Origin of the sequence: Paenibacillus sp. CCS19 (genome assembly GCF_033239625.1) — a bacterium.
In the GTDB taxonomy this organism is placed as follows: Bacteria; Bacillota; Bacilli; order Paenibacillales; family Paenibacillaceae; genus Paenibacillus_T.
Window position 1 is genome coordinate 57672 of the sequence record NZ_BTCK01000003.1, and the last position, 115343, is coordinate 173014.

Sequence of the window (115343 nt, forward strand, 5' to 3'; positions counted from 1 at the left end):
TCCGGTGTGTCGGTAATAATGCCGTCGATCTCGAATTTAAGCATTTCCTTCAAATTGTGGCGCCCGTTCACCGTCCATACCCAGACCTCGCGTCCGGCCGCATGAGCCTGATCAACGAGCTGTTTCGTTACCATAACCTGCTCCACGGTATAGAAGTCGACGTCAAGCGAAGACAGATTGCCAACGGCAAAATACATGATTTGACCGATATGAATTTCCGGGGCCAATTGACGAATCTGCCGCAGCGTGCTGCTGTCGAACGATTGAATATACACGTCTTCTTCCATCTCGTAGTCATGGACCAGCCGCACAACTTCTTGCACGAGCGGCTTGCTTGGTCCTGTCGGCTTCAAATCGATTAGCAGCTTGATCTGCCCCTGGGCCACATCCAATACTTCATCAAGCGTCGCAATAGGGATAGGCAGCCCGTCTGCGTCCTGACCAATCGTGAGTTTGCTGATCTGTGCATAGGTCAGGTCGGCCACCCGGCTCTTAACACCGGCCATTCGTTGGAGTGTGGCGTCATGGTTCAGGACCGCAACGCCGTCTTTGGTAAGCTGTACATCGATCTCAATGGACTGAATGCCTTTGTCGATAGAGCTTAGAATGACCGGCATGGAGTTCTCAGGACCGTTCGCGATGTCGCCCCCGCGATGCGCCGAGATCAGCACGCTCCATTTGGCATAGACTAGATGGCTGCTCGCCTTCACGCCGACGAACAGAATGAGAGAGACGTAGACGATCCCAAGCAAAGCGAATAACGTCCGTTTGCGTGTGAATCGTCCAACGAGATCGGCCAGCCTGTTCTCCCATCGTCCGAGGAAGCTGCGATACAGCTGCAGGTGATCATGCGGCGCTTGACCGCGCTCCCATTTGAATACATAGAACAGTCGCGTTAACACAATGATATTGAGCGGCATGATGGCCAGCGTCAGCATATATGTAAGCATGGTGGTGAGCGTCAAGGAATAGTGCTCGGTGAATGCCTTGAGCACATTATGATTGAGCCAGTAAGGCAGGAACGACAGCGATGAGAGCACTGCAAAGCCTGTACCGATGACGAGTACGTTAATAAGGAACAGGGAGAGGAGCACTCTCAACTGCTTCCCTCGCGTTAACGCTTGACTGCTCCGGATCGCATTACCGACCGTTCGGCCCTCTAAGACGATGTAATGGAGCACGAAGACCCAGCGCAGAACCAAGTAGACCGCCGCGGCGAGAATAATAACATAGACGATCGACATGACAAGCGACAAGTGAAGAACGTTGCGCTCCAGGAAGACCGGCACGTTGAACAGAGCATAGAAGGATTCCGACATCGGCGAGTCGACGAACGGAATAAGTACAAGCAGCAGAACGAGCAGCTGGACAGTACCGAACCCGAGCAGGCGCGGCGTTTGGCGCAGTGCGGTTAAGAGTGCATCTGCGATTGCGACACGTTTACCCCAATAGCGCTGTTGGATAAGGACGACAAGCACGCACAGCTCGATGAAAACAGCGAACGATGCGATGAGACCGATGGCGATCAGCCCAAGCATCCCCTGCCAGTTCAATCCGAGCTTGGCGAGCTCTTCGTTCATGAGCGAACCGGAGCCAATAACCGTAAGAACACGGTTGAAGATCAGCGTAATGATCGGAATAATGATGACACTGGTCAACAGCATATATAAATACTCGAAAAACAACAGCTTAGGGTAAGCGGCACGGAAGTCGCGGATGCTTCGACTAAGCAGCTTAAGCATGGCGTTCATCCTTTCTTCAATGCAGCCTTAGCGTAAGTATTGGACAGGCATAATAATAACAGGAAAGACCGTCTTAATACCAGCTTATGACGAATAGGACCGAACAGCTTCTCGTCAGAGAGCTAATCGGTCCAAGCAGGAAGCAATTATTCATTCGGGCTAATCCACAATAACATTCTTGTCTGGATTCCGATAATATTCGAACATGAGCTGGAGCTGCTTCAGCGTATTCCGTTCCATGGACAGCCCAGGCAGGTTGGTTTCCTCGAAGAAGCCTACCGCACTCGTCTCGATTCCGATCTGCGCATCGCCGCCGACGATTTCGCACTGGATGAACATTTTGTAGATATGATAAGGTTCGGGCGGGTGGTTATGGAATTTCTTATCCAGGACGGCTAGCAGCCGCACCGGCCGGACCGTATAACCAGACTCCTCTTGAACCTCCTTCACCGCAACCTCCGATGGGGAGAGTCCGATATCGGCCCAGCCGCCAGGCAATGACCATGCCCCGTCGACCTTCTCGCGAACGAGCAATAGTTGATCATCATGGAACACAACCGCTCTTATATCCACCTTCGGTGTGGCATACCCCGTATCGCTGGCAAAAGTAAGCTTGATCTTCTCTTCGCCAGCCACCGTGTAATTCGATAGAATCTCGATGCTCATCTCCCGAAGGGCTTCATAGCGTTCGATGTCGTACACATCTCGAGCATAGGTCAGTCCGGTCTGAGCAATCGCCTGTATTTGTTTTGCCCACTCCAGCCATTTCAATTCCATCTGGTTCATACCTCCTTATCGGGTACGTAATGCAGCTGCAGTCCTACTGCGATACGATCCATTCCGTGTCGAACCTGCATGCTTGTTCCCTATGATATTACCCCCAACTCCTTCTTTTTTATCATTTACTGGCGTCTATGCAAGGGATAATATGGATTTATACAGCGGTAGAAGGGGGCATTTCGGAGAATGTTTCAATACGACGGCAATGAGATATTGAAAGCGGTTACTAATCGATTGATTCCCGAAGACGAATGGCCATCTGCGGTGGATGGAGGCGCATTGACTTACTTGGAGCGCCATGCGGCCCAGGATCCCGTGACTTGGGACAACGTAATTGAGCCGGGGCTGCGCGCACTGCACGAAGAGGCGCTGCTTCGTCATGCCCGTCTATTCTCCGAACTGTCAGCGGAAGAGCAGGATCGGCTGCTGCGCGATGCGGAGCATGATTCCTTCGAGAGCTGGCCGGTATCGTCCAAGCAGTTTTTCCACACGTTGCTGAATCTAGCGGCCGAAGGTTACTATGGCAATCCGGATTCGGGCGGCAATCTTGAGGGCAAGTCTTGGGACATGATTGGCTTCCGTCCTGGTCCTATTACGAATATAGATACTCCCGTTCCAGAAGTTGATTTGCCGCAAAAATCGTTCGAACAGCTACGCGACCGTTACGACGCGGTTGTCATTGGAGCAGGGGCTGGCGGATCGGTCGCGGCAGCGGTATTGGCTGAAGCTGGACTGCAAGTGCTCGTAGTGGAGCGCGGCAGCTGGCTCCGCTACAGTGAGGTTGGCCGAGATCACTTGCGTAATCATCGGCTCAGCCACTATGGGCACAATACGGGACCGGCGCTCGACGGCCACCCACGCACCTTTATGCATACTAGGGGCGAAGAACGCATCTCGCTGCCTCATACAGGAGACTATCACAATAATGCAATGACAGTCGGGGGAGGGACGAGGGTGTATGGCGCACAGGCGTGGCGCTTCCATCCGGACGACTTCCGCATGGCAAGCCGTTATGGTGTTCCCGATGGAAGCTCGCTGAGCGATTGGCCGATTCGTTATGAGGATCTCGAGCCCTATTACGATCGGGCGGAATGGGAGGTCGGCGTATCGGGTGATGGGAACGCTCACTCCGGGCGCGGGAAGCGGAAGCGTCCGTTTCCGATGCCGGCTCTGCCGCTGACGCTGGATGCGCAGCGGCTGGCTCAGGCAGCCGAGAAGCTGGGCTGGGAGACCGGCCCTGTGCCGCTGCTCATCAACTCCGTGGAGCGGGACGGACGGCCGGCATGCGGGCGCTGCGGCGAATGCGTCGGCTTCGCCTGCCCGACCAACAGCAAGAACGGCGGGCATAATACGATGCTCGTCAGAGCGATGGCGACCGGCAACTGCGATCTGATCTGCGATACGATGGTGGAGCGCATCGATACCGAAGGCGGCAAGCATGCGACTGGCGTTCGTCTTGTTCGACAAGCGGATGGCGCAATCCAGCGCCGCCAGGTGCGAGCCGGTCATGTCGTCGTTGCTGCAGGCGCAATCGAGAGCGCTCGGCTGTTGCTGAATTCTGCAACGGATGCGGAGCCGGATGGTGTAGGCAATCGGAACGGACAAGTGGGGAGGCATCTGCAGGGTCATGTCTACGCGGGCGCGTATGGCTTATTCGATGAAATCGTTCAGGATGGACTTGGTCCTGGTGTCAGCATTGCGACCTTCCGATTCGATCATAGCGGTCAGGACGGGGTAATCGGCGGCGGGCTGCTGGCGAATGAGTTCACTCGGCTGCCGCTCATTCACTGGTATCGAGCGGTCGCCCCGGGTGCGGCGCGTTGGGGCATTGCAGGGAAGGCGATGATGCGTGACAGCTATCTGCGCACGAGTCAGATCATGGGCCCGATCCAAGAGATTCCGAGCCCGGAATCTCGCGTGCGCCTGTCGAATTCGGTGAAGGATCGTTTCGGTATACCAGTGGCTAGCCTATCTGGCAGTGTTCATCCGGAATCGCTTCGAGCGGGCAATATGCTGGGCGAGCAAGCGGAGAAGTGGCTGTGGGCCGCAGGTGCGCGCGAAGTATGGCGAACCGGTCCTTACGGCGGCTTAAGCGCCGGACAGCATCAGGCGGGTACGCTTCGCATGGGCAATGACCCGCTGACATCGGTTACCGATCCGACGGGCCGTGTACACGGATACGACAATCTATGGGTAAGCGACGGCTCCGTACACGTCACCAATGGCGGTGTGAATCCAGTGCTGACGATTATGGCGCTGGCTTTCCGAACCGCCGATCAACTGGTGAAGTACGGATAGCATAAATGAAGAGAGAGCATTCCTCGTCGGAGGGATGCTCTTTTTCACATGGATAGAACCCGCAATAAAAATTTAACTAAAATCAGTAAAGATTTATTGTAAAACGATAAATGATCGGTTAGAATCAGATTCAGATACAGCCCTTCACTGTAATCAAGATTAGGGGAGGCCTAACGATGGAGGTTAACAACCGGGTTCTGGCGCATATCCATGACCCTCATGAGCTGGAGAAGATGTTCCGAGAAGAGCCCGAAGCGTTCCGGCAATCGTTCGCTTACGCTTGGGAGCGTAATCCCGATTCGCAGGTTCTTGCGGTGTGGAACGAACGATTGCATTATAAGGAGTCGGCGGTCGAGAAGAAGAAGACGCCTCTGCTTCAGCGGGATTTTATAGCAATGGGTATACTGGCAATACTTGCGGGGGTTTGTACAAGAATACTATTCCATTTCACTGAACGGGAAGATATAGCGATTGTGAACCTGGCGTTCGGCGTCCTTCCGTTTATTGCAGCCTACTTCGCCGTTAACAATAAGCCGAGCAGACGAGTTCTTTACATTCTTGCTGGATTATTCGGGCTGTCGGCGCTCGACTTGAATATGCTGCCGCTGGCGGAAACCGATAGTGTGCTTCTCGCGTATCTGCATCTTCCGGTGTTCCTATGGGTCGTTGTCGGGCTGGCGTTCACGGGCAATGAATACAGGTCAGGCAGAGCAAGGCTTGCTTATCTCAAATTCAATGGTGAATTCGGCATTCTATACGCCTGCATGGCGATCAGCGGCATGCTGCTGACGGGCATCACGATGCAGCTGTTCAAGCTCGTCGATCTCGACATTACGGCGTTCTACTTCTCGAACGTCGTCGTATTCGGCGCTGCCGGCCTCGCGGTTGTGGCTGCCTATCTGGTATCTAAGAATCTGAAGCTTGCTAAGAATATTGCGCCGTATATCGCACGAATCTTCAGCCCGCTCGTCTTAGTGACGTTGGCTGCCTATCTGATCACGGTCGCTTGGGTGGGCACAAGTCCATTCTCCGACCGCGATTTCCTTCTGTCCTTCAACGGTATCCTTCTCGGCGTGCTGGCGGTCACCATTTTCTCCATTACAGAAAGAGGGACGGACGAGAGGAAGAACATCTCGGATTACGTCAATGCCGCGCTCATTACGCTTGCGCTTATTATCGACAGCATTGCGCTGGCGGCCATCGTGTTCCGGCTTTCTTCCTACGGAATAACGGCTAATCGCTTGGCGGTTCTAGGCATCAACGTTCTCATCTGGGCGAATCTGATCTGGATCATTAGTGCTTATATCCGACTTCTGCGCAATCAGACGGGACCTTCGACGGTTCAGGATGCGGTTACGAAGTATTTGCCGATTTACGGGATATGGGCCGCTTTCGTTACGGTTGCTTTTCCTCTTATTTTCTAGAATTAGCGCATGCGTTAAGAAGGCCGGCAGCTGCTCATCAGAGCGGACTGTCGGCCTTCCTGTATTTTTGAACTTGAATAGTGGGCCAAGAAGCCATAAAATTGTAGAACGTAGTCTTACCCTGCAAGAATGGATCTGTACGATTGCATCATTGGACATAAAACCGGGGGACGGTTCGAACATAGTAAGAGGCTGCAGATCTATTTTTGTAAGCGCTATCTCGATTAATCGTAATGTTAATTCATCGGTTGAACGATTGGACCGGTGAAGGGAGGAGAGGCAGAATGAAACGTTTGCCCATCATGCTGCAGCTTATGCTCATCATGTTTTGCGTAATGGCCATTCCGATTTCGATCTTGACTTGGTATAGCGGCACCCAAATTCTGAAGCATTCGGAAAGCGCGATCGCAGAATCGACGCTTGCCGGACTTAATGCGAACCGTAAGCTGAACGAGACGGCACTGAACGGTCTTGCACAGGATGTTGTACATCTTGCTGCAACGAAAGTATTCGATCGGGTCCGCAACTTCGAGACGTTGGAGGAATTGAACAGTCAATATGTGAATGTAGCCAGCACGCAGGTCGTACTCAGCGAGCTGTCCAATCTGAAGAACAGACAGGATGGCGTATATTCTTCTTATTTCTACTTGGACGGTTCGGATTATGTCGTCTCAAGCGATAAAGGGATAACGTCGCTTAGCAGGTACGAACCGATGGAATGGCTGCAGACGGCGCTGGAAGGAAGGCGAGGAATCAGCGGCGTCTGGTTCCCGCGCAAGCTGTCCAATGGCGTGAACGTCGTCACGTACGTCCTGCCGTTGAACAGACTGTCGACTACGACCAAAGGTACCATCGTTGTTAATTTCCTGGAAACCAGCATCAGCCAATATTTGCGTACTTCCGAACCAGGCAAGCATAGTTATATGCTGATGGAAGAGGACGGTACCATTATTTCGACTGCGGACAAGACCCAACTGTTCAAGTCAGGGAAGGATCAGCCTTTTATCGAGGAGATTCTGGATAGCGGCCAGAAGCAAGGGTATGCTTACCATGAGCTTAATGGAGAGCATCTGATCTACACTTGGTCGCGATCGTCCACCCAATTCAAATGGCTGAATGTCAATGTGTACTCGATGGACGAGCTGTTGTCCAAGACGCATTCGATTCAGCGCAATATTATTTTCCTTACGATCGTGATTGTTTTCGCAGGCACGCTGCTGACGATTCTGCTCTCGACTTGGCTGTCCAAGCCGCTTCGCGAGCTCGTAAGAGCGATTCGAGCGCGCAGCAATCTCGTCATTACGAATACGAAGAAGAACGAGCTCGTCTTCCTCGATGCGGCATTCCGCCGTATGCAGGAGGAAGAGGAGGGACTAACGCTGCTGTTGAAGGAACGGGAGCAGGATACGCACAGCCTTGCGATCCATCATTTGCTCAAAGGCGAAGTGCCGAAGCAGATCGGGGAGCTATTCCCTGAATGCAATTATATGGTGGCGGTTATGTCGATTGACCGTTATAGACGATATGTCAGCCATACAAACCCCGAAACACGCCAATACCAACGGTATTTGCTTGTTCCGCAATGCAATGGCATGTTCCCGGAAGGCATACATGTACGTACGGTTTATCAGGGCGAGGGCACCTTCGTCATGATTATTAACTATGGGGCAGATGAAGCGGAGAATGGCTTGAAGTCCGTTCATGCGGCTTTTGCATCGATTCGAGACATAGCAGCAGAGCTGTTCGGACATACGGTCACGATTGGGGCAAGCAGCCAGACCGACTCCTGCGAGATGATCCGAGACCTTGTCGTAGAAGCGATGGAGGTCGTTAAGCATCGAATGATCGAGGGCAGCGGCGGCATTATGTATTGGAAGCAGGAAGCCGATCAGAGCAGCAAATATATTTATCCTGCAAACAGCGAGCGGCGCATTCTGAATTTCCTCGACAACGGCGATCTTGAGAGCATTATCAAGGAGCTGGGGACTATTCGTGAGGAAATTCAATCAGCCGAATATATTTCGTACGATAACATCATGTTTATCTACAACCAGATTCTCGGCGTGACGATCAAACATCTGCGTGAGAGTAACGTAAGTACCGCTCGTATATTCACCGGCCGGCGCAATATATACTCGGCTATCGCAACGAGAGATACGCTTGAGGAGCTAGATGAATACTTGCAAGAGTTCTTCGGAGATATTATTCAATATCTGGAGCGCAGCAGCTCGACTGAAGTGAATTACGGGGAGCGGATTACCAGCTATCTCGAGGAACATTACTGTGAAGAGATCGTATTCGAAGATATGGCCAAGGAAATCGGCATCAGTTATTCCTACATGCGCAAAATCGTCATGGAATTGACCGGCAAGAGTCTGATCGATTACACAAACTCGCTTCGGATCGAGAAAGCGAAGCAGCTGCTGCTGGAATCGAATCTCACCATCACGCAGATTGCGGCCGAGGTCGGTTATGCGAATGTGCAGAGCTTCAACCGGTTCTTCCGTAAGTATGAGGGAATGCCTCCGAGCAGTTACAAGACGTTGAAATCGACGGGCGCATAAACGAACATAAGATTGATCCTACTTGGATCCTAGGTGGAGCTGTCTCTTTTGGTCGAAACATGACCTTGGGGGACAGCTTCACTGTTCTTATATGCTAGTCAGAATTGATCATTTATTACCCTTTCCGATGGTTGAATAGGGATGTCTAAAGCGCCAGAAACCGCGTAGCGGCGCGGCAAAATCAAAAGTGATAGCTGAAATCAATACTCATGATTTACGATTGCGTCAACCGGAGGGTATGATGCAGACATAGCCCACCATCGTCTGAACACATGCATTCAGTCATCGGGAGGTCTACTGTAAGGAGGAGGGTGAGACTGTGAAAGTTGAAAGCGCTTCACTAAAACATGAAAACGCTTCACTACCAAAAAAACAAAAGAGCACTGGATGGATGCACGCTCTTCGCCAAGATTGGCAGCTGTACTTACTATTAGTCGTTCCGTTATCCTTCGTATTACTATTCAAGTACACGCCAATGTTCGGTCTTGTCCTGGCATTCAAGAAGTACAAGATCGCCAAGGGCTTCTGGGGCAGCGACTGGGTAGGATTCCAGATGTTTCAGGAAATCTTCGATAAGCCTGACTTCGCCCGCGCTATTCGCAATACATTGATGCTTAACAGTCTCGATCTGCTCTTCAGCTTTACGATGCCGATCATACTCGCCTTACTATTGAGTGAGATCAAGAGCGCTCGATTCAAGAAGATCAATCAAACATTCCTGTACCTGCCGCACTTCTTCTCCTGGGTTATCATCGGGGCACTTGCTTACCAGCTCCTGAGCCAGGGAAGCGGCGCAGTCAATAACGTGCTTGAGTCAATGGGACTCGATCGCGTTCCATTCCTGCAAGAAGATACCCATTGGCTGTTCAGCTACCTGGCTATCGGCGTATGGCAGAGCATGGGATGGGGAACGATCATCTATCTCGCATCGATCAGCAGCATTAACCCGGATCTCTATGAGGCCGCGACCGTTGACGGTGCAGGCCGTTTGAGAAAAATGTGGAACGTTACGCTGCCTTCGATTCGAATGACGATTGTAACGCTGCTTATTCTCAATCTGGGTAAAGTAATGGACGGTTCGTTCGAACGGATCTACGCCCTTACGAATAAGGCGACTACCGAGTACACGACTACGATTCCGGTTCTGGTTTATCGCTGGGGTATCGAGTCCGGCAACATCAGCCGGGCGACAGCAGTTGGTTTGTTCCAGGCTGTCATTGGATTTGCACTTGTACTGATTGCTAACCGAGTGGCCAAGAAGCTTGGCGACGATGGGATTTTCTAGAGAGGGGGCGCACCATGAAAGCATCCACTGGCACTGTTGCCATGCACGATAAACAGCGTTTTGACATCTGGGATGTTCTAATTCGCCTCGTCATCATCCTCGTTTCGCTGGCTTGTTTGCTGCCGTTCGTACACGTTATCGCGAAGTCGTTCAGCGCGGACGCATTCGTTATTGCGAATAAAGTAACGCTCTGGCCGAGAGGATTCACCATTGGGGCATACGAGAAGATTTTCCAAGATAAAAGCATTCTGCGTTCGCTGTATGTCTCGGTTCTCGTTACCGTATTGTTCACGATTCTAGGTATGATCATTACGATCTTCGCAGCTTACCCACTGTCTCGCGGGCAGCTGAAGGGCCGTTCTGCATTAACGCTTATCTTCCTGTTTCCGATGCTCTTCAGCGGGGGGATTATCCCGGAGTACATGCTGATCAACAATCTGGGTATGATGGATACGCTGTGGGCGCTCATTCTGCCGCTCGCATTCAGTTCCTTTAACTTATTGATTATGAAGACCTCACTCCAGAGCGGCATTCCGATCAGTCTTGAAGAGGCTGCAAGGATTGATGGTGCAAACCACTTCCGTATCTTGTGGAGCGTCGTTCTCCCGCTGTCCAAGCCAATCATGGCAACGTTGTCGCTGTTCTATGCGGCTGGACGCTGGAATGCCTATCAGGACTCCTTGTTCTACATCAAACAAAATGTAGACCTGCGTCCGCTCCAATTGAAGCTGTACTATCTGGTCATTCAATCGACGGAAAGCTTCCAACTCGAAGCATCATCGGTGGCGCTCAGCAACCCTGAGGTACTGAAAGCGTCGTGCGTTGTATTCGCAACGCTCCCGATTTTGTGTATATATCCTTTCATCCAGAAGTACTTTGTTCAGGGCACTATGCTAGGTGCAGTAAAAGAGTAACGAAGTAACAAAAAAATGACTGATGGGGGTAATAAGCAATGGCGAAAAAGAGATTCGGCACCATGTTGTTGTCTTCTCTCGTAGTAATGGGTCTTATCGCAGGCTGCTCGAACAGCGGCTCGGATGACAACAAAACAGAAGAAAAGGCTCCAACGACAGACAACTCGACGACGACACCAACAGAGACAGCTGAAGGCGCATTCTCTGACTATTCGAAGGGCTTCCCTGAGAAAGTAGAACTCAACATCCCAGTCTATGAGCGTGCGTTCGAAGGCTGGAACGTAACGGACAACTACTATACGCGTTGGATTCAGAAAGAATTCGGCGACAAGTACAACATTGACGTGAAATTCACGGCAATCGCGCGCGGCAACGAAGTACAAGACTTCGAGCAGCTGCTTGCTGCACACAAAGCACCGGATCTCATCTTCCACTACGATATGCCGCAAGCGCTTGCATACTACAGCGAAGAAGTTATGCAAGACCTGGACTACAAAGAAATCGAGAACTACGCGCCAACGTACTGGAAGAACATGAGCGCAACGATCGAGAAGTACGGCAAGGTAGACGGCAAGAATGCATTCGTCTTCGCAGCTCGTCCGGCTATCGATAATGCGACTACGCTGATCCGCAAGGACTGGGTTGAGAAAGTGGGCATGAAGGTTGAAGACCTGACTTCCCTCGAGAAATACAACGATATGCTGCAGAAGTGGAAAGACGCAGGTCTTGGCGTAGGCGCTGAAACGCTGAAACTGAACAACTACACGTTCAACTATGCTTTCCGTGACTTCCCGATGGATGAGAAAGAGCATGCGCTCTACTCCGACCTGGGCGTAGCGGATCTGACGACGCCGGCTACTGAGAAATATCTGCGCAACCTGAACACGCTGTACAACAAAGGTCTGATCGACAAAGAGTTCTACCTGCGTTCTGACGACGCTAAGATCAAAGCTGAATTCGTTGCAGGCAAAACGGGTACGTACGGTCTGTATCTTGCTAGCAACACGGACGTAATCGCTTCGACGCTTGCTAACAACCCAGATGCGCAATTCGCAATCCTGCCTCCAGGCGCTGGTACGCCGGAAGGTTCGAAACCGCAAGGCCGCGCTTACTGGCCGTTCGGTTTCATCATGGGCGTAAACTACGAGTCGTCGGCGGAAGAGCGCGCAGCGCTGTGGATGTACCTGGAGTGGATGAGCCAACCAGCTAACCTGTTCTTCCTGCAAAACGGTGTAGAAGGCCAGAACTATACGCTTGACGCTGATGGCATTGCAGTGAAAAACGCTGACTTCAAAGGCGAGTCCGTACTGTCGCAAAACAACAACAAAGACTACTGGGCACTTGTAACGGAAAGCGCGCAATATGCAGATCAAGCTACAACTCGTAAAGCTCTTGCTCGCCAATGGGCACCTGTCGGTTATGAAAACCTGGTAGATCAACTGTTCAAGTACTATGACGAAACGGCTGAATTCCGTACGCCGGACCCTATGTTCAGCGTAGTGCTGGAGAAAGTGAACGAGTACAAAGCAGACCTGAACGCACTCTTCCAAGAGCTGTACGTGAAGGTAGCACTGTCCAAGCCGGAAGAATTCGACGCAGCGTATGAAGCAGCGAAGAAAACGTACCTCGATGCAGGCTACCAAGAAATTCTCGACGAGAAACAAAAAGCAATCGACGCTGGTCAATACAGCTAATTATTAAAAAACGCGAAATAGACACCCAAGCCCCGGCCATGCGCTGGGGCTTTGGGACTTGGAGGAGAATGGACGACATGAAGCTGACAGCCTCTCAGACGGAACTGAAACAACGGATTGATCAAGTGGTGGACTATACGTTCGGTATGGACCTCACGTGGGACTGGCCGGGCGGCGTAGCGTTCTATGGCGTGAGCCGTGCGTTTGAAGTGACAGGCGAACAGGTTTATTTGGACCGAATGAAAGCATGGGTTGACGAATATATCGAGGTCGGTCTGCCTGTATGGACCGTGAATACATGTGCGATGGGGCATATGCTCATTACGTTGTATCAACAGACGGGCGAACAGAAATATCTGGACTTGATCATGAGCAAGGTGGACTATCTTCGCAATGATGCGCTTCGCTTCGGCGACCGGGTGCTCCAGCACACCGTATCAGCGAACAACGATTTCCCTGAGCAGGCATGGGCGGATACGCTGTTCATGGCAGCTTACTTCCTGCTGCGCGTAGGCATTATGCTGAAGGAGAAACCTCTTGTCGACGATGCGCTGCATCAATTCTTCTGGCATATCAACTATTTGCAAGACGAAGATACGGGCCTGTGGTACCACGGGTATAACAATATCAATAAAGACCATATGTCGGGCATGTACTGGGCGCGTGCGAATGCATGGGCTGCTTATACGATGTCCCGTGCGGCGCGAGTGCTGCCGGAGGCTTATCTCTATCCGCCAATGATGCACATTTGGAGCGCATTGCGCGATCAGCTAGCGGCGATTAAGAAGCTGCAGAAGGAAGACGGGCTGTGGGGCACGGTGCTGGATTATCCGGAGGCGTACGGCGAAGTGTCGGCGACGGCCGGTATCTGCGCAGCGATGGTAACGCAGCACAATCCGATGCATTCCAAGTATGTGCAGAAGGCATTGGACGGCGTTATCGCAAACATTGCAAGCAATGGACGGGTTCTGAACGTATCGGGTGGAACCGCCGTCATGAACGATATAGAAGGTTATTTGAATATCGATCGCAAATGGGCGCAGGGCTGGGGCCAAGGCTTGGTATTGGCGCAGCTCTCGGCTGTACTTGAAATTATCTAGATCGTTTGTAAAGCAGAGAGACGCTTACTTCCAAGTGGAGTAGGCGTCATTTTGTGAATAGATACGGGTTGAGAGTCTTCCAGCTTCTTGAGCCGCTCGTAGTCAACGAACAATTGTGATTTTTCGCCGGTGTTCGCAAACTGATTTTTCCACTTTCGGATGCTGCTCGCAGGGATATCTAATTCCTTAGAGACTTCAGAAGGGGTTTTCCCGTTCTCCTGCATGTGTTTCACCGTTTGACGCTTAAATTCATCATCAAAATGCTGACGGGTATCGCCCATGACGCCTCGACCTTTTAGTTTTATTTATTGTATCAGGTCGCTCTTGCAGGGTGTCTACTTTTTAGTCTAGCTCCATTGCGGGCATCCGTAGGTGCAGAAATGCACCTACGCGGAGCGAATGGCCGTAGTTTTATAAGAAAAAAATCGCCTCCACGCAGGAAGGCGATCTTCTCTCTATTTATTTCGGACTTACCGTTATCCAGTCCCCGACGAAGCGATGTTTGTTGGCCCGGATGATCTCATCCAGCGGCGTTTCTTCATTAAAGTCCCCGTCGAAGGCGATGAATCGAATGTACGGCCCCGTTGACTTCTCCTTGAAGCTAGTGCCATCAGGAAGCGTGATCGTCCCCCCGCTGTCCGAATACATTCCGCTGAGCGAGAACTCAATGTCCTTAGCCTTCACCACTTTCGGAGAGTCGGTATGATTAGCAACGAGCAGCTTGCCGCCGAAGTTGTAATTGTAATATTGGTCCTCGAACTTCTGCACATTGCTTCCCGCCGTTACGTAGACCGCGCTGTAGGCTGGCAGCGTGAACGAGCTGATGTTGTGGATGGCAAAAATTTTATAATCCGAACCATCCGGCTGCGGGAATGATTGCTGCACGTACGTCTCGAACCAGCTTCCGCTGAGGCTGTCCGCCATGCCAACCGATTCGGTCTGGCTGTAGGATGTTCCTTGACTGCCAACCTTCAAGAGCGTCAGCTTAAGCGTCTCGTCCAGATTCGTCAGCGTGCCTCTCTGGTAGGAGCCGCGAAGACCGTTGCCGCTGAAGAGGAACGGTTCTGTCATCCGTTCGAATCCGCTAACGCCATCGCCTATCGTATACAACTCGTATTTGAACGTGTAGTCGACTTTGCCTGATGCGATAGGAACGTCTGCGGGAACGATTAGCTCGCCCTCTACCGACTTCGAATTCCCTTTGAAAATAAGCTTCGTCTTCACATCGCGGTACGCGACGTAATCGCCTTCCTTCCACTGAAGGCTCAGAACTGCCCACACGGTCGTGTCACGCGTAACCGGAATTTCGGAGTTGATGGACACTTTGATGCGATAGTCGTTGGACGAAGGAGCGACCGCATCGCTGAATGCGACAGGATAACGGTCCGTATCCCAGTAGATTTCATTCAAGCGTTGAATCTGCGAGAGATTGAAGTGACCGCGTTTATAGAACTCGTTCGCGTCCTGCGACCACGGATTGCCATCATCCCAAGTGGCATCGACATGCGCATAAGAGCCATTGATCTTGACCAGGTTCCAGGCATGTCCAATGCCGCCCTGCGAAGTGCCCGATACGTACATAATGTCCAGTCCAGCCAATTGGCCGAGAGCATTCATGGCTCTGGCATAACCTTCGCATACCGAGATGCCTTCGACAAGCGCGCCATAGATGCCGCCTGGGTCGGTTCCTGTCATAATGTTGTAGCTGAAAAACTGCCAGTCGTACGTGATTTTCTCGAGCAGGTAGTCATGAATGGCCGTTTCCTTCTCTAGATCGGACATGCCTGGCTTAATGAGACGTGCGATGACATCTTTCGCCTCTTTGCCGGCAAGCACTGCATTCTTCAGCGCTGTATCCTCATCATGGCCTTCCTTGCGCAGGGCAGGCGAGGCGTCCAGCAATGGGTTATCTGCGAAACGAACCCCTGCCAGCTTAGGCATCTGATCGATTACCGAAATATCGGTAATGACATTATTAGAAGCCTGAAGACCTTCCAACTGCGTCAGTCCTTTCAACGGACTGATGTCTTTGACATTATTGTAGGAGATCCACAAGCTTTTCAGCGTCTTAACGCCGGCCAATGGTTTCACATCTGTTATGAAGTTATAGATGGCGTGCAGCTCTTCGAGCTTCAAATTCTTCAATGGCGTGAGGTCTCGAACGCTGTTGTAGCCGATATCGAGCTTCTTCAGCTGCTGCAAATTAGCGAGTGGACCGAGGTCCGTTACCAAGTTGTTGAACAAGTCCAGCGAGGTTAGATTGCGAAGCGCTTCCAGACCCGTCAGATCGCGAATGCGGCTGGTCGAGTACTTGTAGATTTGCACGCTGGTAATCGCCTTGATGCCCAGTACATCCTTGACCAGGATATCGCCGCTCGGCTTAGCGATAATGCCGCGAATGACCGCCTCCAGATTGGCATCTTTGAAGACGACCTTCTTCAAGTCGGCTGGATCGGTCGCGGTCGATGATGTGCCGGTCGATTTGGACGGCGTTACTTCTACGACTACCGTTGCGAACCCGGTATAGCCCTTCTGCGTCACCTTTGCTGTTATCTTCGCTTTGCCGACACTCTTGCCTGTCACGACGCCTGCTTGGGTAACGGTTGCGATCTTCGAGCTGTCGCTGGAGTAAGCGAATGTTGCTTTGGGCTGCGTCGTTGCGCGCACAATAAGCGTACTTCCTACAGCTACTTTGTATGATTGAGCAGCGAATTGGACTTTGACGGCGCTCGTCTTGGCTGCCGCGACTGTCGTCAGGGCGTTCATCGGCACGAGCATAACGACCAGAAGAAGCAGGATAACAAATTTGAATCCGAGACGATTGGTTACCACGAACATCACCTTTCTTCTAGAATATTCCGAAATATCGTACCATTATTCGACATTTATTTCTATGATTTTCATAGATTTGTTGATTGTTGCAGATAACAGTCAAGACAATGTAATGCATTGTAATGCAAATAAAAACCGGCATTCTCAGAATCGAGAATGCCGGTTGGTGTTAGAGCAGGCTATCAAATTAGCTTTACTTCAATTCATCTCGTTAATGCGATTTCAAACTTAGCTCCCGCCTCGCCTGCGAACACGATTGTACCGTTCTTCGGCAGTACGACAGCATCAGCGCTGATCAAACTGAATGCCACTATCGCACCGTTCTCGTCATACACCGCATACGAGCCTGCGGAAGGCAGCGTCACTTTCAGTGTCTTGCCAGCGGCGCTGTCAGGAACCGAGTACCACTTCGCATCACCAGTTGACGGAATCGTTACCCGGGCGTGCTTGCCGGAGTAGATCGGCAATACCGCATCCTGACTAATATACCGATTGCCGGAGGATAGCAGGTATTCCACACTAGCCCCGTTCTGCTCTTGCGTTGCGAACTGGACAGGCGCATTGTCTCTTCCGGCTGCAGCAGGAATTTGCAGGTCGGATACAGCCGTATTCGGACCTGTAATCTTACTGCTTAAGACGTAGCCTGGCACGTCGTCGAATAACAGTACTTGAGTCGAGGAAGCCACCAAGTAGGCGAGTGATGTATATTTTTCATTTACCAAATAGTAGCGTTTACCGTCGCGTTCCTTCCACGCGGCCAGCGTATCTTCCGATACATCGTTGGCCTCTAGCTTCTCGGCAGCATACTCGGATACGGCAAGTTGACCAAGTCCTGGCACCAATGCGTATTGGCGAACCCATAAGTACGTGCGGCCGTTGCTCTCCTTCACGAGGTTGATCTTCGCGCTTCCATTCGGATTAATGAATGAGCCATCCGAAGAGTACGTATATTTCTCGGCAGGGTAGCTTGGATCCATAGGGGTCGTAATCGACAATTGACCATCAGCCGTAACGCCTACCGTGAGCACCTGATTGGTGGAACCATAGATGCCTGCTGCATCCAGCAATTCCTTCGGCATATCGGCTTTAACAGGTGCACCGTACGATTTGCCGGCGTTAATATCGTCAATTACGCCTTTCTCCTTCAGAGCCTGAAGCAGAATCTGATTAGCAAGCAGCTGATTCAAGGAGCTGGAGCCTCCGGACGATAAAACGGCTGCAGCCATGTTCTGCTCAGGGAGCACGACGAGCGATGCGTGATACAAGATCGTATCGCCGCCTTTGGTCAGCGCTTGAATGCCATAGTCACTGAACGGGAACAAGTCGACGCTATCCCAGCCCAATCCATAACCGATCGAGTTATCAGCCTCGTCAGGCCACAGTCCGTTATTGTACTCGTCCTGTGCCATTGCTTTCGCCGCATCAGAGGATAGGACACCGTCGGTTTGCCCTGTGAAAATCTGCGAGAATCGAGCTAGATCTTCCGCGGTGGAGTATATCCCACCCGAACCGATGACATTAACCGTCTCATTAGGCAGCTGTTCGTCGAATGCAGGGAGATAGAGACCTGCCATTTGGGATTCGTCTAACTTATCCTGAGGCGTTCTTGTATTCGTCATGCCAAGAGGCTCGGTAAAATGCTCATGGATATAGTCCGTAAAATCGCTGCCGCTGACTCTCTCAACTAGAATTTCCGCTAGAGTGAAGCAGTCATTGCAATAGACAGAGAAAGCGCCTGGATCGGCCTTCAATACCTGTGTCGACAACTGCTCGAGGATGGTGTCATGCGCGTATGTATCGTTGTCGGAGAATAGGAAGGTATTCTGAAGTGACGAACCGGCGAAGCCGGCAGAATGGTTGAGCAGCATGCGAGGTGTTATTTGCTTATAGCGCTCGTCTTGCATCGTGAAGTCGGTAATGTACGATGTAACAGGTTTGTCGAGGTCAATCTTGCCGGCGTCGACGAGCTGCATGACAGCTGCCGCTGTGAACATTTTGCTCGTAGAGCCAATGCCGTAAGTGGTGTCAGCCGTCAATGGCTTCTTCCCGTCAGCATCGTTCTTGCCCGTCTGACCGGAGACGACCATTTGACCTTGATCAATAAGTGCGTATTGGACGCTGGTCGTACCGTATTGCTTGGTCAGCAGCGCCGCTTTCTCGGATGCAACCTTAGTCGTTTCCGAATAAGCAGAGGACGCATCACCCGGGGCAGCCGCTAACGCGCTCAATGGTGCAAGCACCGACAACATCATGGACGCAATGGCCGACAGTAGAAACAGTCTTCTTGTTCTCATAATACCTCCTAATTTCATAGTCAATAGTTGTACGGCAAACGCCTCCGAAAGTTTCTTGTATCTGGAAAATTATAAAGAAGAATAAGAGAGCGGCGGGAGATCAGATGGATAGAAGGAGGGTTAGTCAGATGTCTCTATTGGAATATGGTGGATGGTGTGATATATTCAGGAAACCAGCAGTCAGAAAGGGTGATCGAAGCCGATGATTCACTAATTCTATCTAGAAGAACAATCGTTTGAGCGATTTTCTTGGATAGGGTTAGTGCGGGCTTTTTACCATATTTGCTGAAGGAATGCTGCCTTATTGATTAAGCAGATATTCCTTTTGTTCGCGCGCATATGCCTCCTATCCGAGATGTCGGTAGGCGGTTTTTTTTGTGTTTAATAACCTGACTATAGAATGGAGTCTATCTATGTCCAACAACTATGGAATCGAATTAGCGGATAAAGAATTATTCGCCGTTTATCAGGTACTCTACGCCAATGCAGACATTGAAATGTGGTACGACTGGAAAGCCCGTCTGGAGGATACGAAATTCACCGATCAATGTTATTGGATTATGAGCGAAGGTATAACAATTGGCGGTGCCATCATCATGCATGACACGGTGATGTATCCCTTTACGATTCCGCCATATGCAGATCGGATGGGTTCTGCGAATCTACTCGCCGAACAACATGTCCATCTATATATGGGATGATCAAGAGCAGAGGATTGCAGGGCTCTGCATTGCCGGAATCAGCGCCAATATCCCGCTTGGATTTGCCGAGATTGGAGAGATTTGTGTGCTGCCCTCGCATCGTAATAAGCGGCTAGGCGAGTTCATGCTGAATAAGATCAGAGTCAGCGCTCATCCTCATACACCTGTCGTGAAGCTATGCGTAACGGTAGGCAACTCCGCAGAACAACTATACCGCAAGGCTGGGTTTGCAGCAGGTCCCCGATTCTCTCGAATATGAGCAAGCGAGTGGAATTGGTTGGCGAATAATTAAATGGAAATTCGAGCAAGTTATGGGCGAGTAAGGAGGGTGCGTATGTGGCTCATGATCGTGTTCGTTATTGTTCTTAACGCGGTCTTCTTGCTAATGCCCAAAAACCTGACGTCGATTGAATTGTTCGCCATCTGCATGTTCGCGATGGTGTTTCAACAGATCATCGGATACATACCGCAGGCCAGAAGTTCTGGTCTATCATCGGCTGTTCCGTACTTGCCGTCATTAAGACACCCTCATTAACAGATTAGCCGGGAGGACGTTGTATGCCACATCAGCGATTTCAGTCAGATACAATCAAGCCCCGCTATTCCAAAGGGAAAATATCTGTATTCGGAATCAACTCGGTATATCCGCGTACGCCTTGGATTGCTGCCTGGTGGGCAGCATCCTTCCCGGGGTTCGGCCATATGTATATCGGCAAGTTTATGCAAGGCTTCGTGCTCGTTGTATGGGAGCTTATTGTCAACGGCAAGGCACACCTTAATATAGGTATTGCCTTATCCTTTCAGGGAAGGTTCGACGAGGCTAGAGCTGCCGTCGATCAGGATTGGGCGCTGCTATATGTGGCTGTCTACGCTTACAGCATATGGGACAGCTATCGTTGCGCGGTTGAAATCAATAAGAGTCATGTCCTATCCGAGATTGAAGATGCGCCAGTAGCACCTTCCGAGGTAAGCTTCTTCGATGTCGTTATACTAGACAAGAAACACCCATGGTTAGGCATGGTCTGGTCGGCATTGTCTCCCGGTCTGGGGCAGCTCTATGGCGGCAGCACAATTATCGGTACGTTCATTCTGGCTTGGTGGATATTCGTCGCCTATAAAGCGATGGCGATTCGATCTTGGCTTTATTCGTTTCTCGGTGATTTCGCGGGAGCGACAGCTGTTGTGGATTGGCAATGGTTCTTGTTCATGCCCTCGATTTACGTCTTTGCGATTTACCAGGCTTACACGTCCGTTATTGAGAACAATACGTTATTCGACATTGAGCAAGTACGATTTCTTAGAGTGAGGGCGGAGAACTTGGGACAACACGAACCTGCCGACAATGGCACTGTGCAGATGATTGCGACATTCGATCATTCTTCTTTCGTAGAGATGGCAATCCATGATCTTGAGAAGCTGGGCATTCCGTCCCGACAGATTGTAGCATTGCCTGTGGAGAATCTTGAATGCAACACGCATGTCATTGATTCCATCCATCAAGTCGACGGCAGAAGCATACTGGACGGAGCGATGATGAGCGCAGCAATCTTCGCTGTATTGGGCGCGATCTACGGATTTATCTGGTATTGGGGCCCGATCATATGGGGATTGATCGGTCTGGCAGGGGGCTTTGTTTTAGGATTGATCATTGAATTGATCTTCCATAAAGGGAAACTGAAGTTTACCTCGGGCAAGAAGACAGAGGTCATTATCGAGGTGACTTGCAGCGCGGATATGCAGACCCGGCTGGTTCAAATCTTCAAATTACGCAAAGCTAACGGATACGTGATCATCCCCCGTGCAGTAGGAAGCATATAGACGGTTTGACGCAACAAGGCCATCCGCAGAGGGATGGCCTTGTTGCATGAAGTTATTTGACCATATCTAGTTCCATTACATGGGTTACCCGATTGCGGCCACGGGACTTCGACGCGTATAAGGCTTGGTCTGCGCCGCTGATCAGTTTGTCATCCGTATCCTCGTCCATGATCGTCGCTACGCCGATGCTTGCCGTAATGTACAAATTGCCTAGGGGGCTTGCTTGAATGACGGCACGGATTCGTTCCGCAATATGAACGGATTGGGTCTGATCGGCCCCGGCAAGCAGAATGACGAACTCTTCTCCGCCGAACCGGGCGGTGACGTCCGTCTCGCGGGATGACGTACTCAGCAATTGCGCCAGCTCGGTCAGTACTTGATCGCCGACAGGATGGCCGTAGGTGTCGTTAATGGACTTGAACTGGTCGATATCAATGAGCGCAATGGAGAACGGTTCATGCGAACGATGAAACTTCGCGATATGCGCAAGAAGGCTTTCGTTGAAGAAGCGTCGGTTCTTCAGTTCCGTCAACGGATCGGTAAGAGCGAGAGACTCCAACTGCAAATTGATGCTCAGAAGCTCACGCTGCTTCGCTTCATATTCTTGATGCAGCAGCTCCAGCTTGCGGTTCGTATCGTTCGTTTCTTGCACGAGCTGTTCAAGCCGCTGCTTAGTCGCAGCGATGTCTTTCTCATGCTCGAGCCGTCGGCGCATCTCGACAACGACGCAGTCCATCACGGTCCCGCCTTCGCGTGTCTGACGGACTCCGTTGAGCAGCACCGGCACATCGTGACTGCTGCCCGACTGCAGTGACAAGTATATTTCGTTCACGTGACCGTACAGCTGTATGTAAGGGTAGAAATACGTCTGGAAGAACAGCTTGTTCGTCATCGACATGTAGGCTTCGATGTGCTTGCCGAGCAGTTCCTCCCGTTCATAGCCAAGCATGGTGGCGAGAGTCTGATTCGCGGAGCGGATGATGCCTGTCTCCGATATGGAGAAGTAGCCGCAAGGCGCATAATCTAAATGCTGATCCATAATGATCCTCTTTCTGTTAATGTCGAGCGGTTAGATCCTGATCCTGTTGCATGAACTGGCTTTATCGAAAAGCTCGTTCTCTCATTATATGCGATGACGGGCTGTAAGAATAATAAAAAATAGGTCGAAAGTACAAAAAGACCAATAAATTTCACCCGAAAGGTGAAACTTTGGCCCTATTTGCATGAAGAAAGGTACTAACTGCTTTCATTAGCGGTTTTTTGTTTCATTCGATACGTTCTTCTGATTGCGCGGCCACAGCGTATAGCTGAAGCTGATAAGAAAGTCGATGCCCAGAATAAGTGTCCAGTATCGGACAATGTCTCGCAAGGTCTCGGTTCGACGGTCGTCGTTCACCCACAGCAGCAGGGCAATCAACAGCACGGAGCCAATCGCCCAAGATGCGAGATGCAGGTACCAGCCATGACGTTCCCGCTTGGCATGATCCTGACCATACTTGGGCTTCCGCTGCGGAGGCGGGCCAGAGGCGAACCAATGCGCGAAGCGGACATCCGCCCAGCGAATGAGCCGGTGACCATACACGATTGAAGCGCCGATGTAGATGGCTGCGATCCCGTGCTCCCAGCCGGCAACTGCTCCGCTTCTCAGGTCGGCAGCAGCTGCGATCAGAAGAATCAGGTCAATGATCGGCGTACCAATCAATAGCAGCGCGCCTACCTTAGGCTGTTTCAGTACGTAACGGAAGGTCAGTCCTAAACCGACGAACACCCAGAAGGCGATTTCACACCCAACAATTAATGCGGCGATCAAAGACTCCACTCCTTTTTTAACACAACTGTATTATATAGAGCCAGCGTTATTATAGCACAACTGTACTAAAAAGGTGCTTTGATTTATAATAAGGGCATGCCTAAAATCGTCGATCACCAACAACGCAAAGAATTGCTGGCGGAAGCTGCTTGGCGGGTCATTCAACAGGACGGCCTTGATGGGCTGTCGGTCCGTCGTGTTGCCGATGAAGCGAACCTCTCTTTGGGGGCGCTCCGTCATTATTTTGATACGGTGGATGAGCTGCTCGCTTTCTCCATGCGGCTCGTCTCGCAGCGAGCCAATGCCCGAATCGAGAGTCTGTCGTTTACAGGCAATGCCCGTGTTGATATCGAGATGGTCATTCACGAGCTCATACCGCTCGACGAGGTTCGTCTGGCGGAGGCGCGGGTATGGCTTGCCTTCGCCGGGAAGGCGGTCTCGTCTCCTGCGATAAGAGCGCTCAGCCTGGAGGTTCATGAGGAGCTCTATTCGGGATTCCGACGGTCGATCGACGTTCTGGTCAGTGCCCAGTTGGTTGATGCGGGCATTGATGTCGAGCTGGAGACGAAGGCGCTGCATGCGTTCGTGGACGGCTTAGTCGTCCATTGCGCTACGTTTCCAGAGCGGGTGCCGCAGGAGCAGGCGAAGCGAATGGTCTCGTATTATCTCGACGGCTTGTTCAAGTCGTAAAGCAACACCGCCAAGCATCGGGCTTTGGCGGTGTTGTTTTGTCATTCGCGGCGAGGTGTCAGGAGCTTCGTTCTTTACTGCAATTAAATGGTAGAATCTAGATGAAAATGATAGGATGATACTAATAGGCTGCCGACATGTAGAGGAGGAACGTACAATGAAAGTGAAATTGGAAGGCATTACGCTGATCGCGACCGAGGTGGCGGTGCTGGCTGCATTTTATCGAGATGTTATTGGATTCGAAGTTGTTGTAGAGGAAGACCACTACGCAGAGCTTAAGAACGAAGGGGTTCGACTCGCGATATGCTCCCGATCGCTCATGGCGGACAATACGCATGGGCACGAATCGTATGGCAGGCCGATTAGCGGACAGGCCGTGGAGCTCAACTTCGAGTGCGATTCTCCAGAGCAGGTGTATGCGTTATTCGAGCAGTTCGTTGCGCAGGGGGCTGTCGCAGTCGCGGATCCCGTCGTGAAGGATTGGGGGCATACGACGGGTTTCTTCGCAGATCCCGAAGGCAATATTCATTCGCTGTTTGCGGTAAACCCGTGAGGGTTAAGCAGCAGCTAAGAACGCGAGGCGTGAATGCCGTCGCGTTTTTTTATTGTATTTTAGGGACAAGATTAATCGCACAGCCAAGTAACTTTCGAGCCCCTACTTTCGTCATAGATAACAAACCTTATTTTGGAAAAAATGCACTTGGAAAAGGAAGAGAGGAGGAGTCCCATCACGATGAAAATGAAGTACATCCTCATCGCGCTCGTGTTCCTCGCAGCGATCCTGCAGGCTTGCAGCGAGCAGGGGACGGCTGTTGTCGATAACGAAGCACCACCAGCAGCAGGCGGTATTCCGCTGCCGGCAGACGTTCGCACCATTACCGTGCTTAATCAGAATGGCGGATCGCATCTTGCGCATACCGACGCTGCCATTGTTGAACGACTGCTGCAAGGGATGAAGGAAGCGAAGCCTTCTTATGTAAGCGACCCTGAACAGTCTGGCATTCGATATAAGCTTATTCTATCGGGGAGCGAGGAGAAGCGTACATTCTCCATCAATGATCTTCGATATACGAGCGCGGATGTGAGCGTCAAGCTGTATGAGGAGGTTTCGGACGGAGGCCCTGCGAAGGCTTGGGCACTTACATCGGCATGGGGGCAGCTTCTAACGCAATTGTCAGTGGATGATGGGCCGGATATGATCGTTAAGTCTGACGAGGATAATGACAGCGTTACGCTCATAGCCAATCGAGACATCGATCAGCAATCGGTCAGACTAAGAATCGAATCCTCCTTGATGGTTACGAGCGACGAGCCTGATGCAGCTGCCGAATATACGGTGAGCATGGTGGATGCGCGCCGAGTTGTTATCCATTTTCCGAACCTGGCTCAGAAGGAAGTGGTGCAATTCAATTTGAAGGGAGCCAAGACGGATGATGGACAGCCGTTTGTCACGCGTTACTTTGATGGCAGCAATATAGCAACCATTCGGCAGGGCGTTGCATGGAGCGGGCTTCGATGGTTGGATACGACGGGAGCCGTCATGCGCGAGCATGGGTTTGATTCAGCGCTGCTCATTGAGCCTGTGCGCGACGAAGAAGGCAGTGAGCAAGAGCTGCTGATCTACAATGAAGACAAGTCCGTTTATCGATTTCAGCCTGAACAAGGCGAGATTGAAGATATCACCATACGGGAATGGCCGAATGATCAGGTTAAGTACATGAGTGAATATGGTGTAAGTACGATTTATTCGTACCCCGACAAACATGATCGTTTCTTTGCAGCTCAAGGACTCCAGACCGTTTATATAGTGGATCCGAGGGATGGAACGAAGCAGTCGATCTATCAATCGGATCGCCCGATCTACGGGATTGCAGCTTCACCTGACGGCAAGCATGTTGCAGTGCTCATGGATACCGAACATATTGGACCGGACGCTGATCTGGTCGTTATCGATGCGAAGGGAAAGGTTGTATCGACATTTGCGAAAGCGGCTTATATAAACCACAGCGAAGGTTTTCATTTTATCTACCCTGTCAGGTGGACGGACAATCGTACAATAGAGGTTCCTAGAGTCGGTGCAGACATGGAGACAGCTCTGTATGACTATAAGAAAGGATTCAAGTCCAATGGTAAAAGTGCTCCGCTCCCAGAGGATGCACTTAAGCTTCTTCAATCCAAGCTTGGAGAGCAGGATCTATTCATCGTCCGAGCATTGCCCAAGCCGAATGACGAAGAGGGACGGCATTATGCCGTGAACGTGGCAGGAGCCGGAAGCTACTTGGTTGATACCGTGGATCAGAAGGTTACCCTGCTCGGTTCTGGGGCCCTGATTAAGTGGACGTCTTCGGGACAACTTATCGTCTGGCATTCGACTGCAGGGAAGAGCGTGGTGTATATCGGGGTCGATTAAGGGGCCCGCCCTCCTGTTTGACTAGTCATAATGCGCACGCCGCTCAGCATATTTATAATTGGTTGTCCTCGGACGCGCTGCCGATCCCCCAGCTCGGCGCCGCTTACGTGAATGATGCAGGGGCTCTAACCTAGACGGTTGGAGCCTTCTTTGCGTTATTCAGCACTCGACGAGATGGAAGAACATGGGTTATATTGAGGTGGATTAGACTAGACCAGCAGAGGAGCGAATATCGTTGAACCTGAATATGGAGAGTCTTTACTTGATAGGGGAACGACCGGCATACTCGCCTCAGATCGGACATTTGATCGCCATGATGGATTATGCAAGACACACTACGCTGGAAACAGTCCAAGGCCTATCGATGAAAGAGCTGGACTGCGTCTACGATGAGGAGAGCAACTCGATCGGCGCTTTGCTGATGCATTTTGCCGCTGTCGAGTATTTGTATCAGGTTCATACATTCGAAGAACGTCCGCTTAATGAAGAAGAAACAGCGCGCTGGGGCCATGCGCTGGATCTGGGCGAAGCGGGCAGGACGCGTATCAAGGGACATGAGCTGGACTATTATGTATCGCTGCTGAATGAGGTACGCAATAAGACGTATGAGCTCTTCCAAGCTAAGACGGATGATTGGTTATATGAGCAGCGGGATTTCTGGTACAACCGGCAGGCCAATTTCTACTTCATGTGGTTCCATGTTTTCGAGGACGAGATTAATCATAGAGGACAGATTCGCTGGTTGAAGCGAAGGGTTCGAGAGAAGCTGAGCAAGTCGTAAGAGCAGGGCTATGGATCGTAAAAAACCGCCGAGCGATATAAGCTCAGGCGGTGTTTCGTGTGCAGTCATTTAATATACACGCTCCCGAACGGAAGCACCTCGCGCAGGATGCGCTTGATCAAGCCGCCGTCCTGCAGCTGCGCCTCCAGCTCCGCATCGCGGGAGCCGGTCTGGATCAGCACGGGACCCGTCCCTCGCAGCTCCCATTGGACATTCATATGCTGGCTCGCGAGCTGGTTGCCGTACACCGACAGCTGGATGGACGCCGTGCCCGGATAAGAGATGAGCGCTCCTGCCTCCACGAACAGCGGCTTGTCCGGCTGAAGCTGCATCGTCATCATATCGCCGGCTGTAATAATGCCGAGCCGCCCGGGTCCGGTGAACCGCATGCGGGTCAGCTCTTTCGTAATCCAGGCATTCTTTAGCTTCTGTACGATCGTCCTCATCTGCATCCCATCGGTGAAGAACATCACATGCCGCAGGTCGAACAGCAGGTTGCTCTTCTCGTCGATCTCGACGACCTCCAACGAACAGCCGGCGGGCAGACCGACGACTAGCTCGGACGGGCCTTGGAACTGCGATTGAATCATTCGACGCTTGTGGTAGATGCGGGCAAGGTTCATTAGCCGATCTTCCCGATGCTGCGGCGAGCCTTGAAAGGCGATGACGGACTTCGGATGGAGCAGATGAAGCTTGTCCGCTTCTTCGAGCGAGATGTGCACATGTCCGAGCCGTGCGGGTGTTACGATGTTCATCCGCTGATCCCGCCTTCGCGGAACGGCCGATGTCTGCGCCACGATACATGACGCCAGATGCGGATCGCCAGGAAGTAGGCCACGAACAGCGCTGCGACGACGCCGATCGCCACATACACTTTATGTTGAAAAGACGCCTTCTTCTGCTTCGCCTGCTCCGCCTCTGCCTGAAGTGCCGCGTTCTGCGCCATCAGCTGCTGATTCTGCTCCATTAATTGTCCATTCTGCGCTTGCAGCTCTTCTTGCTTGCGGGCAAGCTCCTGAGTAGCCTGCTGCGCCTGATCCAGCTGCTCATTCGCGTCCTTATACTGCTGCTCGATCTCGTTAAGCTTGTCCGGTGCGTTATAAATATCTTGGACACGGCTGATGAAGCTGGCCTCTGCGGGCTCTGCTGACAACGCGTATGTCATAAGGCCGACCATAAATAAAATGCCAATCGATTGAATAATAGCGCGCATAGGGCAACCTCCTATCCCGACTGCAGTGATGCAATAATCTATTACCTATAATACAGCGAATTTATTAAAAAAGTTGCAGCATTCGAAAAGCCCCTTCGTTTTCCTAATGGAGAACGAAGGGGCTTCTTGTCAATAACCCGCTATTCCTCTTCTTCCTTCACCTCGACAACGACTTGATTCGACTCCTGCTGGAATGACGGTCCGGAAGCGACCACGCGGAATGTAACTTCGGCTTGGTTGGCGACCTTCTCCGGTTCATTAATCTGCTCCGGAACGGCAAGGAACGTCACGACGATTTCGCCCCCCGGCGCGAGCGGGCCGAGCTCAATATCTTCGGGATTCGCGCCGCGCCGCCTCCGTCCGTTCACCCTCACGCTGTCCTCCACGAATTGCAGCGGTTTCGGCAGGACATCGACCAATCGCAGGTCGACCAGCTCGGTTCGTCCCGGATTCGCGATAACGATCCGATAGGCGATCGGATCGCCCACGGCCACCTCCTGCGGCGATGCTGACTTGGTGACATTGAGCGGCGGCGGGACAACGGCAACCTGATTCGAATCGCTGGTCGGCGGCGCCTCGACGGAGACGATCGTTGCAACGTTGCCGATGACGGCGCCATTAGCCGCGTCGATCGGCACGACGAAGGTTCGCTGTATCGTCACGGTCTGCCCGGGGGCAAGCGAGTCGATCGTTTCGACGACGCCGAGAAGCGGGTCGGTCAGCACGATGCCTGTCAGCGGGATATTGCCCGTATTGGTTGCTTTGATCGTATACGTAATCGTATCGCCGGGAGCGGCTGTGGTCCGATCAGCGGTTTTGGCGGCTTCCAGCTTCGGCACTGGCGGCACGATGACAGTGGCGGAAGCCGACACTTGGCCGGTCTCGTCGGATGATGCGGTAGCGGTATTCACCAGCTGCGTGTTGCCCGTTGTGCCCAGCGGCACCGTGAACGGTACGCGGAAGACGACGGATTCATCCGATGGCAGATGCGGAACATTTTGCTCAAAATGAAGCGTAGGGTCCGTCACATTCACATTGGTGAGCGGGGCATTGGATAAGTTCGTTACGGTAATCGTATAGAAGACCGTCTCTCCTGCTAACGCGGCAGCCCGATCCACGGTCTTCGCAATCGCGAGCTCGTAGATCGGCGGCTCAATCGTAGTAATGACTTCGTTGGACGTAATATCCCCTGTGTTGATTTCGCCGCCGGCAATGCTCTGATACTGGAACTCCACAAGCGCTTCGTTCCGAATGACGCCGTCTTCAGGGAAGGAAACAACGACGGCCTGATAAGTCACCGTAATCGTCTCGCCGGGCGCAAGAGATCCTAAGTTAATGCCAGTCAGCGGATCGCCGGCCGTCGGGACGCCGTTGACCGCAAGGCTGCCGGGGACGAACGCCGTATCATTCGGCAGACTGTCCAGCAGGAACATCGCATCGGCGGACACTGTGCCGGAATTGCCGATAACGACCGTATAGGTCAATGTCTGGCCAAGCTCGGCGGAAGCGGCATCAACCGCTTTCTCGACTGTGATGCGAGGGGAGTTAATGTCAATGTAGATGCCGACCGCAATGACAGAATAGCCATCATTCGATGTTCGAAGCTGGAAAACGGCGGATGTCTGGTTATTCGTCAGCGTCTGGGAGATGTCCACGTTCGTAATGTCCCAGCTCTGCCTGCCGCCAACGATTTGCGTTCCCGGTTCTCCATTGATTTGATTGCGATCACCGAACGTTCCTGTTGTATCTAAGTTGCCGCTGTCATCATTAATTTGTGAAGCGAAGAAGTTGTTAAGGAAGTTGTTCGGCCCGCTAAGCGCCGTTAGGCTGACAGCATCAGGACCGAATGCAACCTGATCGCCTACCTTGTTAGCGTCCCCGTCCTGCGCGACGAGGGCCATCCGCCCGCTCACCGGACCGGAGACAGGTGTAGCGAAACCGGTCAAAGAGGTAGTGACGGAAGGATCGCTTCCGGCTGCGATCTCGACAATGCCGACGTTGAGGCTCAAATTGCGAAAAGCCATGTCGGAATCGCTGTAAACGACGCATAACGCCCATCCGCAGCTATTCGCTGTACTGTTGCCGAAGTCGATATTGCCGACGACGCCCCCAACCGTGTATACGCCAGCTCCACTCTGCTGGATAATGGATGTGACGTTCGCTGAACGAAGGTAGTTGTCCGTTGCGTTCCGGTGCGAGATTTGTGCAGTGGCCGGATCCGGCGCAATGGCGAACGTCATCCCCTGCGGCGTCGTCAGCGAGACCGATTTGTCGATAAAAGCGAAATAGTTGTTCGTTCCGCCAGTCACGTTGTACGTACCCGCCCATACAAGCTCTGCATAGAGCACTTCGCTCTCGACTGGCAGGCGCAGAATGGCGCTCGCGCTGTTGATGTTGAAATCGGATACGGTGCCCGCAGGGTAGCTGCCGAATTGCAGGTTCGTATCGATGGAAGTGAAGGCACCGATATAATCGCGGGTGCCGGGCACGCCTTCTTGCGACGAGCGGCTAAGGCCAAGCGTATTGCCCGTGAACGTTATCGCTCCGGTGTCGTTGCCGCTGAAACGAAGGACGAATGGCATGGAATCACCGCCTATTCTGCATAGCTTCTTCGTATCAGGTATATGCATAGCAGCTCGGCACCATGTTCCATTAAAAGTGCAGCACTCGCGATTAGCTTCGGCGTCTCTGAGGCACTCTATCCACAAAAGCCGAGACGGGGTGCTTTGTGAATAATAGAAGAACGCTTCCCAGCGCTGGGAAGCGTTCTTTGTGTTCCGTACAACAACACCGCTTATTTGCTCCTCACGTAGTTGAGGAACATCTCCTTAAGGATGAGCAGCTGCGGTCTCGATTCGAGGTCCGGTTCGAACAGCAGAATGTTGTTCTGCAGCGACAGCTGCCGCGAGAACTGGCCGAAGGCGTTCATGATGGTCGTCAGCGTTTCCTTGATCGGAAGGTCCGGGCGAATCGAACCGTCTTCCATCCCCGATTGAACGATAGCGGCAAAATGCTGAGAAATCTGCCGATGCAGCGCCACGAACGACTCCATATCTTCAACCGGCTCTTGGGAGTGAGCGGCGTAGCTGTCGAAATCAATCATATATTTGGCGCTGGCGCGGTTATGCTCTTCGATGAGGTAGTCGAACAGCCGCTCCAGCTTGTCCAGACAGGTGCCTGGCAATGCCGCCGTCGCCATGAAGGCGTCATGAATCGGCTGCAGCAGCTTGGCCGCAACGGCAATAATGAGCTTCTCCTTCTTCGGAAAATATCGAAACAACGTCGCGATGCCGATATTGGCCGCATCCGCGATATGCTGCATCGAGGTTTTCTCGATTCCTCTATTTATAAATTCGCGTTCGGCAGCTTCTACAATTGCAAGCTGCCGCAGTTGTTTGCCGTCGAGTCGTTCCTTCTCGTACCGTTCTTTAGCATCCATTCGTAATTACCTTTCATGGGCCAATCAGCCATTAAATATAAACGTATTATAACGATGCCAACTAGTGCTAGGCAAGGACGCATTGCGTTCTCTTCGAGGTGGTGATATAGTCTATATCATAGTGATATACACACTATCATTTTGCTTCGAGGGAGAGATGATCATGAGTCGTCTAGCGAATAAAGTAGCCATCATTACAGGTGCGGGAAGCGGTATGGGCCGAGAAGAAGCACTGTTGTTTGCGCGCGAAGGCGCGAAGGTGGTTGCAACTGACATCAATGAAGCAGCGGTACAAGCCGTCGTGAAGGAGATTGAAGCGGAGGGCGGTATTGCGACAGCAATCGCGCACAACGTCGCATCGGAAGAGCAGTGGGTCAGCGTTGTCGCAGCGACGATCGAGGCATATGGCAAAGTGGATATCCTCGTCAACAACGCGGGCATTTCGTTCGCGGTCGGCATGCTTGATACAACGGTCGAGCAGTGGGATAAAGTCATGAACATTAACCTATCCAGCGTGTTTCTTGGCATGAAGCACGTCGTTCCTCATATGCAGCAGAATAACGGCGGTTCGATTGTGAACATTTCGTCGATCGCCGGCATTACCGGCAGTCAAGGCGCTGGCGCTTATACGGCTTCGAAGGGTGCTGTCCGCATGTTGAGCAAGGCGGCCGCCGTCGATTACGGCAAGGACAACATCCGCGTCAACTCGGTACATCCGGGCTTTATCGAGACGCCGATGAGCAAGGAGTTCGTGGGCAACGAGCAGATGCTCCAATGGTTCCTGTCTCAGACCGCGCTGCCGCGTGTCGGACAAGCTGTTGAAGTGGCGAAGGCGGTCTTGTTCCTAGCGTCGGACGACGCATCGTACCTGACGGGCATCGAGCTTCCGGTAGATGGCGGGGTTACGGCGAAGTAAAGTTGATTTAATAAGGCAGTCGAGCTGCGTCGGTGGTTATGGCGAAACACGCAGCTCGCTGTGCTGTGCTAAGTGTGGTTTTGCTACGTTTATTTGGACCGAAGAGGGAATCTTACTATATAAGTGGGGCCTTACCCTGCTTAAACGGGCAGCAAGTACTTTCAGACGAATGTTATCCTGTGATAGGTGCGGGTGTACCCCGCTTATCTTGCGCTAATCGAGGTTAATCGTTCATTAAGCGTGGTTGAATACCGCTTAAATTGGGTTGTTCGCACACTGCACCTGCGGACGTTGGAAGTTGTCATATAGATGCGGTAAGTAAAAGGAGCTGTCTCGGGACCCGACAATCGGGGTGAGACAGCTCCTTCTTTGCGAGTTTGTCGATCTCGAGCAGAAGCTCAAACCGGCAGAACGGGCATCCTTTCCGCTCAAGTTGGCTCCATCGTTGTCATAAACCTGCACATCATCGTAGGTATTGGGAAAAAAACGATTAGTGATAGCTGTTTGCACTCGAAAACCTACAGTAAATGCAGGCCTTCACCCTAGGTAGCGATACGAACGAGCTAAGCCTGCATCGATTGCAGGCTTGTGGGCGGAGGCGGATAGTGTAATCGAATATGTGCGTGCTGGAAGTCTCTTTGTACGAACGAGCAAGGCTCGGGTTAAGCCCCGAGCTTCAACAGCTCGGAGCTCTCCAGAAACGTGGTCGTATTGAACAGGAACAACACCTGTTGAATCCCATTGTCCTTCATGTATTGACCGATATTACCGTTGTAATAACGCATATCGATAACATGAAGCTCTTGCACATGCGAAGTTAGAAAAGGAAGCATGCTGTGCGCATACGAGTCTTTGATGACAAGCAGCTTGTCGAGCTGGACGTCATCGGCCGGAAGCTCGGTCTTGATCGTCATAAGCGCATGAACGCCGCCGAGAAAATACGAATACTGATCCTTCTTAGCTAAGAAGCTGCTGTCATACAGCGACTCGCTCGTCGTGCCATCATCGGCTATCGACACCGTCGTGCGCAGCGGCTTCTTCGGCGTGTACGCTTCAATCGAGTCGGGCTTCACACCGCTGAATTGGCTCCGTGTATGATAGCTGCCAAGGAACGAATCCGACACGGTCTCGATGTTGAACGCCGACTCCGGCAGCGGCTCCCAGCCCATCTGTTTCGCATAAGCCGCATAGGCGAGATAAGCGCCATAAGTCGTCCAGTGGTGATCGGTCCGGTAGTAGATTGGACGGTCACCGTCTGCGGCATCGCGCAGAAAATCAAACCCATTAAGAAACGCGAGCTTCCCTTGAAGCTGCTCCTTCACGAACGCATTCACCTCTAGCTGCGAATCCGCTGACGCCAGCCAAGGCAGTCGCTCTGGATACATGCCGATCGAGGTGGGGGCGAGCATGAACGACATATTCATCTCAGGATGCATCTCCGCCCAGCTGCGCACAGCCTCCGCATATGCCTTCGCCTTCGCAAGGTCCGGCTGTTCGAACTTCTCGAACAAATAGCCGACCTTCCCTTTATAGATGCCATTGTTCTCCTGCTGCAGCCGCAGCTGTTCGATCTCCGATTTCAACCGCACCCAACTCGTCCGCATTGGAAAATGGTCCGTCACGAACGCCTCGGCTTCCTGCGAGAACTGCTTGTTCCATATATGGCTCCAGCTTAGCTCGGGCGGACGCTGCAGGACGCGGTTCTCCGTCTCCGAGAAGGTCTGCGTCGGCAGCGCGAGGAACAGCACCGCCGCTACAAGCAGGGCGGAGACGAAGCCGCCGACAAGCATGCGGTCGGAACGTTGATCCTTATTCATAGATGACAACACCTTCCCTTCTTCTCTGAGACGTTAGAACCTGAAGTACAAGAACGGATTGAATGTCGCATCGACCAGGTAAGCGACCGATAAGACGAACAGTACGAAGCAGCAGATCAGCTGAACGGGGCCGCGTCGCGGCAGCTTCAACAACGGTGTCGAGGCGATGACGAGCACCGCCAGTAGAATCACATTCGTATAAAGCAGATAGCCGGTGTTTCGATCCCACAGCGGGCTGCCGTTTCCGCCGAACATGGCGAGAAGGAATTCGCCGAGCTGCCCCAGCTGCTCGAAGGCGAACAGCACCCAGCCGATCAGAATGAGCAGCAGCGCATAGCCGTGCCGAATCCAGCGGGGGCTGCGTTCGAGCAGGCGGAGCAGCCACATTTTCTCAAACACAAGAATGACCCCGAAGTAAAGTCCCCACAACATGAAGTTCCAGCTTGCCCCATGCCAGAAGCCGGTCAACACCCAGACGATGAGGATGTTGCGCAGCTGCAGTCGTATGCCTCGGCGATTGCCGCCCAGCGGGATGTACACATAATCGCGGAACCAGCTGCCGAGCGAGATATGCCAGCGCCGCCAGAAGTCCGTAATGCTCTGCGCGGTATAAGGCTTGTTGAAGTTCTCGTTGAAGCGGAAGCCGAACATATGGCCAAGTCCGATCGCCATATCCGAGTAACCGCTGAAGTCGAAGTAAATCTGGAAAGCGAATGCAATAATGCCGAGCCACGCAGTCGTCGCTGGCATCTCGTCGATGTTCGAACCGGACACCGTATGCCACAGCAGACCGATGTTGTTAGCCAGCAGCACTTTCTTCGCGAGACCGATGATGAATCGGCGCACGCCTTCCGCGAACAGCTCAATCGTGACGACGCGATGCTTCAGCTGCTCCGCAATGACGGAGTACTGCACGATCGGTCCGGCCACGAGCTGCGGGAACAGCGCGACGAATGTGCCGAAGTCGATCCAGTTGCGCTGCGCCTGCACTTTGCCGCGATACACGTCGATGATGTAGGACATCGATTGAAATGTGTAGAACGAGATGCCGATCGGCAGCGCTAAGTCCGTTAGCGGGATGCTTGTACCAAGCGACGCGTTGACATTCGAGATCAGGAAGTCCGCGTATTTGAAGTAGGATAATAGCGCCAGGTTGACGACGATGGAGGCAGCAACGATCGCTGTGCGCTGCCCTGGAGACAACTTCGGCCTGCTGAGGAGCAGGCCGAAGCTGTAGTCCGTCACGGTGGACAGCAGCATGATGACGATGTAGACCGGCTCGCCCCATGCGTAGAAGACGAGGCTGGTCAAGAATAGGATCAGATTCCGAATCCGCCGCGGAGATACGTAGTAGAGTACAAGCACGGCGGGCAGGAACAAGAACAGGAATAGCAGGCTGCTGAACACCATAGGCGGTTACTTCGCTGCGAAGTAGGTATCGAACTGTTTCGTCAGCTTGTCGACGGCATCGGCATCGGAGATGGCGAACAGAATGTAATTGCCTTTGGTCACGAGCTTATAGTTCTTGGCGTTGTCGTATTGGTCGGGAAGGTACGTCTCGAATGTCTTCTGCACATCTGCTGCGCGTTGCTTGATCGCATCTTCGACGGTTTGGACGTCTTTCGCGTCTTTCACTTTCACGATCGCGATCTCATTCGTCTTCACGTTCATGAGCGGAATCTTCACGACATAGGAATCGAGCAGGGCAGGATCAAGATGATAGAGCGTCTTGATGTCGGCTTCCGTCAGATCCACCAGCGGTGGCTGTTCGGCCTGTTTGAGCAGGTCTTCGGACATCTCGGCGACGGTCATCGAAGGCTCTGGCGCAGTGGCTGTGCCAATATCGGTGTTCGTATTGGAGCCAGCTTCCGTAGAAGTGTCTGGCTTAGAGGACGTATCGACTTTGGAATCGGAGCCCGAATTGCATGCGGACAACATGAGTCCGACGAGGGCGACGCTAATAAGAGTTGCGATATGTTTTTTCATGATGGGAGTTCTCCTTTGTCGAACAAGTTTTGTATTGCTGCACGGCTGCCGTTGCCATTAGTAACGACCGGCAGATAGAGAATGTTGCATGTAAAAAATGTAATCGGGCAGTAGAAGGAACGCTTGATCGAATACGAGTCGGTTTTAAATAGGATGAGAAAAAGCCCGTTGCCTGGTAACTCAAGCAGCGGGCTTATTACGTTATTCTGCCAAGCTTGCACCTAGTGTTTTGTCGAGGTAAGCTTAAAAGGTATGATGTTCCTTCTGCTTCTTTCCTTTGTCTATCCGTTTCAACCTGGGAAATGCAAAGAGCGAAGTCATCCCTCCCCATTCATAACTTTCCGTTAATCCGTACATCTCGACACAGCTATATACGACTAAAAAGGGTAAGAGACCAATCGCAACAATGGCAATCACAAAACCAATGGAAATGGATTTCACAACGTTACCTAATTGCATGATGATCATCTCCAAATCGAAATGATATTTATATCGTGTTGCGATATAAATATGCGGAGGGGTAGGCTTAGATGCCAAATGAAGATTTATCGAAAGCCTTATATGAACAACTGGCGGATTTTCGATATAAGATGCGTCTGTTTCTTCGCTTCAGTGAAAGTGCTGCCAGGGAAGTGGGTCTAACCCCTCAACAACACCAATTGATTCTGGCCGTCCAAGGGTATCCAGGTCGAGATTATGCAACTATCTCGGAGGTGGCCGAGAAGCTGCAGATCACGCACCATGCGTGCGTTGGCTTAGTCACTCGCTGCGAGAAGTCCGAGCTGGTCAAACGGCGTCCTAATCCAGATGATGCACGAAGCGTACATATCGCATTAACGGATAAAGGAATCGAGATCCTGGGACGGTTATCGACCGTACATCTAAAACAGCTTCAAGATCTCAAGCTTGATTTAATCTCGTTTGAAGATAGCCAAGGAAAGTAGAAGGGATTAGCCTAGCATACTTGAACTTGAACGATCGTTCCAAATTGGATATACTGGAAACAAAAGGGGGAAACGCGTATGGTGCGTGCCAAGGCATTCGATCCGGCGGCGGCGCTGAACAAGGCCATGCACGTGTTCTGGAAGCATGGATATGAGAAAACCTCGGTCGGCGATCTGCTGGATGCGCTCGGCATTAATCGGGGCAGCCTGTACGATACGTTCGGCGATAAGCACACCTTGTTCCTTGCCTGTCTGAATCGTTATTCAGAAGCTTATATGTCCCGCGTTTTCGGGGCTTTGTCGCAGCCGACGCCGGTCGTTCCGACGCTTACGCAGCTGTTCCGCAACGTGAAGGATCTCGTTCATGAGGATCAAGAGAGCTGGGGCTGCCTGATGGTGAACACCGCCAATGAACTCGGCATACACGATGCGGCGGTGAACGAATTGGTCACGAACAATTTCTTGCAGCTGGAGCAGGCGTTCGCCGGATTTCTGGAAGCGGGCAAAGCCCGTGGAGAGGTGCGAGCGGAGACGGATACGGCTGCTTGCGCTAGGTATCTAGTCAGCTCGTTCGCCGGCATTGCAACGATGGCCAAGACGGATTTGCCCGCGTCATTCATCTATGATGCCGTGGATGTTACGCTCCGAGGGATCTAAGAGAACGCCTGTCGCATAGGAGGACAGGCGACTCTTGCGACCATATTGGAATGATCGTTCAAATATGAGAGGGGATTGATCGATGATGAGTGAAACGCTTGACACACGTCGCCCGCTGGCGGTTATTACGGCATCCTATTCGGGGCTTGGGAAGGTGCTCTGCAAACGGTTGGCTGAGGCGGGATACGACCTGGTCTTCATCAATCGGGAACACAGCCGAATGAACCAGCAGCTGCAAGATCTGCGAGCAACGAATCCGCTCCTCACGGTTCAAGGAATCGTCGCGGACTTGTCGAACCATGGGGCTATACGCCGAGCAGCGGAGCAGGTGACGGAGGCGCATACGCGTATCGATCTGTTGATTCATAATGCAGGCGCGCTGGTTGATCGGTTGACTCTCTCTCCGCAAGGTCACGACGTTCATTATGAAGTGAATACCGCTGCACCTTTCCTGCTGACCGAGCTGCTCCGAACACAGCTGGCAGCAGCGGGGAATGCGGTCGTCGTGACTGTCGGATCCAGTGCGATGAAGATGGCGCGCAAGCTGGACCTGACGGAACTTCGCAAACCGAAACGATTCAAGAAATTCGCACCCTATGTGCAGTCGAAGCTTGCGGCAGCCGCTGCATTCCAAGCCCTAGCCGCCGAGTATGCGAACGACGGGATTGCACTGCGTGTCGTCGATCCCGGTCCTGCCCGAACCTCCATGTCTCAGAGCGCAGCGCTTCCGGGGTGGTTTCGCTTGTTCCGCCGCTTCTTCGGCACCCCTGAAGCGGGAGCCGCTCGTATCTACGAGGCTGCAACTTCTTCGCGGTTCACGGATGCGCCGAGCATCTATATCGAGCGGGGCAGACCGGCACGGCTGCCGGCCGCGGCGCTAAAGCTTGAGACGCAGCAAGCGCTGCTAGCGATGCTGCGGCAGACAGTGGAGGGGACGAAGGCGTAGGCTGAGGGTAAGAAAAAGCTGTCCCGCAAAGTCGATGGAGCATGACTTTGCGGGACAGCTTTGCGATAAACGCGAATTGAATTAATGCGATGCCGGCTTGATCTCCGCATGTTCCATCTCGCTCAGCTTCTTGCGGCCCATGAAGAACGTGAAGAGCAGCGCCAGAGCGGAAGGAATGATCGCCCATGCGAACGTATGCGTGATGGAGTACGAGAGTCCGGACGTGATTTTGTCCAGAATCTCTTCCGGAATATACTTCCGCATCTCAGGCGCCAGAATGGCGCGCGGGTCGCTGAGGTTGACTTCGGCTGGCAGTTGGCCCTTCTCGTCAGCAGTGAACAGCTTGCCGAATTGATTCAGCATCGTATGGCTCTGAATAATGCCGAACACCGTAATGCCGATCGTCATGCCGAGCGAACGAAGGAAGTTCAGCGTTGCTGAAGCGGTTCCCCGTTCCTGCGGCGAGAAGGAGAAGATGGCCGCGTTGCTCAGTACGGAGAACGAAGCCCCGATGCCGAGTCCGATCAGAACCATGAAGATGACGACGGTGTAGCGATGCGAGTCTACGCCAAGCGTGGTCAGCAGAATGTTGCCGACTGTCAGCAAGGCGAGCGTCGGAAGCATGAGCGTTCGGAACGACAGCTTCATCATAAGCGCGCCGCCGAAGGAAGCCGTCACGACGGAACCAAGCATCATTGGAAGCAGGACAAGGCCGGAATCCGTTGATTTGCCGCCGAATACGCCTTGAATGTAGATCGGGATGTAGACGGATGCCGTAATGAATGCGGCGCCGCTGAACATCGCGATGGCGTTACTGGACCAATACAGGCGATTCTTGAACATGCTGAACTTAATAATAGGCTCGGCAGCAGCACGTTCGATGAAGATGAACGAAGTGATAAGCACGGCGAATCCAGCGAAGAGACTGAGGATAACGCCCGAATCCCATGCGTATTCCTTGCCGCCAAGTTCCAAGGCGAACATGAGGCAGACAACGGCGCCGACAAGCGCGATTGCACCCAGCCAGTCAATCTTCTGTTTGCTGTGCTCGACCGACTCTTTGTAGAAGAAAGCAACCATAACGAAAGCAATAAGACCGAGCGGAAGGTTGATGTAGAAAATCCATTCCCATTGAATGTAGTCCGTGATATAAGCGCCGAGCAGCGGGCCGAAAATACTCGACATGCCGAATACGGCGCCGAACAATCCGCCCAGCTTGCCGCGGCTCTCCGGCTTAACGGCGTCGAACATGATCGTGAAGGCAACCGGTACGAGCGCGCCGCCCCCGATGCCTTGAATGGCGCGATAAATACTCAATTGCACGATGGATGTTGCGGTGCCGCATAGAATCGACCCCAACATAAAGACGAGAATGCCGAATACAAAAAATTTCTTGCGTCCGTACATATCGGACAGCTTGCCGAATATCGGCATGCCCGCCATCTCGGCGACCATATAAGCCGATGTAACCCATACGAACTTGTCTAGCCCGCCGAGTTCACCGACAATGGTGCCCATAGCGGTCGCAACGATCGTATTGTCCATGGATGCCATTAGAATACCTAACAGCAGGCCGGCGACAACAATGCCGGCGTTATTGCGTTGTGCGGTCATGGTTCGTTGTTCCCTTCGAAATAGTTTTCAACTCTTGCAGTTGTTCATCATCTGGAGGCGTAACCATATGCCAGATGATCTCTCCGCCGGATTGCTCCGTCAAGCTTCCATTCTTGATGTCTTCCTTGAATGTCATCAACCATTGCAATTCAGACTCCAACTGATGGATGATGTACTCCGCTTCGATAACGAATATTCTCGACAGCTCCATCCCCTTAGAGAATTCGATACCGGCCCGACGCTCGGCGATCGCTTTCTTAATGAACCCGATGCGGCTGTCGAGTAACTCGACCGTTTCCAGAGGAGGAATGTGGCCGATAAACGCGAGCGCCGCGGGAAAATGCGGATATTCCTTCGCCGGCTCGTAAATCAGCTCCCGTATCCAATCGTGAAATCCCGATCGGCCCGCCTCCGTAGGCGCGTAGATCGTTCGTTCCGGGTGTTTTCCTTCCCGCTGGGTTTCCAGCTGAATGATCCACCCTTGCTTCAGCAGCGCCTCCACAACGGAATACAACGAGCCGTTATTCAGCTTGATCACGTCGGGTATGCCGCGCTGCTTCATCGTGGCGGATATCTCATAAGGATGCATAGGCTTCTCATGAAGCAGCGACAGGACGGCGAGTGCCAGCATATTGGATATTTTGCGGGCGGCCATCATCTTCACCTCCTTCTAACGATTACATACTCCAATAGTCGATATCGAGTATACGAGATAGAATAATGGTCGTCAACGGTCTCGGGATGTAGTCGATAACGAAAATTTTACATATAAGATTCAGAGAACTGAACATTGGGTTGCATTGCCATGAATGCTTCTGTATACTTTGTTAGTGATTAATCAATTACAAGTTTTATAAGGGGGGACAAGGATGGTTAAACTGGAAGCTGCGTCAGTGAACCGCAGATCAGATCTTATCTCAGCGGCGATTGAAGTGTTTGCCGAAGTCGGTTATTTTCGAGCCACGACAGCACAAGTTGCCGAGCGGGCCAATATTTCGCAGCCCTATGTATTCCGTTTCTTCGCATCCAAAGAGTCGCTGCTGTTAGCTGCGCTGGAGGCATCCTGGGATCGTGTCATTGAATCGTTCCGCCGCGTGGTGGAGACGACCCCGCTGGAAATGTTGGAAACTAAGCTTGTAAAGGAGTACGAGAATATTCAGGCGTCGTATCAGAACGAGATGCTCCTGCAGATGCAGGCACAGACCATTCAGGAGGATGCAATCCAGCAGACAATGCGTACTGCCTACATGGAGATCCGCAATATGGTTCTATTAGCGTTCCGTGATGCCGGCATATCCAATGCTGAAGAACGGGTGACGCTATTCCTTGCACGCGGCGTATTGTGCAATGTAGCTATTGCGATTAACTTGCCAGAGCTAATGAAGGAGCAGGAAGGGTAAATTTTTCTAAAATAGTTATTGACCAATCACTAACAATCGTTTATATTGAATTCATCGGTTAGTGATTGATCAATTACAAACAAGAAAGCGAGGGGACCTTGTCGCAAGCGGATATGCTGGATGGGATAATTGGTGAGGAGCAGCCTTCTTAAACACAAGCGAGACATGCTTATAGGCGAAACAGAAATAGGATAAAGCTAAGGTTTTAGTTATTAATCAATCAATAATTAGGAGGAGATTGTTATGAGTTCCGCGGTTCAATCGTTCATTACGAATCATGCTCGCACGCTTCAATATCGCTGGTGGGCGCTGATCGCGCTGGCACTGGCGCAATTCTTAGTGGTGTTGGATGCTTCAATCGTCAATATCGCACTCCCTTCACTCGGCTCTGAGCTTCACCTAAGCACCAATATGCTGAGCTGGGTTATAACGGCTTATGTGCTGCCCTTCGGGGGATTGCTGCTTCTCGGCGGCAGGCTGTCGGATCGCTTCGGACACCGAAGATTGTTCATGACCGGAGTGGCTGGATTCGCGATAGCATCGGCCGCAGCCGGTCTGTCCACCTCAGGCGCATGGCTGCTCACAGCAAGAGCAGTGCAAGGCGCGTCGGCCGCTCTGCTCGCGCCAGCGGCGCTGGCGCTCGTGACGAAGCTGTTCGCGAATCCGCAGGATCGCGCTAAGGCGCTAGGCATCTGGGGTGCAGTTGCCGGTATTGGCAGTGCGGCAGGAGTCCTGTTAGGTGGCGTATTGACTGCTTCGCTTGGCTGGTCTTCCGTCTTCTATGTGAATGTCCCTGTAGCAGCGCTCGTTCTCGCGGTGATCCCATTCCTAATTCCCAAGGATTCGCAAGGCGAACGCGTAAGTCTTGATGCAGCGGGCTCCGCTGCTGTAACGGCGGGCATTGTCGCCCTGGTTGCCGCATTGTCTGGAACAGAGCGAGTCGGCTGGACGTCCCCGCAGACGCTCATTCTCGCCGGTTTGGCGGTTGTACTGCTCGCAGCGTTCATCTTTTTGGAGAAGCGAGTAGCGAATCCGCTTATGCCGCTGGGCATTTTCCGCAATAAGTCCATTACGGGCGGGAATCTAGCCATGTTCCTGATCGGAGGCGCGACGACGGGGCTGTTCTTCGCGCTATCGGTTTATATGCAGCAGGTGCTTCATTACGATGCGTTGAAAGCAGGACTCACTCAGCTGCCGCTGGCGGGCTCGCTGGTCATCATCGCCGGAATCGTACCCGCTGTGGTTAAGGCGATCGGTACGCGCAAGACACTGGCGGGGTCACTGCTGCTGTTGGCACTGGGTCTAATCTGGCTCTCTTTGTCTCCTAGCGATGCTTCATTTGCGGTTCATTTGCTCGGTCCGTCGATCCTAATAGGCATTGGGCTGGGAGGCGCATTCGTCGCAGGAACGGAGCTTGCCGTACACGGCGTTGCGGATGATGAGGCAGGACTTGCAAGCGGCTTGGTTAATACGAGTCAGCAGATCGGCGGCGCCATCGGGCTTGCAGTGCTTACAACGGTCGCTTCGACGCGCATGGATCATCTGATTGGACGTGGTGCAACTGAAGCGTATGCACTGACGGGAGGGTTTTCTTGGGTATTCATCGGAGCCGCGGTCTTTGCAATTATTGGTGCGATTATAGTTCTGGTGGTTGTAAAGCCACTTTCGTCCAATGTTATTGATTAATCAATTACAATAATATGGAGTGTGATAGCAATGGTAAAAGCAATGGTAGTCCGAGCGGGCAGCGGTTGGGGCAAGGCGTTGGTCAAACAATTAATCGAGGCGAATGCCGAAGTTGTCGCCTATTCCGGTTCGCAGAGGAAGCTGGATACGCTGAAGACGAACCTCTCTTCTCCGCTTCTGCGAACGGTGAGAGGGGAGGCTGGCCGCTCGGGTGAACTGCTGGCCGCCGCCAGTGGCGTGGATGTTATATTCTGCGGGGTGCACTTAACTTATGACGACAAGCCGGAGAACGTGTATCGAATGCTGGAAGCCGTTCGAAGCGTCTCGGCAGCCATCGGAGCCAAGCTGGTTGTCGTGGAAGGGGTCTATTCCCCTTCGGATGTGAACGTGAAGAAAGCAGTGAACCTTCCCGGCCCCAATAAGCTGCACATTTTCAGCCCGGAGCTGTATGGCAGCGGCGCTTCCAACACACTGATCCATTATGCGCTGCGCAAATTCGTTCACGGGAAGACTATTAAGCTTCCCCTCGATCCATCGGTTAGAAGAGACTATTTATTCATAGACGATGCTGCGCGGTATGTATGCGAGCTGGCTTCAACGGCATCCGCGTACGGTCATGATTGGAATCTCCGCGGCAATGGTCCGATCTCGCAAGCGGAACTGCTTGGCTTAGCGAGTTCAGTCGTTCAAGCAGCGCCGCGGTTCGAGCCGATCGGGGGGTGGCAGCAGCGTTTGCTGCAGTGGTATGCGCCTAGTATGAAGTTGTTGTTAGACAGCTATGAGCAGCGCGGCAGTATGGATGAAACCTTAAGCATGGTATATGAGGGGATAGCTAGAACCCCGTATCAAGAAGGGATAGCTTTCACGGTACGGCGCATGTTGGATACGGATTTGACCGTCAGGAAGGGGGGATAGAGTATGGCTGGGAGAAGCGTGAAACGTCTGTTCTATATCGGTCTGCCTGTCCTTGTCGCCCTTCTGGTTGGAGCGGCACTGACCACTTATTGGTGGCAGATGCGGCTTCAGAAGCCGGTCGAGGTCAACATGGCCGACATGGGCCATATGGCAGGAATGACGCACTCGGAGCATATGGAGCATATGGAGCATATGGAGCATATGGGAGTTATGGCGGCTGCTAATTCCGATGAGAAGTCGGTTTCCTGCACCGCGATTAACGCTCCGGAATCAGAGGCCCCTATTCGCAAGTTCGATGTCACCGCAGCCCGGACGAAGCTGAAGTTGGATAACGGCAAGACAGTTGATGCATGGACCTTCAACGGCATATCGCCAGGGCCTGAGCTTCGCGTTACGGAGGGTGACCGGGTTGTCGTGACGCTTCATAACAAGGACATCGAGGACGGGGTTACGATTCACTGGCACGGGATTACGGTCCCGTGTTCGCAGGATGGGATTGCTGGCGTGACGCAGGACGCTGTACTCCCCGGCGGCCAATTCACGTATACTTTTATCGCGACGAGTCCCGGCACGTATTGGTATCACTCCCATCAGATGAGTTCCATTCAGGCCAGCAAAGGGCTTCTAGGTTCACTAATCGTTGAGCCCAAGCAGAAGTCTGAATTCGATCCCTCGACAAACGAGGCGACGGCTCTCTATCAGCAGCTCGGTTCCTCCATGCTGGTGAACGGAAGCGCGAATGGGCTTGCTGTGCCAGGCAAACCGGGCGAGCAAATTAGACTTCGGTTGATTAATGCAGGCAATGAAACGATGGAGTTCGATATCGATGGTGCCCCTGTACGGGTGCTGGCGATGGACGGACATGATCTGCACGACCCTGGGCTGCTGGATGCTGCGATTGTTCCGATCGGGGCAGGACAGCGGTATGATCTGCTCATTACGATGCCGGAGTCGGGCCAAGTCATCGTCCATAGCCCCTCGGCAAAGAGCTTACCGATTAAGATAGGCAGCGGAGCCCAACCGCAGCATTCAGAAGGCGGAGAGCTGTTCTCGTTCGTCGATTATGGCTCGCCGTCACCGACGGATCCGACTCCTAGGGTTGAGCCTGATCGGCATTTCGAGCTTAAGCTGGGCCAGACGTTATTCACCAAATCCATCAACGGGAAATCCTTTCACGAGATTCCCCCTTTGACCGTCAAGGAAGGCGATCATGTTGTTATCACTGTATCCAACGAAGGCGGCGGCGATCATCCATTTCACGTCCATGGGCATGTATTCCGCGTTCTTAGCAGGAATGGCGTTGCTCTGCAAGGCAGCCCTGTATATCTGGATACGCTCCTAACGAAGAAAGGCGAGACCTATGAGCTGTATTTGGAGGCGAACAATCCGGGGCTCTGGATGGCGCACTGCCACAATCTGAAGCATGCCTCGATGGGCATGAGCATGATGCTCAATTACGAGGGCATCACAACGCCCTACCGGGTCGGAACCAAGTCAGGCAATCTCCCTGATCTATAAAATTAATTTACTATAATTGGTATCTCTCTTCATATACAATAAAAGCAATTCGATCTTGATCCTAATGGGAGGTTCACGATGAAAGCAGAGACGCAAGACAGAGGCCGCATGATGCGAGCGCTCGTCTATGACCAGTATGGATTGCCCGACGACGTCCTTCGAATCGCGCAGGTCGAGGTGCCTGTACCGAAGGAGCATGAAGTATTGATCGAAGTTGCTGCTGCATCGCTCAACTCTTGGGATTGGGACCTGCTGCTCGGCAAGCCGTTCGTGAACCGGATCGGCGGGCTTCGCAAACCCCGGTACCCGATTCTCGGCGCGGACGTTGCAGGTCGGGTAGTCGCTGTAGGATCGGCGGTTCAGCGATTTCAGCCTGGAGATGAAGTGTTTGGAGACCTCTCGGGCTGTGGTTGGGGCGGATTCGCCGAATATGTATGTGCGAGCGAGAAGGCTCTAACGCCGAAACCGGCAGGAATAAGCTTCGCGCAGGCGGCTGCGATACCGCAGGCGGCCGTCCTTGCCCTGCAAGGATTGCGCATGCAAGGCGATCTGGCAAAGGGGCACCATGTGCTCATTAACGGAGCGGGTGGCGGTGTCGGCACATTCGCCATTCCATACATAAAGCTGCAGGGCGCGGAGGTGACGGGCGTCGATGCTGCCGAGAAGCTGGATCTGCTGCGCGCCGTCGGGGCAGATCATGTACTGGATTATCGTACACAGGATTTTACGACAGACGGACCGCAATATGATCTCATTCTCGACGTCGTCGGCCATCGGTCGCTGTTCGAGATGAAGCGCGCACTGCGGCAGGGCGGCACCTATGTCATGATCGGCGGGACTATGAATCGGATTATTCAAGCCGCGCTAACAGGACCGCTGGTGGCATGGCTTACTGGCAAAAAAGTAAAGGTACTTCTCCATAAGCCGAGCCATGACGATCAGCTTATCTGGAAGTCACTCGTTGAGTCCGGTCAGGTCGTGCCTGTCGTTGATCGGCAGTATACACTTGATCATGCGATAGAGGCGTTCCGATATTACGGGGAAGGCCGAGCGAAAGGAAAGATCGTCGTTAGCCTGTTGTGAATAAAATAGAGGGCCGAAACGCGGTCAGAGCCAGAGCTAAGAGACGGCCGCGTTTCGGCCCTTTGTCTGCTCTCCGCATGAATGGTACGTTAGTTGGAGATGGTAAACCTGTCCAAGCAAATAACGATGTGGAAGGGGACACCAAGTAGATGTACTACTTCAAGGAAGGCTTGATCAACATCATCGAGCCGGATAAGCCGGACCCTGCGGCAGCCAAAGTATTGCAGGAGGCGCTCGGCGGGCAGTTCGGAGAAATGCGGACGATGATGCAATACTTCTTCCAAAGCTCGAACTTCAGAGGCAAGGAACGGCAGTATCGCGACCTGCTGAAGGGTGTGTTCTTGGAAGAAATCGCGCATGTCGAGCTTGTTCAGACGACAATCAATCAGCTGTTGAATGGGGCAGGCGTATCTTCGCCTCCTGGCAATTCGGGAGTGGATGGCGCTCCGCTGGATGAAGCGGTGAAGCATGCGAATCCGCACCATTTTATCGTAGGCGCACAGAGCTCGCTCCCTGTTGATGCTGGCGGCAATCCATGGAATGGCTCTTGGGTGTACGCTCATGGCAACCTAATCGCGGATATGCTCAACAACGTTGTGCTGGAATCGACAGGCGTTCTGCAGAAGACGAGAATTTACGAGATGAGCTCGAACAAAACGCTTCGCGAAACGCTCGGTTTCCTCATCGTCCGCGACAATGCGCATCAGAACGCATTCGCTAAAGCGCTGGAGACGCTTGGCGTCGAATGGGCCAAGCTGTTCCCTGTCCCTAATTACGACATCAACAAATATCCCGAATGCCGGAAGTTCGTCGACATGGGCTATCATAACGCACAGTTCAACTTCAGACTCGATCCAACTCGTATCGGCGAGATTTTCCAAGGGGAGAGCCCAAGCCGCAATAAGGGCGAGCTCCGAGTTATCGATCCGCCGCAGCCGTTCCCGGTTCCGGAATTCCCGGAGATGCCGAATGAGCATAGTCCTGGATTAACGGATATGGGGAGATAAAATAACGAGAAGCATGGAGAATCATTCCCCATGCTTCTTTGCATTAGTGTACATATTTGCCTTGACCCGGCACCGCGATAGTGTCGAACCCATCCACCAGCTGTTGCAGGCTCGCCGTGAGCTCGTCGCCTGACAAGGGAACGCCATGACCGGTGACCGCAACGGCTGGGTGCAGCGCCGCAAGCTTGTTAACGGAGTAATGGGCTTCCTGCCAATCGGTTGTAAAATATTTCGGCGGACCGCTGATCTCCGCCTTCTGCGTGAACACCTTGTAGATCGATTCCTGCTTCACCGTAACGAACGCGTCGCCCGCGATTAAAACTTTATCGGCCCCTCGGAACAGCGACACATGGCCCGGCGTATGGCCTGGCGTATGAATCCATTGCCAGCCTGGCATTTCTGGAATGGAACCATCCGGGGAGAGAGCGGTGACACGCGATCCTAATTGGATCGGTTCGTTCGGAAACCAAGGGGACATCTTGGCGACCAGTCCGCTGGAAGCCGAAGGATCGGCGGGAGGATAGGCCCGCCCGCCAGTCAAATACGGAAGCTCCTGCTCGTGGGCGTAGACCGGGACATTCCACCGCTCGATTAATTCAATGATGGCACCGACATGATCGAAGTGGCCGTGTGTGAGCACGATCGCATCAGGACGAGCATCCGTGCCGAACCTTTCCTCGGCGGCGGCTATAATATCGTCGGCTGACTTCGGCATCCCAGCATCGACGAGCACCCAGTTGTCTCTATCCGGGATGCTGACGAAGCATACGTTGACGATCTGGATCGTTACAACGTATACATCAGAAGCGGCTTCTAGTCCGACTCCGCTGTTAATCGAGGTAACCGGCAAGTAGTGGTAGTCCTCGCCGTATTTCATTTCCGTCTCCATCATGTACCTCCTAGAACATCGAATGGGGCTCCCCGTAATTTTCCTCAATCGACGGTCGTTCATCCAAATAAATTCCTGAATAGGGCAGGTACAGCCAAGCCATTCTAATAGGCGTTGTCCATAACGAAGGAGGTCATTTTATGCCATTCAACAACTATTCGCACAATCCATCGGTTCAACAAGTCGAGCAGCTTGTGCAGCAGCTCGTCCAACAAACGCAGCAAGCCAGCCAGAATTATCAGCAGCTGCTTCAGCAAGAGCAGCAGAATGCGCAGCGACTTGAAGAGTTAGCTCAACGTGAGCAAAGAGCCGCGCAAGTGATCCAGACGGCGCTCCAAGGCCATCAAACGGCCATCCAGCAGCTGAACCAGATTGCATCGCTGGTCAGACAGGTCGAACAGTCGGCTCACTCGCAAGCGCAGTACGCGTATAATCCTGCGTTCTCGCAGCCAAGTCACTATCAACCTGCATTTGCTGCGAATACAGCAGGCTATTCGACGGCTTCGCACGGATTCGATTCGAACTTCCGTTAACATTGCTTTCCGTCGTTTAATCTTAATCGATGACAGTAGAACAGGCTGCCGACCGGCAGCCTGTTCTGTTGCGTCTATTACCTACTCCACCGTCACCGGCAGCACGCCTTGCGGCTCTAATTGGCCGAGCAGCACCTTAAGGCCAGCTGCCGTATTCGGCTCTTGTTTCCCGTAAACCGCAAGTCCGGAGCGAATATTGTTCACGAACATCGTCTCATATGGATTGCCGAGCGAGAGCAGCGCATAGCGCTTATTCTTACTATTCGCGTAGTCGATGACGCCTTGCGTGCCCGACGAGTTAAACTCGCTCGCCACGTTACGGAATTGATAGGATGCCGCGATTACATAGTCCGCCTTATCCAGCAGTGCATTCATGTTCGCTTGGCCGATAATCGCGATGTCGGTCTTGAGCGACAGCGACGAACCCGCTTGAAGCAGCTGTTTCTCGAGCTGTTTGGCCTGCTCCTCGCTTGATGCGGCGATGACGACTCGATCCCCCGAGCGGATCAGGTCAGGATGCGCGCCATCACGGCTAGCCAGCAGCGTAACGGCCCGTTCTGCGATCTCCGTCTCGACGGCGCGATGCGCCTCGGACCCGATTGCTTGATCGAACGCTGCAAGCTTGGTCGACAAGCTAGGCTGTGGATCGAACAAGCCATACTTCGCCTTCAGCTCCAGAATGCGCTCGACCGAAGCGTGAATCGACGCTTCGGAGATGGACCCGTTCTTCACGGCTTGCACAAGCGCCGCGTGTGCGGAAGCCAAATCTTGCGGCATGAGGATGATGTCGACGCCAGCTTGAACGGCGCGTACGACGGCTTGATTTTCGCCAAAATGGTCCGCAATCGCCTCCATCGTGAACGCATCCGAAATAATGACGCCCTTATACCCGAGCTCTCCTCGAAGAAGTCCGGTCAGCACCTTCTTCGACAGCGTCGCCGGAATCGGCACGCTGCTGCCATCCTTCAACGATATGACATGGTCGTTATCTACCGCAGGGAAAGCGATGTGAGCGGTCATAATCATCTCTACGCCATTGTCGATTGCCGCACGGAACGGCTTTAGTTCTACTGCATCGAGTCTATCGTGCGTATGGTTCAGCACCGGCAGTCCGAGATGGGAGTCTACTGCTGCATCGCCATGTCCCGGAAAATGCTTCACAGCGGCCACAACGCCCGCCTGTTGCAGACCTTTCATCGTGGACAATCCCAGCTTCGTCACGAGGTCCGGGTTCGAGCTGAACGACCGCATCCCGATTATCGGATTGTCGGGATTGCTGTTAATGTCGAGCACGGGGGCGAAATTCACCTGAAGCCCAAGCGCCTTCAGCTCCTCGCCCGTCAGCCTTCCTGCGGCTTCGGCAAGCGATGCGTCGCCGATTGCGCCAAGCGCCATCTGTCCGGGCAAATTCGTGCCGCCAGGAATCCGTTTTATGACGCCGCCTTCTTGGTCGATGCTTAAGAACAGCGGAATGTCGCCGGCCTCGGCTTGCAGATCATGCGTAAGCGTCGTCAGTTGCTTGGCGTCGGTAATATTTTTGTCGAAAATAATGAGTCCGCCCAGGTTCTGATCATGCAGACTGCTCTTGATTCCATCGTTAACGGTCGTCGTCACCTTGCCGTTGTACTGCCGAATATCGGGCATGAGCATCTGACCGACCTGCTCGCTCACCGTCATATAGGAGATCAGCTTATCCCAGTCATGCTCCCCGATCGCTGCTGCCCGCTCGAAGCGGATGACCCTCGTCATGAAGACGGCGAACTCGGCCCGCGATACCGACTGGTTCGGACGGAAGGTGCCGTCGGAATACCCGCCGAGCAAGCCATTGGAGCTCATCGTACGAATCGGATCGACCGCCCAGTGCGCTGCAATGTCCGATAGATTGGCGGATTGGCTGCTGCCGTTCGTGAGCTCGTATGCCCGCGTCAGGAGAGCAGCGGTCTCTGCGCGAGTGATAGGTGCATCCGGATGGAAGGTGCCGTCAGGGAAGCCGCCGGTCAGCCCGTTGCGCGCGGCGATCGAGATCTCACGGTAGAAAGGATAGGAGGTGCTGACGTCCGAATATGTCTGGCCTGAATCGGGCTGCTGGTCTGGATACAGCTCCCGCACGAGAAAAGCAGCGGCCTGCGCGCGTGTAACACGGCCTTCTGGCTTGAATAGTCCGTTCCCGTAACCGGCGACCGTACCGCGATTCGCCATGTACATAATGCTGTCCTCGGCCCATTGCGTATGCTGTAAGTCCGTAAATTTCTGCTCTGCGGAAGCAGGTCCCGCCCATAGAAGAACAGCGCCGGCAATGGCGCCGGCGACTGCGATTGTTCTATATTTCATTGGCTTCACTCCGTTTCACCCCATAATTATGTCTGTATTATTTACGTGTAAGTATATAGGGTAGACGCTGAGGGGGGGAGGATTGTTGCGAAGGAAATATATGGATTACGCATGATTGCTCTGAGAATCAGTATGCAGCCGATCGGAAATAGCGATAGATACGGTCGAGCTTCTTCGTTTGTTGGCCTTGCTTCTTCTCCATGCCTCCGAACTCGAAGAACTTCACTTTCTTAATGCCGACATAGCTGAAGAGCGCTCTGCGCATAAGGGTCTTGTGCGCGTTACCCAGCCAGAGGAGCGGATAGAGGGTTGGACCTTTCATGGTTGAAATGCATACAACGGACTTGCCCTTGAGCAGACCTTCGGGGAGTAAACCGCCCTTCTCGCGATAGGCGAAATTCGATGCGAACATACGGTCAATATAGCCAAGCAGCATCGCAGGAGGACGGCCCCACCAGATCGGGTAGATCATCACAATCCGGTCCGCCCACAGCAGCTGATTCCTATACTTCTCTAATGTAGGCTCGACATGCATATCTCTTCTGCGCTTCTGATCGTTGAACACGAGAATCGGATCGAAGCCTTCGCCGTACAGGTCGAGCACTTGAATGTCCTCTTCCTCCACATGCGGGTTCTCTTGCAAGCCTTGGAGCGTTTGCTGCAGAAAAGCATGGCTGAGGCTGTGGCGATTCGGGTGGGTATAGATAATAAGGGTTTTCATAAGGCACCTTCTTTGTTATCATTTGATAATAAGATAGCATTGCGGAATTTAATTGTCAAATGATAATTATGTTTTGATAACAAAAGTAGACTGGATGACCCTTTACGAGGAGATGTTTCATGATGGTGTCGAAGGAAACGTTGTTCGAGCAGCTGGTGTCCCTTATTGCATCCTCTCATCAACTGCATTATGAGATGACGAAGGATTTGCCGAAGGACGACATTACGCCTCTTCAATACGAGATTCTCGAGTTTCTATTGGTGAAGCAGCCGATCACGCTGAGCGAGCTGAGCGAGTGCAAAGGCATCTCCCTGCCGAATACGAGCCGAGAGGTCAAGAAGCTGACGGATAAGGGGCTGTGCGAGAAGCTGGATGATGCAGGGGACAGGAGAAAGCAGTACATTCGGTTGTCTGCAGGCGGGGAAGCGAGGATGAACGAGTGGATGGCGCATATGAAGCAGTTGTTTCTGCAGAAGGTGGAAGGCGCACAGGATGCGGAGCTCGCTCAGATCTCGGAGGCGATTGGGGTGCTGAAGGCGACGCTGCTGCGGGATTAAGTGGTCGATTCGTATATAGGGGGTCATGTCGATGGAAACAGGCGTGGATCTATCTCAACTCTATGTCATGACAGCGCGAATTCCTGAAGCGGGAGTCGCACAATTCAACGCATATGAGAGCTGCGTGCTGCCGCTGCTGGCGGATCATGGGGCTAGACTGGAACGGAGACTCCGAACGGAGGATGGCCAGCATGAAGTTCATGTTATCTGGTTCCCGTCGGGTCGGGCATTCGATGAATATCGGAATGATCCTAGACGCAGCCAATACGCCAAGCTGCTTGTGGAATCCGGTGCGGTTACGACGGTAATGCGAATGAAAGATATGCCGCTATAAAAATGAAGGCAGCAGTTCCATTAGGAGCTGCTGCCTTCTTCGTAGGCAGGACTGTCTACATGCAATCGTATTATAGGTTATAGGAACAATGCGCCGCAATCGGGCTAGATGTGGCGTAAAATTTAAAACAAGGGCTTATTCGCTGGGGAATTGAAGGTCACCGCATCACTTCTCCGTGTAAAATGCGACAAGCTCCGATGCAATCATCTTCGCATTAAGCGTCTTCGTATGACCGAGTCCCTTCTTGCTTGCCAGCTGCGAATGAGGAAGCGCCTCGGCCAGCGCCTGAGCGGCTCGGCGAAGCGAGGCGGGACTTTCCGTCCCTTCGAGTACGAGCGTCGGCATTTCCAACGCGCTCCACCCCTTGGCGGGCAGAGGCTTGCCGCTTATGTAGCCTTCGAGCAGGGCAGCATCATACGGGAGCGTGTGCGCTACCGCCATCAGGTTCGACCACACACCGGGCATTAGACGCATCATTCCAACGACGAAGGAAGGCGCGCCCATCCCTTTGGTCATAAAATATTTGATCGCCTCGGCGCGTCGATTGTCTGCAATCAGCTTCTTCACTTGTGCGACGAAATCTGCTGGCGGCAGCGGGTCCGCAGCGTCCACGATAAAGGGAGGCTCATGCAGCGCCAATTTCCTCATGTTGACCCCGCTCGCTGCCGCTTGCAGAGCAAGCACGGCGCCGGATGACAGCCCCCATACATAAGCCGAACCGCCCGCGGCATCGATCAGCGCCTGAAGATCTTCAATCTCTCGTTCTATCGCATAGGAATGCTTATCTTCGCTATCTCCGCGGCCGCGGCGGTCATAATTGTAGACGGTGAAGTGTTCCGACAATAGTGAAGCAAGCTTCAGCACCCCCGGGAATTTCCGATAACTGAACGCTCCTCCAACGAGGATAAGCGCTGGACCTTGGCCCTTGATGTCATAGGCAATCTTGGTGCCATCTCGGGATGTTGCAGTGTGCATGATCAATTCTCCCTCCGTCGGCAGTACTGGGCTTATAGTGTGGAAGAGGCTAGTTTCACGAATGCCGTCAGCATGCCGCCATCTATCGATTGTTTGCTGCGGAACTTAATCGTCTTCCGTTCTGGAGGGCCGTCGAACAGCCCTTCAGGCAGCTCCAAATCTGTCGCATTGAAAATCGTGAAGCTTACGGCATCCTTCGATGTCGAGATGACGGCAGCGTATTTTTTGTTTTTCAGAAAATGGGGCTTATTGTACTGAATGCGCTCCTGCACATCCGGAATCGCATGGTGGACAACCTCACGCAGCTCTCGGCACAGCTGGGCTTGCCACGGCTCTTGGACCTTCTCGATAAACTCGTTAACCTCTTGGCTCATGTCAATCTCTCCTCGATCTATTTATTTACTCGGCAGCACAATCGGCCGCGCGTCTTAAGAGCAGCTCGCGCTCCTTGTCATTGAGCGATAGGGACGCTGCATATTTGAAGGCTGAACAGGCTTCTTGCCTGCGGCCCAGCTTCATAAGGAAGTCGCCTCGAACACTCGGCAGCAGATGGTAGCCGCTTAAGGACGGTTCATTCATTAACGCGTCGACGATTTCCAAGCCCACCTCCGGACCAAAAGCCATCGACAACGCCACCGCGCGATTAAGTTCAACGACAGGGGATGGCGCGACCTGCGAGAGCGCATCGTACAAGGCCGAGATACGGATCCAATCCGTCTCCGCAGCGGTGCGGGCCCGGGCATGGCAGGCAGCGATTGATGCCTGAATGAGATAAGGCCCGAATGCCCGGCCAAGACGCTCCGCTCGATTGATCGCAGCCAGTCCTCTACGGATAAGAAGATGATCCCATAATGCGCGGTTCTGGTCTGCGAGCAGAATCGGTTCGCCGCTCGAGCTGACCCGCGCCCTGAACCTAGACGATTGAATTTCCATAAGCGCCGCGAGGCCGTGAACCTCTGGCTCGTCTGGCGCGATCTCGGCTAAGATCCTCCCAAGCCGAAGCGCCTCTTGGCAGAGTGTAGGCCGAATCCAGCTTCCTCCTGAAGATGCGGCGTACCCCTCGTTGAACATGAGGTAGATGACTTCAAGCACGGAAGATAACCGCGCCGGCAGCTCGTCTTTCGGCGGCAGTTCGAATGGGACTTGGGCAGCCGAGAGCGTACGCTTCGCTCGTACGATCCGCTGCGCGACGGTCGTTTCCGGTACGAGGAACGCTCTTGCGATCTCGTCCGTCGTTAATCCCCCGAGCAGCCGGAGCGTAAGCGCTACGCGAGCCTCGGCCGAAAGAACGGGATGGCAGGTTGTGAAGATAAGGCGAAGGAGATCGTCGCCTACAGGATCATCTAGCGCAGCATCCCAATCAGGCTCCTGCTGCCGATCGCTCTCCCAGCCAAGCTCTTCGTACTTGCGGTCGCGCAGCTTGTTTCTGCGCAGGTGATCGATAGCACGGCGTTTCGCAGTAGTCATCAGCCAAGCCCCCGGGTTGTCTGGGATACCGGTCTCAGGCCAGCGTTCCAGCGCGATAAGGAGCGCATCCTGCGCCATATCCTCGGCAAGCCCGACGTCGCGCAGCATGCGAGCCAGAGCGGCAATGATTCGGGCCGACTCGATGGACCATATTCCGTTAATGGTGCGATGAACGGCGGATTCGTTCACGAACGCTGTTTCCTTGTGAGCTGCTCCTGCGTTTCCGTTGCTCTGGCTAATGCTTCAGGATCTTCGGATATCTCGGACAGATCGTACACCTGACGAAGTTCGATTTCGCCTTGGCCGAAGCCATGTGGATCCGGCATCCGCATCGCCCACTGAATCGCTTCTTCCCTTGATTTCACGTCAATTAACGTATAACCCGCGATCAGCTCCTTCGCTTCCGTGAAGGGTCCATCCAGCACCTTCGGTTTCCCGCCCGGCTCCGGGTAGGAGATGCGAATCGCGTTCGAGGTTGGGTGGAGTCCTTCTGCCGCGACCAGCACGCCAGCCTTCGCCAGCTCCTCGTTGTATCTCGCCATGGCTGCGAACAGCTCGGCACTAGGCATAACGCCGGCCTCGGAATCTTGTGTAGCTTTGACAACCATCATGAATCTCATTGTGAATCTCCTCCTTGGTTTTGTGTGGCTTCTATATGCACAACGAACGAAAGACGGTGGAATCGACAGCTTGAGAAAAATTTATTTAATCTTTTTTCAACGCGTGGCAACTATTTCCTTGTTCAATGTAGATTTAATAACGAAGTGTACTTTTCAGGGGTTGCCCGGGTCCGGCAGTTACCGTGAATTTATCGCTTGCGTTCCAGAACGGAACGGGTAATACGGGTGACGAACCGCCGCGGGAACAGCCTTGGCGCTTGCGTCAGCAGCCAGTTCTGCATGCCGGGAACGACAACGACTTGGCCGCGCATTAGCGCCTTATAGCCGATCTGAGCCACCTTGTCGGGCGACATGAGTGCCTTCGGGTCGGCTACCTTGAGCCCCTCCATCTGGGCAGCTTGGAAGAAAGCAGTCCCTGTTCCGCCGGGACATAACGCCGTAATGCTGACGCCAGTGCCGTCCAGTTCTCTCGCAACCGCCTCTGTAAGCGAGAGCACGAAAGCTTTGGAGGCGGAGTAGTTGGCGCTCAGCGGACAAGGATAGAAGGAGGTTGTGGAGCCGACGTTCAAGATGCGGCCGCTGCCTCTTCGCACCATGTCAGGCAGAATGAGCATCATCAGCTGGGACAACGACTGAACATTGAGCTGAAGCATCTGCTGCTCCGAGCGGGCATCCAGCTCATGCAGATAGCCGAATGAACCGCTGCCGGCATTATTGATGAGGATATCGATCCGTGTGCCTTGCAGACGTTCATACAACAGTTTTGCGCCATCTTGTTGAGCCAGATCAACCGCGACGATCCGTGTTTGAGTGCCGTATTGCTGCTGCATCTCCGCTGCTAGCTGGTTCAGCTTGCCTTCGTCCCGCGAGGCAAGAATGATGCGATACTGCTGCTTAGCGAACAGCTCTGTGAATGCTTTGCCAATACCGCTTGATGCTCCAGTGATCAGGACCGTTGGCATTAGGGAGGCCTCCTTAAGAAAGTCATATTTATAACAACCAAATAACTAAATATCTAGTTATATAGTTATTAAAGAGGGAAGAGAAGGGGATTATTCATCCCCTGGTTCAGCTGTTTTCATGACAATAATCTGTTCGGTTGTCGCTAGGAATGCCTTCAGAAGGGAAACGGGATGTTCAATGTCGAGGCTGTAATAGATTTCGGTCGCTTTCTTGGCGGAGGTCAGCAGATTCGCTTGTTTGAGAATCTTCAGATGATGGGAGATCGCTGAGCGAGACATTGGCGAACGTTCAACGATTTGCGCTACATTCAACGATTCGTGCTTCGTGAGCATCATGATGATGTCCTGCCGGACCGGGTCGGCCAGGGCAAGGAAGACCGGGCTGCAGTCTCGCAGCTGCCGATGAACGGTTGTTTCAAGTTCTGTCGCGTCGAGTGGTTCCATTGCGTTATCGTCTCCGTTAGTAACCAAATAATTAGTTATTTAGATACACCATATCCTGACTGGATGTTTCTGTCAATAGGCAGTCGCGATTCATTGAATCCCCGAGCAAGAAGAATAACGGCAAGCGTCATCTCGTTCGCAGCGACAGGCAGTGACAGCAGTCCGCCCCAGACGGATACTTGCTCGAATACGCCGAACATCTCGAACAACGCTGCAGCAAGGACGAGTGCGCCGCCCGTCATCCCGAGAATGGACAGGAAACGAGGCACCAGACCGCTGCGATAAAAAATATAGCTGTACATCATCGTGTTAATGCCGAGCATGAAATTAGGGCCCAGCAGGAAGGTCCAGTCGTGGATTGCGACTAGCAGCGTGCCTGAGGCGTGGTAGAAGGCAGGATCTGCTGGCGCTGCCGCCGTGAAGTCGCGACTTAAGGTCAAGAGAGACAGGACACTAATGATGCCCACTATAATAACGACGGCTTCGAGAAAACGGAAGCATAAGTGTCCAAGCGCGATTCGTTCGTTGACTCTGCGCAGCACCGGAAACATGGTAACGGCCGTTCCGACAGCCGAGACGACAAGGACGAGCTCCATTAGTGCGCCCAAGATGATCTGGTTATCATGCCGGGCACCTTCGATCAGATAGTCTGTGCCATTCAGGATCGGATCGTATAGAACGAGACCGATAATAGACGAAACGGCTGCCAGAATAAACAAAATCCCCGTAAGTTTAGCTGCTCTGCGTGTCGTATTCATTTCTCTCATCCTCCTCATTTTCCGTACAAAGGGTTGTCGAAGCAAGGATGTCTAGGTCTGCTGCGGTTTACTTCTTAGGGGCTTCCTCGTAGAAGAATATGCTCTCAATTGGTAAGCTGAACGCCCGTGCGATACGGAACGCCAGCTCTAGAGATGGCGAGTAATTGCCCTTCTCCAGTGCGACAATCGTTTGTCTTGTTACGCCTACCTTGTCAGCCAGCTGCTGCTGGGTCATTTCGTCGTGGTCGAATCGTAGTTTGCGGATATGGTTGCCGACAAGATTGTTACCCATATTAGATGCCTCTCCTATAGTGATAAAGTTTCGTTACGGAGCCGCTCACATCGGCGAGGAAGCCGGCTGCGATAAGCAGGTTAAACATGACGTACAGCGGCTGCTCCATGACGAGCGATCCCATCGCGCACAGGAATCCGAGAATAAACAGCAGGAACGATGTCCGATGAGCTCTCAGCTCGATGATGCGGTCCAGCTCATCCGTGAACCCAGGCTCCTTCTCGCCTGTCGTCATCCGATAGATGATATTGAACACGATGCTGATCATAATATGCGCGATGATGGAGACGAGCATCAGAATGAGCACGAAGGAGCCCCAATAATGCAGCACCTCTGACAATGCAGTGCCCTGTTCAGGATACTTCGGGTACATGTAGAAGCAGTAGCCAATGAATATGAGGATCGTGCTGATGAGCGTGACGATGCTTTTCTTCTCTTGGTAGGTCAAGCAAAACACCTCCTTTGATTTTAGTGCGAAGTTAAGTTCTGTATACAAAATGTATAATAAACCATTCATAGTGTCAAGTGAACTTTACATACTGGAATAAAAATGGGCTGAGCTCGGGTGGGCTTGTCTTAAAGAAGGGCCTCCATAACCTGCATAGAATCAAAGTTTAGGACTTAAGCAAAGGAAATTTATTGTCGAATAAGAATTTATTGTACATGATGAATGTATTTCAGAGTGAAATCCGTCTTTATCAATAGAGGAGGTGAATGGTTCATTGAGTCACCAATCGGAAGCGGAGTTGGTTAAGATCCTTATGTGGGGACCAGCATGCATTCACGGAGCTAGTCCGCCGATACTCCAATGCGGTATATGGGGCAGCCTACAGCATCGTCAATGATTTTCACTTGGCGCAGGATATTGCGCAGGAGGCTTTCGTCAAAGCATGGCGCAACTTCGAACAGTTGCAAGAGGGAGAACGATTCGGCAGCTGGGTAATTCGCATAGCGAGCAACCTGTGCAAAGATCAATTTCGCAAGAAGCAGCTCATCGTGCGGTCGCTCGAGGAGGCTGTCGCTGCGCCGGACACTGTATCACTGGATGAGCAGATTGAGCGAATGTCTAATGAGCAGGCCGTATGGAAGGCGCTGCGAGGGTTAGACGAGATTTATCGTACGTCCACCTTGATGTATTACATAGGGGGATACAATGCTAGAGAGATAAGCGAGCTGCTGGACGTTCCGCTTAGAACGACAGAGAGCCGGCTGCGAAGAGCAAGGACAATGCTGAAGAAGGAGCTGATTATTTTGGTGGAAGATACGGCACAAGAGAAGAAGCTGACCGAATCGTTTGTGGAGAAAGTACGTGCAAGAATCAAAGGAGCGTCTGTTACGTTCCTTGTTGAGAACGTTGATGCATCGGTCGCATTTTACGAGGGAGTCGGGTTCGATACCGAAAATATCGGCGGACATATCCACGTCAGCCACGGCGGAGCAACGTTTATTCTGCATCCAGCGAAGCAGAAAACCGACATTCGTCCGAACTCAGCCGCCGACGGCGGGCTCTACTTCGATTTTTTCTGCTATACCGATCCGGAAGGCCTTCGGCAGCTCTATGAGATTTTCCAAGCGAACGGCGTGGAAGTCGTTAACGGTCCGCACTGGTCCGAGGGTTGGAGCGAGCTTACGATTCGTGACCTGGATGGGTATCGGATTGCTTTTGGGGCTTAATGTATCGGTACAAAAATACAACGCCGCCACAGCGCCTAGCGCTATGGCGGTATTTGTTGTGCAGCCCATGCAGCGGCAATGCGAACCGTAAGTACAACTAGCTGACGCATTACGACAGAAAATATGACAATAAAAACAAATTAACTAATAAAAAACGTCATGTCATGTCGATATACCAAGACATATAGACTATAATCAGAGTAATTACTATTTTCTGTACGAGATGGTGCATGTTATGTCCATAGTGCTGGATGCTAGAACGGTATTTGCAACTCTGTTAATTGGATATTTGATCGCATTGGTGCTCACGTTGGCTTATTGGAACGGCAGCCTGAAGCTTGCTACGCTCAAGGTCTATATCGGTGCCAAAAGCATGCAAGCGATCGCCCTGTACTTTGCGGCGCTGCGCGGCCATATTCCAGATGTATTGTCTGTCCTGCTCGCTAACAGCATGCTCTTCATTGTGTATACGCTTGAGATTTGCGTGCTGCTTAGTTTGCAGCGCATTTTGACGGTGAGAATGAAATGGCTGTATGTCATCCTTACGCTCGCCAGCATTGCAGGGTTTCTCTTCATCTACTTCTTTAATAATCAAGAGGAAACACGGATTGCGTTCGCTTCTGTGCTGCTCGCTATCATATTTCTGCCCGCTTATCGTCTAATCGTTGTCCGCGGCGCAAGTCCGCTCGCCCGAGTGATGGGCACCCTTTATCTGTGTGTCGGGATCTGGATGTTGATTCGGTCAGGCGGCGCAGTGCTCGGGCATAATTGGGCAAGCTTCTATCAGCAGAGCGATGTTCAGCTGCCGATGCTGCTTGTTCTCTTCCTTATCATTGTCGTCGGCCATACAGGGATCGTACTGCTCATGAAGGAGCAGTCGCATCGAGAGCTGGTCAGACTCGCGAATCAAGACGATCTGACGGGCGCCTTAAACCGTCGAACGTTCGCCATTCGAGCAGAACGGCAGCTTGCTCGTTATGCGAAGAAGCGGCAGCCGCTGTCCTATATGTTATTTGATGTGGACCGCTTCAAGATCATTAACGATACCTACGGGCATTATGTCGGCGACCAAGTGCTGCAGCATCTGGCATCTCGGGTGCGACAGCATCTGGGTACGCAGGATATGCTTGTCCGCTACGGAGGCGATGAATTCGGGATTCTGCTGCCCGGACTCGATGAAGAAGCATCCGCTCAGTTTGCGGAGCAAATGATTAGTGAGTTCGCGGGGGTAGACGATCAACAGCTGCCGACGACTTATTCCGTCAGCGTAGGGATACTGACGGTCATTCCTAATGCTCGGACGACAATGGAGAACCTGTATATCACATGCGACCAAGCGCTGTATGCCGCGAAACGCGATGGCCGCAATCGCATCATTCGTGTCCAAGAAGATCGCATGGCAGCTGTTCCTATGAAACAGGCTAATATTTAAGTTTAATAGGCAGCTATACAAGTCTATAAACACACGCCTTCATACGATATCGGAGGATGGAGGTGTGTGAAGCAATGAGTCAATCGAATCCGGATAGAAGAAAACGAAAGCAACACGCTCTGCACGCATCACAATGTCATGCACGCAACAAGAAGCTGTGCCTCTGCCGCCTTCGTCATCGTCAAGCCATCTCCTGCAGGCGAATTCGCATCACACCGAAACAGCTTGCGCTGCTGCTCCGCCTGTTGCGAGAGTTTAACTCCCTTATCATTCCGTCCCTTATACAAGAAGACCCTGTCGCAATCGATAAGCTTCGCCGTGTGCTAAGGCGAATCAATGCGCTGGTGAACACGCTGTGTCCGCTCAATCGTGAGCGTATAGCAAGGTTGGCCTTGTTGGAACTCATCCTAGTCAAGCTTGTCGTTCCTGTCGTACTTGTTACGACAGCCACGATCGATATGCGCCTCTATAATACCCTGCTTCAGACCATTGTACTGCGACTTGTCATTAATAACGTCGTTCGTAACGAGCTTACACAAGTTATTCACCAAATCGATCATTCCTTAAGTCTCGTCATTAACAACGAACTAATCGGATCGGTTGGGCCGACTGGGCCGGCAGGTCCCCCTGGAGCTGTAGGTCCGATGGGGTTGCCGGGTCCAGCTGGAGCAGAGGGTGCACAAGGCGCGGCAGGTCCGGAAGGGCCTACGGGTCCGACCGGTCCAGGCTTGCCTGCGTTCAATACGATCTATGTCTCATCGCAGGCAGGTCTCGTGACCGTCATCGATGGGGACACGAACACTATAATCGCTACGATTCCGCTAGGCACAGGGACGGATACGATACAAGGGATTGCTATCAATCCGACGACAAGTAAGCTATATGTGTGCAATCGAACAGCTGGTGAGGTCATCGTGATTGATGCTGTGACCAACACGATCCTCAGCACAATCGCTGTTGATCCGCTTGCCTTCTACCCTGCGGTTAATATCTCGACGAATCTTATTTATGTCACTTGTGCATTAACGAGTACGGTGAAGGTTATTGATGGCATTACCGACACCGTTATTAAGTCGATCTCATTGCCGTTTGTCGTAACGCCAGGGGGGATCGCCGCCAATCCGATTACTAATACAATCTATGTCTCGAACGTCGATGGCACAGCATCCGTTATTGATGGCATTACAAATGTAAGGGTTCCGCCAGAAATACCGATCGGACTCAACTCAGGTGTTGTTGCTATTAATCCGGCGACGAATCTAATCTACATTCCGAACATTAACAGCAACAATGTTTCCGTTATTAACGGAGCAACCAAGACCGTACTTGCAACCGTTACAGGCGTTGGAGGAGGTCCGATTGGGGCGGCAGTGAATACGGCTACCAATCGCATCTATGTATCGAGCATAGTGAATGACTTTGTGTCCGTTATTCAAGGAGCAACTAACTTGGTTACGGGTACCATAACGGTTGGAACCAGTCCTGAAGGTGTGGCTGTGAACCCGCGGACGAACCGGATCTATGTTGCCAACCGCGACAGCAACACGGTATCCGTCATTGACGGAGCGACGAATACCGTTATTGCAACCATCCCGGTTGAAGCAAGGCCAATTGATGTCACGGTTCATTTTGGATAATCATTTCAATACGGTTTACTTCGCGTGGAGCTGACGATCCATTAGAGGTGAACCGTATTTTGGCATATGGCTCGAGCACAGTGATTAGAAGGTGATCGTAACTTTACCGAAGGCAGAACCCTGCGCCATGTATCTCAAGGCATCAAGGGACTCGCTGAACGGGAACGATCGGTCGATGACGGGACGCAGCGCGTGCTGCTCGATGGCGAGGTTCATCCGCTCGAACATTTCGCGGCTGCCAACGTTAATGGCCTGCAGTCTCGCTTTGCGAAGAATTGCGGGCACAATGGCGAAGCCGTCGATGACCGCCCCGGAGAGCAGGCCAACGATGCTGATCTGACCGCCAACCTTCAGTGCTGTCAGCGAGCGGTTGAGTGTTGCGCTGCCGCCAAGATCGACGATATGATCGGCGCCGCGGCCTTCCGTATACGCAAGGACTGCTTGCTCCCAGTCGGGTGTCGTTCGATAGTTGATGCCATAGTCAGCTCCAAGCGCCTTCGCGCGCTCAAGCTTCTCGTCGCTGCTCGATGTTGCGATCACGCGAGCGCCAAGCAGCTTGGCGAATTGCAGGGCGAATAGGGATACGCCGCCTGTTCCCTGTACGACAACTGTATCGCCGGCCTTCACCTGTCCTTCTTCGACAATCGCATGCCAAGCCGTGACCGCTGCGCATGCCAATGTTGCGGCCTCCTCATCGGTCAAATGCTCGGGTACGCGCACAAGACCCTCCTCCGGCAGAACGACATACTCTGCCAGCATGCCGTCCAGCGGGCTGCCGAGCGTCGTCGCCCAGTTACGCTGCGTCGGCTCTCCCGTCGTCCAGCTCTGCGTGAATATGCCGCTCACGCGTTCGCCCAGACTGAACTTGGAGGCTTGCTCCCCTAATGCCACGACCTCGCCGACGCCATCGGAGACGGGGATGAGCGGCTCTGTCCGATTGGGTTCATAGTACCCGTCAATGACACCGATATCGCGGGCGTTGAGCGAAACAGCCTTCATCCGAATGAGCACTTCGCCAGGACCTGGGGAAGGGATGGGGCGATCCTCCTCTTGTACATTTTCAAGACCGAATCCGTCACGCAGCACATATGCTTTCATACCTTAACACGCTCCTCTTCTGAGATAGACACAGTATAGTTCCGGTGCTAAAATTTAGTAAGTCGGCACTTTAAAGTGGGTTGCGAACGTTAAAGTTCGTACGAGAGGAGGCACAGCGATGAGAAGCAAGCCGGATATTTCTCTCGAGGGATGCACCTACAGCCATGTGCTGGAGATTATCTCGAACAAATGGACGGCGCTTGCCATCTATGCGATGGAGGAAGGCGAGATTCGTTACGGCGATATGATGAGGCGGATTGAAGGCATTTCGCAGAAAATGCTGACCCAGACGCTGAAGCGGCTGGAGCGCGACGGCATCGTGAAGCGCAAGCTGACCCCGTCGGTACCGCCTATAACGGAATATTCGCTCACACCGCTCGGAGAGTCGCTTCTTCCCGTTATGAATGCGCTCAAGATGTGGGCGAATGAGCATTTGGACAGTGTGAAGCATGCAAGAACCAGCTACGACAACCTCAAATCCTAACCTTGCATCACCCTCTTAATCCCCTGCAATCACGACATGATCCCTACCTGACAGCAGCACCTAGTTCCCATCATGACAACAGCATATGGCCGTTGCCCGCAGCATCAACTGACGCACACCGATTCCATGTTATTCATCAGAAAGCCCTAGTGGAGGATGAAGCGATGGTCGTTAAAGAGCAGTCGATTGTACAGGTGACAGGGAACACGATGATGACGAGCGACAAGCCGATCCGCATCGTCGGCAAGTTGGAGGAACCGCTAATTCTCATATTGGAAGATGTACTGAGCAGCGAGGAATGCGATGCCTTAATTGCATTAGCTAGCGATAGGATGCATCGTTCCCGTATCGGAAGCGACCGTGCCGTCAGCGATATTCGAACGAGCAGCAGCATGTTCTTCGAGGAAGGCGAGAATGCTTGGATTCAGTCGATCGAGGCGAGGCTGTCGGCGCTTATGCAGGTGCCGCTTGTTCACGCGGAGCCGCTGCAGGTGCTGCATTATAAGCCTGGCGAGCAGTATCAGGCTCACTATGACTACTTCACCACCGAAGCGGTTGCCAACAATCGGATCAGCACGCTGGTCATGTATTTGAACGATGTGGAAGAGGGCGGGGAGACATACTTTCCTACGCTTCAGCTGTCGGTCGCACCTAAGAAGGGGAGCGCCGTTTACTTCGAATATTTCTATTCGGACAACCGCTTGAACGAGCTGACGCTGCATGCCGGCAAACCTGTCGTAACGGGGGAGAAATGGGTCGCGACGCAGTGGATGAGGAGACAGCGGTTTCGGGATTAATAGTTTGAATTACAACAAATAAAGGGCTGCGCAGATGCCATCTGCCGCAGCCCTTCTGTATGTGCGAGGTATGCTTCTTATGCGCTTGTTGAATTCGAATTGACGATAGCGGGCTTCGTTATTGTTGCTGCTTGTTGTTGGCGCTGCTGCTGCTGGGCGCGGCGTTTGAGAATGAAGCGGTATAGAGCGCTCAGGCCAACCAAGATGACGGCTCCAGCTAAGACTGGGGCGAACAGGAACGACCAGCCGGCGCCTGCAAGGATGACGACGATCGGGTCGGCGCCAGCGGGAGGATGAATCGTACCCGTTACCTGCATCAAGTAGACCGACAAGGCGACTGCAAGAGCAATCGACCAGATATGATTGCCGAATGTGTGATAGACGATAAGACCGGTCAATGCGCTGATTACATGGCCGCCGATGACGTTGCGCGGTCTGGCGAGCGGGCTGTCTGGCAGGGCGAATACGATAACGCACGAAGCGCCGAACGGGGCCATGAGCATCGTCAGATCAGTCGTATTCTCGAATGCGAGCAGTACGAGAACAGCTATGAGTGCCCCAATTGCGGGGAAGAGCGGACGTAGGAAGCGGGTGAACATAGATTCATTTCTCCTTTACGATGAGCTGTTCCTAATGTTAGCATGTGTGTATCGATTTGAAAAATGAATAAATGCGATGTCTGGTATTTACAATTCGAATGCCAAGGAGGAGGCCTGCCGTGTTCAACGAATTAGATGGCCGGTCCATTCGTACGTTTCAGGCCGTCATGGAGGAGCGGAGCTTCAGCCGAGCGGCTGACCGACTGGGCTATGTTCAGTCTACCGTGACGACCCATATCGCTCAGCTGGAGAAGTCCAGCGGCAAACGGTTGTTCGACCGGCTGCCGCGAGGCGTAGAGCCGACTGAGGCGGGGCTTGCGCTGGCGCGTTTCGCAGAACAATTCGTCGCGCTCAGTCAGGCGCTGGAGGATGAGCTGAAGCGAACCGAGCTGCCGAGCGGCGTGCTGCGCGTGCGCGCGCTCGAATCGTATTGCGTAGCAAGGCTGCCGAGGCTGCTTGCTGAATACGCCGAGCGGTTCGAGGAGGTCGAGCTGCAGCTCTCTACGGGATTTTTGCACGATATATGCGAGCGGGTGCTCGACGGACGGGATGAACTGGGGATTGTACCGCGGGATCCACTGCACGAGGGATTGATTTTTACACCGTTATTGCATGAGGAGATGGTCTGGGTATCGGCACCGGCAGGGAGCGGGATTCGGCAACGGAAGTACGCCTCTTATATCAGCTACGGCAATCAATGCTACTATCACGGGGTTGGCGAGCAGCTGCTGAGGGAAGCGGGGCATTCAACTATGGCGCAATTGCAAATGCGCTACCCGAGCATTGAGCTGATTAAGCGGATGGTGCAGGCCGGATACGGTATCTCGCTGCTGCCGCTTGTGAACGTTGCAGATGAGCTGGGAACGGGACAGCTCTTTCAGCTGGATCTACCAGTGCCTGAGGCGATCGAGCACGGTGTTATTCAATTGCGGGGCAGGCAGCTTCGCCCTGCGGCGGCGGCTTTTGTGAAATTACTGCGCAGCGGACTTGTCGATTAGCGTTATTCCGTTATAATAACCAGTAATTGGATTTATTCCATTGCATTGCGGAGGGATGACGGTGAAAACGATCAAGCGAATGATTGAGCACCAAATATGGGCCGATCAACGGCTGCTGGACGCGGTTCGGAAGAGTGGGGGCGGCGGCCAGGAAGCGCTGCGACTGTTCCGGCATGTCGCCATCGCGGAGCAGGTATGGATCATGAGGCTGAACGGCGAGAACACTGCCCATCTGCAATTGTGGGCGGATGATGCGGATGTGGATTCACTCGAAGCGCTGCTAGCGAGCAATGCGCAGAAGTATACGGCTTACCTGGCTTCGCTGACCGAAGAGCAGCTGGATGCCGATCTGGCGTATGCGAACCAGAGCGGTGTGCCATTCCGAACGCCGATCCGGGATATCCTGACTCATGTCGCTCTTCACGGGCAGTATCATCGCGGGCAGATTAATCGGATCCTGAGGGAAACAGCAGGAGAGCCGCAGGCGCTCGACTATATTTTATTTTCGCGGGAGAATTGATCGGTTGCAGTTGGATATAGGAGCCCTTTTCGCTGCATAAGCGAGAGGGGTTGTTGTATTTGTTACGAGGTTGCAAGGAGTGGCGAGATTGAACGATGAGGGGATGAACGTTCATTCGCCCATTGACAGCTGGAAGTGATGCCCTTATATTTGTTGTACATACAAAATAGGAAATCGGAAAAGAGGACACGACCATGAGCGGACCGGACGAAAGCTTCCTGACTAACTGTTTGTTCTTCACCGCGAATCGGCTAGGCCGCACGATTACGAAGCTGGCGGAGGATGCATTCGCGCCGACTGGGCTTACGCCGATGTACGGGTATTTGATTCGACTGGCCGTCGGCACGCCGGGCATCACGCAGAAGGAGCTGGCCGAGAAATTGTCGGTTACGCCATCCACGCTAACTCGCTTCGTCGATAAGCTGGAGCTCAAGGGACTGGTCGAGCGGAAGGTGCAGGGCAAGACCGTGCTCGTCTACGCGACCGCCAAGGGCGAGGGAATGATCGAGACGATCAAGGCTGCGTCACGGGATTTGCGCAACCGATATGAGGAGCTGCTCGGCAAGGAATTCGCGGATGAGCTCTCGAAGCAACTCGTATTGTCGAGTGGACAATTGGAGAAGCAGTAAGCTTTTCCTTGTGCTCAGTATTTTGTATGTACAACCAAAATTGGATGGAGAGAGTGAGTGATTACGGTGAAGCTTGAGCCGCAAACAGAAGCAGCCGCAAAGAGACAGAGGCTGCCTCGTATGCATTATGGATGGGTTGTCGTCGCCGTTACATTCGTCACGCTGCTCGTTTCAGCGGGCGTCCGTTCCATGCCAAGCATCTTCATGCTGAGCTTCGAGCAGGATTTCGGCTGGAGCCGCGGGGGCATCTCAAGCGTTGTGTCGCTTGGTATTTTCCTCTACGGGCTTGTTGGTCCGTTCTCGGCATCGTTCCTGGAGCGGTTCGGCGTGCGCCGCGTCATGCTGTTCTCGATCGGCTTATTGGCCGCGGGCCTTGCGGTCACGCCGCTCATGACGGCGCTCTGGCAGTTTGAAATACTGTGGGGCGTTATCACAGGGATCGCAACAGGTTTCATGGCGAATGTGCTCGGGGTAACGGTCTCGAACAAATGGTTCGCGAAGAGAAGAGGGCTTGTCGTCGGTATGCTGACCGCCAGTGCGGCGACGGGGCAATTGCTGTTTCTGCCGCTGCTGGCTCGCATTACCGTGGAGGCAGGGTGGAAATCAGCCGTCTATACAGCGGTCGCTGTGCTCGTCGTGCTGCTGCTGATCGTCGCCGTCTTCATGCGGAACCATCCTTCGGATGTCGGGGCGGCTCCTTATGGATCGAGTGAAATGGTTCAGCCGACTCCTTTCCGAGGCAAGCTGTTCTTGGCGCCGCTGCTGGCTCTCCGTTCGGCGCTGGGGAACAAATCGTTCTGGCTGCTCGCCGGCACGTTCTTCTTCTGCGGTTATTCGACGAATGGTCTGATCGGTACGCATCTTATTCCGGCGTGCGGCGATTTCGGGATCACCGAGGTGACGGCGGCGAGTCTGCTTGCTCTTATGGGGCTGTTCGATCTGTTCGGCACAACGTTATCGGGTTGGTTATCCGATCGGTTCGACAGCCGCTGGCTGCTCGTCTGGTATTACGGGCTGCGCGGCTTATCGCTGCTGTTCCTGCCTTATGCGCTAAGCGCCGGACCAACGGAGCTGCTCCTCTTCAGCGTATTCTACGGATTGGACTGGATCGCGACAGTGCCGCCAACGGTGAAACTCGCGACGCAGGAGTTCGGCAAGGAGCGTTCGGGGATGATATTCGGCTGGGTGGTTGTCGCGCATCAGATCGGCGCTTCGACCGCCGCATATGGCTCTGGAGCGATTCGCGACTGGCTGGGCTCATATTCGCCAGCGTTCGTCTCTGCAGGCTTCGTCTGCCTGTTCGCAGCTGTTATCTCGACACGCATCGGTCGGAAGAAGACTGCTGTCTCGGCGCAGTAAAATACACAAAAGTACACTATCCCGTCTTGAGGACTAGAATGGCCAAGAAAGAGCACAAAATTTGCTTATCCCGCCATTGGAGCGGAGACGGCAAGGTTAGAGCATAAAAAAGTACCCTATCCCTGCATACAGGATAGGGTACTTTTGCGCAACATTGCACCTTCGATGTATCGCAAACTACGCCAGCCTAGATTAGAAGTTCGGGTCGCCCATTTTGCCGTCTTGGAAGTCATTGTAGGCTTGGATCAGCTCTTCGCGGCTGTTCATGACGAACGGACCGTGTTGTACGATCGGCTCGTCGATCGGCTCGCCGCTCAGTATGATGACGAGCGTATCATCCGTGTGGCCTTCAATGACAATCTCGCCGGCTTCGTTGTCGAACAAGACGAAGTCGCCTGCGATTGCTTGTTTCGCTCCATTGATCTTCACTGCGCCTTTCAGGACGAGCGCAGCCGTATTATGCGAGGCTGGGAGCTCGAACTGCGCCCGGCCGCCCGTCTGGAAGGCGATGTCGAACAGGTTAATCGGCGTGAATGTCTTCGCTGGTCCTTGAACACCGTTATATTCGCCTGCGATGATGCGAACTTTGCCGCCGTTATCCGGGAGCGACACATAGCCCATTTGGCTTTTCAACAGCTCTTGGTAACGAGGGGCGTGCATTTTGTGCTCGCGAGGCAGGTTGACCCACAGCTGAATCATATGGAACAAGCCGCCTCGTTTCCCGAATTCACGCTCGTGATATTCCTTGTGCAGCAGTCCGGAGGCAGCCGTCATCCATTGGACGTCGCCAGGACCGACGATGCCGTGGTTGCCGAAGCTGTCGTGATGCTCGACGTAACCGTCATACGCGATCGTTACCGTCTCGAAGCCGCGGTGCGGGTGCGCGCCGACGCCTCTTACATGCGGGCTTGGCGGAAACTCATATGGTGCATTATAGTCGAGCAGGATGAACGGGCTGATGCGCCATGCGAAGTTATTGCCTCCAGGAAAATAGTTCGAAACTCGGAATCCGTCGCCCACCATATGGAATGGAGCGCCATGGTAAATGCCTTCAACGCTGCGATAGGTTGTCATCTTCAATCGTCTCCTTTATGTCTAATTTCATGTCCTCGACATTTGATATCTTTAATTTAAGATAATTATCTTGATTTAAAGATAATCCAAATGAACGGTTCTGTCAAGCGAGCAGCTTGAGCCACCAGAGTAGAGTCTCATAGGTGCAAAAATGCACCAACCGTGTCGCTCGAATCATATCCGCGCCTTGTAGGTGCAAAAATGCAACTACCACGCCGCTCAAACCCGTATCCGCGCCTGATAGGTGCAAATATAAACCTATTCGCGCCGTTCCACACACGGAACGCAAAAAGCGCCGGAGCTGCCACAGGGGCAGCTTCCGGCGTTTCATTAATGGTGACTCGCAACTTTTGCTTTTGCTTTCATGCTGGTGTGCTGCTCCTGCACATTCAGTTCGGCGATCAATTTATCGCCTTCGACGTCGAGGTTCGGCAGCAGTCGGTCGAGCCAGCGAGGCAGGCTCCATGCCCGGTCGCTGAACACAGCCATGATCGCTGGCACAAGCGTCATGCGGACGATGAATGCATCGATCAGAATGCCGATTGCAAGTGCGAAGCCGATCTGTTTGATCATAATGTCATGCGTCATGATGAAGCCGGCGAATACGGACACCATGATGACCGCTGCGGCCAACACGACGCGGCTTGCTTGTTCATAGCCGGATACGACGCTGGCCGTACCTTTGTGCCCGTGTACATAGGATTCGCGCATGGAGCTGACGAGGAACACTTGATAGTCCATCGCCAGACCGTACAGAATACCTGTAACCATGATCGGCATGAAGCTCAGCAATGGCCCGCCGGTATCGAAGCCGAACAGGGAGTGAACCCATCCCCATTGGAATACGGCTGTCGTAATACCGAACGTTGCGAGAATACTAAGCAGGAAGCCGATCGTCGCCTTGATCGGCACGATGATCGAACGGAAGACGAGCAGCAGAATAATGAGCGACAGAATGACGATAATGCCCACGTAAAGCGGGAATACTTCGGCGAGCTTCTCCGACATGTCGATGTTAATAGCGGTAAAGCCCGTTACGCCAATGTTTACGTCGCTTGCCTGCGCGATAGCCGATTCCGGATCGCGCAGGTCTGCAACGAGATTTTTGGTCGTCGAATCGGTAGGACCGGATTTCGGGATAAGGCTAATAATAGCCAGGTCACCGGTCTGATTAATGCCCATCGGATTAACGATCAGCACATCTTCATGCTGCTGGAGCCCTTGTACGAGACTGCCCAGCACCTCTTGCGTTACTTTGCCATCTGCGGCATTCGGTCTAGCGACCAGCAGCAGCGGGCCGTTGAATCCTTCTCCGAATCCTTCGGAGATCGCATCATAGCTCTGTCTAGTATCCGTATCAAGGTTCGCGGTCGCACCGGATGGAATGCCCATCTCCATCTTCGTTACCGGAATCGCTGCTGCGCCGAGGACGACGACAGAAGCAACGATAATCAGCCAGCGATATTTCACGGTGCCGCTTGCCCAGCGATGTGCAAAGCCATTGTTAGCTGCGGAGCGGTTAGTGCTCGCTGCTTTCTTACGCGCCTTCTCCGAGCAGATTCGTTCGCCAACAAGGCCGAGAAGCGCAGGGAGCAGCGTGAGCGCAATGAGTACGTTGATGAATACGCTCGCTGCTGCGACAAGCGCCATGGTCGACAAGAACGCAATGCCGATAACGAGCATGCCGCACAGTGCAATAATGACAGTCAATCCTGCGAAAAATACCGCGCTGCCCGCCGTACCAATCGCCCGGCTTGCCGCTTCGCGAGCGCTGAGGCCTTGATCAAGCATCATGCGGCGCTGACGATTCACGATAAACAAGCAATAGTCGATGCCGACCGCTAGGCCGACCATTAATGCGAGCGCAGGCGTTACATCGGTCATGCCGATGAACTTCGAGAAGGCATACGCGCCGCCGACGCTGATGCCGACACCCAGCAATGCTGTGAGCAGCGGCAGGCCGGCTGCGACGACCGAGCCAAGCGTAATGAACAATACGATCGCTGCAACGATAATACCGATACCCTCAGTTGCGCCGACTGCCGGTTTCGACGACAGGGAGTCGCTTGGCAGTGCTTTGATGCCCAATCCGCTTTGCTCAACGGCCGTGACCGTATTAATCACGCTGTCGATGACTTCTTGCGGCAGATCCATTTGCTGAACGGTGAATTGGAATTGGAACAGTGCAATATTGCCGTCCGCCGAAAGTGTAACGCCGATGACTGGAGCGCCATCGACGATCAGCGGTCCGACAGCCATCGCGCCAGCGTCAGTCGCCTGCTGCTGACTGCTGTCCGCCGCCGCTGCTTGCTGCTGTTGGCTTCCGTCTGCGGCGGCGCTTTGAGTCTGATCCGCATTCGATGCCGCAGCTGCTTCGGTGGCTAATTTGGCCTGATTAATGACATACTCGAGATTATAAACATCATTGACTGCCTTGCTGAGCGCAGCCGCTCTCTCCGGCGTGTCTAACCGCTCGCCGCTTGGCGCCTCGAACACGACGCTCGCTTGACCGCCCGATGCTTCGGGCAATTCCGCTGCCAGCTGGTCGAGCACCTTCTGAGACTCGGTGCCCTCAATCTTCATCTCCGAGCCGACATGGATACCGTTGATGCCGATGAGCGCAAGCACGACGCCAAGAATGGCGATCCAGCTTACAATGAACGCCCATGGCTTGTTGTAGGCCGACTTGCCGATTTTGTACAGGAATGTAGACATACGGTGTGGTCCTCTCCTTGTTTATCTATATAACTGCGATGCTCAGACAAGCGGCTCGAGGCCGACTAAAAGCCGTTGCTCAAGTGCCTGAACATGTCTTCCAAATACTGATCGAACGTTATCATGTCCGGTGCACCTTCGTCTTGCTCGCCGGGCAGTCGGACGTTCAGTTCGCTGTTGAGCAGCGGCAGTGCCGCACCGTACATCGCGCCTGCAAGCAGATGCGTATAGAACTCGGAATGGCGTCCGCGTGAACAGCGGCTTAGAACGTGCTGCGCCTTCTTCTGAAACTGATGGAAGATCGTCAGAATGTAAGGCTCCAGCGTTGGAAACTGCTCGGACAGCTTCACAAGCTTGCGCATCGTCTTGATCTGCTCGACGGTGAACTGCATTCGCATGAGTTGGTGAAGAATATCGACCATGGACCCGTTGTCGGACAGACTCTCGATTAAGTCCTCTTCGTCAGGAGCGCCTTTGAATATGACGGCCGCCGCTGCGACAGCTTCTTCTTTGCAGGAAAAATGGTTCGCGAACGTCCGTCTCGAATAGCCGGCACGCTGCACAATATCCTCGACGGTGAAGCCGTCTAAACCTTTGTCGAGGGCAAGCTCGAATGCTGCTTCGGCAAGCGCGCTGGCAGTTGCCTCTTTCTTGATGTCCCGCAGGCTCTGCTTATTCATCGTAATATCGGTTCACCTCCTGCCCAGCGTTCACACATCATTAACTATATTATTGCCCAATGGGCAACGTTGCACAATGGGAAATGGTTGACGGTTTTGTGACATTGATCACACTCATATAGAGCTATATAAGTAAGGGTAACCCTATGCTACGGGTTGTTCTGAGTTATAGCGTCTGCAGGATTGACAATAATTAGCCGAGCGTTGGAGGTTGGATAAGAATGGAAGAGCAAGTTAAGGTGCTCCAAGAGGCGCCTGACGCTGAGGAATATAATGCGCTGCGCATAGCGGCCGGCTTGAGCCCGAAGGATCTGGCCGGAGCGAGAGTGGGGCTTGCGAACTCGGTGTACAGCACAATTTTGCGGAGGGAGGATGGGCAGCTCATCGGGATGGGGCGAATTATCGGCGATGGCGGATGCTTTTATCACATTGTCGACATTGCGGTGCATCCGACTTGCCAAGGCAGGGGATATGGGAAGTTGATTATGAAAGCGTTAATGGATTATTTGGACGCGAACGCGCACCCAGGGTCGAATGCAAGTCTGATCGCGGACGTGCCGGCCGATCAACTGTACCGCAAGTTCGGGTTCGACTACACGGCACCCAAGTCGGTCGGGATGTTCAGAAGATACTAATACTAACAACCTCCGCGCTCCGTTTATTTGATCCGTTCGATCGACATGCTGAGCTTGTAGTTGCCGAAGGTCAGCACTTCCTCCAGCAGCTTGTTCAGTTCGACCATGTCGCGCACAAGTACACGCATCCAATAGCAGCCTTCTCCACTGACGCGGTGCATTTCTTGCACGGAATCGTTCGACTCCGCAAGCTCTCGCAGTGCCTGATGGGCTTGGTTTGAATGAAGGAAGAGGATGAGGAAGGCATGAATATGCAGCCCGATCCGTTCGGGATTCCAGCGCAGCGTATAGCCGTCGATGACGCCCAGATCCTGCAGCTTGCGCACGCGTGCGCCGACCGCCTGTCCGGTCAAGTGGACGAGCTCGCCAATCTCCTTATGGGTGAGCATGGCGTTGTTCAACAGCTCCTGCAGAATGCGAATATCGGTATCATCAATCGTTTGGTTGGCCACTTGGCGTCACTCCTTTCACGGTGAAAGCAAACCTGCGCGAATACGTTCATCAAGTTATGGTTCAATAATAGCGGCAGATGCTATCATCGATATCGTAACAGAACCATATTCCGTCCGAAAAGAGGGATTTCGATGCGCGTTCAACTCATTCGTCATGCCACGCTATGGCTCGAATATGCAGGGGTTACCTTTCTCATCGATCCGATGTTCAGCCCGCAAGGGGCTAATCCGCCGATTATGAATTCCGATAATGAGCGTCGCAATCCGCTAGTCCCATTGCCTGGTGAGCTTGACGCGTGGCTCGCGCCAGACGCCGTTATCGTGACGCATCTTCATGCGGATCATTGGGATGCTGCCGCCGCGCAGGCTTTGCCGAAGTCGTCGACGATTCTATGCCAGCCAGGCAATCAAGACGCATTCCGTACAGCGGGCTTTACGGACGTAACGGAGATTATAGATTCGACGACCTTCCGAGGCGTAACGGTTCATCGTACGAACGGTCAGCATGGGACGGGTGAAATTGGCGAGCGGATGGGGAAGGTGTCCGGCTTTGTTTTTCAAGCGGATGGCGAGCCCACGTTGTATATTGCGGGAGATACGATCTGGTGCGAGGATGTGAAGACGGCGCTTGATACGTATAAGCCAGACCTGACGATTGTGAATGCAGGCGGAGCGAGATTCGTAGTGGGGGATCCGATTACGATGGATGCGGACGATGTGATCCAAGTCGTTCAATATGCACCTTATACGAAGGTGATTGCCGTGCATATGGATTCGATCAATCACTGTCACGTTACGCGGGATGTGCTTCGGGCGAGGCTGGCGGAGCAGCGTTTATTAGAGCAGTTGGCGATTCCGGAAGACGGGGAGTGGATGTAGGGCGAATTTAGTAAGTTATATGATCTGGGCGCCGCTTCGGGGTGCTCTTTTTTGTCTACCTACAGACCGCTTTTCCTATTCATGTCGTGATATAATTCGGAATAACAAATATAACCAACACGCGAGGGTTCGCCGATGAAAGAAGTCGATGATTTCAAGGATGAAATAGAGCTCCTATTCCAAGAGGCATCACAAGAAATGATGGGGTTGCCCGACGAACTGAGGGAGACGGGCCAGGCTTTGCTCGCACGCTGCAATCCACTGCACAGCGGAGGGAAAGCCAAGTCGATCAGCTTCCTGCTGCCGTATTGGCTGCAGGAAGAGACGGGCGCGCCGATAGAGCTTTGCCGGGACCTCTCGATCGGAAGCGTATATGTCATGCTTCAATATTTTATTCTGGATGACGTGATGGACGGAGGGGACGATCGGATACAATCATCCGGGATCCGCAAGTCGTTGGCGCTAGCCCAATTGCTGAGCGTGATGTCTCGTCAGCGGTATGCCCGTTATTTTGAGCAAGATTCCGTAATAGGGTCGTATGAGCGTCATTTTGTCGGGCAGTGGTCTTCCGCTGTTACGCGTGAAGTGCTCGAAGCTGTTAATCCGCTGGACGTGGGGCAGCTCGCAGGCAAGGCTGCTCCGATTAAGCTAGGCGCGGCGGGTGTGCTGCTCTGGGCGGGTCAGACGGAACAGCGGATTGCGGAAGTAGAAGAAGCCATCGATCTAGCGCTGGCGGTGCTGCAATTATCGGATGACTGGGCGGATAGAATAGAAGATTTGCACGAGGCCAATCGCAATTCGTTCTTGACGATCGTGAAGGACAAGCTGGCGGATGTGGCTGCTGATACGTTGGATGAGCCAGGTGTGAAGCGTGCGATCTACCACCGTGGGGCGGTAAGTCAGTTGGCCGAGATTGCGGAACAATATCGTGACCGGCTGCAGCGGATCCCCAAGGTTCCTGTAAGATTACAAACCTATCAAGACACGATTGTTCAGGATCTTCGGCAGACGGCGGACCGGATCGAACGGTCGGTTAACGAGCTTGCCGCGCATGGCGGATTGTCGCAGTTGGTGTTGAATATGAAATAACAAAGAAGGGACCGAATCGATTCGGTCCCTTCTTCCATATTCAAGGAGTGCAAAAGTGCTATGTAGCGATGTAAAAAATACGAAAACAATGTCGAGTCTAGTAAAATTTTGGAGAAAATTTATCCTATTCTATGATATTATAGGTCTGTAAGACTACTACTGAAGGGTTGTGCAGCGAATGTCGGTTTCCGTGGATGCATTGAAAGTTCAGATTATTAAGAAAGCTTGGGAAGATGAACAATTTAAACAGGAACTTCTGGCAGATCCTAAGGCTGCTATCAAGCAAGCTTTCGGAGTCGAGATACCAGAAGCTGTTAATCTGAAAGTAGTTGAAGAAGAATCGGCAAGCTACTATTTGGTTATCCCACCTAAACCAGAGGATGCACTTGCTAAAGAATCAAACGTAGGCTTTATTTGGCTTTAATTCTCATTAGTAACGACAGGGAACCGAATGATCGCTTCGGTTCCTTTTCCTTTCTTACTGCGGAATTCGAGCGTTCCTTCCATGACTTCAATGATCCGGAACGTAACCATTAGCCCAAGGCCAGTTCCCTTCGTCTTCGTTGAGTAGTAGGGCTCACCAAGCTTAGCGATCTGCTCTTCTTCCATGCCTTCCCCGTTATCTGCTATGCGGATGACAGCCTTCCCTTTCTCTTCATGCATACTGATCTTTACAGTTCCATTCTCGCGTGCCTCGATCGCTTCTATGCTGTTCTTGACCATATTTAAGACAGCTTGCTTGAACTTCGAAGGATTTCCCTTCGCATAGAACTTATTCGGCATATCGACCTGCAACGCTGCTCCGCTCAGGGCAGCCATTGGGCTAATGATGGTGACGATCGCCATCAACTCTTGGTGAAGGTCCATTGTGGTTACATTATTGTCGAGCTCAGGCTTAGCGAACGTAAGGAAGTCTGTAATGATCGTGGAAGCGCGATCGAGTTCGTCAATTGCCATCGAGAAATGAGGCTTAGTCGTTTCTTCTGATTTATTCGAAATGAGCTGCAGAAACCCTCTAGTAACTTGTAATGGGTTGCGTACTTCATGAGCAATCGATGCCGCGAGTTCGCTAATAAACTTCAGTTTCTCTTCACGCTGGAGGCGCCCATTGAACATCTCCAGTTCCTTCGAATAGACGACAAGCTTACGATGATCCGCCGAAATACGGCGGGCCAATACGATGAGCAATGAGATAATGAGCAGCATCACACCGAATTTCCACAAGAAAGGAAGGCGCATGCTATCACTCAAGAAGATACGGAGCAGGTCCATAACAAACATCCCAGCACAGGTGAGGAATCCGAGCGCGAGAATGATGCTGTTCTTATTACCTCGTACCGACTGAATGAATGCTTGGCTGATTACTAGCGCAAAATGGATCAACAGCATAGGTGCTAACAGGTAGAATGTGAATAGTTTATATAGGAAGTAAAATGAATCTCCTATCTGTTGGTTGAGAATTGAAACGAACACACAAAATATCGAGTAGCCGACGAACCATTGTCCGAACTTACGATAAAATACTAATTTACCCTCGAATATTGTAGCCGCGAACAAATGCAAAGCAGGAAATACAACGAGCATAGAGATATCAAATAGAAGCTGCAACAGTCTGCCATACTGTTTGAAATAAACGTGAGGGAATGTTGTGAACGTTATAATCATTACACTCGTAGCCAGAGCAATCATGCTTAATGCTAACCAAGCCTTGCGTTGTTGGGGATTAAGGTAGCCTGAAATAAGCAGCATGATTAGCCCGACAAAGGCAATGGATGCACCTAACATCAAACTTGGAAGTTCTCCGATAATATAAGACTTTGATAAATCATTATAATTATCGATCAGAACTCCGCTTACGATTCCTGCACGGTCTAGTGATGCGATACGAATATAGATATTTGAAGGTTCTGGGTTGGGTACTAGAGACGTAAGTAACATGTTACGGTCAAAGGAAGAATCACGAGTAAATTCATAAATCAGTTTGTTATCCTCGTAAACCTTAATGTTGTTTCCATACATCTGGTTGATGAGGAGCCCTGGTGTTTGCCATACAGACGTAGGTGGGATGACGAAATGTACCCAGACTCCCGTATGGCCTTCTAGATTTTCTTCGAGAGTTTGATGGATGTTCGCTTTCAACCATGGTTCAGTAGCCGAGGGAGTTTCTGATGTCTCATCATTAAACCACTGGATCTCCCACTCCTTAATTGAGATACCCGAAGAAGACTGAGCGTTATCTGCGAACCCAGTCTGAGGACGTATGAATAGAATAGCGAGCACAGCACAAATCAGAATAAATAATATCGGTTTTACGCGCTTCACAATACTCCACCTCAGAAACCTGTCTGATACTTTCTTCCTAGATTTCGACAATATTCTTCATATTCCTGTATAAAGAAAAACTATTTTCATGAATTATCCTCTTTTTTATGTCGGTTTCCTTGGTTTTTACTAATTTTGTCACGCTGGTATACATCATTCCCACGTATAGAATGGTATTGAAATTACTGAGTTGTATGATAACCTTTCAGTAGAAGTGCAAATTTTTTGAAAACAAATATTTGCTAGACGCAGGCACAATCAGGGAGGCCTCCTATGCGGTTTACAATTCGCAGCAAGCTGCTCATCGGTTTTTTATCGGTCTCGCTCTTAGTAACGGCCGTTAATATAAACGCCTATTACTATAATGATAGGCTGAATCACTCGTTCGACGATCTTGTCGAGCAGCGTGCCGATGTGCTGAATAAAGCGACAGAGATCCAGTACTTATCCATGCAGCAGACGAACAGTTTAAGAGGTTATCTGCTTACCCAAGAGCAGGAATATCTCGATGATCTGCAAACCTCCAGCGAGCAGTTGAATCAGCTGGTCGCTCAGGTGAAGCAATTGGACATTAGCCCTCAATTGAAACAGCCGTTCGAGGAGCTTGTGGAAGCGGATCAGGCGTTCATTAATGGCACCGAGCAGCTCCTGTCCAATCTAGAGAACAACCACAATCAAGACGAAGCGCTCCGTTATTTCAAGTCCGATGTGCTGCCGCTAGGTCAGAAGCTGGGACCGCTCGCGACGAAGTTCGCAGACGAGCAACGACGAATACTGGAACAGGACCGGACGGACAACAAGCGAATGGTTAACTTCGTCAATCAAATGACGGCACTCCTCACCATCATTACTTTCTTCTTAACTTTACTGATAGGACTTGCTCTATCGCGGCGCATTACGGGCAATCTTCTGAAAATTACACGTGTCATTACCGGCTTCACTCACGATCGCAGCACCGCCAAATTACCTTACATAGAAGTGCGCACGCAAGATGAGATCGGCGACATCGCTAGATCCTTCAACGAGATGGTCAAGACGCTGGAGAAATATTCGGTGCTGGAACAGGAGCAGCGTTGGCTGGAGAACAACGTCGGCGAAATGGCAGTGAAGTTTCAGGGCGTTCACAATCTGGAGCTGCTCGCCAAGCTGTTCATTACAACGATTACGCCGCTGGTCGATGCGACCTATGGCGTGTTCTATCTCAAGCAGGGCAGCAGCCATCGGCCGCAGCTTAATAAGATTGCTGCGTATGCCGATCAGCAGGAAAGCGTCGGCGCAGACAGCTTCGTATTCGGGGAAGGACTCGTCGGACAAGCTGCGCTGGAAGGTCGCACGATTCTGTTGAATAGCGTACCGGAGAACTACATTCAAATTGCATCAGGGTTAGGCAAGGCCGCGCCTTCCAGCCTGATCATTATGCCGGTGCAGTTCGAAGGCCAAGTCATTGCGGTATTCGAGTTAGCTTCGTTCAGCTCGTTCACGTTCATCCAGCAGACGCTGCTGCAGCAGGTTGCGAATCAATTGGGCAGCGTATTGAGCAGCATTGCGGGACGGATGCAGATTGAACGTCTGTTAGTAGAATCGCAGACACTGACCGAAGAGCTGCAGACGCAGTCGGAGGAGCTTCAGATGCAGCAGGAAGAGCTTCGCGGCATTAATGAGAAGCTCGAAGAGCAGTACAAAAATTCGGAGCACAAGACGAAGGAATTGGAGAAGACGAAGAACCAGCTCGAGGAGAAAGCAAGACAGCTGGCGCTAAGCTCACAGTATAAGTCCGAGTTTCTCGCGAATATGTCGCATGAGCTGAGGACGCCGCTGAACAGTCTGCTTATTCTCTCGAACATTCTCGCTGAGAATACAGCCGGCAATCTGAATGACAATCAGATTAAATACGCGAGTACGATTCATCAGTCAGGCAATGACCTTCTTCATCTGATCAACGATATTCTCGACCTGTCGAAGATTGAATCGGGTAAGATCGATCTGATGACGAAGGCGGTCAGCCTGCATTACATCAGTGAATTCGCCGAGCAGCAGTTCTTCCCGGTTGCACGTCAGAAAGGCATTACCTTTACAACGATACTTGATCCCGATCTGCCGGCAACGCTCATCACGGATGAGCAGCGTGTGATGCAAATCATTAAGAATCTGCTGTCCAATGCCTTCAAGTTTACGGAACGGGGCGAGGTGAAACTGCATATTCACCGTGCATTGCATAACCTGCCATCGGAAGGCGAGAACAACTATACGACGCAGGATGGCATTGCCTTCTCCGTACACGATACCGGCATCGGGATTCCAAGAGATAAGCAGGGCCTTATCTTCCAAGCGTTCCAACAGGCGGATGGTACGACGAATCGCAAATACGGAGGTACGGGGCTCGGTCTGTCGATCAGCCTTAATATCGCGCATCTGCTAGGCGGCGATATCTTCGTGAGCAGCAGCGTAGGTCAAGGCAGCGTGTTCTCGCTCGTACTGCCTTGCAAGGACAAGAGTATGTCAGACAGCCCTGCTGCCGCAGTCGTGCATCAAGAAGTGGCTGCCGCTGCTCCAGCACTCATAGTCGAAGAATCGAAAGAGATGGATGTCGAGCTTGACGATAACCTATGGGCAGGCAAGAAGGTGCTTATTGTCGACGATGATATGCGCAATGTCTACGCAACGACGATTGCACTAGAGGGCCGGAAGATGAATGTTCTGTTCGCAGAGAACGGACTGTCTTGTTTGAAGGTGCTGAAGGAACACCCGGATGTCGATCTGATTCTAATGGATATTATGCTGCCAGAGATGGATGGCTATGAGACGATGCGTACCTTGCGGTCTACGCCAGGTTACGAGTCGCTGCCGATCATTGCATTAACGGCGAAGGCGATGAAGGATGACCGGGAGAAATGCATCCGGGCCGGAGCATCCGACTATATCAGCAAACCAGTTAAGCTGGAGCAATTATTCGCCCGCATGCAGAATTGGCTCACGAGGTAGGTGTCAGATTGATCTTGGACTCCAATCCCATCAATGAATTAGAGAAACTTGAGATTGAGCTTCTGCTAGAAGCGCTGTATCGCCATTATGGCGCCGATTTCCGCAACTATGCGTTCCCGGTCATTCGGCGCCGCATCTGGCATCGGCTGCGTTCTGAACGGCTGAATACGGTATCGGGGCTGCAGGATAGGGTGCTGCATGACCCTGCGGTGTTCAAGCGGCTATCGGACGATTTCTCGATCAACGTAACGGAGATGTTCCGCGATCCGAGCTTCTTCAAGACATTTCGCGACAAGGTCGTTCCGCAGCTTCAATCGTACCCGAACATTCGAATCTGGCACGCAGGTTGTTCGACGGGAGAAGAAGTCTATTCCATGGCCATCGTGCTGCACGAGGAAGGTCTCTTGGAGCGAACAAGAATTTACGCAACAGACATGAATGAGGACGTAATCGAGCACGCGAAGCTCGAATCATTTAATACCGAACATATGCAGCGATACGACACCAACTATATGCTCGCAGGCGGCACGAAGTCGATGAGCGACTACCTTATGGTCAAGAACAATCAGGTCAAATTTCAGCCCTTCCTTGCCGCCCGAATAACGTTCGCCCAGCACAATCTAGCGCTTGATGAGTCGTTCAACGAGTTTCACGTCATTATTTGCCGCAACGTTCTGATTTACTTCAATACAGAGCTCCAGCATCGTGTTCACACCTTGTTCTATCAAAGCCTGTCTCCTTCAGGATTTCTCGGTCTAGGTCACAAAGAAAGCATTACCTTTACGAGGTTTACAGACTGTTATAAGGAGATTGAACATAATGAGAAGCTTTATCGAAAAATTAAGTAGCACGCTGTCGACGGTCAACATTCTCATCGTCGATGACCGACCCGAAAATCTCATTGCGTTGGAGGCGATTCTGGACTCCCCGAACTACCGGTTGTTTCGAGCCCATTCCGGAGAGGAGGCATTACGTTACGTATTAACGACTGATTTTGCCATCATTTTGCTGGATGTACAGATGCCGGGCATGAACGGCTTCGAGACGGCACAGTTGATCAAGATGAGAGAGCGTTCGAAGTACGTTCCTATCATCTTCATTACCGCCATTAGTCAGGCTGCAGAGCATGTGAAATACGGCTATTCGGTTGGCGCCGTCGATTACATCTTCAAACCGTTCCACCCCGAGACCTTGAAGTTGAAGATCGAAGCGTTCGTTCAAATGTATTTATACCAGGAACAGATCAAGCTGCAACACGAAGTGATGCGTGTTATCGGGGAAGCATCTAATGATACAGTCGTCACGGTCAACGATCAGGGGCTTATTCAGACGGTTACTTCTAATGCCGTTACCATGTTCGGCTTTCCGCAGGACAAGCTGATCGGCATGTCGGTTGATAAATTAGTGCCGATGCTGTCCACGAAGATGGAAGCAGCGGCGAATAGTAAAGCGAGTGTCATTGAAACCTCGGCGCTGCGCTATGGCTCCATTCCGTTCCCGGTCGATATTCAGACAGGCAGGGCCATCATTATGGGGCAAACGATCTATGTCTGCTCCATACGGGACGTAACAGAGCGGGAGATTCAGCGGGACGAACGCTTCCGGCAAATGTTCGACGCCACCCCGAGTATTATGGCTCTTCGGTCCATGCACGACCATCGTTACGTTAACGTGAATGAGGGCTTCTTAACGGCGGTTGGACGGCCGCTGGAAGACGTTATTAACCAGACTGTCGATATTCTGCATTACATTATCGATTCGGATGACAGTGGGAAGCCGGCCTCGGATCTAGACCGCTGGAGCCCTGTTCGTAATGTGCGTATTCGATATATGACCCATACTGGCGAATTGCGCGACGGCGTGATGTCCAGCGTAGTAACCCAGATTCAAGGGGAATCCTGTCTGCTGACGGTCGTGACCGATATTTCGGAGCGTATTCTGCTGGAGCGGGAGATGGTACGGCTGGATCGGCTCAATCTGACTGGCGAGATGGCGGCGGGCATCGTACATGAGCTTCGCAACCCGATGACGACGATTCGCGGCTTTCTGCAGCTGTCTAAGAATAAACCATCGAACGAATACAACGACATTATGATCGAGGAGCTCGATCGGGTGCACGACATTGTCACCGAGTTTCTAGCCGTTGGCGCCTCTGCTCCTGTAAGCCAACAGCATAAGCAGCTGAATACGGTTATCGAGACATTGTTTCCTCTGATCCAATCGAAGGCGATAACCGGCAATCATGAGCTTGTGCTTGAGCTTAGCGAGTGCCCGACGTTCGACATGAATGAGAAGGAGCTAAGGCAGCTGATTCTTAACCTTGTGTTGAATGGGCTTGATGCGATGCGAGGCGGCGGTACGCTTACAATACGGACGTATACCGAAGGTCAGCAGGTCGTGCTGGCTGTGAAAGATCAAGGTACGGGCATTCCTGCGGAGTTTCTGGACAAAATAGGTACGCCGTTCTTCAGTACGAAGTCTAATGGGACGGGTCTTGGTCTGTCAGTATGCTACGGCATTGCAGCCCGTCATAATGCAATCATTAAAGTACAGACCGGCGACCAAGGGACGACGTTCTTCGTGCTTTTCAATCTAGCTTGAGCACCATCTTACATAGCGCAAAGCCAACGGTCGAAGAGGGCCGCTGGCTTTATTTGTTTACTGCTCGAACTCGATACCACAGTGAGACATTTTTTAGTGCGGTGGTTTGTTAGGTTCCCTATATGGACTAGCAGTCTGTGGGTATAATTACAATGTAATTATTTGTATATTATTCTTGATTTTATTAGAAAACGCGTCTCGGCAGTATTGAACATCCGCTATGATGCGAGTATCATGGTAGATAATCTGACATGTGGAGAGTGGCGAAAGTGGAAATTCGGGTTGACGATTTAACAGGGGAACAGGTTCAAGCATTAATAGCAGTGCATCTGCAAGGGATGTCGGCGGATTCCCCGCCTGAAAGCGTCCATGCGCTTAATCTTGATGGGCTAAGGAGACCGGACGTAACCTTCTGGAGCCTATGGGAAGACGGCGAGCTGCTCGGCATCGGAGCGTTGAAGGAGCTGAACGGCGAGCATGGCGAGATCAAGTCGATGCGTACTTCCGCTGCTCATCTGCGCAAGGGAGCTGCAAGACGTATTCTGGAGCACATCCTTGAAGTGGCGAAGGAACGGGGTTATCAGCGGCTAAGCCTGGAGACGGGAACGCCGGAGTCGTTCTGGCCGGCAAGGAAGCTTTATGAGAAACTTGGTTTCGAATATACAGGACCTTTCGCTGATTACGTCGAAGATCCATACAGCGTATTCATGACGAAGGAACTGTAAATCACAGCTGATGTTCAGCAGCAATTACACACTAAGAGACTATAAACAAGAAGGACCTGAATGCCGCCGTTAATCAGCGGTGCGCTCAGGTCCTTCTTTTTCGCGTAGAATCCACATCGTTAGGACAGCATCAGCAGAGCAGCGCTGGCAATCAAGTCGACCAACGTTTCGCAGGGTTATCGGCGGATGACTATATTGGGTGCGGGTAAAAAGTGGGTTTATTCTCCATACTAACGCCAATGAAACATCTGAAGCGGGAGTGAAACTTATGCTTATGTTGATAAGAGTGCTATTGCTAGTTGCTGCAATTGGATGTATAGCAGGCTGCAGCGAGCATACTCGTCACCTCGATACGCCGGAGCAAGTGCGTTCGATCGATATTTACCCGGATCCGAACCGGATTCAGAACCCGACGGATAGTCTTTCCTCAGGTGTGAAGCCGCTGGCCGCTTCGGTCAACTTGATTGTGAACGGCGTTCTGTCGGGAGCGGCGCCGCAAATAATAAACAGCTCAACCTACGTACCTGTTCGCGCGGCAGGCGAGATGCTGAACAAAATCGTACAGTGGGATGCGGCAACGAAGACGGTCTACATCAACGATCAACAGCAGCAGCTTGTGAAGCCGACAAGCACGAAGCTTAAGCTGATCGTGAACGGCAAGACTGCGAATGCGTCACCGATCATCGTCAGCGGTTCAACGTATGTCCCTATACGTGCCGCGGGCGAGATGCTCAGCAAATATGTGTCGTGGAATGGAACGACGAAGACGGTTTTCATTACGGACAAGCAGTACGACTATATCGTGGAGTTTCCGGCGGAGCGCTATCCGGAGACGGCTGCACATATCAAGACGGCGATCAAGCGGGGGAAGAGCGCGGTCTGCACGATTGATAGAGCCGGAGCGGCTAATAATCGGGAGGCATCGCTGCAGGGCATTCCGACGAAGACAGGCTATGATCGGGACGAGTTTCCGATGGCGATGTGCGCAGAAGGCGGCGCTGGCGCCGATGTCGCCTACGTCATCTCCTCGGATAACCGCGGGGCAGGCTCATGGGTAGGCAATAAGCTCGATGCTTATCCGGATGGCAAGCGTGTTCTATTCGTTCTCGCTAGCACGTCAGGGGCTGTTAAGCAGGTTACGTACAAGAACTGCACGGAAGTAAGAGCAGCCGGCGCAGCGCCGCTGTATCGCGGTGACCCTGGGTACAGCAGCGCGCTGGATCGGGATAACGATGGAGTAGCTTGCGAGAGTTAACGGAACTGAAACAGTCGGTAATAGTGACTGCGCGGATGGGATTCATGCCGTCGCCCCGGTCATTTTGACCAATAGAGAGGTACATCGGTATGATCTAATGGTCTTCCGCATATAGCTTGTACATGGAAAGTTAACGAATTGAAAACGAATCGCGGCATCGGCCTTTACAGTTCCGCATTATAATAGCTTCGAAAGGAGCGGCAATGACGATGAAAGAGCTGACATTCAAAGCTTTTGCTATAGCAAATGAGATGGACCTGAACAAGATCGCAACACACTGCGGTATTCCGAAGAAATTCACTTGGGAGGAACCGCTCATTCTTAAGGGTGACACGCTCAAGTCGATTCTGCACAAAGACATGGATAAGTCGCAGCAGGTTCTCGTATTCTCGTTCGGCAGCGTCGTATTCATTAACCATGGCCATGCGGACGAGATTTCGGCATTTCTGCGCTTCCTTCACACCTTCGAGCCCGGCATTGATCTTATGAACGCCCATCAGTATACCGATGATTACAGTCTGCATACCGACAAGAAGGCAGAGTTCCAGCTAACCGATGAATACGTGGTCGTGTCGGAGTACGAATCGTTCTATCCGGAATTGATCTCGACTGTGTTGGCGAAGTCGGTGGCGCTTGAGAAGATTGAGGAGCAATCGGGCAAAATTCATGACAAGCTCGAGCTCATGATCGATCGGCTTGAATCGGGGCGGCTGAACATTGGCAACAAAGAGCTGGCACGGACGACGGCGAACATTATGCGTCACGAATACAATACGATTTCGTACGTGATGATACTGGATAAGCCCGACATCACGTGGACAAGCAGCAGCGCGGGGGAATTCTACGACCGAATGATGGAGTTCTTCGAGCTGAGCGATCGATTTACGATTCTGAAGAGCAAGTCGGAGGTGCTTTACCGCATCATGGAGGGCTTCTCGACGATCAGTCATTCGATCCGCGGTCTCTTCGTGGAATGGATCATCGTGATCCTTATCGTCATTGAGGTGCTGCTGGCGATTCTCCAAATCGCAGGGCTGCTGCCTTAGATTTGAATAAGACGCTGCATATGTACTCATCGCCTCGACCGATGATGCAATTCGTATCATTGATGAAGGCGATGTCATGTTCGTGCTGCTAAGGCGAATCGACAGCCGTTCGGTTGCGTATAAGCTGATCTTCGCCACGACGATTCTATATGGAGCTCTAGCTGTCTATCACCTCGTGTGGATCATCATGAGTGCGTATGCTATAGTAACCATTATTGGATGATAAAGTTGTGATGAGGAGAGGAAGCGCATCATGTGCCGAAATATCCGAACGTTATTTAATTTTGAGCCTGCTGCTACGGAATACGAGGTGACTGCGGCGGCAGTGCAGTTCGTCCGCAAGCTCTCCGGCTTTAATACGCCGTCCAAGGCGAATGAATTGGCGTTTCAACAGGCCGTCGAGGAAGTTGCTGCAGCCGCGCAGAAGCTGCTCGATAACCTCGTGACGACTGCTCAGCCGCGTAACCGAGAGGTGGAGCAGGAGCGTGCACGCGCACGATCGCTCAAGCGGTTCGGAAGTCCGAACTCGCTGGCTCTTATAGATGAAGATGAGGAATAGCCCTTGGCGGGCATATGAATAAGCACCGTGCGACGCATAACGTCGTACGGTGCTTTCTGTTTGAGATGGACAATACACTTGACCCTACCCATTGATGACTCGCTCGACCGGATAACGAATCTTCGGTTCTCTCTTGTTGCCGCCCATAATAAGCAGGACCGAGGTTAATCCGATGCGGCCGACGAACATGAGCGCCATGAGGTCGCATTTGGCGAACGCATTCAGATTGGGCGTAATGCCCGTTGACATGCCGACCGTACCGAAGGCCGAGCACACCTCGAATATAATCGACATAAGCGGGATCGACCGATCGGTCGCGCTGATCGCGATAACGGATGCGGAACACATCAGAATGGCGAACACCGTGATCGCAAGCGACTTCATGATGTCGTCCTGATGCAATTGGCGTCTGAACACCTTAATCTCCCGAATCCCTTTGGCAAAATTGAAAATGAACAGCATGTTGAGCGCAAAAGTCGTTGTCCGAATGCCCCCGCCCACTGAATTCGGCGAGCCGCCGATGAACATATACACGCTCATCAGCAGCAGCGTCGGCAGCGTGAAATCGTTAATGTCCATCGTCGTCAGCCCTGCGCTTCTCGTCGTGGTTGATTGAAACAAGGCGTAGAAGAAGCTTTGGTGCCATGACATGCCTTTCATAAAATGATTTCTCTCCAGCAGCCAGATCAGAATCGTCCCGATGACCAGCAGGATGAAATAGGTTGCGGAGGTGATCTTCGCGAAGAGCGAGAAGCGGAATTCGCGCTCCAGCTTCAGCTGTTTCCTCGATAAGTAAGCTTTGACTTCGATCAGCACCGGAAATCCGATCGCTCCGAAGATAATAAGGAGGACTGTAATGATCTGAACGAAATAGTCATCGGCATAAGGAGCCAATGAAGTGCCTGTAATGTCCATCCCGGCGTTGGTCGTTGCGCTGACCGATGCGAACAGTCCTTGGAGGAATGCCTCTTGCCACGTTGGATAATAGCGCAGGAAGCGGAAGCCGAAGATGACCGCCCCAATCAGTTCTGTCAGCAGCATGATCTGGAGCGTCTCTCTCATTAGCTTCACAATGCCGGATAGGGCCAATTGATTGTTATCCACCATAATGAGGCGGCGTTCGCGCAGTCCGATTCGCCGCTTGAACAGGATCCAGATGAAGGTGCTCATCGCCATAATGCCGATGCCTGCGAACTGCAGCATGAGCATGATCATGAAGTAGCCGAATACGCTGTACGTTTCCGCCATATTGAATACGCCAAGGCCTGTGTCGCTGACGACACTGACGGACATGAAGACCGTATCGAAGAACGACACCTCGCGTCCAGGACGATGCACGGCTGGAATGCTGAATACAAGTATTCCAATCAATACAGCTAACAAGTAGTATCCGGCAATCACCTGAGCGGGCGACCGCTGCTCAATCCATCCTTGAACGTTCCGCCACATGGAGATCCCGCCCTTTCTTCGTTCCATCCGCCGCTGATTGGAATAAAGCCACCACCATTTTTTGCCCATTTCATGGCGGGAATATGCGCGTGCGGTTCATACGCTGCTTGTTCGGCATGATCGTTTCCCGAGCTCATAGACTAGGCATATAGACGAAGTCTGTGAGGAGAGGATCATGAGGAATGTATACGATTTATAGTGGTCAGAATGCTGCTCATAAGCAGCAGTACTATAAGCAGAAGCAACAGCAGAATCCAATTCAGCCGTTGACGTTCGTGCTCGTTCACGGCTCTTGGGCGGATGCGAGCTTCTGGTATCCCGTCGCGGCGGAGCTTCGTGCGAAAGGGCATACCGTCTACATTCCTGAATATCCGGGGCATGGCGACGATCCCAATACGAACGTAACGCACGGGATGATCTCGAAGGCGGTGGCCGATTACATTGCAGCGAACAATCTCCGCGACATCATTCTGGTCGGACACAGCTTCGGCGGGTCCATCGTTCAGAAGGTGGCGGAGCAAGTGCCGGATCGTATCAAGCGGCTGGTGTTCATGAATGCGTTCGTGCTGGGCGACGGGCAATCGGTGGCGGACCAATTCCCGCCGCCGGCGCAGCAGGCGTTCGAGCAGCTAAGGAAGGCGTCGAGGGACGACACGATCATGCTGCCGTTCCCGTTGTTCCGCGATGCTTTCGTTAATGTGGCGGATCTGGCGCTGGCGCAGCAGCTGTATAGTGAGGCACGGCCTGAGCCGGCGAAGCCTGCCTTCGAGCGGCTGGATCTGAAAGCCTTCTATCGGCTCCCGACGCCGCGAAGCTATTTGTATCTGACCGAGGATAATGTATTGCCTCAAGGCGAGGGCTATGGCTGGCATCCTCATATGTCTAGCCGGCTTGGCATGTTCCGATTGATTAAGTCTCCGGGCGATCATATGACCTATTTTCGAACGAAACCGGCGCTTCTCGCGCAGCGATTGTACGAAGCGTCCAGAGACTAGAAAATGGACGGAAACGCTAGACAAGAGCACGACCGAGTATCTCCGGCCGCTCATACGATTAAGTGAAGGAGTGGAATCGTTATGGGCTACCGGAGTACATCGATCAAGAGCAAGTGGGTTAAGACCAAATGGCTTGTCGCCAGCAGCAGCACTCGCCGCTACGTTCCCAAGACTCGGCTGTTCAACCGAAGCAACCTAAGCTCGATGATTTCGCAGTATTCAACGGTATTTTTCAAGCCTACCGGCGGTACGGGCGGCAAGAACATCATTCGTATTCGCAAACAGGGCGGCGGCTACCAGACGCAGTTGAACTATGCCAAAAATCGGATGTCGTCGCTTGACGCCTTATACAAGCATCTCAGCAGACATGCGCGCGGACGCTCCTATTTGCTGCAGAGAGGGATTTACCTTGCGACGGCCAGAGGCCGCAAGTTCGACATTCGTGTCGTCGTGCAGAAATCCAAGGGCGGCTCGTGGAAAAGTACAGCGCTTTTCATGAAGCTCGGCAAGCCGGGCAAAGTGACGACGAACTACCATCAGGGCGGAAGACTAGGCGGTTTCCGCACGACGTTGTCGCGGGCTGGATACGGCAGGTCAGCCATTAATCAGAAGGAAGCGCAGCTGAAGCGGTTGGGCCGCTCGGTGGGCCGGGTATTCAGCAGACATGCCGGCGGCTTCCGTGAGCTGGGGCTCGACGTCGCACTGGACAATAAGCGAAGAACGTGGATTCTGGAGGTGAATACACGGCCGCATTTTTCCGCGATGAAGCATTCGAACCGGAGCCTGCATCGCAAAGTGCTGTCCTATGCGAAGAAGTATGGCAGGAGAAAATAGCGAAGGGTTGAGAGCCGCCTTGAGAGAGGTGGCTTTGCTCGTATTAAACAATTTGTGGAATGAATGCAATAAAGATGAATCGTTTCTGCATGCTGATCCGTACAACGTTGATAGGTGCAGGAACGGGGGATAATCCTCGCCTCGCATTGCAACGGATGAGAAGCAGGAGGGAAGCAGATGTCATTATTTAATCGGATTATGGCCAGCGTCGGGATCGGTTCTGCTAAGGTGGATACGCTGCTGGAGAAGGCTTCGTATTACCCGGGAGAAGAAATTCGCGGCGTCATTCGCATTTATGGCGGAGCGGTCGAACAGCGGATCGAGGGCATCGATCTGGCGGTTATGACCTACTACACGAGAGAAGTGAACGATACGAAAGTGCAGGAGAAGGCGCAGCTTGGCGTCATTCGCGCAACATCGGCGATTCAATTGCGGGCGAATGAGCAGAAGGATGTGGAGTTCGCTTTCCAGCTGCCGGTAAGCACGCCGCTTACAATCGGGAGAACGCCCGTCTTTATTCAGACGACGGCGGATATTCGCTCGGCGGTAGACCCGACGGACCAGGATCGCATCGATGTTGTGCCAACACAGCCGATGCGGACGGTCATGCAAGCGGTCGAATCGCTTGGCTTCCGTCTTCGTGAAGTGGAGACGATCTATGCGCCGCGTCTGGGAGGCTCGCATTCCCCGTTCGTTCAGGAGCTGGAGTATGTACCGACGACTGGCGCTTACAGAGGCCGATTGGATGAATTGGAGCTTATTTTCCTCCGTCAGCAAGGCGGCGGCGCAGAGCTGCTGCTTCAAGTCGACCGTAAGGCAGTCGGACTGTTCGGCCACTTCGCGGAAGCGATGGAAATGGACGAAAGCTTCGTCCGCGTGACGGTGTCGCAGCAGGATATTCAAGGCGGTCCGCAGCGCGTTGCGTCGGTGCTCGATCAAGTCATTTCGAGATATTCGCATTAATAAATCAGCCATCCCGCGGTAGTCGCAGGATGGCTGATTTTTTACTTTCCAGCACGGTTGGATCCGAGGTGATCAAGAGCTGTTCGAATGCTCGCATCCGTATCTTCGTCCAGTTCTTCTCCTCCGTAGAACAACAGGACGAGTACGTTGTTTACTTCATACGCGGTATGAGCCGCGAAGTCGACGGGTCGGTTATAAAAGTCTTCGCGACCCTGCTTCCGATCCGCTTCCGAGTCGAAAATGAACAAATAGATCTTATCGCTGTCGTTGAGCGTGTAGACGCTTGGCCGAACATCGTTGATTCCCTGCTCCACGATGTTCGCGGGATTGGCATTGGCTGTATGCAGCTGCAGATTCTCATCTTCGAATGCTGCTGTTATCTGCTCGAGTGTCAGCGTTTGTGCGGTACTGGGACTGCTGCATGCGGACAATAGGACGAACGAGAATAGGATAACGGCAAGTCGCAAGTTGAACACCTCCTGATCGATTGCCCTTTAGACGCAGTGGTGCATCGATATGTTCCATATGCATGCGCGTATCGTGCGCGATTGAAAAAGGCCCAAGTCGAATGTCTTCAGATGAATGATGTTATTACGCGTACGCTCTTGTTGTTATAATGGAATGAGTTAGGAGGTGTTCATGATGTACGGTTTAATGCCATTCTTACGACAGGTGGAGCTGGAACGAGAGCGCATTCCGTCATTTGAGGTGTATCCGTTCAACTTGGAGGTCGTGAAGCAGCTGCGCACGTTGTCGTTTCACCCGAAAGTAACGTATTTGGTCGGTGACAATGGGATGGGAAAGTCGACCTTGATGGAGGCGATCGCGGTCGCATGGGGCTTCAATCCGGAGGGCGGTTCGATTAACTTTACATTCTCAACGGCGGCATCGCATTCGGAGCTGTACGAATACATACGGCTCGTGCGTGGGACGCGCAGGCCGAAGGACGGGTTCTTCTTCCGAGCGGAGAGCTACTTCAACCTGGCGACGGTGGTCGATGCACTCGATAGTGAACCGTCATCCGGACCGCGGTTGATTGATTCCTATGGCGGCAAGTCGCTGCATGAGCAATCGCATGGCGAGTCCTTCTTCGCGACGTTCCTATATCGGTTCGGAGGACGCGGTCTATACATATTGGACGAGCCCGAGGCCGCATTGTCTCCGCTCCGACAGCTGTCGATGCTCGCGCGAATCCATGAGCTGGTGGAGCAGGGCTCGCAGTTCATTATCGCGACGCATTCCCCCATTCTAATGGCCTACCCAGATGCAACAATCTACAACCTAACGCCTGACGGCATAGAGGAGAAGGCGCTGGAGGAGACGGACCATTTCATCATCATGAAGCAGTTCATGAACAATCGCGAGCGGATGCTCGCCGAACTGATGAGCGGAGACGACGAGGAGTAGGCAGCTTACTTTGGCACTTGTCATGTTTACACACCAAATGTTGCAGCTTATCGCAGTCCCATCAATGGGCGGTGACAGGTGAGTACGTACGAACAAAGTTTTGTAAATGATGCAGCTTATCGTAATCCCATCAATGGGCGGTGACAGATGCACACGTACGAACAAAGTATGCGGACGATATGGTGTATCTAGGTACAGCGAACAGGAAGTTTTGCCGCGCAAGCGGCAAGTATGAGCGCACGTTCTCAAGTAGTCAAAGGTGCGTCTTTGTGAGGAGTCCAGAGGGCACAAGCCCTTTGGGGCCCTCCCTTGCAGGGAGGGTTTGGGTGGGTAGAAATGTAGGTTTGGGCGGGTAGAAATGTTGGTTTTTAAATGTTGATCTAGGTTTGTATCATTTATGGGGTTCAAGGGGCAAAGCCCCTGGCGTACTAGCTGTTCGCAAACAGCTGCTTCTTAAGCTCCCGATTACGATCCTCAAACAGTTCGTTGTGTGAAGACACCATGCCCCAAGCTTCAGCCGTCGGCAGGATGTACTGCTTTGCCTTGTTGACGGCGTTAGCAGCGTCTTGGAATGCGCCTGCAATCAGGTGCAGCTTGCCGTCATGCGCGAGAATGTCGCCTGCGGCGAAGATTCCCGGTACGGACGTTTCGCTCATCGTTGTACCGTCGATGCACCATTCGTCCTTCATCTCGATCGATACTTGGCTGTTCTTCAGCAGATCTTTATCACGCTCGTAGCCATGGCTGACGATAACATCGTCGACGGACAACTCCACCAGCGCGTTGTCATCCAGATTGCGCAGCGCGACGCTTTCGATGGCCGAGTGGTCGTCTGTCGCGATGAGCCGTTCAATGTCTGTATTCAGCAGGCAGGTCACGGAGCTTCTGAACAGTCGAGTCACTTCAGCTTCATGCCCCTTCAGCTGTTCCTTGCGATACGTCAGATACACTTTCTTTGCAAAAGGTTCCAGCTCGTTCGCCCAGTCAATCGCCGAGTTGCCGCCGCCGGAGATGAGCACGGTTCTGCCCTTGAAGCGGGACAGCGACTTGACCGTATAGTGCAGATTGGACACCTCGTACTTCTCGGCGCCTTCCAGCATCAGCTTCTGCGGCTTCAGAATGCCGCCGCCAACAGCGAGAATGACCGTGCGGGAGTAATGCTCCGCGCCGGAGGAAGTATGCAGGGTGAAAATGCCGGTATCTTCATCCTTGGAGATAGATGTTACTTTCTCGCCAAGTACAACAGCCGGATCGAAGGTGCGTCCCTGCGCAATGAGCTGCTCGATCAGTTTATCGCCGGTGACAGGGGTGAGGCCGCCGACGTCCCAGATCATTTTCTCCGGATACACATTGACCTTGCCGCCGAGGTAAGTCTGGAATTCGATAATCTTCGTCTTCAATTCCCGCAGACCGCTGTAGAATGCGGAGTACAGACCTGCAGGACCCCCGCCTATAATCGTTACATCGTAAATGCCCTGTTCGTGCATATGCTCATCTCCCTATTCGCCGAAGTGTAATGCTTGATCTATCGTTCAATGTGTGTTCTTCTTCGATATGTAATTGTGCCGACGCCGACGGTTGACATCCCATTGACGACATTAATTATGATAATGATTCTCATTATCTGCAAGTATAGAGTCATCGGAACGGTCCGTCAAGAGAATCATTGCGATATTGGAAATATTAGGAGCTTCTTTGCACGCTACACAGGGGGCAGCTATACGAAGGACAATAGCAATACAATGCAGCGTTGGAGGCTGTTATCGATGAACTGAGCAAATAACATTGCAAATGAGAAAGGGAGCCTGTCGGGGCTCCCTTTTCTTGTGGTGTCTACAGTGCGGCAATGACAGCTATATGCTGCTGTACATCCTTCCAGCCGGACGCACGGAACAGCAGGTCGTGGGAAGGGACAGCACGATTGTAGGGCTGTTCCATCAGAATGACGGACCTGCCTGCTTGTACGAACTGCTCTGCATAGTGCGGTCCATCATCGATTAGCACATCGACCCCCGAGTCGGTGCACTGCTGAAGCTTATCCTCTACGAAAGCAATATCGTGATAAGCAATGCCATGATGCGAAAGCCATTCGAGCGTCACGTCACGGAACAGCAGCGGGCGGGCAGTGATAATCGACAGCCGATGCCCGCGATGCAGCTGTTGGAGCACCTCGATGGCGTGCGGCAGCGGAGCCGATTGCCAGTGGATGTCGCGTCCATACTGATAATAAACGGCTTCGCGCTCCTCTTGATTCCACCCGTACATTTTGTACAAATAGAAGTTATCGACATCATCCGCGGTTAGAGCTAAGCCCGAAGCTAGATTGTAGTAATGAAGATGAGGAGTCGTCGCATCGAGTACGGTGTTATCCAGGTCAATTCCGATGTGCACGATGAGGCCGCCTTTCTATACGAATTCCTTCGCGAAAATAAAAATAACCTCGTGCGCCTCATGCTTCGTGCGAAGCTGCTCCTGCAGCTGTTTGCCTGCCTCGTAGTCATGGATGGACACGCGCTCAAGCTCGCGGTGATCGGCGTTCTTCGCTACCAGTTCAATGGGCTGATAGCCATTCTTGAGATAAAACCGTTCGACCTTCAGGTCGTCGGCCGAACCGACGCCAATGGCGCGCGCGCCGGCTTGCCGAGCCGCGGTCTCGAATCTCTGCATCAGCTGCGACCCGATGCCCCGCCGCGCCAAGCCGAGTGTGGTGTCGAGATTAACAGCTACCCCTTGCAACACAAATTGGAGATCGATTCGACGGGAAGGTTCGCCATAAATAATGCCTGCTAGCTGCCGCCCCGCATAGGCGGCGAAGTACAGAGTGGACGGATGCTCGACCCGCTGAATGAAAGCCTCATAAGGCTCGGAGTCCAGATATTCCTGCTGAAAGGCGTAGACTGCTGCATAGTCGGCGGCTTGAATGGATCTGATCGCAATGGACAGCGGCATAAGAGCGGGGAGCCTCCAATCGGTCAAAGTGGAAATCAATTACATCAAATTATAATGAAATTGGATTTTTTGTACACGCTAATTCCATCTTTCATTTACGAAGTCTTAACTTGCAGTTGATGTGCTGTGAATACTAATCTCCTATTCTTGTGTACAAGCACATAACCACTAGGGGGCACATCTTTCATGTATAAGAAACTTTCATCCGCAATTCTAGCTGCATCCATTCTACTTGGCGCTGCAGCGCCGATGACGAGCTTCGCTGCACCGGCCGCTAAGGCTGTGCAGGTGAAGAAACAGGGGCAATTCACAACGGCAAGCGTGGAGCGCACAAGCGATGGCACCCTTGTTGTTCGTTGGAAAGCAAGTGCGGATCTAGGCGCGGCCAAAGTATATTGGAGCACATCGCCAGACAATATCGAGAAGAACGGCAAGCTGCTGGCGAAGACGTACACGGCTTTCAACGGCTATGTAACGGCTGATCCGAATCCGAATGCACGCATTTACTTCTTGATCAAAGGCGGCAACGGCGACACGATCGTAACATCCGAACGCAAAGTAAACCTGCAAGGCGCGTTCAACTTCCGTGATCTCGGCGGCTACCAGACGACGGATGGCAAGACGGTGAAGTGGGGCAAGCTGTTCCGCGGCGAAGAGCTGGGCCACCTGACGTCATCCGACCTGACATACGTTCATAACATGGGTCTGAAATCGATCGTCGACTACCGCACGGATGCAGAGGTTAACGCTCTCGCTGACCCTGTAATTCCTGGCGCACAATATATCCGTACGGACGAAGGCAATGCAGGCAGCGCGGCTGACCTGAACGCGATGATCGCATCGGGCCTTTTGAAGGACGAAGCATCGGCTGTAGCCATGATGGTTGGCTTCAATAAGCAAATGGTCGACGCACCGAAGTTCTACATCCAGTTGATGGAGCTGCTGAACGATCCGAACAACATCGGCCTCGTGCAGCACTGCACGGCGGGCAAAGACCGCACGGGCCTTGGCTCGGCAATCATTCTGCTGACGCTTGGCGTTGACGAGAAGACGGTAATGGAAGATTATCTCGCATCGAACGTCTATCGTGCTGAAGCGAACAAGAAAGCCGTTGAAGCTGTAAGACAGCAAGTGAAAGACGAGAACGTTGTAGCTGCAATCTCGGCATTGATGGGCGTGCAGAAGGAATTCCTGCAGGCAGCAATCGATGAAATGAAAGCCAAATACGGCTCGATCGACAACTTCATTGAACAAGGCCTCGGCATAACGAAAGAAGAGCGCGCGAAGCTGAAGGCAATGTACACGGAGTAAACGATATTTCGTTAGAAGGCCTTATCGTCATGTAGACGATAGGGTCTTTTTTTTGCTGATGGCAGGAGTTTGTCGTGGGCATCTGCTGCGGTTGTGGATCTGCGCGATCGGCAGGCGAATAGATGCAGGGGAGGAGGCGCAAACTACTGGAGGCTTTTGCCACCTATATGAGATGTTCGAATTGGAGTGAAACCCACCATGGCGGAACGACCGGTATTCGCTTATTTCAATACGCCGGAACAGGCGAATCAAGCGCTGGAGCAGCTTCAGTCGTTGAAGCTCGTCGAATATGCGATCGAACGAATTGATGGTTATGCAGGCCCGGGTTATCAGAGTATCGATCAGGTCGGCAATACGATCACGGGCAATTTCCCTGGTCTTGGTTATCTCACGCTTAGCGGCGACTTCGATCTGCCTGACTCGGGGATATTGGCTGCAGCCAGCGTCAGCGCGAGCGGCTATAGCTCAGGCTCGCCGGAGAACCGTGTGACGGGCCGAGATATTATGCTTGTTGCAATCGTAGATGAGGAAGATTACGAGCAGGCGAGCAAGATTGTGAAGGAAGCAGGCGCATTGTAGGCAAGCTTAGAACGGACAGAAGACCGTTGACGCTCATGCGTTGACGGTTTTTTGGACTGTCTAGACAGCGAATTCGCTTACGCCTATTAACATTAAATACATATTCTCTCAATATTATCGTAACATACCGATAACCGCCCGTTAATAGAGTCGGCGTACGATAGATTCGTACTGTGAATGACGAAAAAAGTGGAGGGTTATCAAAAGTGAAAAACAAGCTTGTACTCTTTGTCGTAATTGCACTCCTTATCGGACTTGTATCCGCATGCGGATCGGACAAGAAAGAAGAAAAGACGGATACCGCAGCGAACAGCACAACAACGACGACAACGGACAATTCGTCGACTGACACGAAAGCCTCAACGGATGCTAACGCGTCGACCGATACGGCTTCGACGACGGACGCTTCCAAACAAATCGGTGAACTGAAAGTGAGCTTCGTGCCTTCGAAAGACCCAAGCGAAATCATTACGGCGACGGATCCGCTTAAGGATCTTCTCAAAAACCAACTGGCAACGGAAGGTTACACGGTAGATAAAGTTACGATCGACGTCGGTACGACGTACGAGGCGGTAGGCGAAGCAATGACGTCCGGTTCGACGGATATCGGCTTTATTCCGGGCGGTACTTACGCGCTGTACGGCGATGGCGCTGACGTTATTCTGACGGCTACGCGCGCAGGTCTGTCGAACGACTCGGACAATCCGAAGGATTGGAACGACAACAAGCCGACGAAGCCGACGACGGATCAAGCAACGTACTATCGCGCTCTGTTCATCGCTGGCCCAACGGAGAAAGGCAAAGAGCTGGCTGCGAAAGTAAACGGCGGCGAGCAACTGACGTGGGACGATCTGAACAGCGCGAACTGGATGGTCATGTCGACTTCTTCGTCGGCAGGCTACATCTATCCTACGCTGTGGCTGCAAGCCAACTTTAACAAAAGCATTACCGACCTCGCGCATGTCGTAACGTCGGATTCGTATGCAAGCTCCTTCGCCCGTCTGGCTGGTGGACAAGCTGACATCATCGTGTCGTACGCGGACGCTAGACGCGATTACGAGGACAAATGGACGACGGACCTCGGCCGCAAAGCATCGATCTGGGATGAGACGAACGTTATCGGCGTAACGCAAGGCATCTACAACGATACGGTCAGCGTGAGCAAAGAAGAGAAAGATGCGAAGATGACGCCTGAATTCAAGACAGCGCTGCAAAACGCATTCATCGCCATCGCTGCAACGGATGCAGGCAAGAACGTCATCAAGATCTACAGCCATGAAGGCTACAAAGCTGCTCAAGCGTCTGACTATGACAACGAAAGAAAAGCGCAAGACTTGATCAAGAGCTTGAAGAAGTAATCAACGCCGCCCCGCTTGAAGCCTCATTGTCAAATAAGCAATCCCCATATCGTTGAAGAAAGATGAGCGCATCAGCCCTGATGTGCTCATCTTTTCCTAGTTCAAGACTATAAGATCGGAGAATCGCCGCCATGATAGCTTTTATTAACGTAAACAAAACATATGGAAACGGCACGACTGCGTTGAACAACATCAACGTGAGCATAGAGCAAGGCGAATTCGTTGCGGTAATCGGCCTGTCGGGTGCCGGCAAGTCGACGCTGATTCGGTGTATTAACCGGATGCACGACATTACGAGCGGACAGCTGCTTGTGGATGGCGTCGACACAGCGAGGCTCAAGGGCAAGCAAATCCGGCGGTTCCGCCGGCGGATCGGCATGATTTTTCAATCGTTCAATCTGGTTACTCGCGCGACCGTCATCAACAACGTGCTCGTATCTCTAGTGCCCGATCTGCCGCTGTGGCGGAGGGCGACAGGGATCTTCTCGCGCGATCAGAAGCTGAAAGCGCTCGAAGCGCTGGAGAAGGTCGGCATTCTGGACAAAGCGTTCATCCGCGTTGACCAGCTGTCGGGCGGCCAGCAGCAGCGGGTAGCGCTGGCGCGTACGCTAGCCCAAAGCCCGGACATCATTCTCGCCGACGAGCCGATCGCTTCGCTAGACCCCGTCACGGCGAAGCTCGTCATGGACGATTTTAAGCGGATCAACCAAGACATGAACATTTCCGTTATCATGAACATCCACCATGTGGAGATCGCGCTGGAATACGCCGATCGGATTATCGGCATCCGCCAGGGCGAGGTCGTCTTCGACGGGCGTGCCGCTGAAGTGACGAAGGATGTGCTGTCCTATATTTACGGCGGCAAAGTGGAAGAAGCAGCAGCCTCGGCCGAGGAGCGTGCGTTCCATGTACGATAAAATTTTCCCGCCGAAGCAGATCGTGCTGCCAAGCGGTCAAGTCGTGTACCAGAAGCGGACGCGGCTGCCGCTTATTGCCGTTATCGTCATTGTAGCTGTCTATTATTCGGTCGAGCTCACCGACTTTAATCTGCACAAGCTCGTAACTCGGATCGGTGAATTTGGGGTCATCATTGATGCGATGATTCCGCCGGACTGGAACTCCTGGCACAAGCTGTCGGGAGCGCTGCTGGATACGCTGCAAATGTCGTTGTTCGGTTCTTTGCTCGGATCATTGCTCGCCGTACCTTTCGCTGTCGCGGCTTCCTCCAATATCGTCCGCAACCGAGTTGTCGCCCTTTTGTTCAAGACAACTCTCAGCCTGCTTCGAACGCTGCCGACGCTCGTCACGGCGCTCATTGCTACCTTTGTCTTCGGACTCGGGCCGATGGCAGGCGTAGTTGCTATCATGCTATTCACGATTTCCTATGTCGGCAAGCTGCTCTATGAACAGATTGAGAACGTCGATATGGGACCGCTCGAAGCGATGGAATCGCTTGGCATGACGCGTATCCAGGCGTTTCGCAATGCGGTCTTTCCGCAGGTACTGCCCGGTTATCTATCCACTTCGTTATTTTGCTTCGAGGGCAATGTCAGACACGCGGCCATTCTTGGTTATGTTGGCGCAGGCGGCATCGGCTTGCTCATCAAAGAGGATATCGGCTGGCGGGACTATTCGGGCGTGGGGATGATCATATTGGCGCTAGTCGTTACCGTCTATCTGATCGAAACGGTAAGCGAACATTTTCGGAAGAAGTTAATTTAAATGCGTGTTCAAAAAGTACGGTTTTCAGCACCGAGAAGGTTGGATCAAGCGGGGAATGAGGATCGGAGCGTAGCGAAGTGCTACGTGAGAACCGGAAGTCACAGCTTCATCCAAGATTCGATGCCGATTACACTTCCTGTGATGCTTCGTGATCAAAAGTGGACTTTTTGAACGACCTCTTTAAGGAGAATCGATTGTTATGATAACTACACTTGAGAGACAACTTCTGGCTTCGCCGCGCAGGACATGGTACAGACTGATCATTACGCTCATTGCCATCGTTCTGATCGGCTGGTCGGTGGGCGCCATAAGCTTCAAAGACGTGAACCAGAGCGGTTTTCAAATCGCGCTTAATATATTAAAGGGAATCATTCATCCCGATCTTGACCTTCTGTTCAACGTATCTAAACAAGGCATCCTCTATTTGCTCGTTCAGACGGTTGCGATCGCTTTTCTCGGTACAATCGTCGGCGGTATCCTCTCGGTTCCGCTCGCCTTCTTAGCCGCTTCCAATGTCGTACCGAAGCCAGTCGCTTGGCTGACAAGGCTGCTGCTGATCGTTATTCGAACGATACCGGAGCTGGTCTATGGGCTGATGCTCATCAAAGTGACCAGCCCGGGCCCGTTCGCAGGCGTGCTCACCATCGGCATTACGTCGATTGGCATGCTGGCCAAGCTTTACGTGGACGCGATCGAAGAGTTGGACGTGAAGGTGCTCGAATCGATGACGTCCATCGGCTGTACGACGTTCGAGAAAATCCGCTACGGCATTATGCCGCAGCTGCTGTCGGTTTTCTTGTCCGTGACGATTTATAGGTTCGATATGAACATGCGCGATGCTTCCATACTCGGGCTTGTCGGCGCCGGCGGTATCGGCGCGCCGCTTATTTTCGCAATGAGCAGCTACAAATGGAGTCAAGCAGGATCGATTCTAATCGGCCTGGTCGTCCTTATTTTGCTGATCGAATTGGTATCCAATAAGATGCGCGCCAAATTGGTCAAAGGGTAGACAGTACCGCCAAGTGGCTTAATAAACGATCCAGTTATGATTGCATTCGCTGCGGATCGTCCCACGTTCCATAATGTAATCGGCCAGAATTTCCGTCATATCTGTCGGGAACTCCCGCACGACCGGCCGTCCCTGAATCATATTGAAGTTGCCGCCGCCGCCCGCGCGGTAGCTGTTCATGGCAACCTCGAAGAATGCTTCCGGATCGATGGGCGCGTCGTTCCAGTGCAGCTTGACGACCCGCTGACCAACAGGCTGCGATATATCGAGCGCGTAATCGATTCCTTCCCACATGTCATAGTCAAAATGGCGCGGTTTCGGCAGGAGGTAAGCGTCAGCTACTCTTATTTCGCCCGTACGCTCGTCTCGGTCGAAGTAGCTGGCGCTCTGCTCAAGCGCTTCCCGGATGTCACGGCCTGTTAGCCGAACTACCTTGAGCGTATTCGGGTAAATGTAGTTCGCCGTCACGTCGCGCATCGTAATTTCCTTGCCGAAGCCTCTTGCTTCATCGGTAAAAATCGCAGCGCACGAGATTGCAGCTCCCGTTGTCTCCATCTGCACCCGGTTGACGAATTCGGTGAACGGATGGTCGGCTTGCCGCGCCGCGAACGGCTCGACAATCGCTAGGTCGCCATCGACGCTGCCGATCGGCTGGTCGAGCCACTGCTGCGTCTGCCGCTCGTGCTCGGCGAACCGTATAAGAAGCTGCTCGTCAGCCTGCTCTTCGGCATCCGCCGTAAGGAGCAGGCTGGCTTTTTTCTCGCGCAGCGACCAAGAGCCGTCCGCCGTCCGCTCGAATGTCAGCTGGACCTTGGCGATTGCTTGTCCGGCGAAGCCCGGCTGCGCGATGGCAACGCCATTGATTTCACCGGCAAGCAGGCGATGTTGATGCCCGGTGAACAGGACGTCCATGCCGCCGATTCGCAAACACATCTCGCAGCCTTGATTCTCGCCCGTAAGCGGCTCGGTCGGCTCTCCGGTAGCAGGATCGCGCTCGAAACCGCCGTGATAGCAGACAACAAGCGCATCGGGACGTTCATTCTCACGAATATGTCGGGCCCAGCGTGCTGCGGATGAAAGCGCGTCCTCGAAGGCGAGGCCGCGAATATGGTCCGGAGCTTCCCAATTCGGAATATAGTGCGTCGTTAAGCCGAGCACGGCAATGCGGATGCCTGCAGGCAAGGTGAAGACCCGATAAGGCTGACCGAATGCAGGTTGTCCGTCTCTTTCATTGACGACATTGGCGGACAGCCACGGACAAGCAGATTGTCGGACGGTCTGATTCAGCAGATCAAGTCCATAGTTAAACTCATGATTGCCGATCACGGCGGCATCGTAACGCAGCGCATTCAGCGCCTCGGCGGCGGGGTGGATGCCGCCTGCGCCATATTTGGCATAGCGGTACATGAACGGCGTCCCTTGCAGCAGATCCCCGTTGTCGATGAGCAGCAGCGACGGATCGATGCTCCGCTCCTTGCGGATGATGGCGGACAGCTTGGCAAGCCCGATCGGCTTGTCGTAGGTATCCCGGTAATCGGTCGGATAAATATGACCGTGCAGATCAGACGTTTCCAATAACGTAACGATGGCCGTTTGCGGCGTAGGCATAGGAATGCTGCTCCTCTCCGTCAATCAATAGAATGATGGCTCCCTTCATTGAACCATATTTATGCGGAGAGTTATGTTAAGCTTTTGCTAACGGGCAATGGACGTGATAGTGACGCTGATTGACACAATATCTGGTTTTTTGAGGAAACGGATGGTTTAATCGACAGCATTAGCGGTTAATATAAGGTGACTCATGATTTCGAAGCCTATGTAGGTGGTGAGGGTAATCGTATATTTAGCCGCTTTTGTGCTTTCATTTTTGATTGTTATCGCGCTTATACCGCCGTTCGGGAAGCTCGCGTTCCGACTTGATTTTGTGGACAAGCCCCGAGCCGGGGTGGAGCGTAAACTGCATCGCAAGCCGATCCCGCTTACGGCGAGTTATGCGATATTTATTGGTTTCTTCGTCTCGTATCTGCTCATTACGAGGGATTTCTCCTGGGAAACCGGGGCGCTGGTGGCAGGCGGTATTCTGCTGCTTGTAATCGGCACGATTGACGATTGGTACAAGACGAAGGGCAAAGACTTCCCGGCGCTGCCGAAGCTGATCGTGCAAGTGTCGGCGGCGGTGCTCGTCTATATGGCAGGCGTTCAGTTCTCCGGCTTCTACAATCCGTTGTCGGGCGAATACGTCGTGCTGCCGGTTATTCTGCAATTCGTGCTGACCATTCTGTGGATCTTCGGCGTAACGACGGTCATCAACTTCACGGACGGGCTGGATGGCTTGGCAGGCGGGTTGTCTGCGATCTCGGGACTGACGCTGTTCGTTGTGGCGCTCGTGATGGGACAATCGAACTCGGCGCTGCTGGCGATCGTTCTAGTAGGTGTAACGGCAGCTTATCTGCTGTTCAACCGGCCGCCGGCACGTATCTTCATGGGCGATGCGGGGGCGACATTCATCGGCTTCATGCTGGCGGTTATTGCGCTGGACGGCGCGTTCAAGCAGGCGACGGTGTTGTCGATCTTCATTCCGATTCTGGCGCTTGGCGTACCGATCTTCGACAATCTGTTTGTCGTCGGGCGGCGGTTCATCCAGGGCAAGTCGATCTATCAAGCCGATGCAAGCCAAGCTCATTATCGGCTGCTGCGCGCGGGGCTTAACACCAAGCAGGTGCTTATGTTCCTATGCTTGATCAGCATGTGCTTCAGCTTGACGTCGATTATTTTGCTGCTGGTGCAGATTTAACTTGATATGTTGCGGTCGCGGTACAGCCGCAGTGGATGCCTCCGGGCAGTCTGCTGCGGTTTTTTTGTATTCCGGCACCTAGTCATCCTCTAGTATAGTTCTAACGGTTGCCATAGCGGCTAACCCCGTTAAATCACGTCATTTGGGCGTGCAACGGTTGTAGGAAAAGCTATTGTGGGGCAATTGGACTATGGTCACGTCCGACAGACTCAATGTGGGAGCGGCATTAGAAAATCCAGAGAAGCTGCTGCAACAATAGTTGGTTTCAAATCTACTATTTTATGGTAGAAATAGAGTAGGGATTGGAAATCAATAGAGAAGAGGTTGATTGATGAGGGTAAACGTCTGGATGCGAAGAATGGTTGTCTGCGGTGCTTTGTTTGCTTTATTGACGAGCGCAGCGGGAACAGGAGCGAGCGCGGAGCCGACAGCTGCGGCAGTTGAAACGACGACAGCGGCAAGCGATGCTGCCACTTCACTAGAGGTTGCGTTGGAGGCGCTCCCGCTGAAGGAACTGCCGAAGCCGCCTTTTCAGTACTATGTAAGTGCAGTGGTGAAGAAGCCAGCTGCTGGAACGGCTGCGACGAAGAAGCTGGCGCTCACCCAGAAGTCGGTGAAGGATCTATCGGTTTCGTTCGATCTGACAACGTTGCCGGAGTATACGGCTGGGCAGTATACAGTGCCGATTCCGGTGCGCAATATCAAAGGCAATCTGCCGAAAGATGTTCCGACAAGCTATAAAGGACAGATGATCGTACAAGCGATCAAGAGCGGCAATTATGCGATATTGATTTATGGCGAGAACTTTGGCGAGAACCGGTACTTGGTCATTATGGATACGGTGAAAGGCAAATTCGTCAAAGCGTATGATTTCATCAACTATGCGATTGCGCCCAAATATGTGAAGGCTGACTATGAATTCATTTATGAACGGGTACGTTGGGCAGTGATCGAGAACGGCATTCTGTATGTGGCGCACAGCCATCTCACGTATGCGAAGAGCTCGAACAACATGAACGGCTACATAACCGCGATTCGGCTGTCGGATAATAAGATGCTGTGGCGTTCCGCATCGCTAGTGAGCAACGCGGGCAATTTCGTGATCGCAGGCGATGTCATTCTATCCGGATATGGCTTCACCGCGGAGAAGGACTACTTGTATCAACTCGATAAGCGCACGGGCAAGACGCTCGACAAAGCGCTGTTGAAGGACGGTCCGAATTTCATTGCAAAACGGAACAACGATATCTTCGTGTACAGCTATTCGCATTTGACGCAATTCACAATCGCTAAGTCGTCGACAACAGCCCCATAAAATGTTCCGCAATAAGCGACAGCGAAGCGCTGCTTCGGGTTGCGACGCCAATGTAGCGCTCAGGAATCGGCGCGGTCGTCGTCAGCTCGAACAGCGCTTCTTCGCGCAGCTCCTGCTGGACGAAGGAATGAGTGACGTAGGCGGCACCATAGCCGTGGCGAGCAAGCTCGACGAGCATCTCGGAGCTGTTGAGCTCCATGTCGACCTCCGCCGCTATGCCATGCTCGGCGAACCAGCGCTCGATGAACAGCCGCGTATGGCTTCCTCTCGATAGCAGCAGCAGCGGCAGCTTGTTCAGCTCCTCCGGCGTAATCGGCTGGCGGGCCAGCTCCTTGTAGGCGGAACCAACAACGAAGCAGCCCTGGATCGCCGTCAGCGGCTTAATCTGCAGCTCAGGGTCGACGTAGGGAAGATGCACGAAGCCAAGATCGATCTGACCTTCGATCAGCCGTGTGCGAATGTCGGCGGTGTTGCCTTGAAACAGCCGAATGCGGACGTTCGGATGCTGCGCCCGAAGCTCGTCCAGCGGCGAGAGCAGCAAATGTTTAATAATCGGGCCGCTTGCCCCGATGCGCAGCTCGCCAGATGTGTAGTTGCGCAGCGAAGCGATCTGCCGCTCGCCGTTATCGAGCAGGGTGAACGACTTCTCGACATAGTCGAGCAGCGTGCGGCCTTCGGAGGTGAGCGCAACCCCTTTAGACTGGCGGTCAAACAGCTTCACGCCCAGCGCGTCTTCCAATTGCTTGATCGCGTAGCTGACCGAAGGCTGCGTAATATGGAGCTCTTGTGCTGCGCGCGTCAGGTTGCCGGTTCGGGCGGTGTGCAGAAAGATGCGATACCATTCCATATTCATCATCGACATGATATAGATCACCTCTATGGCAGACGTTTGAAATGACGATTTCATTAATTTCACTAAATTGATTATACTGAACATAGAGGAAATAATACAACGAACAGCAAGATGGAGGGTATTGCATATGCCAGGTAGCACGTTTGGTGAAGCATTCAAAATTACTACGTTCGGCGAATCGCATGGCGAAGCCGTAGGCGTTATTATCGACGGCATTACGCCAGGTCTGGAAATTAGCGAGGCCGAAATTCAAGTTCAGATGGACCGCCGCAAGCCGGGCCAATCGTCGGTTACGACGCCGCGCAAAGAATCCGACAAGGTGCACATCGTATCCGGCATCTTCGAGGGCAAAGCGACGGGAACGCCGATGATGGTCGTCCTATACAACCACGATATGAAGTCCGAAGCGTACAGCGATATCCAGAATCTGTTCCGTCCGGGTCACGCAGACTATACGTACCTGAAGAAGTACGGCTTCCGCGATCACCGCGGCAGCGGTCGTGCATCGGGTCGGGAAACGGCTGGCCGCGTAGCGGCAGGCGCAATCGCGCGTAAATCGCTGGAGCAGCGCGGCGTCAGCATCGTAGCTTACACGAAGGAGATCGGCGGCATTCAATGCGAGACATTCGACGAAGACATCATCGAGAAGAATGCGGTCCGGGCCTGCGATCCAGTTGCTGCGGAGAAGATGGTTAAGCTCGTTGAAGGATTGGCGAAGGAAGGCAATAGCGCCGGCGGCGTCGTGGAATGCCGTATTCGCGGCGTGCAGCCAGGCCTTGGCGAACCGGTATTCGATAAGATCGATGCAGACTTGGCGAAAGCCATGCTGTCGATCGGTGCCGTTAAGGGGATCGAGTTCGGCGCAGGCTTCGCGGCAGCGCGCATGCTCGGCAGCGAGCACAATGATGATATGAACAAGGACGGCTTCATCACGAACAATGCGGGCGGCATCTTGGGCGGCATCAGCACGGGCGCAGAGATTGTGTTCCGTGTTGCAGTAAAACCGACATCCTCGATTTCGGTTCCGCAGAAGACGATCGACATCAACGGCGAAGAGAAGCCGATCGTGACGGAAGGCCGTCATGATCCGAGCATCTGCCCGCGCATCGTGCCGGTTATCGAAGCGATGGCTTGCCTCGTGCTCGAGGATCACTACAAGCGTCAAGCGAGTTTGCACGCGTAATAAGTTGGATAAGGAGCAGCGGCTGTCGCGAAAGCGATGGCGGCTGTTTTTTTGCATAGGCGGTGGCGGGGATTGGTAGGTTGTTGGATACAAAAAAGAGAGCTCCAGTTGATTGGAGCTCTCTGTATTGTTAATAAAATTAGCCGAGCGTAAGCGTGAGCGAAACTTCACGAACGTTGCCTGCCTCGTCCGTCAATGTGCCTGTAAGCACAACCGAGTTCGTTTGACCAGTCAGCACTTTCAGTTGGCTAACGGACAAGCCGTTGGCTTGTGCATCCGCCCCGCCGAGGAACTCTGCCAGATCCAGGGATTCTGCAGTTCCAGCTTTCAGATCCTTCGAGTAAGTGAGTGCTGGGTAAGCCGTCAGGTCGCCGATTCCTTCAATGCCAGTTACTTTGAACGCAGCATTCTCGTCAGCTGTAATTGTACCTGTTTTCAGGTAAGCATCCGCTGCGAGCGCGAAGCTGCCTGTATTGTTGTTGATCGTCACAGCGCTGCCGTTGATCGTTGCAGCAGTCAGGTTTGGCTTCGTATCGTCCGCTTTGATCGTCAACGTTACGTTGCTGGAGTTGCCAGCGTTGTCGCGCAGCGTGCCGCTGATCACAAGACCGTTATGATCGGAGTCCAATTGTGCCAGCTTAGCCACGCCTACGCCATTGGAGTTCGCATCCAATGAGCCGAGCAGGGTGATCAGATTCAGCGAATTCGATCCAGCAGAAAGCGACTGCGAAGTCGACAGGGACGCATAGTCTGTCAGCGTTACGCCTTCAACCGCAGTAACCGTCAGCGTGGATGCTTCGCTTACGCTGATTGTACCTTGCGTCAGGAATTTATCGCTTTGGAAGCTAATAGTACCGCTTGTACCGCCTGTCAGCGTTACGCTTCTGCCTTCGATAGTAGCTCCCGTGATCGTTGGTGCTGTCGTGTCCGACGGAGTGGACGGTATCGTAGGCGTCGTCGTGTTGTTGTTATTATTGCCTTCCGGTTCCTTCGTCTCGTCGTCTTTGCCGCCGTTATCTTCACCGTTGTTATTGTTGAGCAGCTCATCGAGTTTCTTCTTGATTTCATCCTTATTTTTAATGAAATCGGACGATGTATTGACGAAATCGCCGCGAGTGGCTTGTTGTTTAGGGTCTAATCCAGCAGGGATGAGCTTACTATCCACCGCTTGTTTTACGGCATCCGCGTACCAAGGTTTTCCGGAGAGATCCGGTTTCGCGCCAAGTCCTCTCAGCATAGCTGTAGCAAATTCAGCGATTGTGACAGGAGCGCCTGGATCGAAGGAGCCGTCCGGTCTGCCGTTAATAATACCGGCCTTCTTGGCAGCTTCGATGTAAGGAATCGCCCATCCATTGCCGTTATCGCCGCCTACGTCGCTGAAGCTTGAGGTCTGCGTGCCATTGACTTTGAGGCCGAATATAAGGGCTGCAACCTTAGCGAACTGTGCGCGGTTCATCTCTTCTTTGAGTCCGAACGTAGCGGTGCCGTTGCCTTCGAAAATGCCTGCTGCCAGCAATGCATCGAATTTAGCCTTAGTAGCAGCATCCAACGATGCTAGATCGGAGAAGTCTGCCGATGTTTTCGTCGTTGCTGCATTAGCCACAGCGCTTGTCATGAGAAGGCTTGCTCCCAATGGAATCAGAAGCAATTTCTTGTATTTCTTGTTCATCTTTCGCGAAACCCCTTTGCTAATTATTAGTAAATAATATCTTGAAAGATGTATCGGCATAACCTTCTAAATAGATTAGTCCTTACGCGAAAATACGGCCTTTCGTAGGATATTTATTTCCATAATTTTGATATAATTCTATCGATAGAACCAAAGTGTACTAGGTGTGAACATAAGGATGGGGTGTGCGAATGGGTGCGTTTTTCTCCAATATTCAGGTGAAAGCAGCGGGGGCGACGGCTCGTGAGACGTTGGTGAATCAGGTGCCTGAAGCGATGGGTCTGCTCGGCTTCGAGCAGACGGAGGAGCCTTCAGATCGGGCGATAGTCTTGTTGTGGAACGAGAACAGTGACTGGTTGACGATTTATGACGAGTACGGCGAGTCGAATAAAGATGCGATGGATCAGCTGGCGGGTGCTTTGTCGCAGATCACGGGGACTTATTCGGTTAGCAACTTCGTGTATGACAGCGACCTGCTATATATGCGTCTATATGATAACGGAACCAGCCAGGATACCTATGTGAACGATGTAGAGATGTTCAACGAAATGATGGATGGGAACCGTAAGCGCAACGGTCAAGCTGCCCGATGGGAGCGGCTGCTGCCGCCGGAGGTGTCGAAGAAGGATCTGTCGAGGCTGTGGAAGGAAGAGACGGTCTTCGCGGAGGACAAGCTTCGGGACCTTGGACAGCTGTTCGGATGGACGATCAAGGATTGCGGTACGGGCTATCGGTATTGGCAGGAGGATGAGCATCATACGTCTTCTAATGTGAGGACCATGTATTTCAAAGATAATAATCCGAAAGTGTCGTGGAATCTCGACTGGTTCGAATCCGATGCGGCAGAGCTGGAGATGGGCGTTCATCAGTATTACTGGGAATGTCGTTCTCATGAGCCCGACGATTATGTTTTCTCGGTGGCGAACATCGGCCCGGTGGCAAGGGGGCTTCGTGTCATGGTCTGGGGTAGTGCAATTGACGAAGGCTGCTTCGAATCGGTCTCGATCGGTTTGATCGATGCAGGGCCATTCAGCGAAATAGACGAAACAACCGAGGTGACGCTGCAATATCCCGGTGAAGAGGGGCAATTCAAAGGATACGCTGCGATCTATTCCGACTATGAGATTCCATCGAGTACGCCGCTTGGCATGGACCCGCGCAAGCTGCTTGATCAGATTAATCAGCTTGCAGCCGCTCATACCTATATTCGCATACAAGCAACACCGGTGAAGAGCGGGATATTCGAGCTCCATGTCTCGGTAAAACCGATTGCAGAAGGGACACAAGGCGTGACGCATCGGCTGCGACTGTTCGCGGATGTCGATGTGTCGCCGCATTTGGAGAGCATCGACAGCTGGTTCGAATAGGGGAGGTAATGGCGTATGGTTGAGCCGGCGTTAGACGCAGCGTCACCAAGCTTCTTGGAGGCGGTGCAGGCGATCGATGCGGGCGACGCTGAGCGCTTGAAGCAGCTGCTAGCTGCAAATCCATCGCTGTTGGAAGAGAGAGCGGATACAGGCGAAGAGGGGTATTTCCATCACCCGTATCTGTTGTGGTTCACGGCGGGCAATCCGATTCGCGGCAATGGGGATGTACCATCCAACACGGACGAGATCGTCCGTATTATTCTTGCAGCAGCGGAGAGGGAACGGGTGGACAGCCTGCAGGAGCAGCTGGACTACACGCTCATGCTCGTCAGTTCCGGCTGCGCGGCGCGGCAGTGCGGGATGCAGCATAAGCTCATCGACGTGCTGCTGGACGCGCACGCCGATCCGCAGACGGCGGCGCTGCCCGCGCTTGCGCATCGCGAGACGGCGGCGGTCCGCCAGCTGCTCGCGCGTGGTGCCTCGCTGACGCTGCCAGTCGCCTCCGCCATAGGGCCGCTCGACGGATGCGAGTACGAGCGGCTCATTGCGCAGGCGGATGCCCAGGAGCGCCAGCTTGCGCTGGCGGCAGCGGCGCTGTACGGGAACGCGCCCGCGCTTGCGCGGCTGCTGGCTGCAGGCGTTGACTTGAACGCCTACAGTCCGGCGTCGTTCCATGCGCATGCGACAGCGCTGCATCACGCCGTCGATTCGGGCTCGCTCGAAGCCGTACGGCTGCTTGTGGATGCAGGAGCGGATGTGAGGTTGCCGGATCGACTGTTCGGCGGGACGCCGCTTGGCTGGGCCGACCATATGGGACGGCTGCAGATTGCGGCGTTTTTGCGCAGCTTAGCTTAGCCTGGCGCAATACTTGGCTTGTACGGCAATCGAACAACAGCCATCACGTGTCGTGCACGGATGGCTGTCTTCGGTATAACTAGCGAGTCACCTTAAGGCATCGTCTGACCACGCTTCTCCAGGTCTTTGACCGTGGCGCTTGTCGGCACCGTCTTCTCATTCTTCAGCGTGCCGAACAGCACGTCGACGAATGGCGTAGAGACGCCGTACCAGTAGTTCTCGTTCTTGTAATGGTGGAGCAGGTGCATCCGTTTGTTCCAGCGTCCGAGCCTCGTCGTCGGTTGAATCGGCCGATGGGCGATATAGTGCTTCCACTCATAGATGAGCAGCATGCACACAAGCCCGGCTCCGAAGGCCAATGCCGCGTTCAGCATGCCCGTTACGAGGTAGAAGAGGGCCGCGAAGACGGTCAAGTTCGGGAGACTGTACCAGACCGGCAGAAACAGCAGTTTCAAGTCGTTCGGATGCGTATGGTGATCGTAATGTATGCGCTTAAGAAATTTTAAAGCAAGAGCGTTGTTGGGCGTCTTCAAATGGAACAGAAAACGGTGCGTCATGTACTCGCTGACCATGAACGCGGCCATTCCGATGAGGAATATGGCGGCGTTAAGCCATGTAAACTCGCGGTAACTCGCGACGGCTGCCAGTGCGATAAGAATGCCGGCCATGATCATAATATCGGAATGCAGAAAGAAGTTGCGATAAAGCCCTTGTTTGCTCATAGCGGCCCCCATCTCCTTCGCCTTTGCCTACATTCCCGAGTGTACAGGAAGAAGAGCGCGGCCAGCAATAGGCAGGATGCAGCGGGAGAAACTATTGTCGTTCCACGGTTCCGTTGGTATAATATAGCAAATACAACTTAAGGGCCATGCATCCCTAGTTGCTACTAGAGACAACCCCGCTGCTTGCAGCGGGGTTGTCTTATTTTGTATATCCAAGGAGAGATGAAGACGATGAACAAGCTGGAAGCAGAATCAAGAGCAATATGGACGCAGGAGGACTTGATCGAACGGTTCGCGCGGTGCGGGGTGGAGGCAGGGCAAACCTTGTTCGTACACGCCTCGCTGAGCAAGCTGGGATTCGTTGTAGGCGGTCCGGAGACCGTCATTCGCGCATTGCTGGCGCTTGTGGGTGACGAAGGAACGCTCGTAATGCCGGCGCAGACGTGGAAAAATCTCGACCCGGCAACGGGCGTTCATTGGGAGGAGCCGCAGGAGTGGTGGCCGATCATCCGCGCCCATTGGCCGGCCTATGACAAGGCTGTTACGCCTGTCATCGGCATGGGTGTCATCGCGGAGATGCTTCGCACATGGCCGGGCGCTTGCCGTT

The 115343-nt window shown here is 52.8% G+C and carries 109 protein-coding genes and 3 pseudogenes (2 of these 112 cut by a window edge); 67 read left to right on the forward strand and 45 right to left on the reverse strand.

The window, feature by feature from the left end:
* Positions 1-1742, reverse strand: the 5' portion of a protein-coding gene (locus tag SBI19_RS03815) for a glycerophosphodiester phosphodiesterase (RefSeq protein WP_317965117.1). Its footprint begins 34 nt before the window's first position; the window shows 1742 of its 1776 coding nt (coding positions 1-1742); it begins with the start codon at positions 1740-1742; the stop codon falls past the left edge of the window.
* Positions 1743-1901: 159 nt separating this feature from the next.
* Complete coding sequence (locus tag SBI19_RS03820) at positions 1902-2519, reverse strand: NUDIX hydrolase (RefSeq protein WP_317965119.1); 618 nt, start codon at positions 2517-2519, stop codon at positions 1902-1904.
* A gap of 189 nt (positions 2520-2708) precedes the next feature.
* Between SBI19_RS03820 and SBI19_RS03825 the strand changes: the two genes are divergently transcribed.
* From SBI19_RS03825 to SBI19_RS03855, 7 genes are all read left to right on the forward strand, one after another.
* Complete coding sequence (locus SBI19_RS03825; protein ID WP_317965121.1) at positions 2709-4820, forward strand: GMC family oxidoreductase; 2112 nt, start codon at positions 2709-2711, stop codon at positions 4818-4820.
* Positions 4821-4996: 176 nt separating this feature from the next.
* Positions 4997-6244, forward strand: coding sequence for a DUF4153 domain-containing protein (locus SBI19_RS03830; RefSeq protein WP_317965123.1), 1248 nt, complete (start codon positions 4997-4999; stop codon positions 6242-6244).
* Between the two features lie 284 nt (positions 6245-6528).
* Complete coding sequence (locus tag SBI19_RS03835) at positions 6529-8808, forward strand: AraC family transcriptional regulator (protein WP_317965125.1); 2280 nt, start codon at positions 6529-6531, stop codon at positions 8806-8808.
* A 391-nt stretch (positions 8809-9199) separates the two neighbouring features.
* Complete coding sequence (locus SBI19_RS03840) at positions 9200-10093, forward strand: ABC transporter permease (RefSeq protein WP_317965127.1); 894 nt, start codon at positions 9200-9202, stop codon at positions 10091-10093.
* 14 nt (positions 10094-10107) lie between these two features.
* The gene (locus SBI19_RS03845; protein WP_317965129.1) at positions 10108-11007 is read left to right on the forward strand and encodes a carbohydrate ABC transporter permease; all 900 of its coding nucleotides are present in this window, start codon (positions 10108-10110) and stop codon (positions 11005-11007) included.
* Positions 11008-11045: 38 nt separating this feature from the next.
* Positions 11046-12701, forward strand: a complete 1656-nt coding sequence (locus tag SBI19_RS03850; protein ID WP_317965131.1) for a type 2 periplasmic-binding domain-containing protein — start codon at positions 11046-11048, stop codon at positions 12699-12701.
* Positions 12702-12778: 77 nt separating this feature from the next.
* Positions 12779-13801, forward strand: coding sequence for a glycoside hydrolase family 88/105 protein (locus SBI19_RS03855; RefSeq protein ID WP_317965133.1), 1023 nt, complete (start codon positions 12779-12781; stop codon positions 13799-13801).
* On the opposite strand, the gene SBI19_RS03860 is transcribed toward SBI19_RS03855, so the two are convergent.
* The 3 genes from SBI19_RS03860 to SBI19_RS03870 form a co-directional block, all read right to left on the reverse strand.
* Positions 13798-14082: a transposase gene (locus SBI19_RS03860; RefSeq protein WP_317965135.1), complete on the reverse strand. Its 285-nt coding sequence runs from the start codon at positions 14080-14082 to the stop codon at positions 13798-13800. The genes SBI19_RS03855 and SBI19_RS03860 overlap by 4 nt on opposite strands.
* Before the next feature lie 178 nt (positions 14083-14260).
* On the reverse strand, positions 14261-16633 hold the full coding sequence (locus SBI19_RS03865; protein WP_317965137.1) for a leucine-rich repeat domain-containing protein: 2373 nt from the start codon (positions 16631-16633) through the stop codon (positions 14261-14263).
* Positions 16634-16836: 203 nt separating this feature from the next.
* Positions 16837-18927, reverse strand: a complete 2091-nt coding sequence (locus tag SBI19_RS03870) for a serine hydrolase domain-containing protein (protein WP_317965139.1) — start codon at positions 18925-18927, stop codon at positions 16837-16839.
* A 413-nt stretch (positions 18928-19340) separates the two neighbouring features.
* On the opposite strand from SBI19_RS03870, the gene SBI19_RS03875 reads away from it, so the two are divergent.
* The 4 genes from SBI19_RS03875 (at position 19341) to SBI19_RS03890 (ending at position 21446) form a co-directional block, all read left to right on the forward strand.
* Positions 19341-19628 (forward strand): hypothetical protein, encoded by a 288-nt coding sequence (locus tag SBI19_RS03875; RefSeq protein ID WP_317965141.1) that lies wholly within the window; start codon positions 19341-19343, stop codon positions 19626-19628.
* Positions 19564-19887 (forward strand): GNAT family N-acetyltransferase, encoded by a 324-nt coding sequence (locus SBI19_RS03880; RefSeq protein ID WP_317965143.1) that lies wholly within the window; start codon positions 19564-19566, stop codon positions 19885-19887. The genes SBI19_RS03875 and SBI19_RS03880 overlap by 65 nt, the downstream gene beginning before the upstream one ends.
* Before the next feature lie 75 nt (positions 19888-19962).
* Complete coding sequence (locus SBI19_RS03885; protein ID WP_317965145.1) at positions 19963-20163, forward strand: hypothetical protein; 201 nt, start codon at positions 19963-19965, stop codon at positions 20161-20163.
* Positions 20164-20186: 23 nt separating this feature from the next.
* Positions 20187-21446, forward strand: a complete 1260-nt coding sequence (locus SBI19_RS03890; RefSeq protein ID WP_317965147.1) for a hypothetical protein — start codon at positions 20187-20189, stop codon at positions 21444-21446.
* Between the two features lie 52 nt (positions 21447-21498).
* Here SBI19_RS03890 and SBI19_RS03895 read toward each other — a convergent pair whose 3' ends face one another.
* Positions 21499-22485, reverse strand: coding sequence for a sensor domain-containing diguanylate cyclase (locus SBI19_RS03895; RefSeq protein WP_317965149.1), 987 nt, complete (start codon positions 22483-22485; stop codon positions 21499-21501).
* A 210-nt stretch (positions 22486-22695) separates the two neighbouring features.
* Positions 22696-23256 carry a hypothetical protein gene (locus SBI19_RS03900; RefSeq protein ID WP_483312240.1) on the reverse strand — a complete coding sequence of 187 codons (561 nt, stop codon included), beginning with the start codon at positions 23254-23256 and terminating at the stop codon, positions 22696-22698.
* Positions 23257-23352: 96 nt separating this feature from the next.
* Between SBI19_RS03900 and SBI19_RS03905 the strand changes: the two genes are divergently transcribed.
* The 4 genes from SBI19_RS03905 to SBI19_RS03920 all read left to right on the forward strand — a co-directional run bounded on the left by SBI19_RS03905 (position 23353) and on the right by SBI19_RS03920 (position 27137).
* A complete protein-coding gene (locus tag SBI19_RS03905; RefSeq protein ID WP_317965153.1) occupies positions 23353-23946 on the forward strand; it encodes a TetR/AcrR family transcriptional regulator in 594 nt (197 codons plus the stop codon).
* A gap of 157 nt (positions 23947-24103) precedes the next feature.
* Entirely contained in the window at positions 24104-24499 is a 396-nt protein-coding gene (locus SBI19_RS03910; protein ID WP_317965155.1) for a VOC family protein, read from the forward strand.
* A gap of 180 nt (positions 24500-24679) precedes the next feature.
* Complete coding sequence (locus tag SBI19_RS03915) at positions 24680-26356, forward strand: hypothetical protein (protein WP_317965157.1); 1677 nt, start codon at positions 24680-24682, stop codon at positions 26354-26356.
* Between the two features lie 247 nt (positions 26357-26603).
* Entirely contained in the window at positions 26604-27137 is a 534-nt protein-coding gene (locus SBI19_RS03920) for a DinB family protein (RefSeq protein ID WP_317965434.1), read from the forward strand.
* A gap of 65 nt (positions 27138-27202) precedes the next feature.
* Here SBI19_RS03920 and SBI19_RS03925 read toward each other — a convergent pair whose 3' ends face one another.
* The 4 genes from SBI19_RS03925 to SBI19_RS03940 form a co-directional block, all read right to left on the reverse strand.
* Positions 27203-27892 carry an AIM24 family protein gene (locus SBI19_RS03925; protein ID WP_317965159.1) on the reverse strand — a complete coding sequence of 230 codons (690 nt, stop codon included), beginning with the start codon at positions 27890-27892 and terminating at the stop codon, positions 27203-27205.
* Positions 27889-28350, reverse strand: coding sequence for a hypothetical protein (locus tag SBI19_RS03930; protein ID WP_317965161.1), 462 nt, complete (start codon positions 28348-28350; stop codon positions 27889-27891). The genes SBI19_RS03925 and SBI19_RS03930 overlap by 4 nt, the downstream gene beginning before the upstream one ends.
* A gap of 140 nt (positions 28351-28490) precedes the next feature.
* The gene (locus SBI19_RS29625) at positions 28491-30005 is read right to left on the reverse strand and encodes a DUF7507 domain-containing protein (RefSeq protein WP_483312242.1); all 1515 of its coding nucleotides are present in this window, start codon (positions 30003-30005) and stop codon (positions 28491-28493) included.
* A gap of 1139 nt (positions 30006-31144) precedes the next feature.
* A complete protein-coding gene (locus SBI19_RS03940; protein ID WP_317965165.1) occupies positions 31145-31789 on the reverse strand; it encodes a TetR/AcrR family transcriptional regulator in 645 nt (214 codons plus the stop codon).
* Positions 31790-31952: 163 nt separating this feature from the next.
* On the opposite strand from SBI19_RS03940, the gene SBI19_RS03945 reads away from it, so the two are divergent.
* A complete protein-coding gene (locus tag SBI19_RS03945) occupies positions 31953-32705 on the forward strand; it encodes an SDR family NAD(P)-dependent oxidoreductase (RefSeq protein ID WP_317965167.1) in 753 nt (250 codons plus the stop codon).
* Between the two features lie 662 nt (positions 32706-33367).
* Here the strand turns inward: SBI19_RS03945 and SBI19_RS03950 are convergent.
* The 4 genes from SBI19_RS03950 to SBI19_RS03965 all read right to left on the reverse strand — a co-directional run bounded on the left by SBI19_RS03950 (position 33368) and on the right by SBI19_RS03965 (position 36967).
* Positions 33368-34522, reverse strand: a complete 1155-nt coding sequence (locus SBI19_RS03950; protein WP_317965169.1) for a DHHW family protein — start codon at positions 34520-34522, stop codon at positions 33368-33370.
* A 33-nt stretch (positions 34523-34555) separates the two neighbouring features.
* The gene (locus tag SBI19_RS03955; RefSeq protein ID WP_317965171.1) at positions 34556-35932 is read right to left on the reverse strand and encodes an MBOAT family O-acyltransferase; all 1377 of its coding nucleotides are present in this window, start codon (positions 35930-35932) and stop codon (positions 34556-34558) included.
* Between the two features lie 6 nt (positions 35933-35938).
* The gene (locus tag SBI19_RS03960) at positions 35939-36508 is read right to left on the reverse strand and encodes a DUF4358 domain-containing protein (RefSeq protein ID WP_317965173.1); all 570 of its coding nucleotides are present in this window, start codon (positions 36506-36508) and stop codon (positions 35939-35941) included.
* 243 nt (positions 36509-36751) lie between these two features.
* Positions 36752-36967: a hypothetical protein gene (locus SBI19_RS03965; RefSeq protein ID WP_317965175.1), complete on the reverse strand. Its 216-nt coding sequence runs from the start codon at positions 36965-36967 to the stop codon at positions 36752-36754.
* Between the two features lie 71 nt (positions 36968-37038).
* Between SBI19_RS03965 and SBI19_RS03970 the strand changes: the two genes are divergently transcribed.
* From SBI19_RS03970 to SBI19_RS03980, 3 genes are all read left to right on the forward strand, one after another.
* The gene (locus SBI19_RS03970; protein WP_317965177.1) at positions 37039-37452 is read left to right on the forward strand and encodes a MarR family winged helix-turn-helix transcriptional regulator; all 414 of its coding nucleotides are present in this window, start codon (positions 37039-37041) and stop codon (positions 37450-37452) included.
* A 78-nt stretch (positions 37453-37530) separates the two neighbouring features.
* The gene (locus SBI19_RS03975; RefSeq protein WP_317965179.1) at positions 37531-38109 is read left to right on the forward strand and encodes a TetR/AcrR family transcriptional regulator; all 579 of its coding nucleotides are present in this window, start codon (positions 37531-37533) and stop codon (positions 38107-38109) included.
* 82 nt (positions 38110-38191) lie between these two features.
* A complete protein-coding gene (locus SBI19_RS03980; RefSeq protein ID WP_317965181.1) occupies positions 38192-39055 on the forward strand; it encodes an SDR family NAD(P)-dependent oxidoreductase in 864 nt (287 codons plus the stop codon).
* A gap of 81 nt (positions 39056-39136) precedes the next feature.
* On the opposite strand, the gene SBI19_RS03985 is transcribed toward SBI19_RS03980, so the two are convergent.
* Together SBI19_RS03985 and SBI19_RS03990 are read right to left on the reverse strand one after the other, a co-directional pair.
* Positions 39137-40669, reverse strand: a complete 1533-nt coding sequence (locus tag SBI19_RS03985; protein WP_317965183.1) for an MDR family MFS transporter — start codon at positions 40667-40669, stop codon at positions 39137-39139.
* The gene (locus SBI19_RS03990; protein ID WP_317965185.1) at positions 40650-41327 is read right to left on the reverse strand and encodes a PadR family transcriptional regulator; all 678 of its coding nucleotides are present in this window, start codon (positions 41325-41327) and stop codon (positions 40650-40652) included. The genes SBI19_RS03985 and SBI19_RS03990 overlap by 20 nt, the downstream gene beginning before the upstream one ends.
* A 211-nt stretch (positions 41328-41538) precedes the next feature.
* Here SBI19_RS03990 and SBI19_RS03995 point away from each other — a divergent pair, with 211 nt between their 5' ends.
* The 6 genes from SBI19_RS03995 to SBI19_RS04020 all read left to right on the forward strand — a co-directional run bounded on the left by SBI19_RS03995 (position 41539) and on the right by SBI19_RS04020 (position 48278).
* Entirely contained in the window at positions 41539-42069 is a 531-nt protein-coding gene (locus SBI19_RS03995) for a TetR/AcrR family transcriptional regulator (RefSeq protein ID WP_317965187.1), read from the forward strand.
* A gap of 243 nt (positions 42070-42312) precedes the next feature.
* Positions 42313-43755, forward strand: a complete 1443-nt coding sequence (locus SBI19_RS04000) for a DHA2 family efflux MFS transporter permease subunit (protein ID WP_317965189.1) — start codon at positions 42313-42315, stop codon at positions 43753-43755.
* A gap of 30 nt (positions 43756-43785) precedes the next feature.
* Positions 43786-44670 (forward strand): NAD-dependent epimerase/dehydratase family protein, encoded by an 885-nt coding sequence (locus SBI19_RS04005; protein ID WP_317965191.1) that lies wholly within the window; start codon positions 43786-43788, stop codon positions 44668-44670.
* Positions 44671-44673: 3 nt separating this feature from the next.
* The gene (locus SBI19_RS04010) at positions 44674-46188 is read left to right on the forward strand and encodes a multicopper oxidase family protein (protein ID WP_317965193.1); all 1515 of its coding nucleotides are present in this window, start codon (positions 44674-44676) and stop codon (positions 46186-46188) included.
* 78 nt (positions 46189-46266) lie between these two features.
* A complete protein-coding gene (locus SBI19_RS04015) occupies positions 46267-47271 on the forward strand; it encodes an NAD(P)-dependent alcohol dehydrogenase (protein ID WP_317965195.1) in 1005 nt (334 codons plus the stop codon).
* A 149-nt stretch (positions 47272-47420) separates the two neighbouring features.
* Positions 47421-48278 (forward strand): manganese catalase family protein, encoded by an 858-nt coding sequence (locus tag SBI19_RS04020; protein WP_317965197.1) that lies wholly within the window; start codon positions 47421-47423, stop codon positions 48276-48278.
* Positions 48279-48321: 43 nt separating this feature from the next.
* Here SBI19_RS04020 and SBI19_RS04025 read toward each other — a convergent pair whose 3' ends face one another.
* Positions 48322-49167 carry an MBL fold metallo-hydrolase gene (locus tag SBI19_RS04025; RefSeq protein ID WP_317965436.1) on the reverse strand — a complete coding sequence of 282 codons (846 nt, stop codon included), beginning with the start codon at positions 49165-49167 and terminating at the stop codon, positions 48322-48324.
* 140 nt (positions 49168-49307) lie between these two features.
* Between SBI19_RS04025 and SBI19_RS04030 the strand changes: the two genes are divergently transcribed.
* Positions 49308-49700, forward strand: a complete 393-nt coding sequence (locus SBI19_RS04030; RefSeq protein ID WP_317965199.1) for a hypothetical protein — start codon at positions 49308-49310, stop codon at positions 49698-49700.
* A gap of 81 nt (positions 49701-49781) precedes the next feature.
* On the opposite strand, the gene SBI19_RS04035 is transcribed toward SBI19_RS04030, so the two are convergent.
* Both SBI19_RS04035 and SBI19_RS04040 read right to left on the reverse strand, forming a co-directional pair.
* Positions 49782-52031, reverse strand: a complete 2250-nt coding sequence (locus SBI19_RS04035; protein ID WP_317965201.1) for a glycoside hydrolase family 3 N-terminal domain-containing protein — start codon at positions 52029-52031, stop codon at positions 49782-49784.
* Positions 52032-52158: 127 nt separating this feature from the next.
* Entirely contained in the window at positions 52159-52752 is a 594-nt protein-coding gene (locus tag SBI19_RS04040; protein ID WP_317965203.1) for an NAD(P)H-dependent oxidoreductase, read from the reverse strand.
* Positions 52753-52871: 119 nt separating this feature from the next.
* On the opposite strand from SBI19_RS04040, the gene SBI19_RS04045 reads away from it, so the two are divergent.
* Both SBI19_RS04045 and SBI19_RS04050 read left to right on the forward strand, forming a co-directional pair.
* Positions 52872-53309: a MarR family winged helix-turn-helix transcriptional regulator gene (locus tag SBI19_RS04045; RefSeq protein WP_317965205.1), complete on the forward strand. Its 438-nt coding sequence runs from the start codon at positions 52872-52874 to the stop codon at positions 53307-53309.
* 31 nt (positions 53310-53340) lie between these two features.
* Positions 53341-53643, forward strand: a complete 303-nt coding sequence (locus SBI19_RS04050; RefSeq protein WP_317965207.1) for a hypothetical protein — start codon at positions 53341-53343, stop codon at positions 53641-53643.
* Positions 53644-53808: 165 nt separating this feature from the next.
* Here SBI19_RS04050 and SBI19_RS04055 read toward each other — a convergent pair whose 3' ends face one another.
* The 9 genes from SBI19_RS04055 to SBI19_RS04095 form a co-directional block, all read right to left on the reverse strand.
* Positions 53809-54618, reverse strand: a complete 810-nt coding sequence (locus SBI19_RS04055; protein WP_317965209.1) for an alpha/beta fold hydrolase — start codon at positions 54616-54618, stop codon at positions 53809-53811.
* A 32-nt stretch (positions 54619-54650) separates the two neighbouring features.
* Complete coding sequence (locus SBI19_RS04060) at positions 54651-54992, reverse strand: DUF1801 domain-containing protein (RefSeq protein ID WP_317965211.1); 342 nt, start codon at positions 54990-54992, stop codon at positions 54651-54653.
* 25 nt (positions 54993-55017) lie between these two features.
* Positions 55018-56274, reverse strand: a complete 1257-nt coding sequence (locus SBI19_RS04065; RefSeq protein ID WP_317965213.1) for an RNA polymerase sigma factor — start codon at positions 56272-56274, stop codon at positions 55018-55020.
* Positions 56271-56705: a YciI family protein gene (locus tag SBI19_RS04070; protein ID WP_317965215.1), complete on the reverse strand. Its 435-nt coding sequence runs from the start codon at positions 56703-56705 to the stop codon at positions 56271-56273. The genes SBI19_RS04065 and SBI19_RS04070 overlap by 4 nt, the downstream gene beginning before the upstream one ends.
* 188 nt (positions 56706-56893) lie before the next feature.
* Complete coding sequence (locus tag SBI19_RS04075; protein ID WP_317965217.1) at positions 56894-57667, reverse strand: SDR family NAD(P)-dependent oxidoreductase; 774 nt, start codon at positions 57665-57667, stop codon at positions 56894-56896.
* A gap of 90 nt (positions 57668-57757) precedes the next feature.
* Positions 57758-58111 (reverse strand): ArsR/SmtB family transcription factor, encoded by a 354-nt coding sequence (locus SBI19_RS04080; protein WP_317965219.1) that lies wholly within the window; start codon positions 58109-58111, stop codon positions 57758-57760.
* A gap of 35 nt (positions 58112-58146) precedes the next feature.
* On the reverse strand, positions 58147-58869 hold the full coding sequence (locus tag SBI19_RS04085) for a DUF4386 domain-containing protein (RefSeq protein ID WP_317965221.1): 723 nt from the start codon (positions 58867-58869) through the stop codon (positions 58147-58149).
* A gap of 67 nt (positions 58870-58936) precedes the next feature.
* Entirely contained in the window at positions 58937-59161 is a 225-nt protein-coding gene (locus SBI19_RS04090) for a helix-turn-helix transcriptional regulator (protein ID WP_317965223.1), read from the reverse strand.
* A gap of 1 nt (position 59162) precedes the next feature.
* On the reverse strand, positions 59163-59609 hold the full coding sequence (locus SBI19_RS04095) for a hypothetical protein (protein WP_317965225.1): 447 nt from the start codon (positions 59607-59609) through the stop codon (positions 59163-59165).
* Positions 59610-59947: 338 nt separating this feature from the next.
* On the opposite strand from SBI19_RS04095, the pseudogene SBI19_RS29510 reads away from it, so the two are divergent.
* The 4 genes and pseudogenes from SBI19_RS29510 to SBI19_RS04110 form a co-directional block, all read left to right on the forward strand.
* Positions 59948-60394, forward strand: a pseudogene (locus SBI19_RS29510) (RNA polymerase sigma factor); the annotation flags it as partial.
* Positions 60389-60835 carry a VOC family protein gene (locus tag SBI19_RS29515; protein WP_348538007.1) on the forward strand — a complete coding sequence of 149 codons (447 nt, stop codon included), beginning with the start codon at positions 60389-60391 and terminating at the stop codon, positions 60833-60835. The pseudogene SBI19_RS29510 and the gene SBI19_RS29515, both read left to right, overlap by 6 nt.
* Positions 60836-61070: 235 nt before the next feature.
* A complete protein-coding gene (locus SBI19_RS04105) occupies positions 61071-62267 on the forward strand; it encodes a GGDEF domain-containing protein (protein ID WP_317965227.1) in 1197 nt (398 codons plus the stop codon).
* Between the two features lie 74 nt (positions 62268-62341).
* Positions 62342-63904, forward strand: coding sequence for a YncE family protein (locus tag SBI19_RS04110; RefSeq protein ID WP_317965229.1), 1563 nt, complete (start codon positions 62342-62344; stop codon positions 63902-63904).
* Positions 63905-63988: 84 nt separating this feature from the next.
* On the opposite strand, the gene SBI19_RS04115 is transcribed toward SBI19_RS04110, so the two are convergent.
* Positions 63989-65002, reverse strand: coding sequence for a zinc-dependent alcohol dehydrogenase family protein (locus SBI19_RS04115; RefSeq protein WP_317965231.1), 1014 nt, complete (start codon positions 65000-65002; stop codon positions 63989-63991).
* A gap of 118 nt (positions 65003-65120) precedes the next feature.
* On the opposite strand from SBI19_RS04115, the gene SBI19_RS04120 reads away from it, so the two are divergent.
* Positions 65121-65486: a winged helix-turn-helix transcriptional regulator gene (locus SBI19_RS04120; protein ID WP_317965232.1), complete on the forward strand. Its 366-nt coding sequence runs from the start codon at positions 65121-65123 to the stop codon at positions 65484-65486.
* A 164-nt stretch (positions 65487-65650) separates the two neighbouring features.
* A complete protein-coding gene (locus SBI19_RS04125; protein WP_317965234.1) occupies positions 65651-66283 on the forward strand; it encodes a 2OG-Fe(II) oxygenase in 633 nt (210 codons plus the stop codon).
* Between the two features lie 77 nt (positions 66284-66360).
* Here SBI19_RS04125 and SBI19_RS04130 read toward each other — a convergent pair whose 3' ends face one another.
* Positions 66361-66882, reverse strand: coding sequence for an HPP family protein (locus SBI19_RS04130; protein WP_317965235.1), 522 nt, complete (start codon positions 66880-66882; stop codon positions 66361-66363).
* A gap of 119 nt (positions 66883-67001) precedes the next feature.
* Here SBI19_RS04130 and SBI19_RS04135 point away from each other — a divergent pair, with 119 nt between their 5' ends.
* From SBI19_RS04135 to SBI19_RS04150, 4 genes are all read left to right on the forward strand, one after another.
* A complete protein-coding gene (locus tag SBI19_RS04135; protein WP_317965236.1) occupies positions 67002-67880 on the forward strand; it encodes a LysR family transcriptional regulator in 879 nt (292 codons plus the stop codon).
* A 61-nt stretch (positions 67881-67941) separates the two neighbouring features.
* The gene (locus SBI19_RS04140) at positions 67942-68400 is read left to right on the forward strand and encodes a DinB family protein (RefSeq protein ID WP_483312241.1); all 459 of its coding nucleotides are present in this window, start codon (positions 67942-67944) and stop codon (positions 68398-68400) included.
* A gap of 194 nt (positions 68401-68594) precedes the next feature.
* Positions 68595-69029 (forward strand): MarR family winged helix-turn-helix transcriptional regulator, encoded by a 435-nt coding sequence (locus tag SBI19_RS04145; protein WP_317965240.1) that lies wholly within the window; start codon positions 68595-68597, stop codon positions 69027-69029.
* A gap of 120 nt (positions 69030-69149) precedes the next feature.
* A complete protein-coding gene (locus SBI19_RS04150) occupies positions 69150-70388 on the forward strand; it encodes an MFS transporter (protein ID WP_317965438.1) in 1239 nt (412 codons plus the stop codon).
* A 192-nt stretch (positions 70389-70580) separates the two neighbouring features.
* Here the strand turns inward: SBI19_RS04150 and SBI19_RS04155 are convergent, their stop codons facing one another.
* From SBI19_RS04155 to SBI19_RS04165, 3 genes are all read right to left on the reverse strand, one after another.
* On the reverse strand, positions 70581-71462 hold the full coding sequence (locus tag SBI19_RS04155; protein ID WP_317965242.1) for a pirin family protein: 882 nt from the start codon (positions 71460-71462) through the stop codon (positions 70581-70583).
* Positions 71463-71792: 330 nt separating this feature from the next.
* Positions 71793-74177, reverse strand: a complete 2385-nt coding sequence (locus tag SBI19_RS04160) for an MMPL family transporter (RefSeq protein WP_317965244.1) — start codon at positions 74175-74177, stop codon at positions 71793-71795.
* 65 nt (positions 74178-74242) lie between these two features.
* A complete protein-coding gene (locus SBI19_RS04165) occupies positions 74243-74857 on the reverse strand; it encodes a TetR/AcrR family transcriptional regulator (protein ID WP_317965246.1) in 615 nt (204 codons plus the stop codon).
* A 221-nt stretch (positions 74858-75078) separates the two neighbouring features.
* On the opposite strand from SBI19_RS04165, the gene SBI19_RS04170 reads away from it, so the two are divergent.
* Positions 75079-75492 (forward strand): GNAT family N-acetyltransferase, encoded by a 414-nt coding sequence (locus SBI19_RS04170; protein WP_317965248.1) that lies wholly within the window; start codon positions 75079-75081, stop codon positions 75490-75492.
* Positions 75493-75515: 23 nt separating this feature from the next.
* Here SBI19_RS04170 and SBI19_RS04175 read toward each other — a convergent pair whose 3' ends face one another.
* Positions 75516-75944 (reverse strand): Lrp/AsnC family transcriptional regulator, encoded by a 429-nt coding sequence (locus SBI19_RS04175; protein WP_317965250.1) that lies wholly within the window; start codon positions 75942-75944, stop codon positions 75516-75518.
* A 132-nt stretch (positions 75945-76076) separates the two neighbouring features.
* On the opposite strand from SBI19_RS04175, the gene SBI19_RS04180 reads away from it, so the two are divergent.
* From SBI19_RS04180 to SBI19_RS04190, 3 genes are all read left to right on the forward strand, one after another.
* Complete coding sequence (locus SBI19_RS04180; protein WP_317965252.1) at positions 76077-76823, forward strand: MBL fold metallo-hydrolase; 747 nt, start codon at positions 76077-76079, stop codon at positions 76821-76823.
* Between the two features lie 135 nt (positions 76824-76958).
* Positions 76959-77912: a hypothetical protein gene (locus tag SBI19_RS04185; protein WP_317965254.1), complete on the forward strand. Its 954-nt coding sequence runs from the start codon at positions 76959-76961 to the stop codon at positions 77910-77912.
* 178 nt (positions 77913-78090) lie between these two features.
* Positions 78091-78336: an NHLP leader peptide family RiPP precursor gene (locus SBI19_RS04190; protein ID WP_317965256.1), complete on the forward strand. Its 246-nt coding sequence runs from the start codon at positions 78091-78093 to the stop codon at positions 78334-78336.
* Here the strand turns inward: SBI19_RS04190 and SBI19_RS04195 are convergent.
* Entirely contained in the window at positions 78333-80234 is a 1902-nt protein-coding gene (locus SBI19_RS04195; RefSeq protein ID WP_317965258.1) for a sensor histidine kinase, read from the reverse strand. The two genes, SBI19_RS04190 and SBI19_RS04195, sit on opposite strands and share 4 nt — an antisense overlap.
* A 273-nt stretch (positions 80235-80507) precedes the next feature.
* Here SBI19_RS04195 and SBI19_RS04200 point away from each other — a divergent pair, with 273 nt between their 5' ends.
* The 9 genes and pseudogenes from SBI19_RS04200 (at position 80508) to SBI19_RS04245 (ending at position 89402) form a co-directional block, all read left to right on the forward strand.
* Positions 80508-83216: a response regulator gene (locus SBI19_RS04200; protein ID WP_317965260.1), complete on the forward strand. Its 2709-nt coding sequence runs from the start codon at positions 80508-80510 to the stop codon at positions 83214-83216.
* Positions 83217-83230: 14 nt separating this feature from the next.
* Positions 83231-84064 carry a CheR family methyltransferase gene (locus SBI19_RS04205; RefSeq protein WP_317965262.1) on the forward strand — a complete coding sequence of 278 codons (834 nt, stop codon included), beginning with the start codon at positions 83231-83233 and terminating at the stop codon, positions 84062-84064.
* Complete coding sequence (locus SBI19_RS04210) at positions 84036-85817, forward strand: response regulator (protein ID WP_317965264.1); 1782 nt, start codon at positions 84036-84038, stop codon at positions 85815-85817. The genes SBI19_RS04205 and SBI19_RS04210 overlap by 29 nt, the downstream gene beginning before the upstream one ends.
* 269 nt (positions 85818-86086) lie before the next feature.
* Complete coding sequence (locus SBI19_RS04215) at positions 86087-86542, forward strand: GNAT family N-acetyltransferase (RefSeq protein ID WP_317965266.1); 456 nt, start codon at positions 86087-86089, stop codon at positions 86540-86542.
* A 274-nt stretch (positions 86543-86816) separates the two neighbouring features.
* Positions 86817-87650, forward strand: a pseudogene (locus SBI19_RS29630) (stalk domain-containing protein); the annotation flags it as partial.
* Positions 87651-87695: 45 nt separating this feature from the next.
* A pseudogene (locus tag SBI19_RS04230) lies at positions 87696-87797 on the forward strand (excalibur calcium-binding domain-containing protein); the annotation flags it as partial.
* A 209-nt stretch (positions 87798-88006) separates the two neighbouring features.
* Positions 88007-88843, forward strand: a complete 837-nt coding sequence (locus tag SBI19_RS04235; protein ID WP_317965268.1) for an RMD1 family protein — start codon at positions 88007-88009, stop codon at positions 88841-88843.
* A gap of 76 nt (positions 88844-88919) precedes the next feature.
* Positions 88920-89066, forward strand: coding sequence for a hypothetical protein (locus tag SBI19_RS04240; RefSeq protein WP_317965270.1), 147 nt, complete (start codon positions 88920-88922; stop codon positions 89064-89066).
* Positions 89067-89096: 30 nt separating this feature from the next.
* Positions 89097-89402: a DUF2277 domain-containing protein gene (locus tag SBI19_RS04245; RefSeq protein ID WP_317965272.1), complete on the forward strand. Its 306-nt coding sequence runs from the start codon at positions 89097-89099 to the stop codon at positions 89400-89402.
* 84 nt (positions 89403-89486) lie between these two features.
* On the opposite strand, the gene SBI19_RS04250 is transcribed toward SBI19_RS04245, so the two are convergent.
* Positions 89487-90851, reverse strand: a complete 1365-nt coding sequence (locus tag SBI19_RS04250; RefSeq protein ID WP_317965274.1) for a TrkH family potassium uptake protein — start codon at positions 90849-90851, stop codon at positions 89487-89489.
* A gap of 182 nt (positions 90852-91033) precedes the next feature.
* Between SBI19_RS04250 and SBI19_RS04255 the strand changes: the two genes are divergently transcribed.
* The 3 genes from SBI19_RS04255 to SBI19_RS04265 all read left to right on the forward strand — a co-directional run bounded on the left by SBI19_RS04255 (position 91034) and on the right by SBI19_RS04265 (position 93643).
* On the forward strand, positions 91034-91846 hold the full coding sequence (locus SBI19_RS04255) for an alpha/beta fold hydrolase (protein ID WP_317965276.1): 813 nt from the start codon (positions 91034-91036) through the stop codon (positions 91844-91846).
* Positions 91847-91927: 81 nt separating this feature from the next.
* Positions 91928-92680: a YheC/YheD family protein gene (locus SBI19_RS04260; protein ID WP_317965278.1), complete on the forward strand. Its 753-nt coding sequence runs from the start codon at positions 91928-91930 to the stop codon at positions 92678-92680.
* Positions 92681-92857: 177 nt separating this feature from the next.
* Positions 92858-93643, forward strand: coding sequence for a sporulation protein (locus SBI19_RS04265; RefSeq protein WP_317965280.1), 786 nt, complete (start codon positions 92858-92860; stop codon positions 93641-93643).
* A gap of 41 nt (positions 93644-93684) precedes the next feature.
* On the opposite strand, the gene SBI19_RS04270 is transcribed toward SBI19_RS04265, so the two are convergent.
* Positions 93685-94110 (reverse strand): hypothetical protein, encoded by a 426-nt coding sequence (locus tag SBI19_RS04270; protein WP_317965282.1) that lies wholly within the window; start codon positions 94108-94110, stop codon positions 93685-93687.
* A gap of 172 nt (positions 94111-94282) precedes the next feature.
* Here SBI19_RS04270 and SBI19_RS04275 point away from each other — a divergent pair, with 172 nt between their 5' ends.
* Positions 94283-95050, forward strand: coding sequence for an AAA family ATPase (locus tag SBI19_RS04275; protein WP_317965284.1), 768 nt, complete (start codon positions 94283-94285; stop codon positions 95048-95050).
* Between the two features lie 428 nt (positions 95051-95478).
* Here SBI19_RS04275 and SBI19_RS04280 read toward each other — a convergent pair whose 3' ends face one another.
* The 3 genes from SBI19_RS04280 to SBI19_RS04290 all read right to left on the reverse strand — a co-directional run bounded on the left by SBI19_RS04280 (position 95479) and on the right by SBI19_RS04290 (position 97999).
* The gene (locus tag SBI19_RS04280) at positions 95479-96537 is read right to left on the reverse strand and encodes an NAD(P)/FAD-dependent oxidoreductase (RefSeq protein ID WP_317965286.1); all 1059 of its coding nucleotides are present in this window, start codon (positions 96535-96537) and stop codon (positions 95479-95481) included.
* A gap of 346 nt (positions 96538-96883) precedes the next feature.
* Positions 96884-97441 carry a 5' nucleotidase, NT5C type gene (locus SBI19_RS04285; protein WP_317965288.1) on the reverse strand — a complete coding sequence of 186 codons (558 nt, stop codon included), beginning with the start codon at positions 97439-97441 and terminating at the stop codon, positions 96884-96886.
* 15 nt (positions 97442-97456) lie between these two features.
* Positions 97457-97999 carry a GNAT family N-acetyltransferase gene (locus tag SBI19_RS04290; RefSeq protein ID WP_317965290.1) on the reverse strand — a complete coding sequence of 181 codons (543 nt, stop codon included), beginning with the start codon at positions 97997-97999 and terminating at the stop codon, positions 97457-97459.
* Between the two features lie 186 nt (positions 98000-98185).
* On the opposite strand from SBI19_RS04290, the gene SBI19_RS04295 reads away from it, so the two are divergent.
* From SBI19_RS04295 to phnE (SBI19_RS04320), 6 genes are all read left to right on the forward strand, one after another.
* The gene (locus SBI19_RS04295) at positions 98186-99310 is read left to right on the forward strand and encodes a tyrosine-protein phosphatase (RefSeq protein WP_317965292.1); all 1125 of its coding nucleotides are present in this window, start codon (positions 98186-98188) and stop codon (positions 99308-99310) included.
* A 198-nt stretch (positions 99311-99508) separates the two neighbouring features.
* On the forward strand, positions 99509-99889 hold the full coding sequence (locus tag SBI19_RS04300) for a hypothetical protein (protein WP_317965294.1): 381 nt from the start codon (positions 99509-99511) through the stop codon (positions 99887-99889).
* A gap of 206 nt (positions 99890-100095) precedes the next feature.
* Complete coding sequence (locus tag SBI19_RS04305; RefSeq protein WP_317965296.1) at positions 100096-101247, forward strand: phosphate/phosphite/phosphonate ABC transporter substrate-binding protein; 1152 nt, start codon at positions 100096-100098, stop codon at positions 101245-101247.
* Between the two features lie 131 nt (positions 101248-101378).
* A complete protein-coding gene (gene phnC, locus SBI19_RS04310) occupies positions 101379-102164 on the forward strand; it encodes a phosphonate ABC transporter ATP-binding protein (RefSeq protein ID WP_317965298.1) in 786 nt (261 codons plus the stop codon).
* The gene (phnE, locus tag SBI19_RS04315; RefSeq protein ID WP_317965300.1) at positions 102154-102969 is read left to right on the forward strand and encodes a phosphonate ABC transporter, permease protein PhnE; all 816 of its coding nucleotides are present in this window, start codon (positions 102154-102156) and stop codon (positions 102967-102969) included. The genes phnC and phnE (SBI19_RS04315) overlap by 11 nt, the downstream gene beginning before the upstream one ends.
* 202 nt (positions 102970-103171) lie before the next feature.
* The gene (gene phnE, locus SBI19_RS04320) at positions 103172-103978 is read left to right on the forward strand and encodes a phosphonate ABC transporter, permease protein PhnE (protein WP_317965440.1); all 807 of its coding nucleotides are present in this window, start codon (positions 103172-103174) and stop codon (positions 103976-103978) included.
* Positions 103979-103996: 18 nt separating this feature from the next.
* Here the strand turns inward: phnE (SBI19_RS04320) and SBI19_RS04325 are convergent, their stop codons facing one another.
* The gene (locus tag SBI19_RS04325; protein ID WP_317965302.1) at positions 103997-105586 is read right to left on the reverse strand and encodes a bifunctional metallophosphatase/5'-nucleotidase; all 1590 of its coding nucleotides are present in this window, start codon (positions 105584-105586) and stop codon (positions 103997-103999) included.
* Positions 105587-105812: 226 nt separating this feature from the next.
* Here SBI19_RS04325 and SBI19_RS04330 point away from each other — a divergent pair, with 226 nt between their 5' ends.
* Together SBI19_RS04330 and SBI19_RS04335 are read left to right on the forward strand one after the other, a co-directional pair.
* Entirely contained in the window at positions 105813-106772 is a 960-nt protein-coding gene (locus tag SBI19_RS04330) for an MraY family glycosyltransferase (RefSeq protein WP_317965442.1), read from the forward strand.
* Positions 106773-107103: 331 nt separating this feature from the next.
* Complete coding sequence (locus SBI19_RS04335; RefSeq protein ID WP_317965304.1) at positions 107104-108087, forward strand: hypothetical protein; 984 nt, start codon at positions 107104-107106, stop codon at positions 108085-108087.
* Here SBI19_RS04335 and SBI19_RS04340 read toward each other — a convergent pair.
* The gene (locus tag SBI19_RS04340; protein ID WP_317965305.1) at positions 108062-108949 is read right to left on the reverse strand and encodes a LysR family transcriptional regulator; all 888 of its coding nucleotides are present in this window, start codon (positions 108947-108949) and stop codon (positions 108062-108064) included. The two genes, SBI19_RS04335 and SBI19_RS04340, sit on opposite strands and share 26 nt — an antisense overlap.
* A gap of 118 nt (positions 108950-109067) precedes the next feature.
* Between SBI19_RS04340 and aroC the strand changes: the two genes are divergently transcribed.
* Entirely contained in the window at positions 109068-110123 is a 1056-nt protein-coding gene (aroC, locus tag SBI19_RS04345; RefSeq protein ID WP_317965306.1) for a chorismate synthase, read from the forward strand.
* 139 nt (positions 110124-110262) lie between these two features.
* Here aroC and SBI19_RS04350 read toward each other — a convergent pair whose 3' ends face one another.
* On the reverse strand, positions 110263-111792 hold the full coding sequence (locus tag SBI19_RS04350) for an S-layer homology domain-containing protein (RefSeq protein WP_317965307.1): 1530 nt from the start codon (positions 111790-111792) through the stop codon (positions 110263-110265).
* Between the two features lie 191 nt (positions 111793-111983).
* Here SBI19_RS04350 and SBI19_RS04355 point away from each other — a divergent pair, with 191 nt between their 5' ends.
* Positions 111984-113159, forward strand: coding sequence for a hypothetical protein (locus SBI19_RS04355; RefSeq protein ID WP_317965308.1), 1176 nt, complete (start codon positions 111984-111986; stop codon positions 113157-113159).
* Between the two features lie 15 nt (positions 113160-113174).
* Positions 113175-114014: an ankyrin repeat domain-containing protein gene (locus SBI19_RS04360; RefSeq protein ID WP_317965309.1), complete on the forward strand. Its 840-nt coding sequence runs from the start codon at positions 113175-113177 to the stop codon at positions 114012-114014.
* 92 nt (positions 114015-114106) lie between these two features.
* Here SBI19_RS04360 and SBI19_RS04365 read toward each other — a convergent pair whose 3' ends face one another.
* Positions 114107-114736 (reverse strand): sterol desaturase family protein, encoded by a 630-nt coding sequence (locus SBI19_RS04365; RefSeq protein WP_317965310.1) that lies wholly within the window; start codon positions 114734-114736, stop codon positions 114107-114109.
* A gap of 231 nt (positions 114737-114967) precedes the next feature.
* On the opposite strand from SBI19_RS04365, the gene SBI19_RS04370 reads away from it, so the two are divergent.
* Positions 114968-115343 carry the start of an AAC(3) family N-acetyltransferase gene (locus tag SBI19_RS04370; protein ID WP_317965311.1) on the forward strand. It continues 431 nt past the right edge of the window, so 376 of the gene's 807 nt are visible here — the first part of the coding sequence; the start codon lies at positions 114968-114970; its stop codon lies off the right edge, out of view.

What these genes read in the sequence shown, in the direction of transcription:
- SBI19_RS03820 (WP_317965119.1), bottom strand. Translation starts at nt 2,519, where the DNA reads ATGGAATTGAAATGGCTGGAGTGGGCAAAACAAATACAGGCGATTGCT.
- SBI19_RS03825 (WP_317965121.1), top strand. Translation starts at nt 2,709, where the DNA reads ATGTTTCAATACGACGGCAATGAGATATTGAAAGCGGTTACTAATCGA.
- SBI19_RS03830 (WP_317965123.1), top strand. Translation starts at nt 4,997, where the DNA reads ATGGAGGTTAACAACCGGGTTCTGGCGCATATCCATGACCCTCATGAG.
- SBI19_RS03835 (WP_317965125.1), top strand. Translation starts at nt 6,529, where the DNA reads ATGAAACGTTTGCCCATCATGCTGCAGCTTATGCTCATCATGTTTTGC.
- SBI19_RS03840 (WP_317965127.1), top strand. Translation starts at nt 9,200, where the DNA reads ATGCACGCTCTTCGCCAAGATTGGCAGCTGTACTTACTATTAGTCGTT.
- SBI19_RS03845 (WP_317965129.1), top strand. Translation starts at nt 10,108, where the DNA reads ATGAAAGCATCCACTGGCACTGTTGCCATGCACGATAAACAGCGTTTT.
- SBI19_RS03850 (WP_317965131.1), top strand. Translation starts at nt 11,046, where the DNA reads ATGGCGAAAAAGAGATTCGGCACCATGTTGTTGTCTTCTCTCGTAGTA.
- SBI19_RS03855 (WP_317965133.1), top strand. Translation starts at nt 12,779, where the DNA reads ATGAAGCTGACAGCCTCTCAGACGGAACTGAAACAACGGATTGATCAA.
- SBI19_RS03860 (WP_317965135.1), bottom strand. Translation starts at nt 14,082, where the DNA reads ATGGGCGATACCCGTCAGCATTTTGATGATGAATTTAAGCGTCAAACG.
- SBI19_RS03870 (WP_317965139.1), bottom strand. Translation starts at nt 18,927, where the DNA reads ATGAGAACAAGAAGACTGTTTCTACTGTCGGCCATTGCGTCCATGATG.
- SBI19_RS03875 (WP_317965141.1), top strand. Translation starts at nt 19,341, where the DNA reads ATGTCCAACAACTATGGAATCGAATTAGCGGATAAAGAATTATTCGCC.
- SBI19_RS03880 (WP_317965143.1), top strand. Translation starts at nt 19,564, where the DNA reads ATGCAGATCGGATGGGTTCTGCGAATCTACTCGCCGAACAACATGTCC.
- SBI19_RS03885 (WP_317965145.1), top strand. Translation starts at nt 19,963, where the DNA reads ATGTGGCTCATGATCGTGTTCGTTATTGTTCTTAACGCGGTCTTCTTG.
- SBI19_RS03890 (WP_317965147.1), top strand. Translation starts at nt 20,187, where the DNA reads ATGCCACATCAGCGATTTCAGTCAGATACAATCAAGCCCCGCTATTCC.
- SBI19_RS03895 (WP_317965149.1), bottom strand. Translation starts at nt 22,485, where the DNA reads ATGGATCAGCATTTAGATTATGCGCCTTGCGGCTACTTCTCCATATCG.
- SBI19_RS03905 (WP_317965153.1), top strand. Translation starts at nt 23,353, where the DNA reads ATGCCTAAAATCGTCGATCACCAACAACGCAAAGAATTGCTGGCGGAA.
- SBI19_RS03910 (WP_317965155.1), top strand. Translation starts at nt 24,104, where the DNA reads ATGAAAGTGAAATTGGAAGGCATTACGCTGATCGCGACCGAGGTGGCG.
- SBI19_RS03915 (WP_317965157.1), top strand. Translation starts at nt 24,680, where the DNA reads ATGAAAATGAAGTACATCCTCATCGCGCTCGTGTTCCTCGCAGCGATC.
- SBI19_RS03920 (WP_317965434.1), top strand. Translation starts at nt 26,604, where the DNA reads ATGGAGAGTCTTTACTTGATAGGGGAACGACCGGCATACTCGCCTCAG.
- SBI19_RS03925 (WP_317965159.1), bottom strand. Translation starts at nt 27,892, where the DNA reads ATGAACATCGTAACACCCGCACGGCTCGGACATGTGCACATCTCGCTC.
- SBI19_RS03930 (WP_317965161.1), bottom strand. Translation starts at nt 28,350, where the DNA reads ATGCGCGCTATTATTCAATCGATTGGCATTTTATTTATGGTCGGCCTT.
- SBI19_RS03940 (WP_317965165.1), bottom strand. Translation starts at nt 31,789, where the DNA reads ATGGATGCTAAAGAACGGTACGAGAAGGAACGACTCGACGGCAAACAA.
- SBI19_RS03945 (WP_317965167.1), top strand. Translation starts at nt 31,953, where the DNA reads ATGAGTCGTCTAGCGAATAAAGTAGCCATCATTACAGGTGCGGGAAGC.
- SBI19_RS03950 (WP_317965169.1), bottom strand. Translation starts at nt 34,522, where the DNA reads ATGAATAAGGATCAACGTTCCGACCGCATGCTTGTCGGCGGCTTCGTC.
- SBI19_RS03955 (WP_317965171.1), bottom strand. Translation starts at nt 35,932, where the DNA reads ATGGTGTTCAGCAGCCTGCTATTCCTGTTCTTGTTCCTGCCCGCCGTG.
- SBI19_RS03960 (WP_317965173.1), bottom strand. Translation starts at nt 36,508, where the DNA reads ATGAAAAAACATATCGCAACTCTTATTAGCGTCGCCCTCGTCGGACTC.
- SBI19_RS03965 (WP_317965175.1), bottom strand. Translation starts at nt 36,967, where the DNA reads ATGCAATTAGGTAACGTTGTGAAATCCATTTCCATTGGTTTTGTGATT.
- SBI19_RS03970 (WP_317965177.1), top strand. Translation starts at nt 37,039, where the DNA reads ATGCCAAATGAAGATTTATCGAAAGCCTTATATGAACAACTGGCGGAT.
- SBI19_RS03975 (WP_317965179.1), top strand. Translation starts at nt 37,531, where the DNA reads ATGGTGCGTGCCAAGGCATTCGATCCGGCGGCGGCGCTGAACAAGGCC.
- SBI19_RS03980 (WP_317965181.1), top strand. Translation starts at nt 38,192, where the DNA reads ATGATGAGTGAAACGCTTGACACACGTCGCCCGCTGGCGGTTATTACG.
- SBI19_RS03985 (WP_317965183.1), bottom strand. Translation starts at nt 40,669, where the DNA reads ATGACCGCACAACGCAATAACGCCGGCATTGTTGTCGCCGGCCTGCTG.
- SBI19_RS03990 (WP_317965185.1), bottom strand. Translation starts at nt 41,327, where the DNA reads ATGATGGCCGCCCGCAAAATATCCAATATGCTGGCACTCGCCGTCCTG.
- SBI19_RS03995 (WP_317965187.1), top strand. Translation starts at nt 41,539, where the DNA reads ATGGTTAAACTGGAAGCTGCGTCAGTGAACCGCAGATCAGATCTTATC.
- SBI19_RS04000 (WP_317965189.1), top strand. Translation starts at nt 42,313, where the DNA reads ATGAGTTCCGCGGTTCAATCGTTCATTACGAATCATGCTCGCACGCTT.
- SBI19_RS04005 (WP_317965191.1), top strand. Translation starts at nt 43,786, where the DNA reads ATGGTAAAAGCAATGGTAGTCCGAGCGGGCAGCGGTTGGGGCAAGGCG.
- SBI19_RS04010 (WP_317965193.1), top strand. Translation starts at nt 44,674, where the DNA reads ATGGCTGGGAGAAGCGTGAAACGTCTGTTCTATATCGGTCTGCCTGTC.
- SBI19_RS04015 (WP_317965195.1), top strand. Translation starts at nt 46,267, where the DNA reads ATGAAAGCAGAGACGCAAGACAGAGGCCGCATGATGCGAGCGCTCGTC.
- SBI19_RS04020 (WP_317965197.1), top strand. Translation starts at nt 47,421, where the DNA reads ATGTACTACTTCAAGGAAGGCTTGATCAACATCATCGAGCCGGATAAG.
- SBI19_RS04025 (WP_317965436.1), bottom strand. Translation starts at nt 49,167, where the DNA reads ATGGAGACGGAAATGAAATACGGCGAGGACTACCACTACTTGCCGGTT.
- SBI19_RS04030 (WP_317965199.1), top strand. Translation starts at nt 49,308, where the DNA reads ATGCCATTCAACAACTATTCGCACAATCCATCGGTTCAACAAGTCGAG.
- SBI19_RS04035 (WP_317965201.1), bottom strand. Translation starts at nt 52,031, where the DNA reads ATGAAATATAGAACAATCGCAGTCGCCGGCGCCATTGCCGGCGCTGTT.
- SBI19_RS04040 (WP_317965203.1), bottom strand. Translation starts at nt 52,752, where the DNA reads ATGAAAACCCTTATTATCTATACCCACCCGAATCGCCACAGCCTCAGC.
- SBI19_RS04045 (WP_317965205.1), top strand. Translation starts at nt 52,872, where the DNA reads ATGATGGTGTCGAAGGAAACGTTGTTCGAGCAGCTGGTGTCCCTTATT.
- SBI19_RS04050 (WP_317965207.1), top strand. Translation starts at nt 53,341, where the DNA reads ATGGAAACAGGCGTGGATCTATCTCAACTCTATGTCATGACAGCGCGA.
- SBI19_RS04055 (WP_317965209.1), bottom strand. Translation starts at nt 54,618, where the DNA reads ATGCACACTGCAACATCCCGAGATGGCACCAAGATTGCCTATGACATC.
- SBI19_RS04060 (WP_317965211.1), bottom strand. Translation starts at nt 54,992, where the DNA reads ATGAGCCAAGAGGTTAACGAGTTTATCGAGAAGGTCCAAGAGCCGTGG.
- SBI19_RS04070 (WP_317965215.1), bottom strand. Translation starts at nt 56,705, where the DNA reads ATGAGATTCATGATGGTTGTCAAAGCTACACAAGATTCCGAGGCCGGC.
- SBI19_RS04075 (WP_317965217.1), bottom strand. Translation starts at nt 57,667, where the DNA reads ATGCCAACGGTCCTGATCACTGGAGCATCAAGCGGTATTGGCAAAGCA.
- SBI19_RS04080 (WP_317965219.1), bottom strand. Translation starts at nt 58,111, where the DNA reads ATGGAACCACTCGACGCGACAGAACTTGAAACAACCGTTCATCGGCAG.
- SBI19_RS04085 (WP_317965221.1), bottom strand. Translation starts at nt 58,869, where the DNA reads ATGAATACGACACGCAGAGCAGCTAAACTTACGGGGATTTTGTTTATT.
- SBI19_RS04090 (WP_317965223.1), bottom strand. Translation starts at nt 59,161, where the DNA reads ATGGGTAACAATCTTGTCGGCAACCATATCCGCAAACTACGATTCGAC.
- SBI19_RS29515 (WP_348538007.1), top strand. Translation starts at nt 60,389, where the DNA reads ATGCTGAAGAAGGAGCTGATTATTTTGGTGGAAGATACGGCACAAGAG.
- SBI19_RS04105 (WP_317965227.1), top strand. Translation starts at nt 61,071, where the DNA reads ATGTCCATAGTGCTGGATGCTAGAACGGTATTTGCAACTCTGTTAATT.
- SBI19_RS04110 (WP_317965229.1), top strand. Translation starts at nt 62,342, where the DNA reads ATGAGTCAATCGAATCCGGATAGAAGAAAACGAAAGCAACACGCTCTG.
- SBI19_RS04115 (WP_317965231.1), bottom strand. Translation starts at nt 65,002, where the DNA reads ATGAAAGCATATGTGCTGCGTGACGGATTCGGTCTTGAAAATGTACAA.
- SBI19_RS04120 (WP_317965232.1), top strand. Translation starts at nt 65,121, where the DNA reads ATGAGAAGCAAGCCGGATATTTCTCTCGAGGGATGCACCTACAGCCAT.
- SBI19_RS04125 (WP_317965234.1), top strand. Translation starts at nt 65,651, where the DNA reads ATGGTCGTTAAAGAGCAGTCGATTGTACAGGTGACAGGGAACACGATG.
- SBI19_RS04130 (WP_317965235.1), bottom strand. Translation starts at nt 66,882, where the DNA reads ATGTTCACCCGCTTCCTACGTCCGCTCTTCCCCGCAATTGGGGCACTC.
- SBI19_RS04145 (WP_317965240.1), top strand. Translation starts at nt 68,595, where the DNA reads ATGAGCGGACCGGACGAAAGCTTCCTGACTAACTGTTTGTTCTTCACC.
- SBI19_RS04150 (WP_317965438.1), top strand. Translation starts at nt 69,150, where the DNA reads ATGCATTATGGATGGGTTGTCGTCGCCGTTACATTCGTCACGCTGCTC.
- SBI19_RS04155 (WP_317965242.1), bottom strand. Translation starts at nt 71,462, where the DNA reads ATGACAACCTATCGCAGCGTTGAAGGCATTTACCATGGCGCTCCATTC.
- SBI19_RS04160 (WP_317965244.1), bottom strand. Translation starts at nt 74,177, where the DNA reads ATGTCTACATTCCTGTACAAAATCGGCAAGTCGGCCTACAACAAGCCA.
- SBI19_RS04165 (WP_317965246.1), bottom strand. Translation starts at nt 74,857, where the DNA reads ATGAATAAGCAGAGCCTGCGGGACATCAAGAAAGAGGCAACTGCCAGC.
- SBI19_RS04170 (WP_317965248.1), top strand. Translation starts at nt 75,079, where the DNA reads ATGGAAGAGCAAGTTAAGGTGCTCCAAGAGGCGCCTGACGCTGAGGAA.
- SBI19_RS04180 (WP_317965252.1), top strand. Translation starts at nt 76,077, where the DNA reads ATGCGCGTTCAACTCATTCGTCATGCCACGCTATGGCTCGAATATGCA.
- SBI19_RS04185 (WP_317965254.1), top strand. Translation starts at nt 76,959, where the DNA reads ATGAAAGAAGTCGATGATTTCAAGGATGAAATAGAGCTCCTATTCCAA.
- SBI19_RS04190 (WP_317965256.1), top strand. Translation starts at nt 78,091, where the DNA reads ATGTCGGTTTCCGTGGATGCATTGAAAGTTCAGATTATTAAGAAAGCT.
- SBI19_RS04200 (WP_317965260.1), top strand. Translation starts at nt 80,508, where the DNA reads ATGCGGTTTACAATTCGCAGCAAGCTGCTCATCGGTTTTTTATCGGTC.
- SBI19_RS04210 (WP_317965264.1), top strand. Translation starts at nt 84,036, where the DNA reads ATGAGAAGCTTTATCGAAAAATTAAGTAGCACGCTGTCGACGGTCAAC.
- SBI19_RS04235 (WP_317965268.1), top strand. Translation starts at nt 88,007, where the DNA reads ATGAAAGAGCTGACATTCAAAGCTTTTGCTATAGCAAATGAGATGGAC.
- SBI19_RS04240 (WP_317965270.1), top strand. Translation starts at nt 88,920, where the DNA reads ATGTTCGTGCTGCTAAGGCGAATCGACAGCCGTTCGGTTGCGTATAAG.
- SBI19_RS04245 (WP_317965272.1), top strand. Translation starts at nt 89,097, where the DNA reads ATGTGCCGAAATATCCGAACGTTATTTAATTTTGAGCCTGCTGCTACG.
- SBI19_RS04250 (WP_317965274.1), bottom strand. Translation starts at nt 90,851, where the DNA reads ATGTGGCGGAACGTTCAAGGATGGATTGAGCAGCGGTCGCCCGCTCAG.
- SBI19_RS04255 (WP_317965276.1), top strand. Translation starts at nt 91,034, where the DNA reads ATGTATACGATTTATAGTGGTCAGAATGCTGCTCATAAGCAGCAGTAC.
- SBI19_RS04260 (WP_317965278.1), top strand. Translation starts at nt 91,928, where the DNA reads ATGGGCTACCGGAGTACATCGATCAAGAGCAAGTGGGTTAAGACCAAA.
- SBI19_RS04265 (WP_317965280.1), top strand. Translation starts at nt 92,858, where the DNA reads ATGTCATTATTTAATCGGATTATGGCCAGCGTCGGGATCGGTTCTGCT.
- SBI19_RS04275 (WP_317965284.1), top strand. Translation starts at nt 94,283, where the DNA reads ATGATGTACGGTTTAATGCCATTCTTACGACAGGTGGAGCTGGAACGA.
- SBI19_RS04280 (WP_317965286.1), bottom strand. Translation starts at nt 96,537, where the DNA reads ATGCACGAACAGGGCATTTACGATGTAACGATTATAGGCGGGGGTCCT.
- SBI19_RS04290 (WP_317965290.1), bottom strand. Translation starts at nt 97,999, where the DNA reads ATGCCGCTGTCCATTGCGATCAGATCCATTCAAGCCGCCGACTATGCA.
- SBI19_RS04295 (WP_317965292.1), top strand. Translation starts at nt 98,186, where the DNA reads ATGTATAAGAAACTTTCATCCGCAATTCTAGCTGCATCCATTCTACTT.
- SBI19_RS04300 (WP_317965294.1), top strand. Translation starts at nt 99,509, where the DNA reads ATGGCGGAACGACCGGTATTCGCTTATTTCAATACGCCGGAACAGGCG.
- phnC (WP_317965298.1), top strand. Translation starts at nt 101,379, where the DNA reads ATGATAGCTTTTATTAACGTAAACAAAACATATGGAAACGGCACGACT.
- phnE (WP_317965300.1), top strand. Translation starts at nt 102,154, where the DNA reads ATGTACGATAAAATTTTCCCGCCGAAGCAGATCGTGCTGCCAAGCGGT.
- SBI19_RS04325 (WP_317965302.1), bottom strand. Translation starts at nt 105,586, where the DNA reads ATGCCTACGCCGCAAACGGCCATCGTTACGTTATTGGAAACGTCTGAT.
- SBI19_RS04335 (WP_317965304.1), top strand. Translation starts at nt 107,104, where the DNA reads ATGAGGGTAAACGTCTGGATGCGAAGAATGGTTGTCTGCGGTGCTTTG.
- SBI19_RS04340 (WP_317965305.1), bottom strand. Translation starts at nt 108,949, where the DNA reads ATGTCGATGATGAATATGGAATGGTATCGCATCTTTCTGCACACCGCC.
- aroC (WP_317965306.1), top strand. Translation starts at nt 109,068, where the DNA reads ATGCCAGGTAGCACGTTTGGTGAAGCATTCAAAATTACTACGTTCGGC.
- SBI19_RS04350 (WP_317965307.1), bottom strand. Translation starts at nt 111,792, where the DNA reads ATGAACAAGAAATACAAGAAATTGCTTCTGATTCCATTGGGAGCAAGC.
- SBI19_RS04355 (WP_317965308.1), top strand. Translation starts at nt 111,984, where the DNA reads ATGGGTGCGTTTTTCTCCAATATTCAGGTGAAAGCAGCGGGGGCGACG.
- SBI19_RS04360 (WP_317965309.1), top strand. Translation starts at nt 113,175, where the DNA reads ATGGTTGAGCCGGCGTTAGACGCAGCGTCACCAAGCTTCTTGGAGGCG.
- SBI19_RS04365 (WP_317965310.1), bottom strand. Translation starts at nt 114,736, where the DNA reads ATGAGCAAACAAGGGCTTTATCGCAACTTCTTTCTGCATTCCGATATT.